The sequence below is a fragment of the Enterobacter sp. UPMP2060 genome (assembly GCF_053709655.1).
This window is the reverse complement of record NZ_JBSKJQ010000010.1, coordinates 56,548-145,650: the sequence shown is the minus strand read 5'-3', so window position 1 is coordinate 145,650 and position 89,103 is coordinate 56,548. Positions and strand designations below refer to the sequence as shown.

Below are 89,103 nucleotides of genomic sequence, written 5' to 3'. Positions count from 1 at the left end.
CAGTCTACGTGTGCGTAGTGGCGAGTCGGGGTGTCATATTCAACGTGGGAAGTGTTGATGGTGATACCACGAGCTTTTTCTTCTGGTGCGTTATCGATCTGGTCGAATGCACGAGCAGAACCACCGTAGGTTTTTGCCAGAACGGTAGTGATTGCAGCGGTCAGCGTTGTTTTACCATGGTCAACGTGGCCGATAGTACCGACGTTAACGTGCGGTTTTGTACGTTCAAACTTTTCTTTAGACATCGATTGTCCCTCTAAGACACGGATAAATCGGTGATATCACCACATCAACCAGGCGAAATGCCTGAATTGTTGAATACAGTAAAATTGAAACAGAGAGAAACGGGAAGGAGAAGTGAAGTGGTGCTGATACCCAGAGTCGAACTGGGGACCTCACCCTTACCAAGGGTGCGCTCTACCAACTGAGCCATATCAGCACGTATTGGAGCGGGCAGCGGGAATCGAACCCGCATCATCAGCTTGGAAGGCTGAGGTAATAGCCATTATACGATGCCCGCATCCTGAAACTCGGCTACCCAGTTCTTTCTGTAACAAAAAAAGAGATTTCTCTCTTTTTCAGTTTGAGCTGGCTAATTTTTCCAACCAGCTCCGGCGGCATTTACGCTGCCAGAAAGTGGTGGTGGGGGAAGGATTCGAACCTTCGAAGTCTGTGACGGCAGATTTACAGTCTGCTCCCTTTGGCCGCTCGGGAACCCCACCGGACTTGATGGTGCCGACTACCGGAATCGAACTGGTGACCTACTGATTACAAGTCAGTTGCTCTACCTACTGAGCTAAGTCGGCATCAAGTAGCGCGCATTCTATGGATACCTGCGCGGTCATGCAACTAAAAATTTGCATAAAACGTTCTTTCGCTCACATTTTATGCGAACAGCGTATCGGACGCTGTAAAAGTAGTCATTTGAGGTCAAATATTCAACATATCATCGTGATTTGCACCGTATTCACCGTAGCGTGACGGCTTCCGCGTAACGCAGCGCTTTCCATCTTTTTTCTTATTATTCCCGTCATCTGGTGTTAACCTCCTGCCCATTGTCCAAAATTAACTGTGTGATGAGCCACGATCCGGCAGTGTGATGCTGGCTCACTGAAGCATGCTTATGAGCAAAAAAGAGCAAACGTTAATGACGCCTTATCTTCACTTTAACCGCAGCCAGTGGGCTGCCCTGCGTGATTCCGTCCCTATGACGCTGACGGAAGGTGAAATCGCACGGTTAAAAGGGATAAACGAAGATCTGTCCCTGGAAGAGGTGGCAGAAATTTATCTCCCCCTCTCTCGCTTGCTTAACTTCTATATCAGCTCGAACCTGCGCCGTCAGGCCGTGCTGGAGCAGTTTCTCGGGACGAACGGTCAACGCATTCCTTATATCATTAGTATCGCAGGCAGCGTGGCCGTGGGTAAAAGTACCACCGCGCGCGTCCTGCAGGCGCTGTTAAGCCGCTGGCCGGAACACCGCAGCGTGGAGCTGATCACCACCGACGGCTTCCTGCACCCGAACGAGGTGTTAAAAGAACGTGGGCTGATGAAGAAGAAAGGTTTCCCGCTTTCTTATGATATGCACCGTCTGGTGAAATTCGTTTCCGACCTTAAATCTGGTGCCCCAAATGTCACCGCGCCAGTCTATTCGCACCTGATCTACGATCGCATCCCAGGCGGGGATAAAACCGTGGTCCAGCCGGACATCCTGATTCTGGAAGGTCTGAACGTGCTGCAAAGCGGGATGGACTATCCTCACGACCCGCATCACGTATTCGTCTCGGACTTCGTCGATTTCTCTATTTATGTCGATGCGCCGGAAGACCTGCTGCAAAACTGGTACATCAACCGTTTCCTGAAGTTTCGCGAAGGGGCGTTCACTGACCCGGATTCCTATTTCCACCACTATGCCCAGCTTTCTGAAGAAGAAGCGATCAACGTGGCGACGGGGCTGTGGAATGAGATCAACTACGTGAACCTCAAAGAGAACATCCTGCCGACGCGCGAGCGTGCGAGCCTGATCCTCACCAAGAGCGAGAAGCACGCCGTCGACCAGATTCGCCTGCGGAAATAATCAAGCAGATATAAAAAAACCGGCTAAGCGCCGGTTTTTTTTCGTTATGGATGTGGCTTCTCGCCATTTTCATCCTGATCGACCGCGAAGCAGGCAACCAGCTGGCCGCCATAATCCTTCAGCTGCGGCTGGAGCTGGGTGCACGGACCGAAGCGGCGACTGCAGCGGGCGTTGAATGCGCATCCCGGAGGCGGATTCAGCGGGCTTGGTAGTTCACCCGTCAGCTTAATACGCTCACGACGATCGTCCGGGTTCAGACGCGGCGTCGCAGACAGCAGCGCCTGGGTATACGGGTGACGAGGGTTATTAAAGATCTGGTCTTTAGTCCCCTTCTCCACGCAGCGCCCCAGGTACATCACCATCACTTCATCGGCAATATGCTCCACCACCGACAGGTCGTGGGAGATGAACACGTAAGAGAGCCCCAGCTCCTGCTGGAGATCCATCATCAGGTTCAGCACCTGCGCACGCACGGATACGTCGAGCGCGGAGACCGGCTCATCGGCAATCACCACGTCCGGATCGAGCATTAGCCCGCGGGCGATAGCGATACGCTGACGCTGGCCGCCGGAGAACATGTGCGGATAGCGATCGTAATGCTCGGTTTTGAGGCCGACCTTCGCCATCATCGCCAGCGCTTTTTCACGGCGCTGCTCTTTGCTCAGATTACTGTTGATCAGCAGCGGCTCTTCCAGAATCTGCCCGACTTTTTTACGCGGGTTCAAAGAACCATACGGGTTCTGGAACACAATCTGGATTTTCTGGCGACGCAGCTTCTGCGCCTGCGGATCGTGCTTGAGCAGATCCTGCCCCTGATAATAGAGCTCCCCGCCGGTCGGCACTTCAATCATCGTCAGCAGACGGCCCAGCGTGGATTTGCCGCAGCCTGACTCCCCCACCACCGCCAGCGTTTTACCGCGTTCGAGGTTAAAAGAGACGCCGTCCAGCGCTTTCACCAGGCGTTCAGGGGCAAACAGCCCCTTCTTCACCGGGTAGTATTTTTTCAGATCGATGGCCTGCAACAGCGGTTGTTGCTTGGTGGCCTGTTCCGTACTCATAGTGTTGGCCTCCCGGCATCATCGAGTGGGTAGTGGCATTTCGACTGACGGCCGTCAGCAAGCTGGTTAAGCTCTGGCTCTTCTGCCCGGCATTTGTCCGTTGCATACGGGCAGCGCGGATTGAGCAGACAGCCCTGCGGACGGTCATATTTACCCGGTACCACACCCGGCAGCGACGCCAGACGCGCTTTGTCCTGAGCAAACTCCGGCAGCGCGCGTAAAAGCGCCTGGGTATACGGATGACGCGGCGCGCGGAAAATATCGTGTGAATTTCCGGTTTCGACCACCTGGCCGGCATACATTACGATGATTTTGTGCGCGGCTTCGGCCACCAGCGCCAAATCGTGCGTAATCAGCACCAGCGCCATATTCTCTTTCTGCTGCAGCTCCAGCAGCAGTTCGATGATTTGCGCCTGAATGGTCACATCCAGCGCCGTCGTCGGTTCATCCGCAATCAGCAGTTTTGGTCGACAGGCAATCGCCATCGCGATCATCACGCGCTGGCTCATCCCACCGGAGAGCTGGTGCGGGTAAACGTCCAGACGTGATGCCGGGTCAGGAATACCCACCTGGTTCAGCAGGTCGATCGCGCGCTGACGACGGGTTTTCTTATTCCCGCCCTGATGCACCTTAATCGCTTCCATAATCTGGAAACCAACGGTGTAGCAAGGATTCAGGCTGGTCATGGGATCCTGGAAAATCATCGCCACTTCGGCGCCCACCAGCTGGCGGCGCTGTTTTTCAGAAATGCGCTTCAGATCCTGACCGTTGAACTGCAGGTTTTCCGCCATCACGCGGCCCGGGTAATCAATCAGCCCCATGATCGCCAGTGAGCTCACTGACTTACCGGAACCGGACTCCCCGACAATGCCAACCACTTCGCCCTGATTTACGCTGTAGCTGATGCGGTCCACGGCGCGAAACGGGGTGCCTTCGTCGCCGAAGTGCACCGATAATTTATCTACATTTAATAACGCCATCTCGTGCCTCTTACTGCTTCAGTTTGGGATCAAGCGCATCACGCAGGCCATCACCCATCAGGTTAAATGACAGCACCGTCAGCAGGATTGCCAGACCCGGGAAGGTGACAACCCACCAGGCGCTTTGTGCGAACTGCAACACGTCGGAGAGCATGGTGCCCCACTCCGGTGTTGGCGGCTGCGCACCCATGCCCAGGAAGCCAAGAGCGGCCATATCAAGAATGGCGTTAGAGAAACCGAGCGACGCCTGAACAATCAGCGGCGCCAGGCAGTTAGGGAAGATATTCACGAACATCTGGCGCATCGCACCGGCACCCGCCACGCGAGAGGCGGTGACGTAATCGCGGTTCACTTCCACCAGTACCGCCGCACGGGTTAAACGCACGTAGTGAGGGAGCGCCACGAAGGTCAATGCCAGCGCGGCATTGCCTATCGACGGGCCGAAGATTGCCACCAGCACCAGCGCCAGCAGCAGGCTTGGCAGCGCCAGCATGATATCGACGATACGCATGATGATGTTATCAACGATGCCGCCGAAGTAACCGGCAACCAGGCCGAGTACAACGCCCATGATCAGCGACAGCACAACAACGAGACAGCCTACCAGCAGCGACAGGCGCGCGCCGTACATCAGACGCGACAGCACGTCGCGACCCACGTCATCGGTACCCAGCAGGTGCGTCAGGCTACCGCCATCCTGCCACGCAGGAGGCGCGAGCAGCGCATCGCGGAACTGGTCCGCCGGATTATACGGTGCGAGGAAGTTCGCAAACACCGCAATCAGGATCATGATTACGACATACACCAGCCCTACCACCGCGCCTTTATTGCGCTTGAAGTAGTGCCAGAATTCCTGCAGCGGCGTCATAGGAACCGGTGCAGCGACCACTTTATTTTGAGTGACTTGTGACATGATGGTCCCTTACTTCTTATGACGAATACGCGGGTTCACCACGCCGTACAGCAAATCGACCAGCAGGTTGACGAGGATAATCATCGTCGCGACCAGCAGTACACCGCCCTGCACAACCGGATAGTCACGGCGTTGCAGCGCGTCAATCAGCCAGCGTCCAAGGCCCGGCCAGGAGAAGATGGTTTCGGTCAGGATCGCCCCCGCCAGCAACGTACCCACCTGGAGGCCGATAACGGTCACCACCGGCAGCATGGCATTACGCAGCGCATGGACGATGATGACGCGCATACGCGTCAGGCCCTTTGCGCGCGCGGTGCGGATATAATCCTCACCCAGCACTTCCAGCATCGATGAACGGGTCATTCGCACGATCACCGCCAGAGGAATAGTGCCCAGCACCATGGCAGGCAGGATCATGTGCGCCACGGCATCAATGAAGTTGCCCTCTTCGCCCCAGATAGCCGTATCGATCAGCATAAATCCGGTGAGCGGGTTGGAGTCATCAAGGAAGACCATATCGCTGACGCGCCCGGAGACCGGTGTCAGGTTAAGCTGCACCGATACCAGCATGATCAGCATCATGCCCCACCAGAAGATAGGCATGGAGTAGCCGGTCAGCGCCAGGCCCACGGCGGTGTGGTCAAAAATAGAGCCACGCTTGACGGCAGCCAGTACCCCAACAGGAATACCCACCGCAGTGGCGAAAATCATAGCGCAGACGCCAAGCTCCAGCGTCGCTTTAAAACGCGGCACGAACTCGTCCCACACCGGAAGACGGCTTTTCAGCGAAATCCCTAAATCACCGTGCAATACGCCCCAGATATAGTGGAGGTACTGCTGCCACATCGGCTTATCGAGACCGAGTTCCGCCAGCAGCTGTGCATGGCGCTCAGGGGAAATACCACGCTCGCCCGCCATAATCATTACCGGGTCGCCGGGGATCATATGGACGAAGGCAAAAGTGAGAAGGGTGATACCGATAAACGTGGGGATAACAAGTCCCAGACGTCGGAGGATGAACTGCAACATAACCCGGATTCTCTCTGATGACGCACGACCAGTGGCGTGACGTCTGTATTGCTCACAAATGTAAATTCCCTCTCCTGGCGGGAGAGGGTTAGGGTGAAGGGCGTGCATGCATCCCCTCACCCCTGCCCTCTCCCAGAGGGAGAGGGAGAACACCCTACTTATTATTCAACAGATACGTTTTCGAAGTGGTGTTTGCCCAGTGGATCAACCACGTAGCCCTTCACTTCTTTACGCACTGGCTCGTACACGGTGGAGTGAGCAACAATCAGCGCCGGAGCCTGATCGTGCATAACAACCTGAGCCTGCTTGTACAGTTCAATACGTTTGTTGTGATCGTCGGTCGCACGCGCCGGCTGGATCAGGTCTTCAAACGGCTTGTAGCACCAGCGAGAGTAGTTAGAACCGTCTTTCGCCGCCGCGCAGCTGAACAGGGTGGCGAAGAAGTTGTCCGGATCCCCGTTATCACCGGTCCAGCCCATCATTACCGCCTGGTGCTCACCCGCTTTGGCGCGCTTCAGGTACTCGCCCCACTCGTAGGTCACAATCTTGGCCTGAACGCCAACTTTAGCCCAGTCAGCCTGAACCATTTCCGCCATACGGCGTGCGTTCGGGTTGTATGGACGCTGAACAGGCATCGCCCACAGCTCAACGGTAAAGCCTTTATCCTGGCCCGCTTCTTTCAGCAGCGCTTTCGCTTTCTCAGGATCGTAGCTGTAGTCTTTAACGTCGTCGTTATAGCCCCACATGGTTGGTGGGATCAGGTTTTTGGCAGCAACGCCCGCGCCCTGGTAAACGGCTTTGATGATCGCTTCTTTGTTCACCGCGTAGGTCAGCGCCTGACGCACTTTCACGTCATCAAACGGTTTTTTCTCGGTGTTGAAGGAGAGATAGCCCACGTTCAGGCCAGCCTGCTCCAGCAGGTTGATGTTCTTGTCCTGCTTCATGCGGGCGATGTCAGCCGGGTTCGGGTACGGCATCACCTGGCATTCGTTTTTCTGCAGTTTTGCGTAACGCACGGAAGCATCAGGCGTGATGGAGAAGACCAGACGGTCGATCTTCGGCTTGGTACCCCAATAGCCTTCGAACGCTTTATACAGAATGCGGGAGTCTTTCTGGTACTGCAGCAGCTGGAATGGACCGGTACCGATTGGGTTCAGGTCAACTTTTTCCGGTGTACCGGCTTTCAGCATGTTGTCCGCGTACTCTTTGGACAGAATTGAAGCGAAGTCCATGGCCAGGTCAGCCAGGAATGGCGCTTCCGGACGCGTCAGTACGAACTGAACCGTTTTATCGTCCACTTTTTTCACTTCAGCGATCAGGTCTGGCAGACCCATCCCTTCGAAGTATTCATAGCTGCCGCCAGACACTTTGTGGTACGGGTTCTGAGCGTTTTTCTGACGGTCGAAGGAGAACACAACGTCGTCGGCGTTAAAGTCGCGCGTTGGTTTGAATTCTTTGCTGTCCTGCCACTTCACGCCCTGGCGCAGGTGGAAGGTATAGGTTTTACCGTCTTCGCTGACGTCCCACTTCTCGGCCAGACCCGGAATCACTTCCGTGGTACCGGTTTTGAATTCAACCAGACGGTTATAGATCGGTACAGAGCTTGCGTCGTAAGTCGTACCAGAGGTAAAGAGCTGTGGGTTAAAGCCTTCCGGCGAGCCTTCAGAACAGTAAACCAGGGTTTTTGCCTGTACGCTTGCTGCCACGGTCATAGCCACCAGGCTCAGACCAAGCTTCAGCATCCCTGACTTCTTCAAGGAAATACTCATTATTCTGCTCCAATGTGATGTTTTGCTTTGTTGTGTTACGCCGCCAGACCTTTATTTATTTTTTACCCGGTCCGGTCGGTGATGCCCGAAGGCTTTAAAGGGATGGAGAATCCTTTCAGAAGAGCGTTTGAGTTGCAGCGCAGATCGTCCCTGAAATGCCCCTCATGCCCTACAATCTGTCAACAGAATGTGAAAACGTCAATACAGGTGACGGGGATTTACGCTGAGTGTGAGAAACCGCAAACAAAGATTAAAAAAACTATGCATGCCAGTTTTCAGCAGGGAAATTTATGCTACTCGCTATCTTGCAGCACAAGTCTCTTCATATTTCGCAACAATCAGTGATTAACTTTTATTCAGAATGGGTAAATTTTCTTGCAGAATGGTGATTATCTGAGCACTAAATACCGCGAACGTTAAAACGCACAGCGAAAAATGCTGAGGTTATCCATAAGCAACGCGAAAAAAGATCAATCTATATATAAAAAAATACAATGGATTATGTCACAAAATCGTTAACAGGCAGGGAGAAGCAGGCCTAAGGGGCGTTTTGGATACTCTGACGGGATAAGATCATAATGCAAAAAGGGCTAACCTTGCGGTTAGCCCTTTTCAGAATGTGGTCGGCGAGAGAGGATTCGAACCTCCGACCCACTGGTCCCAAACCAGTTGCGCTACCAAGCTGCGCTACTCGCCGAATGCGGAGCGCATCTTACTGCTGAGGTGCGCCCCCGTCAATCCCTTATTTTCAAAAAGCCATTCAACTGGCGATATTCTCGCCAGGGCAGCTACTGCGCGGCTTTTACGCTGTTATCAGGGAGTTTACACCAGTTGTTGTTTTCGTTAATCCCACCATTCGGTGAGGTATAGCCGAGACAACCCATAATGGTGTCGTACAGCTCAACGTGACGACGCGGCACCTTCATCTCCGCCTCTTTTTTCAGCTGAGCAAACATCTTCGCCTTCTCCGGATTTTCAAGATACTTATCCGACATCCACATGATCATCGGCACGCGGAACTGCTCCGGCGGTGCCAGCTTGCGCGGCGTACCGTGCAGGTGCTCTTTCTCGTTGATGGATTCACCGTGGTCTGCCGCGTAAATCACAATCGCTTTTTTATCGCGCAGCTGGTCGATCACCCGGCTCAGGAAGGTATCCACGTACAGCACCGAGTTGTCGTAGGCGTTGATCAGCTCCTGCTTGCTGCAGTCTTTATTAATGCCCACGCACTCAGGCTGCCACTTCGCAAAATCACGCGTGTAGCGCTGGTAATAGCTGTAATGCGACCCTTTGGTATGCAGAATAACCAGATGCTTACCCTGCGGATGGTTCTTGAGGGACTGCGACATCTCTTCCAGCAGCAGCATGTCGTCGACGTTTTTACCGCGGTTACGCGGCTCGGCGCCAATCTGCTCGCGGTACGCGATGTTATCTGCAAGGGTGTTGGTGTAGAACCACATCTCACTTTGCATCGCGAACAGGTCAGAGCTAAACCCAAGCTGCTTCAGCACGGCAAACACGTTCTGCTCTTTCAGCGTGCGTTGCGGGTTATCGCTTGCACCGCCTTCACGCACAAACATACAGCGCAGCGAGAGCTTGGTTGCGGTATCGCAGGAGTAGCCACGGTAAGCCACCAGGTTTTTCTCCTGCGCCAGCTTTGGCGTGGTGTCCCGGTTATAGCCGAGAATACCCATATGATCCCAGCGCGTCGTTTCGCCGATGACGAAGACGACGTACGTATCATCAATCCCGTCGGCTGGCGGCTGGTAGGTGAATTTTTTCGTTGGATTGATCAGCGATTTCACATCACTGGATTCGTCCGCCTGCGCCCAGGCATACAGACCTAACGCTGACAGCCAGTTAGACGGCAAATACGAGTTTGCCACCACGCCGCCATAGCTTGGCATATCCACGCCCGTCGCTTTTTCAACGCGTTTTTGCTGCGTTTCCATCAGGCGGATTGGCGCCCATACCAGCAGACCAGCCAGCAGGACAACGACGATATTGCGGATCCGCTGTCCACGCGTGCGCAGCTGGCGTAACAGCGTATAGCGGCACGTATTGTTCCAGATAAAGAATAGCGGTATCAGACAGGTTAAAACTGTCCAGACGATAAAGCCTTTCCCTACTACCTCTTTCGAGAGATCGATATCCGTGGTCATCACCGAGGCAACGATACCGTACCCAATGACCACGTTCATAAAGGTCATGTAATAGCTTGCGGCGGCGGAAATAATCACCACCAGCGAGGCCAAAATTTGCCAGGTACGTCGGCCAAAAAGGGACAGCAGGCGTAAGAGGAAGAAGGTAGCGAGGACGGAGCCGAACACTTCAATGGCGGCAAAAATACCATTACTTACGGTAAGGTGTTCAAAATAACCTTCCACTCTTCTGAACAGTACCGCGCCATTCAGAAATAATCCGATATAGACAGCCAGCATCAGACACAATCTTTGCTGGGTAAGAGACCTAATGTATTTCATGCAAACAACCCTGGGGGAAGGGGTATAAAAACCCGACGAATCTCAAAGAGAAAGCGGACAGAGTACGTAAATGCGTAAGGAAGCGTTATTAGAAACGTCTACAAGCGCGATAAGTAGACCACAGCGGGAGAGAAAAGTGGCAGCAGAGAGTGTGATCGGTATAAATTTTTACAAAATATCGAGACGGGAAGCGTCTCGCATAAAGAAAAAAGAGGCCACAGAGGCCTCTTTCATACTGCTTACGCGTGCGCTTCTTTGAATACTTCACGCTGCGGCTGGCGAATCGTGGTCGAGAGCGCCAGCGAGATAATCAGCAGGGCAAATATGACGCAGAAGGTCACGTAGAACCCGCCGAACAGAGAGGCTATCAGCGAGCCGCAGATGCTGCCGATCCCGAAGCCAAGATAGATAACGCCGTAGTTTTTCGCCAGATTGTTCAGGCCAAAGAACTCGCTTACCAGTGACGGGAAGACGGTAATCGTGCCGCCGAAGTTAAAGGCCACGCAGGCAATCGCCGCAAAGAAGGTGGCTTCATTCAGCGGAGCGAACAGCAGCGCCGCCATGCCGACCAGCGAAACCACCTGCCCAATCGTAATCACACGGATGCGGGCAATTTTGTCAGACAGAATACCGAGCACCAGACGACCGGAGAGGTTGGCAATGGAGATGACCGTCACCGCATTCGCCGCCGTGGCCGCATCCAGCTTCACCATCCCCTGTGCGATATCCTTCGCCACGCCGATGACATACAGTCCGCTCATGCAGGCCGTCAGGAACATCACCGCCAGCATCCAGTACTGCGGTTTACGCATGGACTGCGCGAGGGTGAAGTCGTTCTCCACCACGCCGTTAACGGATTTGACCTCCTGCTGCGGTGCATCGGTCATCAGCGTGGCGCCGAACAGAATCATCACCAGCACGATTGCGCCCCAGATCATAAAGGTGTTTTCGAGGCCAACGGACGCCAGCAGATGGGAGTCGATAAATTTGAATCCGAGGCTGCCCAGGCCATAGGAGCCGATGGCGAACGCGGAGATTAAGCCTTTACGCTCCGGGAACCACTTCACGCAGTTTGACAGGGTCAGCAGGTAACCTGCGCCGTCCGCCAGCCCCACCAGCACGCCGGCGCTCAGCCACAGCATCATCAGGTTGCTGGAATGCGCCGTCAGGAAAAAGCCCAAACCCAGCAGAATGCCGGACGCTATGGTCACACGCTTCACCCCAAAACGCTCCTGCAGCTTGCCCGCGACGGAAGACGAAATCGCCAGACCCAGGCTCAGCAGACCAAAGGAGAACGCAACCTGGCTGACCGGCGCGCCGAGTTTGTCGGAAAGCGCGCTGTTAAATAGGCTCCAGGTATAGACCGACCCCAGCGCAAACTGGGTGACGATGGTGCCAAAGAGCGTGAGCCAGCGCGTGCGGTTATAAGTTGATGTGTTCATGGCAGTTGTCCTGCAGGAGAAATTAAGGAAGTTCGCTGAGGACAACGATAAACAAAACCTTAATACGCCTGGGGTAAAACGGCATGAAATGCAGGCGGAACGGAATGAAATGCCTGGAAACGGGAATGAATGGCCTGGCCCGGGCATAAAGCGACAGCGTGTTAGTATCCGCTATCGCTGTAACGCCCGTGGTTGTTGTATTCGAGATGTTATCGTAACGTTTAAAAAAGTAACAACTCTAGAAATTTGCGCTAACGCCGAGGGTGTATAAAAACTCCTCACCGGTGGTGGTGTGCTCCCCCTGAGCCAGCGACGCATAGGCCGCGACGTGCGTATTAAAAGGAATATCCGTTCCCACGGTGACGTCCATCCAGCTACCGTTTTGGGCAGGAGCTGGCGTTTGCGGCATGCCAAACTGCGATTTCCACTGGTTTTCACCAAACTGCTGGTTATAGCTAATCTGCGCCCACGGACGAAGATCGCCGTACTGGGTATTCACGCGCCACCCCAGCGTGCTGACGCTGGCATGCCAGAGCGGGTCGGTGATTGCCTGCGTCGACGCGCTATCACCAAACTCGTTGATCATCATGGGAGCCGTGCCGTCGTACCGCCACGCCACTACCGGACCGGTGGTGATACGCGCTGAAACCGGAAAATTCCAGCCCACGCTCATCGCCCCCTCCGGCGTGCTGCCAGACGGTATATTCAGGGCAAGACCCGGCGCGTTTTGCGAAGACTGAATACGCTCAGCAAGAATATCCTCATAACGCGGTTGGTGATCCGCGTCCCATGTATAGCGTTCCGCCGTATTATTTTGGGCGTCTGAAACGATATATTCCTGTTGCCAGGCAGACGCTGTATTACAAAAGAACAGGCAGGCTGAAATTCCCACCAGGCCAGAAGCAGCATGGCGACCACTGATTTTTTTTATCATCATCAACGCGACCCCAGAGAGAGCCGAATTCGGCGATATTTGTCGTTATTCAGGAAGAGCTTATAGCCCTTGTATTAACTATTGTCTTTATAGTAAACACGTCAAGCCAGTCAGAATGAAAATTTTGCGAAATCAGTATCAATAAGGGAGATGACGGATGGAACGTTGCGGTTGGGTGAGCCAGGATCAGCTTTATATCGACTATCACGATCGGGAATGGGGCGTACCGGAAACGGATGGCAAAAAACTCTTTGAGATGATCTGTCTGGAGGGCCAGCAGGCGGGGTTGTCATGGATTACGGTACTGAAGAAACGCGAAAACTACCGCAACGCCTTCCATCAGTTCGATCCTGTCGCCGTCGCCGCGATGACCGATGAAGATGTGGAACGCCTGGTGCAGGACGCCGGCATCATCCGCCATCGCGGTAAGATCCAGGCCATCATCGGCAACGCTCGCGCTTACCTGGCGATGGAACAAAACGGCGAATCGTTCTCAGATTTTGTCTGGACGTTTGTGAACAACGATCCGCAGGTCACCCGGGCCGCCACGCTCGCGGAAATCCCGGCCTCTACCCCGGCCTCGGATGCGCTCTCGAAAGCCCTGAAAAAACGCGGCTTTAAGTTTGTCGGTTCCACCATCTGCTACGCCTTTATGCAGGCCTGTGGCCTGGTCAACGACCACGTTACCGGCTGCTTCTGTCATCCGGGAGGCCATCATGATCCGCAAATGGCAAAGTGAGAATACCGCGCCGCTTCTGAGCCTGTGGCTTGAAAGCACCACGGAAGCGCATCCGTTTATCGAGCCGGGTTACTGGAAAGAGAACGAGGCCATGGTGCGGGACGTTTACCTGCCGTCGGCGGAAACCTGGGTCTGGGAACAGGATGGCGAGCCATACGGATTTATCAGCGTGATGCAGTCTCAGTTTGTCGGCGCGCTGTTTGTCGCACCGTCATGCATCGGGAAAGGCATCGGGCGCGCGCTGCTGAACCATGTTCAGCAGCGCTTCCCGCATTTAACGCTGGAGGTATATCAGAAAAATGTGCGGGCGGTGAATTTCTACCATGCTCAGGGCTTTCGCATTGAAGACAGCGCCTGGCAGGATGACACTCAGCACCCGACGTGGATCATGAGCTGGCAGGCGGATCAAACGCCGTTAAGTTAAGCTCGGGTCCCTGATATTTTTCTACCCAGGCCAGCGCCGTGTTCCCTGCGCAGCCATTCCCCAGCTTCGAGCTGGGGAGATCTTTGGTCAGCACGTTAACCGCCCCGTTTTTACAGATCCCTCCCTCGGCGGGCTCAAGGTCGGGCCATGCGCCCTGATGAATGCAGATCACGCCCGGTTTAATTCCGTCGCTCACCACCGCCCCTGCCAGCACCTGCCCGCGCGAGTTCCAGACGCGCACCACGTCGCCGTCCGCAATCCCCCGGGCTTTCGCATCGAGGGTATTCAGCGTGATCGGCTCTCGCCCGGCGACCGCATACTGCTCGCGCAGGGACGTATAGTTAAGCTGGCTGTGCAGACGGTGCGCGGGATGCGCAGACAACACCTGCAGCTGTTCCGGCTGGGCGTTGCCGTGCCACTCGTCCGGCTCGAGCCACATAGGGTGTGGCGGGCAGTCGGCATAGCCAAAGCTGGCGATGCGCTCGCTGTGGATCACGATCTTTCCGCTCTCGGTTTTCAGCGGGTGGTTCTCGGGGTCGCGGCGGAAATCGGCAAAACGGACAAACTTCGCGTTCTGTTCGCTCTCCGGCATCTCGACGATCTGGTTCGCTTCCCAGAATTCGGCAAATGGCGGAAGCGTCACGCCCTGCGCTGCACCGCGCTGGCCGGCAATCTGGTAGAAGGTTTCCAGCCATTGCAGATCGCTTTTCCCCTCGGTAAAACGCTCGCGACCGCCCGCTTCCCACAGCTCGCTCAGTTCAGCAAACACGTCAAAATCATCACGCGCTTCGTCTCGCGGGGCCACTACGCGCTTCATCGGGACCATATGCTGGTTGCTGTAGTCGCCGGTCATAGTGAGATCGTTACGCTCAAACGAGGTGGTCGCCGGCAGGACAATATCTGCATGCTTAGCCGAGCCGGTCCAGAAGCACTCAGAAATCACCACCAGCTCCGGCTTTTGCCAGGCGCGGATCAGGCGGTTGGTATCCTGATGGTGCGTGAAGTTCGACCCGCCCGCCCACCAGACAAATTTAATGTCCGGGAAGTGGCGGTCCAGACCGTTGTGCTGATAGAAACCGCCCGGGTTTTCCAGGGCTTCAACAATACGCGCCACCGGGATTTTATCCACGGCATCGACGCCGCCCTGCACCGAGCCTTGCAGAGACGCCAGCACCGCCGCTTTACGCGTCGGGTTACCGCCGTTTGCAAAGTGATAGGAGAGACCAAAACCCCCGCCCGGCGTGCCGATTTGCCCAAGCATTGCGGCAAGCGTTACCAGCATCCAGTGTTTTTGCTCGCCAAACTGCTGACGCTGCATTCCCCAGCCGGACATCAACATCGTGGTATTTTTATGGAACAACGCCGCCAGTTCGCGGATTTTCTCCGCAGAAACGCCGCAAATCTCTGCCGCCCACGCTGCCGTTTTCGCCACCCCATCGGATTGTCCCGTCAGGTAGTCGGCGAATTTATCGAAGCCGGTGGTACAGCGCGTCAGGAATTCAACATCGTGCCAGCCGTTTTCTACCAGCGTATGGGCGATCCCCAGCATCATCGCCACGTCGGTACCCATATGGGGGGCAATCCACTCGGCGGTGTCGCCGAAGAAATCCATGGTTTCAGAGCGCATTGGGTCAATGCAGATGATGCGCTTGCCGCTTTTGCGCAGCGCGTCGAAATACCCAATCCCCTGCTCGTCGCTGGCATTCCAGGCAATTTTCAGCGTATTGAGCGGGTTGGCGCTCCAGAGCACTACCACGTCGGTATGCGCCAGCACCAGCGGCCAGCTGGTCTGCTGCTGGTACACTTCGTTCCCCCCTACGACGTACGGCATGATCGCCTGCGCCGCGCCGGTGGAGTAATCCCCGAGATGGCCGGTATAGCCTCCCGCCAGGCTCATGTAGCGCTGCAGCAGCGTCGAGGCCTTGTGCAGCACGCCGTTCGAACGCCAGCCGTAAGATCCGGCAAAAATGGACGACGGACCGTAAGTGTCGCGAATGCGCTTATGCTGGGCGTGGATCAGCGCCAGCGCGTCATCCCAGCTCACGCGAACAAACTCATCCTGACCGCGGATCCCCTGCGGTTTATCCGGCGAGGCCAGAAAACCTTTACGCACCATCGGCCAGCGCACGCGCGTTTTGCTGTGCACCTGATCGCGAACGACGATCTGTAACGAGTTGGGATGTTGGGTTGGCAGTGCCCCGCGGGACGACAGAACATTTTCGCCATCGGTTTCGACCAGCATCGGCCCCCAGTGGGCGGCGGTCAGAATGGTTTTCGTTGAGGTGCTCAAGCGTGCGCTCCTGGTTGCGTGCAGGTTTACGGCCTTCTTTCTGAGGCAGTTTATGGTTTGTCACAAATTTCAGAGTTATACCCGGAATTTTCTCCGTATCTGGACGTCATAATCAACTGCCACGCTCGCCGTGGCAAAGAATAAAAAGGATTAAGGAAAGAAGATGAAAAAACGCGTACTCGTTATTGCCGCTCTGGTGAGCGGTGCACTGGCTGTTTCTGGCTGCACAACTAACCCTTACACCGGTGAGCGTGAAGCGGGTAAATCCGGCATTGGCGCGGGTATCGGCTCGCTGGTCGGCGCAGGCGTGGGGGCGCTCTCCTCCTCCAAGAAAGACCGCGGTAAAGGCGCGCTGATTGGCGCAGCGGCGGGCGCGGCACTGGGCGGCGGCGTCGGCTATTACATGGACGTGCAGGAAGCGAAGCTGCGCGACAAAATGAAGGGAACCGGCGTGAGCGTGACGCGCAGCGGCGATAACATCATCCTGAATATGCCGAACAACGTGACCTTCGACAGCAGCAGCGCAACGCTGAAACCCGCGGGCGCGAACACGCTGACCGGCGTGGCAATGGTGCTGAAAGAGTACAACAAGACCGCTGTGAACGTGATGGGCTACACCGACAGCACCGGCAGCCAGGATCTGAACATGCGTCTGTCCCAGCAGCGCGCCGATGCCGTAGCCAGCTCGCTGATTACCCAGGGCGTTGAAGCCAACCGCATCCGCACCAGCGGCATGGGCCCTGCCAACCCTATCGCCAGCAACAGCACGGCGGAAGGCAAAGCGCAGAACCGCCGCGTTGAGATTACGTTGAGCCCAATTCAGTAGGCAAAAGCAAAACGGCAACGCTCGTTGCCGTTTTTAGTGGTTGCACCCTCTCCCGTGGGAGAGGGTTGGGGTGAGGGCACCAGACCGCACCCTCCGGTAAGCGCAGCGCCACCGGGCAAATTACTTGATTCGTCTGATTTTCCCGTTAAGGTATTCTCACTAAATTCAGGGAAATCAGCGATGAGCAAACCAGCCCGGGCCACCATCAGCGACGTGGCGAAAGCCGCCAAAACCGGTAAAACCAGCATTTCGCGCTACCTTAACGGCGAGAAACACCTGCTGTCCGACGCATTGCTGGCGCGCATTGAGCAGGCCATTGCCGATCTCGACTACCGTCCCAGCCTCATGGCGCGCGGGCTCAAACGCGGCCGCACCCGCCTTATCGGGCTTATCATCGCCGATATCACCAACCCCTATTCCGTTAACGTGCTCAGCGGTATTGAAGCCGCCTGCCGCGAGAAGGGCTTCACGCCGCTGGTCTGTAATACCAACAACGAAGTCGACCAGGAGCTGCATTACCTCGATCTGCTGCGCAGCTATCAGGTCGAAGGGATTGTGGTTAACGCGGTGGGCATGCGGGAAGAGGGTTTAAATCGCCTGCAGCAATCCTCCCTGCCCATGGTCCTCATCGACCGTAAAATCCCGGAATTTGCCTGCGATGTGGTCGGGCTGGATAACACCCAGGCCGCCACGACCGCCACCGAACATCTGATCGAACAGGGCTTCGAGGCCATTCTGTTTCTGAGTGAACCGTTAGGGATGGTCAATACCCGTCGCGAGCGCCTGAGCGCATTTCGCACCACGCTGGAGCGATATCCCGGCGTGATCGCCGAAAATGCCGAAACGCCGCTTCACGAAGCCGACCAGCTCGACAACACCCTGCGCCAGTTCCACACGCGCCATCGCGGGATGCGCAAAGCCGTTATCTCCGCAAACGGGGCGCTGACGCTTCAGGTCGCCCGCTCGCTCAAGCGCATTGGCCTGCACTGGGGCAGCGATATCGGTCTGCTGGGGTTTGATGAACTGGAGTGGGCGGAGCTGGCGGGCGTCGGCATTACGACACTCAAACAGCCCACCTGGCAGATTGGCTATGCTGCTGTTGAACAAGTGGTTCGCCGCATTGAAGGCACCAGCGATGCCGTTCGCGAGCAGGTCTTCTCCGGCGAGCTGATCGTTCGCGGCTCCACGGCGCGTTAATTTTCCCTTGTGATACCGATCATAAATTCAACATCGTGACCTTTTCTTTGGAACCGGTTCCATCTAGCGTAATAGTATTGTTATGTTGCGATGGAGTCCGAAGATGGGCAGGAAAATTATGGTGGTCACCGCCGCGTACGGTGCGGAACAGGTGCGACAGGCAGGCGGTCAGCGGGCGATGCTTCCCGTTATTGCAGGCGCAGGGGCAGACGGCGTGGAGATCCGCCGGGAACTGTTCAGCAGCGAAGAGCTGCTGACGCTGCCTGCGCTGGGAGAATCCATTGAGCTGCTCGGCCTGCTGGCGTGCTACTCCGCCCCCGCCGCCCTGTTTATGCCCGACGGCACCCTCAACCCGGATCTGACCCGCTATCTCTCTGAGGCCAGCACCCTGAACGCCCTGTGGCTGAAGGTTTCCCTGGGCCATTTCCGCGACGCGCAGCCTCTCGACGCCCTGCGTAGCCTGCTGAACGCAAGCGGCATGGCGCTGGTCGTGGAGAACGATCAGACCGACTGCGGACAGCTCGCGCCGATGCAGCGCTTCCAGGCCGCCTGTCGGGAAATGGCATTGCCCGTCACGCTGACCTTCGACATGGGCAACTGGCTGTGGGTCGGTGATTCCCCCGAAGAGGCCGCGCGTCACCTTGCCCCTGCGGTGAGCTATATCCACGTGAAAGCCGCCGTGCCGCATAAAGATAACTTCCGCGCCGTGGCGCCGGACCACGCTGATGCGCGCTGGCTGGATCTGCTCGGCCAGCTGCCTGCCGATGCCCCGCGCGGTATCGAGTTCCCGCTGGAAGGGACGGATTTAACCGCCGTTACCCGCCATTACGTCAACCTGCTGCGCGAGGAGTAAACCATGCACAAGACGCTGGATGTCATCACCATCGGCGAGGCCATGGCGATGTTTGTCGCCACTGAAACGGGCGAGCTGAACGCGGTAGAGCACTTTATCAAGCGCGTGGCGGGCGCAGAGCTGAACGTCGCGACCGGCCTGGCGCGTCTCGGCCTGAATGTGGGCTGGGTCAGCCGCGTGGGGGACGACAGCTTTGGCCATTTCGTCCTCGACTCGCTGAAAAAAGAGGGTATTGATGCCGCAGGCGTCACCCTTGATGGACGCTTCCCTACCGGCTTTCAGCTTAAATCTAAGGTCGAAAATGGAACCGATCCCATCGTGGAGTATTTCCGTAAGGGATCGGCCGCAAGCCACCTCTCTGTAGCGGATTACCACGCCGACTATTTCGCCTCCGCGCGCCATCTGCACCTGAGCGGCGTGGCGGCAGCTCTGTCCGCCAGCTCGTATGAACTGCTGGATCACGCGGCAGCCACTCTGAAAGCCCAGGGAAAAACGATCTCTTTCGATCCGAACCTGCGCCCGGTGCTGTGGAAAAGCGAAGAGGAAATGGTCGAGAAGCTCAACCGTCTGGCGTTCAGAGCGGACTGGGTTCTGCCGGGCCTGAAAGAAGGGATGATCCTGACCGGCGAAAGCACGCCGGAAGGCATTGCCGATTTCTACCTGAATAAAGGGGTAAAAGCGGTGGTGCTGAAGACAGGCGCCGATGGCGCATGGTTTAAGACGGCCAACGGCGAACAGGGCGCGGTCGCGGCGGTCAAGGTTGAGAACGTGGTCGACACCGTCGGCGCGGGCGACGGTTTTGCCGTGGGCGTGATTAGCGCCCTGCTGGAAGGCAAAACGCTGCCGCAGGCCGTAGCGCGGGGCAACAAGATTGGCTCGCTGGCCATTCAGGTGCAGGGCGACAGCGAAGGATTACCCACGCGAGCAGAGCTCGGCGTTTAAATGCCCTCTCCCTGCGAGAGAGGGCCAGGGTGAGGGCAGCAAGCCACACCAAATAATTAAACCACCGTGTACCCTACAGACAACGGCGGTAACAACCTCAACAACAGAGGCAAGCCTATGAACAGTTCGACCAATGCAGTAAAACGCTGGTGGTACATCATGCCAATCGTGTTTATCACGTACAGCCTGGCGTATCTTGACCGTGCCAACTTCAGCTTCGCGTCCGCGGCGGGGATCACAGAGGACCTTGGCATCACCAAAGGTATCTCCTCCCTGCTGGGAGCCCTTTTCTTCCTGGGCTACTTCTTCTTCCAGATCCCCGGCGCGATTTATGCGGAACGCCGCAGCGTGCGTAAGCTGATCTTCGTCTGTCTGATCCTGTGGGGCGCCTGCGCGTCACTGACCGGCGTGGTGAACAATATTCCTGCCCTGGCCGCCATTCGCTTTATCCTCGGCGTCGTTGAGGCGGCGGTTATGCCGGCGATGCTGATCTACATCAGCAACTGGTTTACCAAATCTGAACGCTCGCGCGCGAATACCTTCCTGATCCTCGGTAACCCGGTGACGGTACTGTGGATGTCGGTGGTGTCTGGCTACCTGATCCAGTCCTTCGGCTGGCGCGAGATGTTTATCATCGAAGGGGTCCCGGCAGTGATCTGGGCATTCTGCTGGTGGGTGCTGGTGAAAGATAAACCTGCCCAGGCGAAATGGCTTTCCGAAGACGAAAAAGCGGCGCTGCAGGCGCAGCTGGATAAAGAACAGCAAGGCCTGAAGGCGGTACGTAACTACGGTGAAGCCTTCCGCTCGCGCAACGTGATCCTGCTCTGCGCGCAGTACTTTACCTGGAGCATTGGCGTGTACGGCTTTGTGCTGTGGCTGCCGTCGATTATCCGCAGCGGCGGCGAAAACCTCGGCATGGTAGAAGTGGGCTGGCTCTCTTCCGTACCGTACCTGGCCGCGACCATCGCCATGATCGTCGTCTCCTGGGCGTCGGACAAGCTGCAGAACCGAAAATTGTTTGTCTGGCCGCTGCTGCTGATCGCTGCTTTTGCCTTTATCGGCTCGTGGGCCGTGGGTGCAAATCACTTCTGGGCCTCTTATACCCTGCTGGTGATCGCCGGTGCCGCCATGTATGCCCCGTACGGTCCGTTCTTTGCCATCATCCCGGAAATGCTGCCGCGTAACGTCGCGGGTGGCGCGATGGCGCTGATTAACAGTATGGGTGCGCTGGGGTCGTTCTGCGGCTCCTGGTTCGTCGGCTACCTGAACGGTGCCACCGGCAGCCCGTCCGCATCGTACATCTTTATGGGGGTGGCGCTTTTCGCCTCCGTGTGGCTTACTCTGATTGTTAAGCCTGCTAATAATCAACAACACCCTGTCGGCGCACGCCACGCCTGAATCCTTAAAAATCAACGGAGATTAGCATGAAGCCGTCCGTCATTTTGTACAAAGCACTGCCGGAAGATCTGCAGAAACGCCTTGAAGAACACTTCACCGTCACGCTGGTGAAGAACCTGAGCCCGGAAACCGTGGCGCAGCACGCCGAAGCGTTCGCCAGCGCCGAAGGCCTGCTGGGTTCAAGCGAGAAAGTGGATGTCGCCCTGCTGGAGAAAATGCCGAAGCTTCGTGCTACCTCTACCGTTTCCGTGGGTTACGACAATTTCGATGTGGATGCCCTTAACGCCCGCAAGATCCTGCTGATGCACACCCCCCATGCCCTGACGGAAACCGTGGCCGATACGCTGATGGCGCTGGTACTCACCACGGCCCGTCGCGTGGTGGAAGTGGCCGAGCGCGTGAAAGCGGGCGAATGGACAAAAAGCATTGGACCGGACTGGTTCGGCGTGGACGTTAACGGCAAAACGCTGGGCATTGTTGGCATGGGGCGCATTGGGCTGGCACTGGCGCAGCGCGCGCATTTTGGTTTTAACATGCCGATTCTGTATAACGCGCGCCGTCATCACAGTGAAGCCGAAGAACGCTTCAACGCCCGCTACTGCGAGCCGGATACTCTGCTGCAGGAAGCCGATTTTGTTTGTCTGGTTCTGCCGCTGACGGACGAAACGCGTCATCTGATTGGCAAATCCGCATTTGAAAAAATGAAGAAATCCGCCATTTTCATCAACGCGGGTCGTGGCCCGGTGGTAGATGAGAAGGCGCTGATTGAAGCCCTGCAGAACGGTGAAATCCATGCCGCAGGTCTGGACGTGTTTGAACAGGAGCCGCTGCCGGTGGACTCCCCGCTGCTGACAATGCCAAACGTCGTCGCCCTGCCCCACATCGGCTCAGCCACCCATGAGACGCGCTACAACATGGCGGCCACTGCGGTCGATAACCTTATCGCCGCCCTAAGCGGAAAGGTGGAGATAAACTGCGTGAACCCGCAGGTGCAACGATAGAAATGAAAAAACCCGCCAGAAGGCGGGTTTTTGAATTTTGTGCTACTGGGTTGGAAGCTTACAGGCTTACAACGTTACCAGCTGCTGGGCCTTTAGCGCCGCTTTCGATGGTGAAGGACACTATCTGACCTTCGTCCAGAGATTTGTAGCCATCGTTCTGGATAGCAGAGAAGTGTACGAACACGTCTTTAGAGCCATCGTCAGGAGTGATGAAGCCGAAACCTTTATCAGCGTTGAACCATTTTACCAGACCAGTCATTTTAGCAGACATAGAAATTACCTTATTAACAAATATATTGAGCCTTCCGGCTTGATGGATTGCGTTACAGATTTTTAAGCGATGAAGGAAGGGTCACAACGAAGGGTATCTATGGATAACAATCTGGACTGCTTTACTAAACTGCTTTAGGTCTGTGTAACAAACCGACGGGGATAGTTATACCGATGTGGTAGAAGAATGACAAGCGTTATTTTCGATAAGCATAAAAAAAACCCCGCCAGGCGCGGGGTTTTTTCGGTTTATTCTGTGGCCGTGACTGCGGCATTCCAGGCCTGGCTAAAGGCCTGATGCTGGGAGGCCAGCGGCCCAATCAGCGTATTGTACTGGCTTGCCTGCTGGGAGGTCGGGAACTGAATGCCGTTGGCAACAAAGCTCACCTGAGTATCCTGCTGGGCAATAAAGTCGCCCACCTGAACCAGCTGCTGCGTGAAGATTTGCGCGGCCGGAATCAGCGGTTGCAGCGCTTCAGACGGTTTCGTCACCACTTTCTCATACACCTTGTCGAAGACAGGTTTGAGATCGTCACCCTGCTTCAGCGCAGAACGTGACGCGTCAGCCTGCATTTTCGCATTCTGCAACTGCTGGCTCAGCACGCCAAGCGCACCGTTGGACTGGCGAAGCGGTTCACGCTGCGTCATATAATCCTGCGGAACGCGAATGGCGTTCACGCTATCCACTACCGGACGGATACCGGAATCCATCGCCTGGCTCACCTGCTGTGAATAACCATAAAGAATGGCGTAATCGGACACGAAGGGGCCAAACTGTTTTTTCTGATCCGCAGTCAGCGTCGGCAACCGCTCGCCGCTGCGCATCACTGTATTCTGCAGAAAATCGATAAACGCTTTGCGCTGATCGCCTTCTTTATCAAAACACCCACTCAGGCTAACAACCATCAACAACGCCGCAATAGGCGCAAACCAGCGAGAGCAGGACTTTCCTGTCGCCATTTTATTACTCCTTTCACCCAAAAAAGCGCACACCGGCACACGCGTGCCCGACGCTGACAAGGATAGTCCAGGTCAGCCTTGCAAGATACTCTTTTCATGCAAAACGGCTATTGCCGATTTATTTCTTACCATTTACAAAAAAATACCTGCCGAAGCCGACATATGACTAATCAGGTAATTAGCATAACTATCCATATCGCTGAATCGGATAAAGCGATCGTTATCGCACGATTAATCACACCCGTGACGATCCTGGGTTCGTATTAGGGACTATTCTTAACTGGCTCTCTGATGTTCTTGATCACGATGTGAGATTTAAGAGGAGTCCTCAATGGAATATAAAGATCCTGAGTTTGAACTGCTGAGCAGTCTGGAACAGATCATTTTTAAAGACGTACCGCAGGCGATTACCCTGCAACAAAAATCCAATCCCTTTACAGAATATGAGCAATTGCGCAAAGGGACAGGACTGAAAACGGAAGAATTCGCCAGAGCGATGGGTGTCAGCGTGGCTATGGTGCAGGAGTGGGAGTCAAAACGTGAGAAATCCACCCCAACCGAGTTAAGGCTGATGCGCCTGATTCAGGCCAACCCTGCACTCAGCAAACAGATAGCGTAGTGAAGATTGAATGCCCCCGCCTTTGCGGGGGCTTGTGTTTTAAAGGCTCTCGCAACGCCAGCCCGCCTCTTCCCACACCCATTCATGCGTTAACGTTAAGCCTCTTAGAAAAGCCTCATCGTGTGATACCACCAGCAAAGCCCCAGGGAAACCGGCCAGCGCCGCTTCAATGGCCTGGACCGAGGCCAAATCCAGATGGTTGGTCGGTTCATCCAGCAGCAGAAGCTGCGTAGCCTCCGCGCGCCACAGCACGCAGGCCAGGGCGGCCTTAAGACGCTCGCCGCCGCTGAGCTCCGCCAGCGGGAGCGTAACTTTGTCAGCACCCAGTTGAAGCTGCGCCAGACGGGTTCGCAATACCCCCTCTTCAAGAGGCGTATGACTCAGGTTGAGATGCGTCATGACCGACTGCGAAAGATCGAGCCGGGAGAGATGCTGGTCGAGATAAGCGCAGCTGACGGAAACCTTACAGGTACCCGAACGGGGGGCAATCTCGCCGAGGAGGGTTTTTAACAGCGTCGATTTGCCGCAGCCGTTCGGTCCCTTTAACGCCACGCGCATCGGTCCGTCCATCCGCAAGTTGAGCGGAGGAACAGGCACATGCGGCAGCACCAGATCCTCCAGCACCAGTACCTGCTTCCCGTCCGGGATCTGACTCCCCGGCAGGGTGAACATTACCGGGCTATCTTCCTCAACGCGTTCACGCGCCTTATTTACCGCGGCGTTGAGGGCATCATTTTGCTCGCTGTGCTGTTTTTTCCAGGAGCCGATCCGCTCCTTTGCCGCGCCTTTATATTTGACCCGCTCGAACGACGCGATATTCAGGGTATCAACGGTGCGCAATGTCTTTGCCGAACGCCGCTGACTGTCATCATGCTCTTTTTGCATGCGTGCCCGAGTGCGTTTGCGCTCGGTTGCAGCATGTTCCAGCGACGCGCGGGCCGCCTGCTGTTCGGCATCGCGCTGGGTTTGATAATCCGCATAATTCCCGCCGTAGCTGCGCAGGCCCGAGGCGCTCAGTTCAAGGATACGCGGCACCTGCTCCAGAAGTTCGCGGTCATGGGAGGCCACCAGCACGCCGCCCTGAAAACGGCTGAGCTGGTCGTAGAACCACGCCCGGCCCTGTCGGTCCAGATGGTTAGTGGGCTCGTCCAGCAGCATGAAATCGGCTTCAGCCGTAAACGCCCCGCACAGCAGGGCGCGAATGCGCTCGCCGCCGCTGAGTTCACCGGCAGGTTTATCCGGGTCAAACGGTGGAAGCTGCGCATTGCTAAAGGCTTCGCTCAGACGCTCGGCAACATCCCAGTGGCCGTCGAGCAGCTCCAGATCGTCAGGCTGGTAATTGCCGCTGTCGATGCGCTTACGCGCCGCAAAAATAACGTCATACCCGAGCAGTTCAGCAAGCGTCGTCTGCGGAGAAATGACGTGCTGCTGCGCCACATAGACATGCGAGCTAAAGCGTTCAATATGACCGGTAGCCGGTTCGTCCAACCCCGCCAGCAGACGCAACAGACGCGTTTTCCCGCTGCCGTTACGGCCAACCAGCGCGCACAGGGAGGGTTCCAGCGTGAGATTCAGCGGACCAAAAAGTGTATCGCCCGTCGGAAACTGACAGGTGACCTGATGCAAAATAAAAGAAGGGGACTGCGCAAAATGAGCCATAAGCACTCCTGAATGAAATCAAAACATCCCCTGCCGACGCGGTGGCGTTTAGCAAGGATCGAAATTCATCAGTCGTGTTTGTTCATTTTTGGGGGGCGCTCCAGCGTGAGAAAGTTAACGCGATAAGGATAGCGGTAATGTGTTGACGGTTTCAAGGTTAAATTTTGGACGACTTATACTCCCTCTCCCTTTGGGCTGAGGGATCCCCACCAAATATTGTCTGCACAGACGGCCCCCTCTCCCTTGAGGGAGAGGGCTGGGGTGAGGGGGAACATACGGCTGTGGGGGTTGTTCCTTGCTACTCTGTAACGACATGGCCTGTGAACGTGCCAGGGCGGCTCAATCGCCACCGCCATGGCGTCGCTGTAAAACCTCTACCCGCAGTATGCTTCTCATTACGGTAATTTTGCGAGCCTCTTTCCAGAAATGGTAATATCCTCAGCGACATAGCTCAAAACTGTTGCCGCCTGTTTTGATGAGCAGTAAGTTCTCTTCGCACCTGCAAAATCAGGTGCCGGGATTGGAACCCTGAATCACTTCACTGGCGACACAGGCTCTGTGTCGTACGGCCTGTTGCATCTCAATGGCGGGCCGGACAGGGGCGCTGCAAAGCGCGCTGGTGTCAGTGAGGCCAGTCGTTCCAACCTTGTTCGGTTCCGCCACCAGCGAGCCTGGAACCTCCCGTGGCGGAAGATATACCACTCACTGAGGTTATTTTATGTCATTGATTAACTCTTTAATCACCCTGCCCTTCAACCATGCCACCGACTTCACCGAACTGGCGGATAACTGCGAACGTTTTACCGACGCACTGGTCGATTGCGAAGAACCCGCCCCAAAAATGGGCCTTTACGGCAGACTTTATGCCTGTCTGAATCTTCTGCAACCCACGCTTCTGGATCCTGTTCCGGACGCTTTAAAAGCCAGCCTGACCGTGAAGGAACTCCCGTCATGCGTTCCGGCTTTCGAATCCGAATGCGATCAGCTGGGGCGCTACTGTCAGGAGATAACGCAGATGCTGATGAACGGCTCACTGCCGCGACAATCTGAAATCGTGATGGAAGATTTGCTGTGCGAACTGGTCAGCTACTTTGCCGATAAGCTGAAGGCACCGCGCTGGCTGCAGACGGACGAAGGCACAATCGCGATCGGCTAAACCTGCCGGATGACGCTGCGCTTATCCGGCTCAGAAAAGCCCCATAAAAAAACCCGCCGAAGCGGGTTTTTAGCATTTGTAACAACGGCACATTACTGCAGCAGCGAAATATCCGCTACGCGCAGGAACAGCTCGCGCAGTTTCTCGAGCATGGAGAGACGGTTAATACGCAGTTCTTTATCTTCTACGTTCACCATCACTTTCTCGAAGAAGGCGTCGATAACGTCACGCAGCTCGGCCAGCTCCACCAGCGCTTCCTGGTAGCGACCTTCCGCGAAGTACGGCTCGAGCTTGTCGCGCAGCACCACAACCTGCATCGCCAGAGCGATCTCTTCCGGCTCTTTCAGGGTCGCGGCGTTCACGCGCTCGTTCAGCGTCTCGTCGGATTTCGCCAGAATGTTGGATACGCGCTTGTTGGCCGCGGCCAGGGCAGATGCCGCTTCCAGGGTACGGAAGTGGGAAACCGCCTTCATACGCGCATCGAAATCAGCCGGACGGGTTGGACGACGCGCCAGCACCGCCTGAATAGTGTCAACGGTGTAACCTTCGTCCTGATACCACGCGCGGAAACGACCGAGCATAAAGTCGATCACGTCATCCACAACCTTCGCGTTGGTCAGCTTGTCGCCGTACAGACGCACCGCTTCTTCGGTCAGCGTCTGCAGATCGAGGTTCAGGTTCTTCTCAACGATGATACGCAGCACGCCCAGCGCAGCACGACGCAGCGCAAACGGGTCTTTGTCGCCTTTCGGATGCTGACCGATACCGAAGATACCCGCCAGGGTGTCCATCTTATCGGCAATCGCCACGGCGCAGGCAACCGGGTTGGACGGCAGTTCGTCACCCGCAAAGCGCGGCTGATACTGCTCGTTCAGGGCGACGGCCACGTCTTCCGCTTCGCCATCGTGACGCGCGTAGTGCATGCCCATCACGCCCTGGGTGTCGGTAAATTCGAACACCATGTTAGTCATCAGGTCGCACTTGGACAGCAGGCCTGCACGCGTCGCGTGGTTGACGTCTGCACCGATTTCACGGGCAATCCAGCCGGACAGCTCCGCAATGCGGTCGGTCTTGTCGCGCAGCGTACCCAGCTGCTGCTGGAACAGCACGGTCTGCAGGCGCGGGAGATGATCTTCCAGACGCTTTTTACGGTCGGTATTGAAGAAGAACTCCGCATCTGCCAGACGTGGACGCACCACCTTCTCGTTACCGGAGATAATCTGGATCGGATCTTTCGATTCGATGTTCGCCACGAAGATGAAGTTTGGCAGCAGCTTGCCGTCGTTGGCATAGACCGGGAAGTACTTCTGGTCACCCTTCATGGTGTATACCAGCGCTTCAGCCGGAACGGCCAGGAATTTCTCTTCGAACTTCGCCGTCAGCACAACTGGCCATTCAACCAGAGAGGTGACTTCTTCCAGCAGGCTGTCGCTCAGGTCTGCGTTACCGCCAATCTTGCGCGCCGCGTCTTCCGCGTCCGCTTTGATTTTGGCTTTACGCTGCTCGTAGTCGGCAATGACCTTACCGCGCTCCAGCAGGATCTGCGGATACTGGTCGGCATTGTCGATGGTGAACTCTGGCTCGCCCATAAAGCGATGGCCGCGGATCACGCGATCGGACGCCACGCCCAGAATGGTCGCCGGGATAACGGTATCGCCCAGCAGCAGGGTCACGGTGTGCACCGGACGCACAAAGTGCACGTCAGAGGCGCCCCAGCGCATCAGCTTAGGAATCGGCAGCTTCGCCAGAGAAGTCGCAATCATGTCCGGCAGCAGCGCTTCCGCGCTTTCGCCTTTCACGTGCGCACGGTACAGCAGCCACTCGCCTTTATCCGTGGTCAGACGCTCGGCCTGATCAACGGTGATGCCGCAGCCGCGCGCCCAGCCTTCAGCCGCTTTGCTCGGCTTGCCTTCCGCGTCAAACGCCTGGGCAATCGCCGGGCCACGTTTTTCGACTTCACGATCCGGCTGAGACGCCGCCAGATTTGCCACTTTCAGCGCCAGACGGCGCGGTGCAGCAAACCACTCAATTTTACCGTGTGCCAGGCCAGCGTTATCCAGCTCGGCGGTCACGTTCGCAGCGAAAGATTCAGCCAGGCTGCGCAGGGCTTTTGGTGGCAGCTCTTCGGTGCCGATTTCCACCAGGAAAGTTTTCTCAGACATGGCCGCCTCTTATTTGTTTCGGTTGCACATCGGGAAGCCAAGGGCTTCACGGGACGCGTAGTAAGCTTCTGCAACGGCTTTGGTCAGGGTACGAATACGCAGAATGTAGCGCTGACGTTCAGTCACGGAGATGGCTTTGCGGGCGTCCAGCAGGTTGAAGCTGTGGGCGGCCTTCAGAATACGCTCGTAAGCAGGCAGCGGCAGCGGAGTTTCCAGCGCCAGCAGCTGCTGCGCTTCTTTCTCATACTGCTCGAAGCAGGTGAACAGGAAGTCCACATCCGCGTATTCGAAGTTATAGGTGGATTGCTCCACTTCGTTCTGATGGAACACGTCGCCGTAGGTGGTTTTACCCAGCGGGCCGTCGCTCCAGACCAGGTCGTAAACGCTGTCTACGCCCTGAATGTACATCGCCAGACGTTCCAGACCGTAGGTGATTTCACCGGTGATTGGCTTACATTCCAGACCGCCAACCTGCTGGAAGTAAGTGAACTGGGTCACTTCCATTCCGTTCAGCCACACTTCCCAACCCAGACCCCAGGCACCCAGCGTTGGGTTTTCCCAGTTATCTTCCACGAAACGAATGTCGTGAATGGTTGGATCCATACCCAGCTCTTTCAGCGACCCGAGGTACAGTTCCTGAATGTTGTCTGGTGATGGCTTAATCACCACCTGGAACTGATAGTAATGCTGCAGACGGTTCGGGTTCTCACCGTAACGACCATCGGTCGGACGACGGGAAGGCTGCACATACGCGGTCGCCATTGGCTCTGGCCCCAACGCGCGCAGGCTGGTCATCGGGTGTGAAGTGCCGGCGCCGACTTCCATGTCCAAAGGTTGAACAATGGTACAGCCCTGACGAGCCCAGTAATCCTGTAAGGTCAGGATCAGGCCCTGGAAGGTCTTGGTATCAAACTTTTGCATAGTATTTCGTGCTGGATACGTGTGGTTTTAAATGGAAGGGACCAGTATACCCGCTGGCTGCAAGATATACAGTACGAAACGGGGTTGTTTAGGGAAAATTGGGGAAATAAGCCTTCCGGCCAGAACGCTGACGGCGTCTGGCTGTTGATTATACGAGCAGGCTAGCGCATGGAGAGATGTAAAAACTGACCGTCCGCATCAAACGAGCAGACAAAGCCCTCTTTGCGCGACGTATGTCCCCGCAGCTCATAGCTTCCCTGAAAACGCTCAAACCCGGTGACATCAATTTTCTGTACGTCCGAGTTATAGCGGCGAGCGGCCCGATCTTTACAGAGCGCTTCCATATCCAGTGAACGTTCCGGGCTCATTTTACCCTGCTGCGCTTTTTGCACAGGTGCTTCTTGCGGCGCGCTGCATCCCGCCAGGATGAACAGCAGAAAGAGTGACGCCACACGCTTCATCATCATTTTTATTACCGCCCTGGTCAGTGGCTGTTATTTTTAGTATCAAAGCTTTTATAGATTACGGTCCGGCATTCTGCGAATCTCGCGGCCTCCCTACAAGCCTGCTGAATAAAACTCAGAATTTTCCAAGCGAAGACTTTTGGACAATGGCAGTCACACTCAATTTACAGGGAATACGAGGAACTGATGCAGTCAAAAATTAACTGGATTGATAACCTGCGAGGAATAGCGTGTCTGATGGTGGTCATGATCCACACGACGACCTGGTACGTCACGAATGCCCACAGCATCAGCCCCGTTAACTGGGATATCGCCAATATTCTCAACTCTGCGTCACGCGTCAGCGTGCCGCTGTTCTTTATGATTTCCGGCTTTCTCTTTTTTGGCGAGCGTAGCGCGCAGCCGCGTCACTTCATCCGCATCGCGGCCTGCCTGGGGTTCTACAGCGCCGTTGCCCTGCTCTATATCACGCTGTTCACCTCCATTAACGCCGGGCTATCGCTGAAATACGTGCTGCAAAAACCGGTGTTCTATCACCTGTGGTTCTTCTTCGCCATTATCGTTATCTATCTGGTCTCCCCGCTCATCCAGGTAAAAAACGTCAGCGGTAAAATGCTTCTGGCCCTGATGGTGGTTATCGGCATTGTCGCCAACCCGAATACGCTCTCACAGAAAATCGACGGATTTGAGTGGCTGCCGGTCAATCTCTATATCAACGGCGATACTTTTTACTACGTGCTTTACGGCATGCTGGGGCGCGCCATCGGGATGATGGACACGCAAAAACGCGGGTTGAACTGGCTCTGCGGGGCGCTGTTTATCGCTGGCGTGGCAGTGATTTCACGCGGGACGCTGCACGAATTGCAGTGGCGCGGCAATTTTGCCGATACCTGGTATCTCTATTGCGGGCCGATGGTCTTTATCTGTGCCGTTTCGCTGCTCACGCTTGCCAAAAATACCCTGAACGCGCGCGCCCTTCCCGTGCTGAGTATTATCTCGCGGCACTCTCTCGGGATTTACGGTTTTCACGCGCTGGTGATCCACGCGCTGCGCACGAGAGGCATTGAGCTAAAAAGCTGGCCGGTGCTGGATATCGTCTGGATTTTTGCCGCCACGCTGGCGATCAGCCTGCTGCTGTCGATGCTGCTGCACAAAATAGACGTTCGCCGCTTCGTCAGCTAATGCTTCGCTGCCGGGCTCGATGGTACTGGCGCGGGGAAGAAAACCCCGCCGCCAGTGAAGCCTGCTCCACGCCGCGCCCCTGTAATAGCCACTGCTCCGCCACCGCCAGACGCAGCTGTTCCAGATAATCGCGAACGCTAATCCCTAAATGTGACTGGAAAAGCCGGGTGAGATGACGCGGGCTGACGTGCGCCAGTGCGGCAATGTCAGGCAAGCTCCACGTTTTTTGCGGCTCGGCGGTGAGCGCATCCTGCGCCCGATGAATCGCCGGGTGAAGATGATTGCGATAGCGTAGCCACGGAGAGAGCTGGGGATCGTCACCGGAACGGCGGAACCAGACCACCATCTCACGCGCCACGGTCAGCGCCTTTTCGGGGCCGCACAGGCGGTTAATCATGTGCAGCGCCAGGTCGATGCCTGACGTGATCCCCGCGCTGGTCCAGATATTCTCATCCTGCACAAAGATGCGGTTTTCTTTAATCGTCGCCGTGGGGGCCGCGGTGCGTAAACGGCTAATAACGTCATGATGGGTCGTGCACTGTCGGTTGTTCAGCAGGTCCGATTTCGCCGCCAGTAAGGCCCCTGAACAGACGCACATCACGGTGATTTCCTGGCGCTGGATCTGCGGCTGCAGGCGCATCAGCCAGTGCTGGATCTGCTGCGCCTGTGGCGTTGAGAACTGACTGCGGGAGTCGCTCACACCCGGCAGCACCAGCAGACTACCTTCCGGCAGACGCTCCGGCAGCGGCTGAATGCCGCTCATCGTCAGGCCAATCGACGTCTGAACGTCAGGCTGCGGGCCAATGTAATGCAGGCGAAACGCGTCGCCTGCCAGCACAAAGGTTTCTGCCGGGCCGGTCATGTCTAATGACAGCACCCCGGGCAACATCACGAACCAGACGTCGATGCGCATTACAGTGACTCCAGCGTCTCCGCTACCGTTTTAATCTCGGCAAAACGCCCGGAAAGTACCGTCTCGGTACGATGGCGAATTTCCGCTGCGCTAAGGGTTATCCCCTTGTACGTCATGGGAAACGTCAGCGTTGCCTCACTAACAAAGGTCACAGCATAACCTAGATCGGATGCCACCCGGGCGGTGGTTTCACAGCATTGTTCAGTGCGAATGCCGCAGATAATCAGCTGGTTGATATCACGCTCGCGCAGCCAGCGGTCAAGCCCGGTATCCGTAAACGCATTATGGACGTGTTTCTGGAAAACCACATCCGGCTGATGACGTAAAAAGGCCATCGGTTTGACATAGCCGCTTTCGAGGGTAAAAGGACCGTCTTCATCAACGTGAAAAATATCAACGACCGGAATATTGTGCGCCTGGCAGCCTTCGATCAGCCCCAGCATCGCCTGCTGAAAGGCAGGAATTTCGTCCTCCTGCCAGTAATTGCGGTGATGGAAGGACTGCTGAGTATCGATGTTGATTAATGCAATGCGTGACATGATAAATCTCCTCGCCAGTGGGTGTAACACCATACTGGCAAGGAAATGAAGGCACGCACAGACCAAAAAAGGACATCCTCGTGCCTCTCCCGGACAAGCGGTTTTAAGACATCAGCGGCAGCAGCTGCTGGTAGATTTTGCGGAACACGTCGCGCCTCTCCGCGTACCCCGCATGGCGCGCCGCGTCAGGCAAATGCGCCTGTTCAAGCGTAAGCTGCGGCAACAGTTGCGAAAGCGGTTGTTCCGGATGAATGGCTATCTGCGCCAGTCGCGCGGCACCGAGCGCGGGCCCGACGTCCCCTCCGGTGCGGAAATCCAGCTGCAACCCGCTGATATCAGACAGCATCTGTCGCCAGTAAGGGCTTCGCGCACCGCCGCCAATCAGGGTGACGCTCGTCGGTTTCAGGCCGCAGTCGTGCACCACGTCCATCCCGTCGGCCAGCGCATAGCCCACGCCTTCCAGAACCGCACGCGCCAGCTCTGCCGGGCCATGTTGATGGGTTAAGCCAAAGAACACCCCTTTCGCTTCCGGGTTGTTGTGCGGGGTACGCTCGCCGGAAAGATACGGTAAAAACCAGACGGTACCCGCAGCGTCATCCGCCTGCTGGGCTGCGGAAATGAGCGCCGGAACGTCGGCCATGCCGGTGAGTTTTGCCGCCCAGTCCAGGCAGGATGCCGCGCTGAGCATCACCGACATCAAATGCCATTTCCCGGGAAGGGCATGACAGAAACTGTGCACAGCGCTTTCAGGATTACTGCGATACCCGTCGCTGACGGCAAAATAGACGCCAGACGTTCCCAGCGACAGCATCGCCTGCCCCGCCTCAACCATGCCGACACCGACAGCGCCCGCCGCGTTATCGCCGCCCCCGGCCACCACCGGTACGGCAGGCATATTCCAGCGCTCAGCAACGGCTGGCAGCAGCGCGCCTGTCACCTCACAGCCTTCGTACAGCGTTGGCATATGTTCCCGGGTCAGATAGCATGCATCCAGCATCGCCTCGCTCCAGTCGCGCTTCGCCACGTCGAGCCACATGGTGCCGGCGGCATCGGACATGTCGCTGGCGAAATCGCCCGTTATGCGAAAACGCAGATAGTCTTTCGGCAGCAGGACTTTCGCCACCTGACGGAAAATCTCCGGTTCGTGGCGCTGCACCCACAGCAATTTGGGCGCAGTAAAGCCGGGCATCATCAGGTTGCCGGTAATCTCCCGGGAATTGGGCACGCGTTCCTCAAGAAGCGCGCACTCTTCCGCACAGCGGCCATCGTTCCAGAGGATCGCTGGACGCAGCACGCGCTGCTGGCTGTCGAGCAGCGTAGCGCCGTGCATTTGTCCGGCAATTCCCAGCGCTTTCACGTCACGAAGGCTGTGCTGCTCACCTAAGGCTTTAATTGCGCGATCCGTCGCCTGCCACCACTGCTCCGGATCCTGTTCTGACCACAGCGGATGCGGACGTGAAACCTGCAGCGTTTCCGTCTGCGTTGCTAACACGTCGCCCTGCTCGCTCAACAGGATGGCTTTCACACCCGATGTGCCAAGATCGATCCCGATATACATTACGGTGACTCCTTTAACAGAAATGCCCGGTGGCGCTAACGCTTACCGGGCCTACGTGCATCTTCAGCTCAATCACTTATCAAACAGATAGTGGTTTACGAGATTTTCCAGCAGTTCCTGGTGCCCGCTCTGGTGCTGCGGCGCCAGCTGCTGTTGTTCAGCGTACTTCGCAATTTCCGCCAGCGATAACTGACCTTTCAAGATTTGCTGGCCCAGCTCACTGTTCCAGCCGCTGTAACGCTTCGCTACGCGTTTATCCAGCTCGCCGTCTTCAATCATACGAGCCGCCACTTTCAGCGCCAGCGCCATGGTGTCCATCGCGCCAATGTGGCCGTAGAACAGATCGTATTTGTCGGTGCTCTGACGACGCACCTTGGCGTCAAAGTTCAGGCCGCCGGTGGTGAAACCGCCCGCTTTGACGATTTCGTACATCACCAGCGCATTCTCTTCCACGCTGTTCGGGAACTGATCGGTGTCCCAGCCCAGCTGTGCATCGCCACGGTTCGCATCGACAGAGCCGAAAATGCCCAGCGCAATGGCAGACGCGATCTCGTGATGGAAAGAGTGGCCCGCCAGCGTGGCGTGGTTGGCTTCAATGTTCACTTTGATCTCTTTTTCCAGACCGAACTGCTTCAGGAAGCCATACACCGTCGCCACGTCGTAGTCATACTGATGCTTGGTCGGTTCCTGCGGTTTCGGCTCAATCAGCAGCGTGCCGCGGAAGCCGATTTTGTGCTTATGGTCGACAACCATCTGCATAAAGCGGCCAATCTGCTCGCGCTCCTGACGCAGGTCGGTGTTCAGCAGCGTTTCATAACCTTCACGGCCACCCCACAGGACATAGTTCTCGCCACCCAGCTGATGCGTAGCGTTCATTGCCGTCACCACCTGCGTGGCTGCCCAGCTAAACACTTCCGGATCCGGATTGGTTGCCGCGCCCGCGCCGTAGCGTGGGTTGGTGAAGCAGTTTGCCGTGCCCCAGAGCAGCTTCACGCCGCTTTGCTGCTGTTTCGCCGCCAGTACATCCACCATCTGCGCAAAATTGTTCAGATACTCTTTCAGCGACGCGCCTTCCGGCGACACGTCCACGTCATGGAAGCAGTAGTACGGTACGTTCAGCTTGTGGAAGAACTCAAATGCGACATCGGCTTTGCGCTTTGCCAGCTCAATGGCCTCACCCGGCTGCTGCCACGGGCGGTCAAAGGAACCCACGCCAAACATATCGGCGCCGTTCCAGCAGAAGGTATGCCAGTAACAGGCGGCAAAGCGCAGATGATCTTCCATGCGCTTACCCAGCACCAGCTCATCCGGGTTGTAGTGACGAAATGCTAAAGGATTGGTCGTTTTTGGGCCTTCGTAACGAACACGATCGAGTTGGTCGAAATAAGCTTGCATATTGAGCTCCATAATCAGGGTATGCGGCGAGTCGTTGATACAGGAGTAATAGTGAATAGACATTTTGGGTTGCTCAATTACGTTATTTCACACTGCTATTGAGAGAATGCACAACTGTGCGCTGGCTCGCAAAATAATGCGCAGACAAACTATTTTTCGGCGCGTATTCCAGAATCAAATGTAATTAAGACGTTACGTATTTTAAAATCCGATCGCGGTCATAAATTTAGAAATAAACCAAATATCATAATGAGAAGATAAAAATCTGTAATTGCCAGCCCGCCTTTCCGCGTTAAAAATTTGCTGCGTCTCAGTAGTGAATGTTTCTTTTATCTCAGCAACACATACCCCTACAAAAAGGCCTAATAATTATGAAGATAAAGAACCTGACTCTAACGCTCTGCACTACGCTTCTCCTTGCAAGCTTTGCAGGACATGCCAAAGAGGTCAAAATTGGCATGGCGATTGACGACCTGCGCCTGGAGCGCTGGCAAAAAGATCGCGATATTTTTGTGAAGAAAGCAGAATCTCTCGGCGCAAGCGTGTTTGTTCAGTCGGCTAACGGCAACGAAGAAACACAAATGTCGCAGATCGAGAATATGATCAACCGTGGCGTCGATGTTCTGGTCATTATCCCCTATAACGGCCAGGTATTAAGTAACGTGGTGAAAGAAGCCAAACAGGAAGGCATAAAAGTCCTGGCCTATGACCGCATGATTAATAATGCGGATATTGATTATTATATTTCGTTCGACAATGAAAAAGTCGGGGAATTACAGGCGCAAAGCCTGATCGACAAAGTGCCTCAGGGCAATTATTTCCTGATGGGCGGCTCTCCGGTAGATAACAACGCCAAACTGTTCCGCGAAGGGCAAATGAAAGTCCTTAAACCGTACATCGACAACGGGAAAATTAAAGTGGTTGGCGATCAGTGGGCCGACGGCTGGCTGCCAGAAAACGCGCTGAAAATTATGGAAAACGCGCTGACGGCCAACAACAACAAAATTGATGCGGTTGTGGCCTCCAACGATGCCACTGCAGGCGGGGCTATCCAGGCCCTGAGCGCACAGGGGCTGGCCGGAAAAGTCGCCATTTCAGGACAGGATGCCGATCTCGCTGGCGTAAAACGCATTATCGCAGGCACCCAAACCATGACGGTCTACAAACCGATTACCCAGCTGGCCAATACGGCGGCGGAAATCGCCGTGGAGCTGGGCAATGGCAAACAACCTAAAGCAGACGCAACGCTGAATAACGGCCTGAAAGACGTTCCGGCTCGCCTGCTCACGCCGATTGAAGTCAATAAAGAGAACATTGACGCCACCGTGGTTAAAGACGGTTTCCACAAGAAGAGCGAACTGTAATCCGGCGCGGCCCCTGCTCTGCGGGAGCGCATCACGTTGTACTGTTCTTCCCTCGGGTTATGTGGAGCGGTTATGCCCTATTTACTTGAAATGAAAAGCATCACCAAGCGCTTCGGCACGGTGAAAGCCGTCGATAACGTTAGCCTCCGGTTGAACCCCGGCGAAGTGGTTTCACTGTGCGGCGAGAACGGCTCGGGCAAGTCGACGCTGATGAAAGTGCTGTGCGGGATCTACCCACACGGCAGCTACGAAGGCGAAATCGTCTTTGCCGGTGAAGTGATTCAGGCGACACACATCCGCGATACCGAACGCAAAGGCATCGCCATCATCCACCAGGAGCTGGCGCTGGTGAAGCATCTCACCGTGCTGGAGAACATCTTTCTCGGTGCCGAAATTTCCCACCGCGGCGTGCTGGATTACGACACCATGACGCTCCGCTGCGAAAAGCTGCTGGCGCAGGTGAGCCTCAACATTTCACCGGATACCCGCGTGGGGGATCTGGGCCTGGGTCAACAGCAGCTGGTCGAAATAGCGAAGGCGCTAAATAAACAGGTCAGGCTGCTGATCCTTGATGAGCCAACGGCCTCGCTTACCGAACAGGAAACCGCGGTTCTGCTCAACATCATCCGCGATCTGCAAAACCACGGCATCGCCTGTATCTACATTTCGCACAAGCTGAACGAGGTCAAAGCCATTTCGGACACCATCTGCGTGATCCGCGACGGGCAGCACATCGGCACGCGTGAAGCCGCGGGCATGAGCGAAGATGACATCATCACCATGATGGTGGGCCGCGAGCTGACGGCGCTCTACCCGAATGAGCCTCACGCTAAGGGCGATGAAGTGCTGCGCGTGGAAAACCTGACCGCGTGGCACCCCGTTAACCGCCACATCAAGCGCGTCAATAACGTCTCGTTTTCCCTTCACAGCGGTGAAATTCTTGGGATTGCCGGCCTCGTCGGTGCCGGACGCACCGAAGCCGTACAGTGCCTGTTTGGCGTGTGGCCGGGGCGCTGGGAGGGCACGGTTTATATCGACGGCCAGCCGGTGAAAATCGACAACTGCCAGCAGGCGATTGCCCACGGTATTGCCATGGTGCCGGAAGATCGTAAGAAAGACGGCATCGTACCGGTGATGGCGGTGGGTAAAAACATTACGCTTGCGGCACTCGATCGGTTCTCCGGCGCGCTGAGCAGCCTGGACGACGCCGCCGAGCAGCAGTGCATCCTCCAGTCGCTTGCCCGGCTGAAGGTCAAAACCTCCTCGCCGGAACTGGCGATTGGCCGTCTGAGCGGGGGAAACCAGCAGAAGGCGATTCTGGCGCGCTGCCTGCTTCTCAATCCACGCATATTAATTCTTGATGAGCCAACGCGCGGGATTGATATCGGTGCCAAATATGAAATCTACAAACTGATTAATCAGCTTGTACAGCAAGGGATTGCCGTCATTGTCATTTCGTCTGAATTACCCGAAGTGCTCGGACTGAGCGACCGCGTGCTGGTCATGCATGAGGGAAAACTGAAAGCCAACCTGATTAACCAGAACCTGACGCAGGAGCAGGTGATGGAAGCCGCTTTAAGGAGCGAACGTCATGTCGAAAAGCAATCCGTCTGATATCAAAGTCGCTGTTCCGACGCCCGGTGCGTTCGCGGGCTTAAAAGCGCTTAACCTGCAGGTTTTCGTGATGATCGCGGCCATTATCGTCATCATGCTCTTCTTTACCTGGATGACCGATGGCTCGTACTTAAGCGCACGTAACGTCTCTAACCTGCTCCGCCAGACCGCCATCACCGGCATTCTGGCGGTGGGCATGGTGTTCGTGATTATCTCCGCGGAGATCGACCTGTCGGTCGGGTCGATGATGGGTCTCCTCGGCGGCGTGGCGGCGATTTTTGACGTCTGGCTCGGCTGGCCGCTGCCGCTGACCGTGGCGGTCACGCTGGTGCTGGGTCTGGTACTGGGAGCCTGGAACGGCTGGTGGGTTGCCTACCGTAAGGTGCCATCGTTCATTGTCACCCTGGCAGGGATGCTGGCCTTTCGCGGGATCTTAATCGGCATCACTAACGGCACCACCGTCTCCCCGACCAGTGCAGCCATGTCGCAGATTGGCCAGAGTTACCTCTCGGATACCGTGGGCTTTACCATCGGTTTGGTGGGGTTGCTGGGGTTTGTCGCGTGGCAGTGGCGTGGACGCATGCGCCGTCAGGCGCTGGGGCTGGCTTCTCCAGCGTCAACGTCGGTAGTGGGGCGTCAGGCGCTCACGGCGGTCATTGTGCTGGGCGCCATCTGGCTTTTAAACGACTATCGCGGTGTCCCGACACCCGTCCTGCTGCTGGCGCTTTTACTGCTGGCAGGTATGTTTATGGCGACGCGCACCGCGTTTGGCCGCCGTATTTATGCCATTGGCGGCAACCTTGAAGCTGCCCGTCTCTCGGGTATCAATGTCGAACGTACCAAGCTGGCGGTTTTCGCCATTAACGGCCTGATGGTCGCTATCGCCGGGTTGATCCTTAGCTCGCGTCTGGGCGCCGGCTCGCCCTCCGCCGGTAACATCGCCGAGCTGGATGCTATCGCCGCCTGCGTCATTGGCGGCACCAGCCTCGCAGGGGGTATCGGGAGCGTGGCGGGCGCGGTCATGGGGGCATTTATCATGGCGTCGTTGGATAACGGGATGAGTATGATGGACGTCCCGACGTTTTGGCAGTATATCGTCAAGGGGGCCATTCTTTTACTGGCAGTCTGGATGGACTCGGCCACCAAGCGACGGGCCTGATAACCGTATTGTGACTTAATTGGGAAGTGAGCCATGTTTGAAAAGCGTCACCGCATTACGTTGTTATTCAATGCCAATAAAGCCTACGACCGTCAGGTGGTGGAAGGCGTTGGTGAATATTTGCAGGCGTCGCAATCCGAATGGGATATTTTTATTGAAGAAGATTTTCGCACCCGTCTGGAGAACATCAAAGACTGGCTGGGCGATGGCGTCATCGCCGACTATGACGATCCCATCATTGAGCAGCTGCTGACCGACGTCGACGTCCCGATTGTAGGCGTCGGCGGCTCTTACCATGCGCCCGAACACTATCCGCCGGTCCATTATATTGCCACCGATAACCATGCCCTGGTCGAGTCCGCCTTTCTTCATTTAAAAGAGAAAGGCGTCCATCGCTTCGCGTTTTATGGTTTACCAGCCACCAGCGGCAAGCGCTGGGCCGTTGAGCGAGAACACGCGTTTTGCCAGCTGGTCGCACAGGAGAAGTATCGCGGCGTGGTGTACCAGGGGCTGGAGACCGCACCAGAAAACTGGCAGCACGCGCAAAACCGCCTGGCGGACTGGCTGCAAACGCTGCCGCCGCAAACCGGTATTATCGCCGTGACGGACGCTCGCGCGCGGCACGTGCTGCAGGTCTGCGAACATTTACACATTCCTGTGCCCGAAAAGCTGTGCGTGATTGGCATTGATAACGAAGAACTGACCCGCTATCTTTCTCGCGTGGCGCTCTCCTCCGTTGCTCAGGGCACGCGTCAGATGGGCTATCAGGCGGCGAAGCTGCTGCATCGTCTGCTCGATAAAGAATCTCTGCCGCTTCAGCGTTTGCTCGTGCCTCCTGTCCGCGTCGTGGAACGTCGCTCAACCGATTATCGCTCCTTAAGCGACCCGGCCGTCATTCAGGCCATGCACTACATTCGCAACCACGCCTGCAAAGGGATAAAGGTCGATCAGGTACTGGATTCGGTGGGCATTTCGCGTTCGAATCTGGAGAAGCGTTTTAAAGAAGAGGTGGGCGAAACTATTCATGCCGTCATCCATGCTGAAAAGCTGGAGAAAGCACGCAGCCTGCTCATTTCCACGTCGCTGTCGATCAACGAAATCTCGCAGATGTGCGGTTACCCGTCTCTGCAATATTTCTATTCCGTGTTTCGCAAGGAGTATGAGACCACGCCGAAGGAGTATCGGGATCGCTACAGCGAGGTGCTGATATAGAAAAGAAAACGCCTTCCAGTGGAAGGCGTTTTTTTAGATTACATATGGGCGGCGATTAAACGCTGGTTATCCTGGTACATGGCGAACAGATAGTTGTTATAGCTCTGTCCCTTTGTCGAATAACCTTTCAGCTTGTGGATCATCGTACTAGCCGTCACTTCCTGGTCCGCTTTACGCAGCTGAGCGCGTGATTTACGGAAAGATGAGTAGGCCGGATGCGTGTTCAGATTCACCACGTAGGCGCTGACGGAATCTTTCACAGATTCAAACTGCGAATAGCCTTTCACCTTGCCAGGGGCATTATTACAACGACCTTTCACACATTTCATGCCGAAAAGGTTGTTGTTGCTACGCGCAAGCTTAGAAGTACCCCAGCCGCTTTCGGCAGCAGCCATGGTCGCAACCATGCTGCCCGGGATGATATCCACACGCTCAAGGAGAGCATTCCACGGCACACGACGGGTGTTACCGTTCCAGCTCAGCTTGTAGCGCTTCGTGATATCTTTCAGACGCGCGCGCTCTGACGGCGACCAGCGGCTATCGTACTGTTTGGAAATCAGCCAGTTACGATCCGCAGTAATCGCGGCATTTTGACTCGTGATGTAAGGCATTACCGTCCGGAGAAACGCTTTTTTCCTTGGTGTTCCGGAAGGGTATTTTCGCAAATCAGGAAGTGAACTACTCTTTGCACTATTGCGAGAATACTCTTGTTTACTGCTAACCTTACTACTTGTCGTCTTTATTACGTGGGCTTTCTTACTCGTTGTATCCGTGTGCGTCTTCGCAAGCACCTCACCCGAAAATGCCGTGGTGAGTAACATGAGTATCGCAGCCCCATATCGTCGAATGGGAGTCGATATCATTAGGTCTCCTGGTCGGATGTAATCATCCCAACACCTTATTTTTTTCACAAATTTGAGAGCGGAATCTCAAATCATATCAAAAATAGACTTCAAGAGCACGTATAGAAATAGTCCAATTCCGAAACTATGTCACCTGAAACTTGCTCATAAAAACATCATTCCACAAAAACTGTGTGCGCTATCGCAGATAACTGCCTAATTTTGCGCGAGATCACTCATCCTCACGCTTCCTCCCGGCAGAAAGCGGCAGGGGATGAGTTTTTGCCCCTCGCCTGATGGCACACTGGTCAAAAATGCCGCGACAGGAAAAAGGAATGAAACGTACCGCATTAGCCTTTCTGATGTTACCCGCACTGGCGCATGCCGACTGGTCATCGCCGGGGTTTAGCGCATTTAGCGCCGAAGGCACCGGGGTCTTCACCAGCCAGGCAAAGCTTGCGAAGGGTACGCGTCCTCTGACGCTGAGTTTTGACAAGACGTGCTGGCAGCCTGCGGACGCGATAAAACTCAATGAGATGCTGTCGCTCAAGCCCTGTGACGGCACGCCGCCGCAGTGGCGTCTTTTCCGCGACGGTGACTACCAGATGCGGATTGATACCCGCTCCGGCACGCCCACCCTGCTGCTGACGATTCAGAGTGCCGCAGAACAGCCGGTTGCAAACGTCATCCGCCAGTGTCCGAAGTGGGACGGTAAACCGCTGTCGCTGGACATCGGCGATACCTTCCCGGAGGGCTCCGTCGTGCGCGACTACTACAGTAAACAGACGGCGACGGTGCAGAATGGAAAAATCACCCTGCAGCCAGCCGCCCACAGTAACGGCCTGCTGCTGCTTGAGCGCGCCGAAACCGACAAGCCCGCGCCGTTTAGCTGGCAAAACGCCACCGTCTATTTTGTGCTGACCGACCGTTATGTGAATGGTGACCCGGGCAACGACAACAGCTACGGTCGCCACAAAGACGGTATGCAGGAGATTGGCACCTTCCACGGCGGGGATCTCAGAGGACTTACCGGCAAGCTCGATTATTTACAGCAGCTGGGAGTGAATGCGCTCTGGATAAGCTCCCCGCTTGAGCAGATCCACGGCTGGGTAGGCGGTGGCACCAAAGGTGATTTCCCGCATTACGCCTATCACGGCTACTACACCCAGGACTGGACGAAGCTCGACGCCAACATGGGAACCGAAGATGATTTACGCCATCTTGTCGACGAAGCGCACAAGCGCGGGATCCGCGTTCTGTTCGATATCGTCATGAACCACGTTGGCTATGCCACGCTGGCAGACATGCAGGAATTTCAGTTTGGTGCCCTGTACCTTCAGGGTGATGAGCTGAAAAAGACGCTGGGAGAACGCTGGACGGACTGGAAGCCGGGCGCGGGCCAAAGCTGGCACAGCTTTAACGACTACATCAACTTCAGCGACAAAGCCGCATGGGAAAAATGGTGGGGTAAAAAATGGATCCGCACGGACATCGGCGATTACGACAACCCCGGCTTCGACGATTTGACCATGTCGCTGGCATTTCTGCCGGATTTGAAAACGGAATCCACGACGCCTTCCGGATTGCCTAACTTTTACCAACACAAGCCCGACACCCACGCGAAGGCCATCCCCGTATATACCCCGCGCGATTATCTGACCCACTGGCTCAGCCAGTGGGTACGTGACTACGGCATCGACGGTTTCCGGGTGGATACGGCGAAACACGTTGAGCTTGCGGCCTGGCAACAGCTGAAAGACCAGGCAAGCCAGGCGCTGGCCGCCTGGAAAGGGGCGAACCCGGACAAAAAGCTCGACAACGCACCGTTCTGGATGACCGGGGAATCCTGGGGCCACGGGGTGATGCAAAGCGATTATTACCGCCACGGTTTTGATGCGATGATCAACTTTGACTATCAGGAGCAGGCGGCAAAAGCGGTGGATTGCCTGGCCGATATGGATCTCACCTGGCAGCAGATGGCGGAAAAGCTGCAAAGCTTCAACGTGCTGAGCTATCTCTCATCACACGATACGCGTCTGTTCCGCGAAGGAGGCCAGCGCGCGGCGGAGCTGCTTCTGCTGGCTCCGGGCAGCGTACAAATCTATTACGGTGATGAATCCGAGCGTCCGTTCGGTCCGACGGGTTCTGATCCATTACAGGGCACCCGGTCAGATATGAACTGGCAGGACGTCACGGGCAAGCAGGCCCTAACCGTCGCCCACTGGCAAACGCTGGGCCAGTTCCGCGCCCGCCACCCGGCGATTGGTGAAGGCAAACAAACCACGCTGTCGCTGAACGAGGGGTATGGATTCGTGCGCGAGCATAATGGCGATAAGGTGATGGTGGTATGGGCAGGTAATCAATAACGGCACACTCCAGTTCCCTCTCCCTGTGGGAGAGGGTTAGGGTGAGGGGAAACCCACCAGAACTATTCACTACACAAATACACTTCCGCCCTATAAAACAACAAATCCGACCACATCACCCGATTTGCACCAGCACGGTGCTAGCGTTATGGTTACCCACTTTCAAAATAAGCTCGACAGATCACCTGCTATGACGTTTTCACTTTTCGGCGACAAATTTACCCGCCATTCAGGCATTACTCGCCTGATGGAGGATCTCAACGACGGGCTGCGCACACCGGGCGCAATCATGCTCGGCGGCGGAAACCCGGCTCAAATCCCGGAGATGAATACCTATTTCCAGACGCTGCTCGCTCAGATGCTGGAAAGCGGCAAAGCAACCGATGCGCTTTGCAATTACGACGGCCCGCAGGGTAAAACCGAACTGCTGGCACTCCTCGCCGAAATGCTGCGTGACGAGCTGGGTTGGGATATCGAACCACAGAATATTGCACTGACAAACGGCAGTCAGAGCGCGTTTTTCTACTTGTTTAACCTGTTCGCAGGGCGTCGCGCCGACGGCACCACCAAAAAAGTGCTGTTCCCGCTGGCACCAGAGTATATCGGCTACGCCGATTCCGGCCTGGAAGAGGATCTGTTCGTCTCCGCGCGCCCGAACATCGAGCTGCTGCCTGAAGGCCAGTTCAAATATCACGTCGATTTTGAACACCTGCATATTGGTGAAGAGACGGGCATGATCTGCGTATCGCGCCCGACTAACCCAACGGGCAACGTGATCACCGACGACGAACTGATGAAGCTGGATGCGCTGGCGAATCAGCACGGCATTCCGCTGGTGATCGATAACGCCTACGGCGTGCCGTTCCCGGGCATTATCTTCAGCGAAGCACGTCCGCTGTGGAACCCGAACATTGTCCTGTGCATGAGCCTCTCTAAGCTGGGTCTGCCGGGCAGCCGCTGCGGCATCATCATCGCCAACGAGAAAATCATCACCGCCATTACCAATATGAACGGCATTATCAGCCTTTCACCGGGCGGCATTGGCCCGGCGATGATGTGTGAAATGATTAAGCGCAACGACCTGCTGCGTCTGTCGAATGACGTGATCAAGCCATTCTATTACCAGCGCGTTCAGGAGACGATTGCGATACTTCGCCGCTATTTGCCGGAAGAACGCTGCCTGATCCACAAACCAGAAGGAGCAATTTTCTTGTGGCTGTGGTTTAAGGATTTGCCTGTCACCACCGAACTGCTCTACCAGCGCCTGAAAAAGCGCGGCGTTCTGATGGTACCGGGCGATTATTTCTTCCCGGGACTGGATAAGCCGTGGCCGCATACGCACCAGTGCATGCGCATGAACTACGTACCCGATCCGGAAAAAATCGAAGCGGGTGTTAAAATTCTCGCCGAAGAAATTGAAAAAGCCTGGCACGAAGGCAATTGTTAAATATTAAGGCTCTTCGGATGAAGAGCCTTATTTTTTATCGTGATCTATATATTTTATAAAGGATATATCCTTCAGCTTTATCCCCCCATTATTTAAAGGGATTATTTAGGATAATTCCTGTTGTTTTAATGGCACTATAGTAATTCAAAAATAATTAAGTAGACGTTAAATAATAACTTAATTAACTCATTGTTATATAAGATTTAAAACAAACAACGCTGGTAAAAAAATATCCTCGAAGCGAGTCTGTGTGCATTTTTAAAATACTGCATATACTCACTAATACGCCGCTCGGCGTTCTATTGCGTGGAGTATTTTTATGCTACCTAATAATGCTAGTCGCATCAGCGTAATTGCTGCTGCGGTACTGCTCGCGTTCTCTCTTTCTGCCTGCAGTGGAAGCGGTGGCGGATCTCACTCAACAGCCAAAAATAACCCTGCAACCGGAAGTAATACCGGCTCGGGTGATGGAAGTGGCACAACGGCTAATAATGGTGGTTCAGGCAGTAACGGATCTGGCTCAGGTTCAGGGACAGGCTCGGGCTCAGGCTCAGGAACGGGAACCGGAGGTAACGGCAGCGGAGGGACCGGAACGGGCAGTGGCGGCACAACCACTGCAGGCGTGAATACTGTGCTGGGTGATGCCGGTAAAACGGTGACCAGCGTCGGCTCTACGGTGGACAGTCTGGGAAGCCAGATCCCGACAAATAATCCTGTCACATCAACCGTTTCAACCACCGTCAGTGGTGTTGGCAGTGCCGTCTCTACCGTGGGAACAGGCGTCACCTCCGGCATTGGCGATCCGGGCAACGCGAACGGTGTCGGTACGACGGTTCAGGGCGTGACCACGTCGGTCACCTCATTGGGCAATACCGTCTCTACGGTAGGCACGGGCCTGGCAAGTTCGACATCGGGAACACCGGTTAGCGGCGTAACAGGCCTGACGGGCAGCGTGGTAAACAGTACCGGGCAGTTAGTCAGTAACACCGGCACAGGTTTAACCAACACGGTCAGTAGCCCTGCGGTAGCTCAGGTAACAACCGATACGACGACTGTGGTGAACAAGACGCTGGGCGGAGTACAAGGCGTGACGCAAAGCGTGGGCACCACAACAGGTCTGGGTACTCCGGTCAACGGCCTGCTGACGCAAGTAGGAAACACCGTGAGCGGCGTAGGCACCAACGTTAGCAGCAGTAATAGCGGGCTTAGCGGCGTAGGTCAGGTCGTTCAAAACGTCGGCCAGACGGTGACGGATACCGGTACGCTAGTGAAACCCGCCACCTCGACGACCGGAGGAGGATCAGGCTCTCTCACAGCTAATGCAAATGTGGCGGCCACGAACAACAGCCTGGGTGCGACGGTCAATACAACCCTCAATACCCTGACGTCGGGCGTTACCGCCAGCACAACAACACGTTAACCACCGGTCTACTGACGCCAAAACAGTAAAACGGTTATTGCCTTTCTGCGCCCCTGCTTCAGGGGCGCTTCGTACAGCGACACTCCCCCTAACCGGGAATGATGAACAGGGATAGCGCGATGAAAAACCATTTCCTTTTTTCGCTGACGGGGCTGGTTGTGTTGAGCATGGCCCGCGCCGATACACTGCCCTCTATTATTAACCCTGATAACCCGGCGCAAGTTTCTCGTAACGTTGCCCCAGAACAGACTGAGACCGTCCCACAGCCGAAAGTCAAAATAGAAAAACCGCAGTCAACGCTGACGCCTGAAACGCCCATTACCATTCATCACATTCAGTTTATTGGCGGCACGCGTTATCCCTTGCAGGAATTACTTAACCCCTTCAGGCCTTACGCCGGAAAAACCGTGCCGCTAAAAACGCTTACGGGGCTGGTAAATGATATTACGGCGCGCTACAAGGCCGACGGTTTTCCGCTCTCCTATGCCTGGCTGCCCGATAATAATTTCCAGCAGGGAAATATTAAAATTGTCCTGGTCGAAGGGTACGTGGCGCACAGCGACATAACCAGTAACAACCCCAATATCGCCGCGCGCCTTAAACGCTTGTCAGAAAAAATCATGGCGGAAAAACCGCTGTCTCAGGATACGTTCGATCGCTATAGCCAGCTGATGACCCGCACCCCGAACGTTCCGGTCACGGCCAACGCGCAGCTGCCAACCAATATCTATGGCGCGGCGGCGATGCAGATAACCGGTAATGAGGAGCGGAGCTGGAATATCGCCTCCACGATCGACACCCGTAAAGGGCAAGATTTAATGATGCTGAACGGAACGCTCAGCAATCTGACAAGCTATGGCGATCAGCTTGGCGTGGCTACGCTTATACCGTTAGATAGCAACACGCGAAAAAACTATGTGGGTCTGAACTGGCAGCAGTTTTTAAACGATGAAGGGCTGACGATGCAGATCAAAGGCAGCTATTACCGTGAAAATCCGCGGGATTTTTCCCCCCTGCTCACTTTGCCCAATAATATTCAGGTCGATTCGAAGCAAAAAACAACGCAATACAACGGCGGCGTCGCGTTTGGCTATCCATTGCTGCTGACGCAAAAATCACAAATTAATCTGACCAGCGGTTTTGATTATACCGACCGCCAGGATGACTATGCCCTGCAGGCCAGACTGCAGGGCAAAACCTACAGTCTGGACTCCGTCAACCAACACGCGCGTTATCCGGCGCTGGAAGTGGGTATCAATGGTGCACATCAATTCACAACCGCCAGCATCAGCGGCAGACTCAACGTACGACAGGGTATTGATGCGATGGGTGCCGATATCGTCTCAGTCCCTAAACCCGATATTAATTTTACGCTCACAAAAAGCTATCTGGACGCTGCCTGGCTGTTTGCCGACAAATGGCGGCTATCAACATCCTGGGAGGGAGACTGGTCAAATAACACATTGCCAGAGCCCGAACGCGTTAGCTTCGGTGCCCAGCGCTTTGGCCGTGGATATCAGGACAGTGAAGCAAGCGGTGATTACGGCTATGGCGGGCAGGTAGAACTGCGCTATATCAAGATGCGAAAAGAGAGCACCTGGCTTGCCACCATCCAACCCTATATCCTGGCCGATACCGCGCAAACCTGGTTTAACACGTCCGGTTTGCCCCATCAGCGGCTCGGGTCAGTGGCTGCCGGGGTGATGATAGGCGATACGCGCCACTATAGCGTCACGGTGGAGGCGGCACGACCCGTCGGGGATGTTCCGACAGACAGTCGCAACAGGGACTGGCGCTACAGTCTGACGTTAACGTGGAATTTCAATAAAATGCAGTAAGCTTTTCAGCCCGAATCCTGGCAGGGTCAACGCAGCGCAACGCGTGGGTTGGACAGGCCTCCACGCAGGCCGGTCCGCCTTCGCGATGCAGGCATAAATCACATTTCAGCGCCTGCGCCTTATTTCCCTCCAGACGCACCTGCATCGCCCCAAACGGACATGCCACCACACAGCTTTTGCACCCAATGCAGCGCGTCTGCTCAACGAGCCAGGCTCCCGCCGTAAGGCTGATGGCATGGGTTGGACAGACGTTAGCACACGGCGCGTCCTCGCACTGATGGCAACCCACTGCCGTAGTGTATGAACTTCCCTTAACCACCCGAAGGCGGGGCGCAAAGGCACGAGCGGAGACGGCGTCCTGATGCGACACCGCACAGGCCACTTCGCAGGTGCGGCACCCAATGCATTTTTCCGCATCCGCCATGATAAATCGGTTCATGTGTTACGCCTCGCGCACGTTAAAAGCCGGTACTGCACACATCTTACATAATGCCCGATTCAGCGAAGGTGTGATGGGTCAAACAGGAGGCGCTCAGCCGGAATTATTATGCTCTTTACAATACCGCCGTTTCCAGACGGCAGGTGTTAAGCCCGTATGCTTTGAAAATATTTGCCGAAAATAGCCCACGTCATTAAAACCAAAGCGGTTTGCTACTTAGGTAAGCGACGCAGAGCCATCCAGCAACAGCTTTTCCACTGCCCTGACGCGCTGGCGATGTATCGCCTCCGTCAGGGTTAAATGGAAAGTCCGGCGAAATACGCGCCCCAGGTAATCGGCATTGCAGTGCAACGCTTTTGCCTGCTGCGACGTCGAAAGCGGTAAATGAAACTGCGTGCGAATAAGCTGCTTCGCCTTCCACGCCATCGCCGCACCGGCCTGATCCACGCTGTCTCCATTCCCTGAAGAGAGCGACACCTGCTATAAAATCATCTCCAGCGCCAGCACTGCACGCTAACCTTTATACCCCGGTTCAGTTGGGCAAATAGGGGAGTAGCAGAGATGCGGATTTGGGTGGATAAACATAAACAAGAATAATGCCACCTTTATGAATATATAATATTTTTATCGAGCATCGGTGATGCCGAGTTCACTGATAATCATCGACTGAAAGACAATGTGATCTAACCCTCGGTATTGTTTTTTTGCAGCAGTTCAGCTCAGGTATACCATTGTCTGACATGCATTTTAGTGTTATTCCATTAAGACACACAGCTAAAAATAAGGACATCCCATGGAATTCACAGAAAGATTAAATGCCTTATCAAATAAAATAAAACAACAACTTGATGTAATTAATACTGAAGAAGCAACAAAAACTGCATTTGTAATGCCATTCATTCATAACGTTCTGGGTTATGATGTTTTTGATCCTTCAGAGGTAACACCTGAGTTTGTCTGTGATGTTGGTACAAAAAAGGGCGAGAAAATCGATTATGCTATAATGAAAAATAATGACGTTCAGATACTTATTGAATGTAAGAAAATTGGCGAACCATTAAATATAAATCATGCTTCGCAGTTATTCAGGTATTTTCATGTAACAAACGCCAGAATTTCAATCCTCACCAATGGACAAAATTATAAATTTTTTACAGATCTGGATGCTCCCAATAAAATGGATGAAAAACCATTTTTGGAAGTAGATCTTCTTGATATTGACGAAAATATAATACCTGAGCTAAAAAAATTAACTAAGTCTTCGTTTGATTTAGAATCAATTATCAATGCTGCTGGTGAATTAAAATATGTCAGCCAAATCAAAAAAATCCTGCATTCTCAGCTAAATAATCCTGAAGATGACTTTGTGAAATTTTTTGCATCCCGAGTTTATGATGGGATTCTGACTCAAAAAGTCAGAGAGTCTTTTTTTAACTTGACCAAAAAAGCTGCAAGCCAGTACATAAATGATCAGGTTAATGAGCGACTTAAGTCAGCTATTACGGGCATAACCCCAGCGATCATCGATACTCCAAATGAGTCATCACAGATTGAGGAAGACGAACATAAAGATGAAAGTGATGTGGTTACAACGCTAGAGGAGCTCGAGGGATATCATATTGTTAAAGCAATCACCAGAGCAGTACTGGAGGCACCCCGTATAACTCACAGAGATACCAAAAGTTACTTTGGTATTCTTGTAGATGACAACAACCGCAAACCCCTTTGCCGATTGCATTTTAATCGTACGCAAAAATACATCGGACTTTTCGACATAGAAAAAAACGAAACGCGTCATCCTATAACGACAGTCGATGATATCTATTCATTTGCTGATATCCTGAAAGCGACAGCAGCTCTATATAATTAATTTTTTACCCAGGCAGCACGCGACGTGCTGCCTCAGCCTGGAACGTCAGGGAAAAAGCCGCTGGCACTACCGTCGAAGTCAGAATGAATGTAAGCCGGATAAAACATAACGACTCCTGATATCCGTGCTTAATTCACGCCTGTCGCCAAATACGGACGAGAGTGCCCGGTTTGATTTTCTTTAAGCATGATACACATGATGCACACCTTTATTGATGGCGCAGATCGCATTAGCGTATCAGGAATATTAATGAGGAAGCCATGACGGGAAGGGAAAACGGGAGATCGGTACTCTCAAATATGCCCGGCGGCGCTTTGCTTGCACGGGCCTACGTAAAACTGCGATGGCAGTCCATGTAGGCCGGGTAAGGCGAAGCCGCCACCCGGCTTTAGCGCATCAGAAACGCCAGGTCAGACCGGTCATCAGCGCGAAGCTGTCGTCGCGGTCGATCATCGGGCTGTTCTTCACGTCGTCAGGCAATACGGTGTAGACCGCGCTGGCGTTAAGGTACAGCTTCTGGGTTAACTGATATTTGGCCGCCAGGCCAACGTATGGCGTCCAGCTGTCACCGGCGGTGTATTCATCCAGACCTGAGCGGCGAGACTCGCTGCCGGATACGCCATAGTAGTAGTCGTTATAGCTTTCGTCGCTATAGAAAATACCGACAGAGGGCGTCAGGGTCAGGCGTTCCATCCTGATTGGACGAAAGTATGAAACCTCGCCGATCATACCGCCGCTTTCATCCGTGGCATCGCCCGAGACCGCCACTTTCAGCGAACCCCAGCTTTCGTGGCGGTAGTACGCGCCGCCGAGGAAGGCAGAAGCTTTACGCTCATCAAGCTTTTTCATCTGATGGTCGTCGTTGTCATCAGGATCGAAATGCAGCGGCATCCACGATGCGGTCAGGCTGAGTTCATTTTTTGCGTCTTTCCACAGGATCCATCCGCCCGTGGTCTGGCGAACATAAAAGCTCTCGCCTTCGTAGCTAATTAACGGTACTGCGGTAGTATTTTCGTTATAGCCTTTGTAAGGAGACTCATTAAATACAGCCCCCGCTCCTAGTGAAAAGTCACCGGCCATTGCTGAGGATGTTGCAAATAACGTGGCAGCGATGAGTAAATTGTATTTAATAGTCATTACATGTAATCCATTAAAATGCCAAACAAGCGAGGCGCATAATAATGGTTACAAATTTGCCAATGCAACGCTGCGGTTTATATAATATTATATACAAAATCATATAGATGGGTGTGCATGATGAATAAATTACAGCTAAAGCCGCGCGAGTTAAAAATTATATCCGTCATCGCAGCCACCCACAGCATTGGTGATGCCGCCGCCCTGCTGGGCATGGCGCAGGCCAACGTCAGTAAATATCTGTCTGATTTTGAAACGCGGGTTGGACTCAAGGTTTTTGAGCGCACCACGCGGCAGCTGGCCCTGACCCAGTTTGGGGAAGCGTTACTCCCGTACATTGATGCCACGCTGGATAAGAACAGTCAACTCGTTAATTTTATTGCTGATTATAAGCATGAAAAGCACGGAAAGGTCACGATCTATGCCCCTACAGGTATCGTAACCTATCTCGCGCGCCACGTGATCCATCAGATAGAAGATATCGGTGACATCCGCATCTCCCTGAAAACCTATAACCTGGATCGGAATGAATATTCAGAAGGCGTTTCTTTTCCGGATGACTGCGACATTTTAATTACCTATGCGCCGCCGAAAGACGAAAGTCTGGTTGCCAGCGTGTTAACAAAATATTCTGTTACGGCATTCGCTACCCTGGAATATTTAAATAAACACCCCTTAACGGGACCTGAAGGTTTAATTAATCACTCCTGTATTCTCATTGATTCCATGCTGATCGATGATGCAAACATCTGGCGTTTCCGCGTACACGGCAGTGATAGCGTGCATGACTACCGGGTGACCGGTAATTATATTTGCGACAATACGCAGACGGCCCTGGAGCTGGCAAGAAATAATCTTGGGATTGTTTTTGCGCCAAAAGAAAGTCTGAAAAAAGAATTAACGCAAGGGATGCTGGTCCCCTGCTTCCCGCATCAGGAAGAGTGGTGGCTCGATCTGACGGCCATCTTCCGCAAACGCGAATACCAGCCCTGGCGCGTGCAATACGTTCTGGATGGCGTTCTGAACTGCCTGCGCCAGCAAATTGCTCAGGCCGCCCATGGACGGCCTGAGCTGGGCGATTAGAACAGCCCCAGCGGTTTATCGGAGTAGCTGACCAGCAAACATTTCGTCTGCTGATAATGCTCCAGCATCATCTTATGGGTTTCACGCCCGATGCCCGATTGCTTATAACCGCCAAATGCCGCATGCGCCGGATAGGCGTGGTAGCAGTTGGTCCAGACGCGCCCGGCCTGAATGCCTCTGCCCATTTTATAGGCCAGATTACCGTTGCGGCTCCAGACGCCGGCTCCCAGGCCATACGGCGTGTCGTTGGCAATCTCCAGCGCCTCCTCCATCGTTTTGAAGGTGGTTACGGCCAGCACCGGTCCGAAAATTTCCTCCTGGAAGACGCGCATGTTGTTCTGACCGAACAGGATCGTTGGCTCCAGATAATACCCTTCCTGCAGATCCCCACCGAGCACCTTACGGCGACCGCCGGTCAGAATATCCGCCCCCTCTTTCTTGCCGATATCGATGTAGTTGAGGATGGTTTCCAGCTGTCCGTGCGAGACCTGCGCCCCCATCTGCGTAACGTTATCGAGCGGGTTACCGCTGCGGATAGACTCGACGCGGCGAATGGCCCGCTCCATAAAGCGCTCATAGATGGACTCCTGCACCAGCGCGCGGCTTGGGCAGGTGCAGACTTCGCCCTGGTTAAACGCAAACAGCGCAAACCCTTCCAGGGCTTTATCGAAGAAGGCATCCTCTTCCTCCATCACGTCCGCGAAGAAGATGTTCGGGGATTTCCCGCCCAGCTCCAGGGTTACCGGAATGATGTTCTGCGTGGCGTACTGCATAATCTGCTGGCCCACTTCCGTCGACCCGGTAAACGCCACTTTAGCGATCCGTTTCGAGGTAGCCAGATATTCCCCTATCTCACCGCCCGCACCGTTGACCACGTTAATCACGCCCGGCGGCAGAAGATCGCCAACGATTTCCATCAGCAGCAGCACCGAGAGCGGGGTCAGACGCGCCGGTTTAAGCACAATGCAGTTCCCGGCCGCCAGCGCGGGCGCCATTTTCCAGCTCGCCATCAGCAGCGGGAAGTTCCATGGAATGATTTGCCCGACGACGCCCAGCGGTTCGTGGAAGTGATACGCCACGGTGTCGCTGTCTACCTCGCTTATTCCGCCCTCCTGAGCGCGAATGCAGGAGGCAAAATAGCGGAAGTGGTCGATGGCCAGCGGCACGTCTGCAGCCATCGTTTCCCGGATCGGCTTGCCGTTATCCCAGGTTTCCGCCGTCGCCAGCAGCTCCAGATTCTGCTCCATCCGGTCAGCGATTTTGAACAAAATAGCCGCGCGGTCCTGAACGGAGGTGTGGCCCCATTTATCTTTCGCTTTGTGCGCCGCATCCAGCGCCAGATCGATATCGCGCTTGCCGGAGCTGGCTATTTCGCACAGCGGCTGGCCGGTTACGGGGGTCAGGTTGGAATAGTATTCGCCGTCGACGGGAGCTACCCAGTCGCCGCCAATAAAGTTGTCATAACGAGGCTTCAGCTTGAGGGGAAAACCATACTCGCCGGGCTGGATACGCGATGAGGGAGGATTGTTTGTCATGACCGTCTCCTTGCTGTTGGTGTACATCAAGGGTAGTTCCGGCTGGCGATTTTCTCGCCAACCGGTAACGGCTTTACGACAGGGGTCACGGAGTTTCAGGAAATAATAACGAATCGCGCAATAAATGATCGTTACCGCGACGGCGGGTAAAGCCGATGCGGTTGAAATACTCCAGGATCTGAATCGCCAGCTTGCGGCCCACGTTCAGCCGATCGCGGAAATCGGCTGCACAGGTAGAACCCCGCTCCTGATCCAGCTCGCGGATCAGGTTCGCAAACGCCACAATGCGATCGTTACGGTAATAACGATCTTTCACGATCGCGACTATCAGCCCCTGCTGCGCCGCATGGCGCAATACCTGACGCATCACCTGCTCGTCGGTATTCGTTTCGCGGGCCAGATCGCGAACCCACCACGGCTCATCGCCAAACAGCGAGGCCACTTTTTGCCATACTGCCTCTTGCTCAGCGGTGAACCCGGCCTTGTGATCCGGAAGATGCAGCCAGCCGTGGTGGCTTTTGATCGCCCCGCTTTCGCGCATGTTTTCAATCAGCACCAGCACGAGCGCATCGTCTTCCATCGGCAGCGCCATGCGCCGCAGACGCTCACGGCCCGGGCCAGGCTCATCCTGATGCTGTTCATGGTACGTTGCGAGCGTGTTCAGTATCTTACGCTGCCAGTTCGCAGCAACCGGGGCGTTTAGCAGACTGTTTCCAGCCTGAATAAAGCCCGGCTGTTGGGCCAGCAGGCGTAACCCTTCCTCGCTCAGCTGGCGTGCCCATGCAAAATCACGCAGGCTCACCGCACCGCGCTCAAGATGCACCCGCAGCGCGGCGTTATCATCGCTGGCCTGCGCCAGCGCTGCCAGCCACTGCAGATATTCAGGCTTACGCTTGCCGCGTCGCGGCGGATTCAGCGCGACCACCCGTGCCCCGGCCAGCGTTTCCCGCGCGGAAATATCACGCAGAACCAGACGATCGTTGTCTGCAAGCCAGAGCGGTGAATCGAATACCAGTTCGGCAAGATCGTTTTCCAGCAGCGACACGCGCCCGGTGATATGGCTGGCCGCGTGGTGAATATGCAGCGGCTGCCATTGGGTCAGGGGCACGTTTGTCTGCAGGGAGACAATGACGCGTTCAGACGGCTCAGGAGGGGCATCGGCCAGCAGCCAGTCGCCGCGGTTAAGCTGCTCTTTTTCCGCATCCCCGGTAATGTTCAGCGCGATCCGCTGCCCGGCATGAGCACGCTCCGCGGGCTGGTTTTGCGCATGTAAGCCGCGCACGCGCATCGGTTTGTTAACGCCCGTCAGCCAGAGCGTATCACCTACGTTCACTTCACCGCTCAGCGCCGTCCCGGTCACCACCAGCCCCGCGCCTTTCACGGTAAACGCCCGGTCAATTGCCAGACGGAAGCGGTGATGGCTGGCGTGGTCACGCGACGAAAGCTGCTGTAAGTGGTGGCGAAGTTCATCGATACCGCGTCCTTCTGTCGCCACGGTGACAAAAAGCGGTGCATCGGCAAAACCATACTCCTGCAAGGTCGCCTGTACCGCTTCGCGCACCTCGCTGACGCGTGCGTCATCCACGCGATCGGCTTTGGTCAGCGCCACGGTCAGCTGCGGGTTACCGGTCAGCTGCAGGATCGCCAGATGCTCACGGGTTTGCGCCATAACGCCATCATCGCAGGCCACCACCAGCAGGGCATGATCGATACCCCCCACGCCCGCCAGCATGTTGGACAGAAACTTTTCATGCCCCGGAACATCAATAAAACCCAGCACGCGACCATCAGGCTGGGGCCAGTAGGCATAGCCCAGATCGATGGTCATGCCGCGCTTTTTCTCTTCCGGCAGGCGGTCGGCGTTTATACCGGTAATCGCCTGCAGCAACGTGGTTTTTCCGTGGTCGACGTGACCGGCGGTGGCAATAATCATTTCAACAACATCTCCAGAAATCGCTCTTCATCTTCAAGGCAGCGCAGATCCAGCCACATTCGGCCATCGTAAATCCGCCCGATAACCGGCCCGGGCAGGCCACGCCAGCGCGCCGACAGGGCTTCAAGGTGGCTGCCGCGCCCGTCACGCGGGGTGAACGTGAGCGCTTCACTCGGCAGCCTGTCCACCGGCAGCGAACCGCTGCCAATCTGCGACTGGCAGGGTTCAATGCGAACGTCAAAATTGGGGTAGTGCGGGGCAATGCGCGGCAGCAGTAATTCGGCCTGGGCGCGAATCGAAGCGGCATCACGGGTCAACAGACGCAGCGTGGGCAGGCGGTCGGCCAGTTTCTCCGGATGAAGATAAAGCCGCAGCGTCGCCTCCAGCGCGGCAAGCGTCATTTTATCGGCTCGCAGGGCGCGCTTAAGCGGATGCTGCTGCAGCTTCGCAATCAGCTCGCGCTTGCCGACGATAATCCCGGCCTGCGGCCCGCCAAGCAGCTTGTCGCCGGAAAAGCTGACCAGGCTGACGCCCGCCGCAATCATCTCTTGCGGCATCGGCTCTTTCGGCAGCCCGTAAAGGCTCAGATCCACCAGCGAGCCGCTGCCGAGATCGGCAATCACCGGAATATTCAGTTCGCGGCCAATCGCCGCCAGCTCGCCCTCTTCAACCGTTTTGGTGAAGCCTTCAATATGATAATTGCTGGTGTGAACCTTCATCAGCAGGGCGGTATTTTCATTCACCGCCGCGCGATAATCTTTCGCATGGGTACGGTTAGTAGTGCCCACTTCATGCAGCGTGCAGCCCGCCTGGCGCATCACGTCCGGAATACGAAACGCCCCGCCAATCTCCACCAGCTCGCCGCGGGAAACCACCACCTCTTTGCCGCTGGCAGTCGCCGCCAGCATCAGCAGTACCGCTGCGGCGTTGTTATTCACAATGCAGGCATCTTCCGCGCCGGTCAGCTGGCACAGCAGGTCCGCCAGCGCCCGGTCACGATGCCCGCGACCGGCGCCGTCCAGATCGTACTCCAGCGTCACGGGCGCCCGCATGGCCTGTACAACCGCCGCAACCGCCTCTTCCGCCTGCTGCGCGCGGCCCAGGTTGGTATGGAGCACGGTACCGGTCAGGTTAATCACCGGGCGTAATGCGCTTTGCGCTTTCTCATCCAGCCGGTGCTCAACTTCCTGCTCCCACGCCGCGCACCAGTCGGGCAAGGCGTTTTCTGCCTGAATAGCGCATCGGGCTTCGTCCTGAAGCAGGCGTAACATCTCCACCGTCGCGGTATGGCCGAAGCGCTCAACGGCAGCATGAATGCGGGGCTCGCGAAGGAGACGGTCGGTAGCGGGGATCTGGCTGTACAGCGAATGATGAGTAGTCATGAAAGCGCCTGGCGAGTAAATATCTTCCCCCCTCCCGACGGGAGAGGGAGTTAACATGTGGAGGGATTGTACCGCCTCCGACGCCGAAGTGTTATAACCCGCGTCAAGCCTTTGGCGGTTCTGTCCGGGCAAAGCTCTCGCGGCTAAAAAGCGTGTCTGCCAGTTTCACCAGCAGCGGACGGTCGACGCACCAGCCAGGGGAAACCCGGCGGAAGTTGAGATAGCCGATGGCGCAGGCGATAGCGATAGTTGCCAGGTTCAGGCTGTCGGTTTGAATCTTTCCCTCCCGGATAAGCTGTTCGCACCTGTCCAGGCTACGGCTAATTTTTTCCCGCTGGCGTAACAGTTCCGTTTCCGACTGCTGGGCGGCGGGCCTGGCCTGCTCACGCACGGAGGTTAACGCCGCATCCATAATGCCATCGGCCAGGGCTTCGACTTGCTTCACCGCCAGCGCCGCTTTTGGGTCAGCCGGCAGCATTGCCGGGGCAACGCCCAGCAGCTCGATATACTCCGCAATAATCGGGGAATCGAACCAGTATTCGCCCTCGTCCGTCACCAGCGCCGGGACTTTCCCCAGCGGGTTGTACTGCGCGACGCCGTTTTCAGCGTTGTAGGGCTGTTCATTGATGAATTCAAATTCAATCCCTTTCTCCAGCAGGAGAATCGAGATTTTTCGCACGAAGGGACTGGTGTAGCTACCGATGAGTTTCATTGCCTGATCCTTGATGCCGGAAAAAAGTCAGTATGGATCAAGCGATGAAAAAAGGGCAGGTATGCGTGTCGCATTCCTGCCCTGGAAGGATTAGTGATCGAGATAGAGGTAGTGCATCCAGCTGGTCATACGCAGCAATACTTTACGCATCACCGAGACGTGGGCGAAATGGTCCGAGTAGACCGCCACCTGGGCATAGATACCGTCTGGCAGCGCATCGACCTCCGCATTCGGATCCAGCTCAATCGTACCCAACACGCCGTCCGTTCCCGGCACCACCGTCAGCGACTGCAGCGCGCCCTGCGCCTGATAGGAGCCTCCCGGCACCACCGGCAGAATACTGGTGAGTTTACCGGTAAACACCTGGCCCGGCAGCGCGTTAAACACCACCTCCGCTTCATCGCCCGGCTTCAGACGCAACAACGAGTTCTGACGGAACTGGGCCACGATCTGACGCTTCTGTTCAGGAATAAAGACCATCACCGGACGCAGCGGCAGCGCGGCGGCGTACGTCCCCGGACGGATCAGCACCTGGGTGATATAGCCATCGCTTGGCGCACGGACCACGGTCTGATCCAGGTTGTATTTCGCTTCAGCAAGCTGCGCGCGTAAGGAGGCAATCTGCGACTGTTCGCCGTTCACCATGCTGTCCAGCTGGCTTTGAATCTGCGTCTGTTCGGCAACGGAGCCTTTCACCATCGCATCCTGTGCGAGATAATTTTGCCGCGCGTTGTCGATATCGCTTTCAGAAAACGGATTCACCTTTGCCTGGCTGCCTTTCAGGTAGCGCTGATAATCTTTAAACAGACGATCGCGTTCAGCCGACACGCGGGTGGTATTGGCGACCGCTTCCGAAAGCTGCGCTTTCAGATTGTCGATATTGTGCGTCGCGGTCACCAGGTCGGCCTGGAGTCTGTCGACGCGCGCCTGGTAGCGGCCCGGATCCAGTTTAAATAACACTTCGCCTTTTTTAATTAGCTGGTTATTTTTATCGGTCACTTCACTGACCACCCCGGTAACCTGCGGCGTAATTGGAATAGAAATAACCGCCTTTTGCGCCGTAAAGGTGTACGGATGGTTATAGTTCATTAACAGAATAAGTCCGGCAACAATAAACACCCCGCCTAATGTCGCGGTGGCAAGCGTCCACTGGTTTACCGGAATACGGAATATTTTAAAAATCACCCAAGCAAATGCCACATAGGTCAAAATAATTAACAGATCCATGATTAGCGCTCCAGCGTGTTCTTATCAGCGGCGGGCTGTACCGCGGCCAGCTTTTGTTCTAATTCGGCCACGCGTTTGACCAGCGCATCCATGCCCGGAACCTCATCAGGCTTGGTGATGTGGTTTTGCATCCCCCAGCCGCGATCTTCACGGTACAGCGTGGCCCATATCCACAGGAACGGCCAGATGGCATGGAGCGTAAACAGGCTAATCCAGCCTGCCGTGTGAATCGCATCGGCATGCGGATGGTTTCGCTTTTTGGCCATATTATAAGGAATGTCATGGATGGCGATGATTCCATAAAAGAGAACCAGAAATACAAAAATCAATACGCCCAGCGCAAAATAGTTGAGAAACATATTCTCCTCACTTAAACAACGTCAACTCATTTAATTAATAAAACAGTACGCAACCTAATTAATTTATTTTGAAATACAGAAGGTATACTGGTTATTTCAGAGCCGGGGAGTATCGTTTTTTATAATATCTCCGTGCAAGTTTATAAGCGTGTCAAAATATATCATGAATAATAATATACTTAACCTTACAATATGAGCGTAATCCACCTTTTAACTTTTCGCCATACCACACTTCAAAAGTGGTTTTTTAGCTTAACGTGTCGCGCTATGCCATCCTGGCGCCGAATCGCTAAGCAGAGTTTGCCGCCGATCGCAGCCGGAGAAATCTGCATAAAAATATTTTGTGAAATCAGTCACAATCCAGAAACAAACCCACAAAACCAAATCGTGACAACCATCACATAAAAGGGTGGTTTTTGCCGCATTCCTCGCCGTCGTATTTTTTTTGCCCACCTTTTTTGTGACTAAGATCACCTCATTGACATCCACACCCCCTACCTTTACGTGATGTGCGTCACACAAATTTTCGCTGTCTGGACAGTTGAACGATTCAGTGCCAGATTTCACAGCATCAGAACAGGGCCCGGCTACCTCTGCCGCCTCATTAACAATAAACCTCGGGCCGCAAGCCTAAGCGTAAACAGAAGAAGGGGTGTTTTATGTCATCCGATTTCAAGATCAAAGTTCAAAGCTTTGGTCGTTTCCTCAGCAACATGGTGATGCCAAATATCGGCGCGTTTATCGCGTGGGGTATCATCACTGCATTGTTCATTCCGACAGGGTGGTTGCCTAACGAAACGCTGGCGAAACTTGTTGGCCCAATGATTACCTATCTCCTGCCGCTGCTCATCGGTTTCACCGGTGGTCGTCTGGTGGGCGGTGACCGTGGTGGCGTAGTGGGTGCCATCACGACCATGGGTGTTATCGTCGGTGCGGATATGCCGATGTTCCTCGGTGCAATGATTGCCGGTCCTCTGGGCGGCTGGGCGATTAAGAAATTCGACGTCTGGGTTGATGGTAAGATCAAATCCGGCTTCGAAATGCTGGTGAACAACTTCTCTGCGGGCATCATCGGGATGATCCTCGCGATTCTGGCGTTCCTCGGCATTGGCCCAGCGGTTGAAGTGCTGTCTAAAATTCTGGCGGCAGGCGTTAACTTTATGGTGGCGCACGACATGCTGCCGCTGGCGTCTATCTTCGTTGAACCGGCGAAAATCCTGTTCCTGAACAACGCCATCAACCACGGTATCTTCTCGCCGCTGGGTATTCAGCAGTCTCACGATCTCGGCAAGTCTATCTTCTTCCTGATTGAAGCCAACCCAGGCCCGGGTATGGGCGTACTGCTGGCGTACATGTTCTTTGGTCGCGGCAGCGCTAAGCAGTCTGCTGGCGGCGCGGCAATCATTCACTTCCTGGGCGGTATCCACGAAATTTACTTCCCGTACGTGCTGATGAACCCACGCCTGATCCTGGCCGTTATCCTTGGCGGTATGACCGGCGTGTTCACCCTGAGCGTGCTGGGCGGCGGTCTGGTGTCTCCAGCTTCTCCGGGTTCTATCCTGGCGGTGCTGGCGATGACGCCAAAAGGGGCGTACTTCGCGAACATCGCGGCCATCTGTGCAGCCATGGCAGTCTCCTTCGTGGTCTCTTCTATCCTGCTGAAAACCAGCAAAGTGAAAGAAGACGACGATATTGAAGCGGCGACCCGTCGTATGCACGACATGAAAGCCGAATCCAAAGGCGCGACCCCGCTGGCGGCTGGCGACGTGTCTAACGACCTGAGCCACGTGCGTAAAATCATCGTTGCCTGTGACGCCGGTATGGGTTCCAGCGCAATGGGTGCAGGCGTGCTGCGTAAGAAAGTGCAGGATGCGGGTCTGACCAACATCTCCGTCACCAACAGCGCCATTAACAGCCTGCCGCCGGACGTTGACCTGGTCATCACGCACCGCGACCTGACCGAACGCGCCATGCGCCAGGTGCCGCAGGCACAGCACATCTCGCTGACCAACTTCCTCGACAGCGGCCTGTACACCAGCCTGACCGAACGTCTGGTTGCGGCGCAGCGTCACGAAGACAACGAAGTGAAAGTGCGCTCAAGCCTGCAGGACAGCTTTGACGAAAGCAACGCCCACCTGTTCAAACTGGGTGCGGAAAACATCTTCCTCGGTCGCACAGCAGCAACCAAAGAAGAAGCGATTCGCTTTGCCGGCGAGCAGCTGGTGAAAGGCGGCTACGTTCAGCCTGAATATGTCGACGCAATGCTGGAACGCGAAAAACTGACGCCAACCTACCTGGGCGAATCCATCGCGGTGCCGCACGGTACGGTTGAAGCGAAAGATCGCGTCCTGAAAACCGGCGTCGTATTCTGTCAGTATCCGCAGGGCGTGCGCTTCGGTGAAGAAGAAGACGACATCGCCCGTCTGGTGATTGGTATCGCCGCTCGCAACAACGAGCACATTCAGGTGATTACCAGCCTGACCAACGCGCTGGACGATGAGTCTGTCATTGCGCGTCTGGCGAGCACCACCAGCGTGGAAGAAGTCCTGGCACTTCTTAACAAATAAGTCCTCTTCCCTCTCCCCCATGGGGGAGAGGGCTAGGGTGAGGGGAAAAAGTTCCTCACCCCAGCCCTCTCGGGTAAAAACATTGATGAAGGTTAACACTATGAAAGCATTACATTTTGGCGCAGGTAATATCGGTCGTGGTTTTATCGGTAAACTGCTGGCAGACGCGGGCATTACGCTGACATTCGCCGATGTGAATCAGGTGGTCCTGGATGCCCTGAATGCGCGTCATAGCTATCAGGTCCATGTAGTCGGTGAAAACGAGCAGGTTGAGACGGTATCCGGCGTCAACGCGGTCAGCAGCATCGGGGAAGACGTTATCGACCTGATTGCCAGCGTCGATCTGGTCACCACGGCCGTGGGTCCGGTCGTTCTTGAGCGCATCGCCCCTGCGGTTGCGAAAGGCCTGGCAAAACGTAAAGCGCAGGGCATCGACGCTCCGCTGAACATCATCGCCTGCGAAAACATGGTGCGCGGCACCACGCAGCTGAAAGGCCACGTGCTCAACGCTGTAGCCGACGAAGACAAAGCCTGGGTTGAAGCGCACGTTGGGTTTGTGGATTCCGCCGTGGATCGCATCGTTCCGCCGTCTGAATCCGCCACCAACGACCCGCTGGAAGTGACCGTGGAAACCTTCAGCGAGTGGATCGTGGATAAAACCCAGTTTAAAGGCGCCCTGCCGACCATTCCGGGAATGGAATTAACCGATAACCTGATGGCATTTGTCGAACGCAAACTCTTCACGCTGAACACCGGGCATGCTATAACCGCGTACCTCGGAAAATTGGCCGGTCATCAGACCATTCGTGATGCGATCCTCGATGAGAAGATCCGCGCGGTGGTAAAAGGGGCAATGGAAGAGAGCGGCGCGGTGCTGATCAAACGCTACGGTTTTGATGCTGATAAACACGCAGCATACATCCAGAAAATCCTCGGTCGCTTTGAAAATCCGTATCTGAAAGATGACGTTGAGCGCGTGGGCCGTCAGCCTCTGCGCAAACTGAGCGCGGGCGACCGTCTGATTAAGCCGCTGCTGGGCACGCTGGAATACGGCCTGCCGCACGCCAACCTGGTGAAAGGCATTGCCGCCGCGATGCACTACCGCAGCGAGCAGGACCCACAGGCGCAGGAACTGGCTCAGCTTATTGATGACAAAGGCGCGCAGGCTGCGCTGGCGCAGATTTCCGGTCTGGACGCCAACAGCGACGTGGTTGTGGAGGCGGTTAACGCATACAACGCAACCAAATGATGCACAGTGCGGCGCAGGTTAACCTGCGCCCAGATAATAGATTGTCAGATATGCAGGCAATAATGGAACAAACCCAGGCCTTTGAAAATCGTGTGCTTGAGCGTCTGAATGCTGGCAAAACCGTACGAAGCTTCCTGATCGCCGCCGTCGAGCTGTTAACCGAGGCGGTGAATATCCTGGTGCTTCAGGTGTTTCGCAAAGACGACTACGCGGTAAAGTATGCTGTAGAACCGTTACTGGACGGAGACGGACCGCTGGGCGATTTATCCGTGCGTCTGAAGCTGATTTATGGTCTTGGCGTGCTCAACCGACAAGAGTATGAAGATGCGGAGCTGTTAATGGCGCTGCGCGAAGAGCTCAATCATGACGGTAACGAGTACACCTTTACCGATGATGAGATCCTGGGGCCCTTCGGCGAACTGCACTGCGTCAGCGCGCTCCCCCCTGCTCCGCATTTTGACAACAGCGACCCTGAGCTCTACGCGATGCAAAAGCTGCGTTATCAACAGGTTGTCCGTTCCACGATGGTGCTCTCCCTGACTGAGCTGATTTCCCGGATCAGCTTAAAAAAAGCGTTTCAGAAGTAAGCCTGCTCACATTGGTGTATCCTTCCCTGTAAATTCCCCGTTTTCAGAGTTATTTGTCATGAAAGAAGTCGAAAAGAACGAAATTAAACGCCTGAGCGACCGCCTGGATCTGATCCGCCACCAGATGGCTGGCCTGTCACTGGTCGAATCCGCCGAGAAGTACGCCGAGCTGGAAAAAGAAGCCGCCACGCTGGAAACAGAAATCGAGCGCCTGCGCGAAGTGAAGGGCCAGAAGCTGAGCAAAGAAGCGCAGAAGCTGATGAACATGCCGCACCGCCGCGCGATCACCAAAAAAGAACAGGCCGACATGGGCAAGCTGAAGAAAAGCGTCCGTGGTCTGGTGGTGGTACACCCTATGACCGAGCTTGGTCGCGAAATGGGCCTGAAAGAGATGACGGGCTTTTGTAAGACCGCGTTCTGATACTTCCCTCTCTCCCTGTGGGAGAGGGCCGGGGTGAGGGCATCAGGCCCCACCCTGCTTCAAATTGGCCCAACCAATCCCCCTTTTCTTTCTTCCCCGGTTCACAATTCCATTATTTCCGCTCACAAACTCATTGCCTGACCATAACATTTGGTTAACCATTCATTGTCATTAACCCTACAACACAACATTGGCAGGACCACTTTTACACAACCTGTAACGCAGAGTTGAGCGGAGACTCACCCGCAGCGCAGGCTGTCTGGTCCCCAGGAGACCTGCATGAGCCTCTGGCAACAAAACTACGACCCGGCCGGAAATATCTGGCTGTCGAGCCTGATCGCATCGCTTCCGATCCTGTTCTTCTTCTTTGCGCTGATTAAGCTCAAGCTGAAGGGCTACCTCGCCGCGACGTATACCGTTGCTATCGCCCTGATGGTGGCGCTGTTCTTCTATAAAATGCCGGTCGATCGCGCGCTGGCCTCCGTCGTCTACGGTTTCTTCTACGGCCTGTGGCCAATTGCGTGGATCATCATCGCGGCGGTGTTTGTCTATAAAATCTCGGTGAAAACCGGGCAGTTCGACATAATCCGTTCGTCGATTCTTTCCATCACGCCGGACCAGCGCCTGCAGATGCTGATTGTCGGCTTCTCCTTCGGGGCGTTTCTGGAAGGTGCGGCAGGCTTTGGCGCACCGGTGGCGATCACCGCCGCGCTGCTGGTCGGTCTGGGCTTTAACCCGCTCTATGCCGCCGGTCTGTGCCTGATTGTGAACACCGCGCCGGTTGCGTTTGGCGCGATGGGTATTCCGATTCTGGTGGCCGGACAGGTCACCGGGCTGGACAGCTTCGAGATCGGCCAGATGGTTGGCCGCCAGCTGCCCTTCCTGACCATTATCGTCCTGTTCTGGATCATGGCGATTATGGACGGCTGGCGCGGCGTGAAGGAAACCTGGCCTGCGGTGATGGTGGCGGGCGGTTCGTTCGCCATTGCCCAGTACCTCAGCTCCAACTTCCTCGGCCCGGAGCTGCCGGACATCATCTCCTCGCTGGTGTCGCTGGTCTGTCTGACGCTGTTCCTGAAACGCTGGCAGCCGGTACGTATCTTCCGCTTCGCCGACATGGGCGCCTCGCAGGTCGATCAAACCCTGGCGCGTACGGGCTATACGGCAGGACAGGTGATCCGCGCCTGGTCGCCGTTCCTGTTCCTGACCGCAACGGTCACCTTGTGGAGCATCCCGCCGTTTAAAGCCCTGTTCGCCCCGGGCGGCGCGCTGTACGACATGGTGATTAACATCTCCGTACCGTTCCTCGACAAAATGGTCGCCCGTATGCCGCCGGTGGTGCACGCCGCTACGCCGTATGCCGCGGTCTATAAATTCGACTGGTTCTCCGCCACCGGTACCGCCATCCTGTTTGCCGCTATCCTTTCCGTAGTGTGGCTGCGCATGAAGCCTGCGGCCGCGGTGCAGACCTTTGCCGCGACCATTAAAGAGCTGATGCTGCCGATTTACTCCATCGGCATGGTGCTGGCGTTCGCGTTTATCTCGAACTACTCCGGCCTGTCATCGACGCTGGCGCTGGCGCTGGCCCATACCAGCCACGCCTTCACCTTCTTCTCGCCGTTCCTCGGCTGGCTGGGGGTGTTCCTGACCGGTTCCGATACCTCGTCTAACGCCCTGTTTGCCGCGCTGCAGGCAACGGCGGCCCAGCAGATTGGCGTGTCGGATGTCCTGCTGGTGGCGGCGAATACCACCGGCGGCGTGACCGGGAAAATGATCTCTCCACAATCCATCGCCATTGCCTGTGCGGCGGTGGGACTGGTCGGTAAAGAGTCGGATCTGTTCCGCTTTACCGTGAAACACAGCCTGATATTCACCTGCATGGTGGGGGTGATCACCACCCTGCAGGCCTATGTCTTAACCTGGATGATCCCATGATAGTGATGCCCAGACGCCTGTCCGACGAGATTGCCTCTCGCGTGCGGGCGCTGATTGAAGAACAACAGCTGGAAGCGGGCATGAAGCTGCCCGCCGAACGCCAGCTTGCCGCCCAGCTTGGCGTGTCGCGCAATTCACTGCGCGAGGCGCTGGCGACGCTGGTCAGCGAAGGCGTGCTGGTGAGCCGTCGCGGCGGCGGCACTTTTGTGCGCTGGCAGCATGACGACTGGTCCGAGCAAAACATCGTGCAGCCGCTAAAGACGCTGATGGAGAACGACCCGGACTACAGCTTCGACATCCTTGAAGCGCGTCACGCCATCGAAACCAGTACCGCCTGGCACGCGGCCATGCGGGCAACCGACGCCGACAAAGAGAAACTCATCGCCTGCTTTGAGGCCACGCAAAGCAGCGACCCGGACATCGCCTCCCAGGCGGATGTCCGTTTTCACCTGGCGATTGCCGAGGCGTCGCACAACGTGGTGCTGCTTCAGACCATGCGCGGGTTCTTCGACCTGCTGCAATCCTCCGTGAAGCAGAGCCGCCAGCGCATGTATCTGGTTCCGCCGGTGTTTGCCCAGCTCACAGAACAGCACGAGGCGGTGCTCAACGCCATTCTGGCCGGTGATGCCGAGGCCGCACGCAAAGCGATGATGGCGCATCTCGGTTTCGTGCACACCACCATTAAACGATTCGATGAAGACCAGGCCCGACAGGCGCGTATTACCCGTCTGCCTGGCGACAGTGATATTTCCAGGGAGAACAAAGCATGATTATTTCAGCAGCCAGTGACTATCGCGCCGCGGCGCAGCGCATTTTGCCCCCGTTCCTGTTCCACTATATCGATGGTGGGGCGTATGCCGAATACACCCTGCGCCGCAACGTGGAAGATCTGTCGGAAGTGGCCCTGCGCCAGCGCGTGCTGAAGAATATGTCTGACCTGAGCCTTGAGACAAAGCTGTTCAACGAAACGCTCTCCATGCCCGTGGCGCTCGCGCCTGTGGGCTTATGCGGCATGTATGCCCGCCGCGGTGAAGTGCAGGCTGCCGCTGCGGCGGATGCCAAAGGCATTCCGTTTACCCTCTCCACCGTGTCCGTCTGCCCGATTGAAGAGGTCGCCCCGACCATCAAACGCCCGATGTGGTTCCAGCTGTACGTCCTGCGCGATCGCGGCTTTATGCGCAACGCGCTCGAGCGCGCCAAAGCGGCGGGCTGCTCCACGCTGGTCTTTACCGTCGATATGCCAACGCCCGGGGCACGCTATCGTGATGCCCACTCCGGCATGAGCGGCCCGAATGCCGCCCTGCGCCGCTACTGGCAGGCCATGACCCATCCGCAGTGGGCGTGGGATGTCGGCCTGAACGGTCGTCCGCACGATCTGGGCAATATCTCGGCTTACCTCGGTAAACCGACCGGGCTGGAAGATTACATCGGCTGGCTGGCGAACAACTTCGATCCGTCGATCTCGTGGAAAGACCTGGAGTGGATCCGCGAGTTCTGGGACGGCCCGATGGTGATCAAAGGGATCCTCGATCCGGAAGATGCCCGCGACGCGGTACGCTTTGGCGCAGACGGGATTGTGGTCTCTAACCACGGCGGACGCCAGCTTGACGGTGTGCTCTCTTCCGCACGCGCCCTGCCGGCCATCGCCGATGCGGTGAAAGGCGATATTGCGATCCTGGCCGACAGCGGCATCCGCAACGGGCTGGACGTGGTGCGCATGATTGCGCTGGGCGCCGACAGCGTGCTGCTGGGGCGCGCGTATCTGTATGCGCTGGCGACGGCGGGCCAGGCAGGGGTGGCGAATCTGCTCAACCTGATCGAAAAAGAGATGAAGGTAGCGATGACGCTGACAGGTGCAAGAACGATTAGCGAAATCAGTAAGGATTCTCTGGTGCAGGAGTTAAGCAAATTACCGGCGGCGCTGGCTCCCCTGGCTCAGGGAAACGCGGCCTGACCTTCTCCGGTTAACCCCTCTTTCTCACGCGCCCGATTTTCCCCTCGGGCGCTTTTTTACGCCAAAAATAACATCCAGATAACACATTAGATAAGAAAATTTGACATCCACCTGCCGTCCGCAATTGTATAGACAAGCAAATACAAGAACACAAAAACAACATCAGATTGGAGTGGAGCGTATGGCGTATTCAGGTAAGGTGGATATTCAGCAGGTGATCGATGAGAGTCCCTTTTCAGGGTTTCACTGGCTGCTCATTGTGCTGGGCTTTCTGGTCCTGGCGATCGATGGTTTTGATACGGCGGCGATGGGTTACATCGCGCCTACGCTGTCGGCAGAATGGGGGATACACAAACAGGATCTGGGGCCGGTGCTGAGCGCGGCGCTGCTGGGGCTGTCGCTGGGCGCGCTGATTGCCGGCCCGGTATCGGACCGGATGGGGCGCAAGCGCGTGCTGGTCTTTTCGTGCCTGTTCTTCGGCCTTGCGAGCCTGGGGACGGCCTGGGCGCAAAGTCTGAATACGCTCACGCTGTGGCGCTTTCTGACGGGCCTGGGCCTCGGTGCCGCAATGCCTAACGCCATCACGCTGATCTCGGAGTTTGCCCCCCAGCGCTGTCGCGCCATGGCGATTAATACCATGTACTGCGGCTTCCCTCTGGGTGCGGCGGGCGGCGGCGCGATCTCTTCCTGGCTTATCCCCCATCACGGCTGGCGAAGCGTGCTGCTGACCGGGGCGATTGCGCCGCTGATTTTAACGCTGCTGCTGGCGCTGTTTTTACCGGAGTCCGTGAAGTTTCTGGTGCAGCGCGGGAAAGACGTCATGCAGGTCCGCCGCATCGCCAGCCAGTTCGCCCGCAGCACGCTGGATAGCGTCACGGGCTTTTTCCTGGCGGAGGAGAAAGTCGCCTCTAAAAAAGGGAGCGTGTCGCAGCTCTTTTCCATGCCCTGGCTGCCCGGCACCCTGATGCTGTGGGTGACCTATTTTATGGGGCTGGTGATTTACTACGTCCTGCTTAGCTGGATGCCAACGCTGATGCAGGGGATGGGCTATGCTCTGGCGGAATCCGCCTGGCTCACCTCGCTGTTCACCTTCGGCGGCACCGCAGGCATTCTGCTCGCGGGCTGGATGATGGACCGCTGGGAAGCGCATAAAGTGGTCGCATGTGGTTTCGTGCTGACAATGGGCCTTATTCTTTTACTGGGTATTGAGCATAACCATATCGCTCTGTTTGGCGGGTTGATTTTCCTGATGGGGATCGCGATGAACGGTGCGCAATCAGGCATGCAAACCCTGGCCGCCACCTTTTATCCTACCGAGTGCCGCGCGACGGGCATCGCCTGGATGCAGGGGATCGGCCGTTTTGGCGGCGTGGCGGGAACCATGACCAGCGCCCAGCTTCTCGCTATGCAGTGGCAGGCAGACAGTATTTTAATGATCCTCAGCGTGCCCGCTCTGGTGGCCGCTGCGGCAACCGTCTACAAAATGCTGTACAGCCGCTCGCAGGAACCCGGCGTCGCGTAGTTCCTCTCTTTTCTGCTATTCTGCCCCCGCAATTAAGGGGGCAGCATGCTTAACATCGTTTTATTCGAACCAGAAATTCCGCCAAATACCGGCAATATTATCCGCCTGTGTGCCAACACCGGTTTTCGTCTGCATATCATTGAGCCGATGGGCTTTACGTGGGACGACAAACGTCTGCGTCGCGCAGGGCTGGATTATCATGAATTTACCGCCGTCGTTCGCCATCACGATTACGCCGCGTTTCTGGAAGCCGAAAAGCCACAGCGCATGTTCGCCCTGACCACCAAAGGCACGCCAGCGCATAGCGCCGTGAGCTATCAGGCAGGTGACTATCTGATGTTTGGCCCGGAAACCCGCGGCCTGCCGGCCACGATCCTGGATGCCCTGCCCGCTGAGCAGAAAATCCGTATTCCGATGATGCCGGACAGCCGCAGCATGAACCTGTCGAACGCGGTGTCGGTGGTGGTGTATGAAGCATGGCGCCAGCTGGGGTATCCGGGCGCCATTCTCAGAAGTTAAATGCCGTCACCATACTCGAACGTATGGTGAATGCCGTTGAAGTGCTGATCCATGTCCATGGAAGGCTTATCGCTGTCTGGTTTACCGACGATGCGCGCCGGTACGCCAGCGGCGGTGGTATGCGGCGGCACGGGCTGGAGCACCACGGAGCCTGCGCCGATCTTCGCGCCGCGCCCGACTTCGATATTGCCGAGGATTTTGGCACCCGCGCCAATCATCACCCCTTCACGAATTTTCGGATGGCGATCGCCGCTGGTTTTACCGGTACCGCCCAGGGTAACCGACTGCAGGATCGAGACGTCATCTTCAATGACCGCCGTTTCCCCGACGACAATCCCGGTGGCGTGGTCGAGCATGATCCCGCGGCCAATCTTTGCCGCCGGGTGAATATCGACCTGGAACGTCACGGAAACCTGGTTTTGCAGGAAGATCGCCAGCGCGCGGCGGCCTTCATTCCACAGCCAGTGGCCGATGCGGTAAGCCTGCAGGGCGTGGAAGCCTTTCAGGTACAGCAGCGGCGTAGAATATTTATCGACCGCCGGGTCACGCGTGCGCACGGCCTGGATATCGCAGGCGGCAGAGGCGATCATTTCCGGGTCTGCCGCGTAAGCCTCTTCCACCACTTCACGAATGGCGATAGCTGGCATGATCGAGGAAGCCAGCTTGTTGGCGAGCATATAGCTCAGCGCGCTGCCGAGATTTTCGTGCTTGAGTAGCGTCGCGTGGTAGAAACTGGCCAGCATAGGCTCGCAGTCGGCCAGCGCCCGGGCTTCGGCTTTAATATTGTTCCAGACGATATCCAGTTCTTCACACGGCATTGCTTACTCCAGACGATAGTTAATGACCAGCCAGTTCTGCGCTGGCTGGGTCATTCAGGTGACAACGGTTCCGACTAGTTACTGCTGCGCTCGTCCTTGCGCGCACGACCTAATAAGGTCAATGCTGCCTCGCGCGCATTTTTTCCGCAATACAATACCTGATAAATTTCCTCGGTTATTGGCATTTCGACACCGAAACGGTGCGCCAACTCGCGGACTTCTTTGGTATTGCGGTAGCCTTCAACCACCTGACCAATCTTCTCCTGCGCGCCTTTAACATCGCTGCCCTGTCCGAGCATCATGCCAAAACGGCGGTTACGAGACTGGTTATCGGTACAGGTCAGCACCAGGTCGCCCAGGCCAGCCATCCCCATAAAGGTGGCCGGATCGGCACCCAGCGCTTCGCCCAGGCGGGACATTTCGGTCAGTCCTCGGGTGATCAGCGCCGTACGCGCATTGGCACCAAAACCAATGCCGTCTGACATTCCGGCACCAATCGCAATCACGTTCTTCACCGCACCGCCCAGCTGCACGCCGATAAAATCGGGGTTGCTATAGACGCGGAAGCTCTTGCCGCAGTGCAGCAGCTGTTGAAGATCGTCGGAGAAGGCCTGATCGGTGGAGGCCAGCGAAATCGCGGTCGGCAGACCAGCGGCCAGCTCTTTGGCAAAGGTCGGGCCGGAGATGACCGCCAGCGGGATCTCATCACCCAGCGCTTCGCGGGCAACGTCCTGCAGCAGGCGTCCGGTTTCGGCTTCCAGTCCTTTTGTCGCCCAGACAATGCGCGCATCCGGGCGCATCAGCGGCTTAATCTGACGGAGCACGTCGCCAAATACATGGCTCGGGACCACAATCAGAATGTTGCGGCTGGCCGCCAGCGCGGTCGCAAGGTCGCTTTCAAGGTGCAGGGAGTCGGGGAACGGAACGTCCGGAAGAAACGCCACGTTACAACGGTCGCGTTGCAGCGTTGCGATATGTTTTGGATCGTGGCCCCAGAGAACCACTTCGTGACCATTTCTTGCCAGCGTGATGGCAAGAGCGGTGCCGTATGAGCCGGCACCGATCACAGTCATTGACGCATTAACAGTGCTCATCAGGCATCCTGATGTTGTTCAGCACCTTCGCCAGCTTGCTGCTGCAGATAGTTCATGAACAGCGCATCAAAGTTAACTGGCGCAAGGTTCAGTTGCGGGAATGTACCGCGAGAAACCAGGCTGGTGATGCATTCACGCGCATACGGGAACAGAATGTTCGGGCAGTACGCACCCAGGCAATGCGCCATCTGGTTGCCTTCGATACCGCCGATAGAGAAGATGCCGCCCTGCTGAACTTCACACAGGAATGCAGTTTCTTCACCCAGAGATGCGGTAACGGTCACACGCAGCACGACTTCATACACGTCATCTGCCAGTTGGGTAGATGCGGTATCCAGATCAAGTTTAACCTCTGGCTGCCAATCTTTCTGGAAAACATGTGGCGCATTTGGCGCTTCGAAAGAGACGTCCTTGGTGTAGATACGCTGGATCTGGAAAGTCATCTCGGTGTTATTTTGTTCTGACATGGAAATACCCTTTTTAATTGTCCTAAAGTCTCTTAGCTCAGCAGCGGATCGAGTCCACCACGGGCGTCGAGCGCATACAAGTCATCACAGCCGCCAATGTGCTGCGCATCAATAAAAATCTGCGGAACCGTCGTGCGACCACTACGTTTGATCATCTCTTCGCGTTTAATCGCGTCACCGTCGATCGGCAGTTCCTGGAACGTGACGCCTTTGCTGTTCAGCAGCGCTTTCGCACGATGACAGAACGGGCACGTCGCTTTGGTATAGATCTCAATATTGGCCATGACTGAACTCCTTATTTACCGCGTACCAAAGGAAGATTTTCCCCGCTCCAGCCGGAAATACCTTCTTTCAGCACCGTTACGTTTTCGAAGCCTGCTTTATGAAGCGCGCTGGCAGATTCCTGTGCCTGCATGCCGGTCGCATCGACAACGATAATCGGCTGGGCTTTGTGTTTCTCAAGCTCACCGACGTTGTTCGCTTTGATTTCAGCTGGCAGCAGGTTGATTGCGCCCGCAATGTGACCTTTACGGAAATCGTCACGCTGACGCAGATCGACCACGACGGCATCTTCTTTGTTGATCAGACGCGTCGCTTCACCACGGGTGATAACCTTAATTTTAGACGTCAGGCTCTTAAATGTGGTGAACAGCACAGCAGCCAGCAGGCCAATCCACGCGATGCTCAGAACCGGATGGCGGCTAACGAATTGCATAATTTCTTGCATGGAGGGTAACTACTCCCGACTAAGTGATAAAAAAAACCAGGACAGGAGTATACCTGTGCGTTCTGGCAAATACAGCCAGCGACCATAACCTAATCCATTTTCTGCGGCATGCCACCTAAAAAAATGCCTCAAAATGGTCTGGTGAACATCTTGCCCCTGCGCTTTCTTTGATCTTCTGCGGCTATTTGATCGATTCAGCTGTAGTAAAATTACGCAAATTTTGACTCTTGAGCATGAGGTTGTCGCAATGTCGGTTTCTAAAAAACCTATGGTACTGGTGATTCTGGATGGCTATGGCTACCGTGAAGATAGCCAGGATAACGCTATTTTCAACGCCAAAACTCCGGTCATGGATGCCCTGTGGGCGAAACGTCCGCATACGCTGATTGACGCGTCTGGCCTGGAAGTGGGTCTGCCGGACCGCCAGATGGGCAACTCCGAAGTCGGTCACGTAAACCTGGGCGCCGGGCGTATTGTGTATCAGGATCTGACGCGTCTGGACGTTGAAATTAAAGAACGCACCTTCTTCTCCAACCCAACGCTGTCTGGCGCGGTCGATAAAGCCGTTGCCGCTGGCAAGGCCGTACACATCATGGGCCTGCTCTCTGCTGGCGGCGTTCACAGCCACGAAGATCACATCATGGCGATGGTTGAACTGGCCGCCGAGCGCGGTGCAGAAAAAATCTATCTGCACGCCTTCCTGGACGGTCGCGATACGCCACCACGTAGCGCAAAAGGCTCTCTGCAAGCCTTCGAAGAGAAATTCGCCGCGCTGGGTAAAGGCCGCGTAGCGTCCATCATTGGCCGTTACTACGCTATGGACCGCGACAACCGCTGGGATCGCGTTGAACAGGCCTATGATCTGATGACCCTGGCAAAAGGTGAATTCCAGTTTGCGACCGCCGTTGAGGCGCTGGAAGCGGCCTATGCACGTGATGAAAACGACGAATTCGTGAAAGCGTCCGTGATTCGTGCTGAAGGCCAGGCCGACGCCGCCATGGAAGATGGCGACGCGCTGATCTTCATGAACTTCCGCGCTGACCGCGCGCGTGAAATCACCCGTGCGTTCGTCAACAGCGACTTCGACGGTTTTGCCCGTAAGAAAGTGGTAAACCTCGATTTCATCCAGCTGACCGAATACGCCGCAGACATCAAAGCGCCTTGCGCGTATCCGCCAGCATCTCTGGCAAATACCTTTGGCGAGTGGATGGCGAAGAACGACAAAACGCAGCTGCGTATTTCCGAAACTGAAAAATACGCGCACGTGACCTTCTTCTTTAACGGCGGCGTTGAAGAGCCGTTCAAAGGCGAAGACCGCATTCTGATCAACTCTCCGAAAGTCGCTACCTACGATCTGCAGCCAGAAATGAGCTCTGCCGAATTGACGGAAAAACTGGTTGCGGCCATCAAGAGCGGTAAGTACGACACCATCATCTGTAACTACCCGAACGGCGACATGGTTGGGCATACCGGGGTGATGGAAGCGGCAGTGAAAGCGGTTGAAGCGCTGGACCACTGCGTTGAGCAGGTAGCGAAAGCGGTTGAATCCGTTGGCGGCCAGCTGCTGATCACAGCTGACCACGGTAACGCTGAACAGATGCGCGACCCGGCGACCGGCCAGGCGCACACGGCCCATACCAACCTGCCTGTTCCGCTGATTTATGTGGGTGATAAATCACTGAAAGCAGTGGAAGGCGGCAAGCTTTCTGACATCGCGCCAACCATGCTGTCGCTGATGGGTATGCCGATCCCTGAAGAGATGACTGGTAAGCCGCTGTTCATCGTGGAATAATCGCTCCCCATGAGGGGAAAGGCGATTTTTTCAATCACATGGGTCGTGAAGCCGCTTAGGTTATCAGTCAGACCTCTGTTTTACGCCAGCGCACTCAGCGCTGGCGTATTGCTGTGCGCCGCATCCGCCCACGCGGATGACCGCGACCAGCTGAAATCCATTCAGGCCGATATCGCCGCCAAAGAGCGTGCGGTACGCCAGCAGCAGCAGCAACGCTCCGCCCTGCTCGCCCAGCTCAAGCAGCAGGAAGAGGCGATCTCCGCCGCCACGCGTAAACTCCGTGAAACACAAAACACCCTCGCCCAGTTGAATAAACAGATCGACGAGATGAACGCGTCGATTGCCAAACTCGAGCGCCAGCGTGACGCGCAGGAGCGCAATCTTGCCGCACAGCTTGATGCCGCATTCCGCCAGGGTGAACATACCGGACTCCAGCTGATCCTCAGCGGCGAAGAGAGCCAGCGCGGCCAGCGCCTGCAGGCCTACTTTGGCTATCTCAACCAGGCGCGTCAGGAGACGATCGCGCAGCTGAAGCAGACGCGCGAAGAGGTCTCCACGCAAAAAGCCGAGCTGGAAGAGAAGCAGAGCCAGCAGCAGACGCTGCTTTACGATCAGCAGGCCCAGCAGGCGAAGCTTGAGCAGGCGCGCAACGAGCGTAAGAAAACCCTTTCCGGCCTTGAATCCTCCATTCAGGAAGGTCAGAGCCAGCTTAGCGAAATGCGCGCCAACGAATCAAAACTGCGTAACAGCATCGCCCGTGCGGAAGCGGCGGCGAAAGCGCGCGCCGAAAAAGAGGCTCGCGAGGCGCAGGCCGTTCGCGATAAGCAGCAGGAAGCGTCCCGCAAAGGCACTACCTACAAACCAAGCGAGAGCGAACGTTCCCTGATGTCGCGTACCGGCGGTTTGGGCTCTCCTCGCGGTCAGGCTTTCTGGCCCGTTCGCGGTTCAATTCTGCATCGCTATGGCGAACAGCTGCAGGGTGAGCTACGTTGGAAAGGGATAGTTATCGGTGCGTCTGAAGGTAGCGAAGTAAAAGCCATTGCCGATGGCCGCGTGATTCTGGCCGACTGGCTGCAGGGTTACGGTCTGGTGGTGGTGGTCGAACACGGTAAAGGTGACATGAGCCTTTACGGCTACAACCAGAGCGCGCTGGTCAGCGTCGGCACGCAGGTGCGCGCAGGCCAACCCATCGCCCTTGTGGGCAGCAGTGGCGGTCAGGGCCGCCCGTCACTCTATTTCGAAATTCGTCGCCAGGGTCAGGCGGTCAATCCACAGCCGTGGTTGGGAAGATAAGTTTTGCTTCAATTTCGTCGAATGGTTTTCTCCGTCGTCAGCGTGCTGGCGCTGGCTGCACCAGTATACGCAGGTAAACTCGCTATCGTGATTGATGACTTCGGTTATCGTCCACACTATGAAAATCAGGTGCTGGCGATGCCGTCGGCCATCTCTGTCGCCGTCCTTCCAAATGCGCCCCACGCGCGTGAGATGGCGACCAAAGCCCATAACAGCGGTCATCAGGTGCTGATCCACCTGCCGATGGCCCCGCTCAGCAAGCAGCCGCTGGAAAAAGACACCCTGCGCCCGGACATGAGCAGCGAGGAGATCGAGCGCATCATCCGCGACGCCTACAACAAAGTGCCGTATGCCGTAGGGCTGAACAACCATATGGGCAGCGCGATGACATCAAGCCTGTACGGGATGCTCAAAGTGATGCAGGCGCTGGAGCGTTACAATCTCTACTTCCTCGACAGCATGACCATCGGCAACAGCCAGGCGATGCGTGCCGCTCAGGGAACGGGCGTAAAGGTGATTAAGCGCAAGGTGTTCCTGGATGATACCCAGAACGAAGCCGATATCCGCATGCAGTTTAATCGCGCGGTACAGCTGGCCCGCCGCAATGGCTCAGCCATCGCCATCGGTCACCCGCACCCGTCTACCGTTCGCGTCCTGCAGCAGATGCTGCCGACCTTGCCTGCCGATATCACGCTGGTGCGTCCGAGCGATCTGCTGAACGAGCCGCAGGTAGATACCTCTACACCAAATTCTGCGCAGCCCGTCCCGACAGCGCCGCGTAATCCGTTCCGCGGCGTGAAGCGCTGTGTACCGAAGCAACCGCTTGAACCGGTCTATGCGACCCGCTTCTTCTCCGTCATCGGAGACAGCATCAGTAACAGTACCCTGGTGAAATACGTCCAGCAGCAGTGGCAGGGATGGGGTAAGAAAGCCTGACGCTTATTTCGCAATCTGAGAGTCCGTCTGCTCGTTAGCAACGGACTCTTTTTTTTCCTGATGCTGATACCAGGATTTGAAATACTTCAAAAAGCTATAGGCTGTGGCATACAGTCCCGTCGCCACCCCCACTTTGCCCTTACGCCAGGCGCCGCTAAACAGATACCATTTGAAAAAAGCCCCGATGGCGCTGATTACGCCGCGCCCTATAGAGGGCCGTATTTTTTGATGTTGAACCAGGCGGGTTGTATAACAATTTAATTTGTTAAAAAGCTCATGCAGCGTGGGAAACGTATCATGTTTTACATAACCCGGAATACGTTCACAACGGAGAAAACCTTCGACCTGATCGTCTACCGGCCTGTTATTAAACCGGGACTGGTTACGATTAAAAAGACGCACAGGATAATCAGGGGATGAAACTGGATAAATCGTCCGGACTTCTTCACCCAGAACAAACCAGTGGCGGCATATTCGCCATGCCATTCCGGGGTCTGGCTCATCGCCTGCTTTTAACGTTAAAACGGCATTAACCGTTTCCTGGTCAAGAATTTCGTCGCTGTCGATGCACAGGACCCAGTCATTGCTGGCTAAGGATATAGCATGGTTCATCTGCTCGCCATGCCAGCTAAATTTTTTATAGACAGGTAGCAGTCCAAAACTTTCACAAATATATCGTGTTTTGTCCGTACTGCCAGAATCGACCACGACAATTTCATCCGCTATTTTCAAAAGAGGCGGGATAACATCGTGCAATAATCTTTCAGAATTAAACGTTAATAAGCAGACCGTTATTTTAAACATTTTCCCACTCTCAATAGCAGCCTAAATTAATATTATTAATACTATATAAATGAGGAGAGACGATTAAAGTCCTGAATCACACTTTTCAAATAAGCACGCTTGAAATTTTGTCTAATTCTCAAGAGCAATAAAATAGAAAAATCTATTTTATTTCAACAGATTCTTTATAATGCAGTCAGATGAAGGGTAGCACACGGATTCAGACATGCCGCACAAAAGTAAAATTCTCCTCCTGGATACGGGTAAAGAATGGGGGGGAGGCACCAACAGTATGCTTGAGCTCCTGAAGCGAATCAATCGCGATAAATTCGATATTACCTGTTGTTTTTACAGTGATTATAGTCGTGCTGAAGGTGAGACAATTGGCCAGGTGCTCAACGGCATCGGCATCCCGCTCATCGTGATCCCTCAACGTCCGCAGCCGGTCTGGGCCAAATTGTTGAAGGAAGCGGGACGTAGCCTGCTGTTTTTCTCACGCAGCGCCCGCAAGGCATTGACGCGTCACGTGGATATCATGTGGCGCATCAGGCCTAACGTCAGCAAAATCGAGACCCTTTTCACGCAGGGTGGTTTCGATACGCTCTATATGAATAACCAGCCGGGCTCAAACGAGGAAGGCTATCTGGCGGCGGCGAACCTGCAGGCGCGGTTGATCCAGCACTGCCGCATTGAGCCCGTTTTGACCCCGCCGCTGGTAAAGCTGGTTAATGCCCATGCCACAAAAATCATCGCCGTCTCGCACGGCGTTGAACGCGTGTTGCTTCAGCATGGCGTCCGGCCCGAACTGTGTACGACGGTCAATAATGCCATCGACATCCACCAGCCTTTACCTGACCGACGCGCAATGCGCCAGCGCCTGAATATTGATGACGACACGTTTGTGTTCGGCAGTATCGGGTCGTTAATCCCTCGCAAAGCCAACCACCACACGCTGGAGGCGCTGGCACAGTTCAGCCAGAAGCATCCCGAGGCGAAATGGAAAATGGTGCTGGTCGGCGAAGGTGCCGAACGCCGCGCTTTAGCGGAACAGGCCCGAACGCTGGGAATTGAAAACCACGTCATCTTCACCGGTTTTCAGAATACCCCATTTAATTACCTCGCTACGTTTGACGCCTTTATTCTGGCCTCAAAAAGCGAAGGGCTGCCGCGCGTGGTGCTGGAAGCGATGCTTCTCAATATCCCCGTTATTGGCTCTCAGGTGACCGGCACGGCGGAATTGATTGATCATGATTCGACAGGGCTGCTCTTCCCCTGGAGCGATGTTTCACAGCTTGCACAGCATCTGGACAATATCTGGGCAGATGCTGACCTGCGGGCTCGGCTGGCTGCGGCTGCATACCAGAACGTCTGTCATACCTATGCCATCGAAAACTATGTCAGCGGTGTCGAAGCCGTGCTTGGCGCGCACTAACCAAACGAGATAACTATGTTTAAATTTCTTAATGCTCGCTATCGTCATATCACCGGGCGACACAACATTCCTTACAGCTCTCTGCCCGTGACGGGCGCGCTTGCTGCGGTGGATTCTATTGTGATTCCGTGTACCGGTGCAGATTTCGTCGAAGAAGCATTACTCTCTGCCACCTTCGCGGAACGTTATGCCACCGGGGTGAGCGAAATCGTCATCGTCAGCGATCAGCCTGAATCTGCCTTTGGGGTACTGCCGCCGAAAACCCGCGTAGTGACGCTAAATCTTCCCGTACGTGAGGAAAGCTACCGCTATAAGCAGATCTACCTCAGCCGTCTGGTGAAGCTTAACGCCCCGCTGCAGGCTCGCGGTGAAGGGGTATTGATGATCGATTCCGATCTCAACCTGCTCAAGATGCCCGAGATCAACATGGCCGATATGCACATTTACTCCAGCTTCCGTCAGGGCAAAATGATTGCCAAGCTGGACGGTGCGCCAGAGGAAAAAGTGCCGGCGTATTACAAGGAGACGGTGCGCCCGTATCTGGTCGATCACGTTAACGGCGCGTTTCTTGCGGCAACCAAAAAAACCTGGCGCCGTATCTGTCCGCTATGGCTGACGCTGTTCCAGGATACCTGGGAGCTGATGGACGACACGCAGCCGCCGACCGATCAGCTGCCGCTCGCCGCGCTGCTGGACATGCTGGATCTAAAAACGGTTAACCTGGGTGACTGGATGAACTGGCCGGTCTCGAAGAAAATCGGCGGTCAGGAAGCCGTTGTACCGAAAGAGGTGATTGGCGCGCATGGCGGCTTCCCTCTCTCTGAATGGCAGAAGTACCTTGAATCGCCGGATAACAAACTGCTGTTCAAAGGTCAGGACTACACCCGCAAGGTGCGCTACCTGACGGATGAAGAGAAAAAGAAGCAATAAAATAAGGGGCCTGAGGCCCCTTTTTGATTATTTATCCCAGCTCAGGATCACTTTTCCTGACTGGCCGGAACGCATCGCGTCGAAGCCCTGCTGGAACTCATCGATGGAGAAACGGTGAGTAATAATCGGGGACAGATCCAGACCGGACTGGATCAGCGCCGCCATCTTGTACCAGGTCTCGAACATCTCGCGGCCATAGATGCCCTTGATGAACAGCCCCTTGAAGATGACTTTGTTCCAGTCGATAGACATGTCTGACGGCGGAATACCCAGCATCGCGATACGGCCACCGTGGTTCATGGTGTCGAGCATGGTGCGGAACGCCGGTGGCGCACCGGACATTTCCAGACCCACGTCAAAGCCTTCGGTCATGCCCAGCTCTTCCATCACGTCGGTCAGGCTCTCTTTCGAGACATCCACCGCGCGGGTGACGCCCATTTTGCGGGCCAGCGACAGACGGTATTCGTTCACGTCGGTGATCACAACGTTGCGCGCGCCCACGTGCTTCGCCACCGCAGCGGCCATAATGCCGATTGGGCCCGCGCCGGAGACCAGCACGTCTTCACCGACCAGGTCGAAGGAGAGCGCCGTGTGCACCGCGTTGCCGAACGGGTCGAAGATGGAGGCCAGGTCGTCAGAGATATTGTCCGGGATTTTGAACGCGTTAAACGCCGGGATCACCAGGTATTCCGCGAAGCAGCCCGGGCGGTTTACGCCCACGCCAATGGTATTACGGCACAGGTGCGTACGCCCGCCGCGACAGTTACGGCAGTGGCCGCAGGTAATATGGCCTTCACCGGAGACGCGATCGCCAATTTGGAAGCCTTTCACTTCCTGGCCGATACCCACCACTTCACCGACATATTCGTGACCGACAACCATCGGTACCGGAATGGTTTTCTGCGACCACTGGTCCCAGTTGTAGATGTGAACGTCAGTACCGCAGATGGCGGTTTTACGAATTTTGATCAGCAGATCGTTATGACCGACTTCCGGCTCCGGCACGTCGGTCATCCAAATCCCTTCTTCCGCTTTCAGTTTGGATAACGCTTTCATCACACGTCCTCAGGCAATTACGCCCAGCTGTTTGCCGATGCGGGTAAAGGCTTCCACCGCACGTTCAATTTGTTCAGGCGTATGCGCCGCAGACATCTGGGTGCGGATACGCGCCTGACCTTTTGGCACCACCGGGAAGAAGAACCCGGTGACGTAAATCCCTTCTTTCTGCAGTTCGCGGGCAAATTGCTGCGCGACGACCGCATCGCCCAGCATCACCGGAATGATCGCGTGGTCAGCACCGGCCAGGGTAAACCCTGCGGCGCTCATTTTTTCACGGAACAGACGGGCGTTGGACCACAGGCGGTCGCGCAGCTCAGCGCCGGACTCCACCATCTCCAGCACCTTGATGGAGGCGGCAACAATGGCCGGCGCCAGGGAGTTGGAGAACAGGTACGGGCGAGAGCGCTGGCGCAGCCACTCGACCACCTCTTTACGCGCGGCGGTATAGCCGCCGGACGCGCCGCCGAGCGCTTTGCCCAGCGTACCGGTGATGATATCCACGCGGCCCATCACGTCACAGTATTCGTGGGAACCGCGGCCGTTTTCGCCGACAAAGCCGACCGCGTGAGAGTCATCTACCATCACCAGCGCGTCGTATTTATCCGCCAGGTCGCACACGCCCTTCAGGTTGGCGATCACGCCGTCCATAGAGAACACGCCGTCGGTGGCGATCAGCACGTGGCGAGCACCCGCTTCACGCGCCTCTTTCAGGCGCGCTTCCAGCTCGACCATGTCGTTGTTGGCGTAGCGGAAACGCTTCGCTTTACACAGGCGTACGCCGTCGATGATGGAGGCGTGGTTCAGGGCGTCGGAGATAATCGCATCTTCTGCGCCAAGCAGGGTCTCAAACAGACCGCCGTTGGCGTCGAAGCAGGAGGAGTACAGAATCGCGTCTTCCATTCCGAGGAAGCTCGCCAGCTTTTGCTCAAGCTGCTTGTGGCTGTCCTGCGTACCGCAGATAAAGCGTACGGAGGCCATGCCGAAACCGTGGGTGTCCATGCCGTTTTTTGCAGCGGCAATCAGCTCAGGGTGATTCGCAAGACCTAAGTAGTTGTTCGCACAAAAGTTGATCACATGGCTGCCGTCGGCAACGGTGATGTCCGCCTGCTGGGCAGACGTGATAATACGCTCTTCCTTGAACAACCCTTCCGCACGTGCGGTGTCGAGGTCGCTGTTTAACTGTTTGTAAAAATCACCACGCATTGCAATTCTCCAGACTCGGCAAATTTCGGGACATATTACCCAAACCTATAGTTCATGACGAGATGACACGTCATCTCTTGTCGTTTTTGCAGCATAAATCACGCGTACCCCTGCGCTGTGAAGGTGAATGGCTGAAGGGCAGCCATACTAATGATATGATAGAGACATTAGCGTCCGGGATTGTCCCCGGGCTCCACACTTCAAAGGTTACAGTTATGATCATCGTTACCGGCGGCGCGGGCTTTATCGGCAGCAATATTGTTAAGGCTCTCAATGACAAAGGCATCACCGACATCCTGGTGGTTGACAACCTGAAAGACGGCACCAAGTTCGTCAACCTGGTGGATCTGAACATCGCTGACTACATGGATAAAGAAGACTTCCTTATCCAGATTATGGCAGGCGAAGAGTTCGGCGAGATCGAAGCCATCTTCCACGAAGGTGCGTGTTCTTCCACCACCGAGTGGGACGGCAAGTACATGATGGACAATAACTATCAGTACTCCAAAGAGATCCTGCACTACTGCCTGGAGCGTGAAATTCCGTTCCTGTATGCCTCCTCCGCGGCAACCTACGGCGGCCGCACCTCGGACTTTATCGAATCCCGCGAGTATGAACAGCCGCTGAACGTCTACGGTTACTCCAAATTCCTGTTCGACGAGTACGTACGTCAGGTGCTGCCAGAAGCGAACTCGCAGATCGTCGGCTTCCGTTACTTCAACGTCTACGGACCGCGCGAAGGTCACAAAGGCAGCATGGCGAGCGTGGCGTTCCACCTGAACACCCAGCTGAATAACGGCGAAAGCCCGAAACTGTTCGAAGGCAGCGACGGCTTTAAGCGCGACTTCGTTTACGTGGGCGACGTTGCCGCAGTGAACCTGTGGTTCTGGGAAAACGGCGTATCCGGCATCTTCAACCTGGGTACCGGCCGCGCGGAGTCCTTCCAGGCGGTGGCTGACGCAACGTTGGCGTATCACAAAAAAGGCAGCATCGAGTACATTCCGTTCCCTGACAAGCTGAAAGGCCGTTATCAGGCGTTCACCCAGGCTGACCTGACCAACCTGCGCGCCGCAGGCTACGACAAGCCGTTCAAGACCGTTGCCGAAGGCGTAACGGAATATATGGCCTGGCTGAACCGCGACGCATAAGTATGAAGATTCTGGTGATCGGCCCGTCATGGGTGGGCGACATGATGATGTCGCAAAGTCTCTATCGCACGCTCAAGGCGCGTTATCCCCAGGCGATAATCGACGTGATGGCACCCGCGTGGTGCCGTCCGCTGTTGTCGCGTATGCCGGAAGTGAACGAGGCGATCCCGATGCCGCTTGGCCACGGGGCGCTGGAAATTGGCGAACGCCGCAAGCTCGGCCATAGCCTGCGCGATAAGCGCTACGATCGGGCGTATGTCCTGCCAAACTCCTTTAAATCCGCCCTTGTGCCTTTCTTTGCAGGTATCCCACATCGCACCGGCTGGCGCGGTGAAATGCGCTACGGCCTGCTGAACGATGCGCGGGTGCTGGATAAAGAGGCCTGGCCGCTGATGGTGGAGCGCTATGTGGCGCTGGCCTACGACAAAGGCGTGATGCGCAGTGCGAAAGACCTGCCGCAGCCGCTGCTGTGGCCACAGCTTCAGGTTAACGACGGTGAAAAATCCCAGACCTGTAACGCGTTTGGTCTATCGTCTGAACGCCCGATCATTGGCTTCTGCCCCGGCGCCGAGTTCGGCCCGGCAAAACGCTGGCCGCACTACCACTATGCGGAGCTGGCGAAACAGCTGATTGACGAAGGCTACCAGATTGTCCTGTTCGGTTCGGCAAAGGACCACGAGGCAGGCAACGAAATTCTCGCGACGCTCAGTAATGAACAGCAGGCCAGGTGCCGCAACCTGGCGGGAGAAACGCAGCTTGAACAGGCGGTTATTCTGATTGCCGCCTGTGAGGCCGTGGTCAGCAACGATTCGGGCCTGATGCACGTCGCCGCCGCGCTCAACCGCCCGCTGGTGGCGCTGTATGGCCCAAGTAGCCCGGACTTCACGCCCCCGCTTTCTCATAAAGCGCGCGTCATCCGCCTGATCACCGGCTATCACAAAGTACGCAAGGGCGATGCCGCAGAAGGCTACCATCAGAGCCTGATCGACATTACGCCAGAGCGCGTTCTCGAAGAGCTTAACGAACTGCTGTTGAGCGAAGAAGGATAACGAATGCGGGTACTGATCGTTAAAACTTCTTCGATGGGCGATGTTCTGCATACGCTCCCGTCACTGACGGACGCCATGCGGGCCATTCCCGACATTCGTTTTGACTGGGTGGTGGAAGAAGGCTTCGCGCAGATCCCCACCTGGCATGAAGCGGTTGACCGCGTGATCCCGGTGGCGATCCGCCGCTGGCGCAAAGCGTGGTTCTCCGCGCCGATTAAAGCCGAACGCAAAGCCTTCCGTGAGGCGGTGCGGGCACAGCATTACGACGCCATCATCGACGCCCAGGGGCTGGTGAAAAGCGCCGCGCTGGTGACGCGTCTGGCACATGGCGTAAAGCACGGCATGGACTGGCATACCGCCCGCGAACCGCTGGCGAGCCTGTTCTATAACCGTCGCCACCACATCGCAAAGCAACAGCATGCCGTAGAACGTACCCGCGAGCTGTTTGCAAAAAGCCTGGGCTATGCGAAACCGGAAACCCAGGGCGACTACGCCATTGCGCAGCACTTTTTGCGCAATACAGATCCCTGTGCTCAGCCTTATCTTGTCTTCCTGCATGCCACAACGCGCGACGATAAACACTGGCCGGAAACGCACTGGCGAAGCCTGATTGAACTAATGCAACCTACCGGCATCCATATTAAACTGCCGTGGGGCGCTGAACATGAGCGGCAGCGTGCAGAGCGTCTGGCAGCAGGTTTTTCACACGTCGAGGTATTGCCGAAACTCACGCTGGCGCAGGTTGCCGCGCAGCTGGCGGGAGCGAATGCTGTTGTTTCCGTTGATACAGGTTTAAGCCATTTAACCGCGGCGCTGGATCGTCCGAATATTACGATTTTTGGTCCGACCGATCCTGGATTGATCGGGGGTTACGGTAAAAACCAGCATCAGATGGTCAGCCCGACCCAGCAAACGAAGGATATCAGCGCAGATGCTATTTTTTCATTTTTACAGGGCAGCCGTTGGCTTTCCAACAGGGATATCTAACGCATGAGTTACGTATTTCTGCTGATTTTACTCTTTCCGGTGAAGCTTATCCGGAAGCTGTTCCGCAAAGAGACAGGTAAAAACCTGGTCATTCAGACAGCAAAAATCGGCGATTTTGTTAATGCAACGCCCCTTCTGGCATACCTGCAAAAAAGCGACGTGCTCATCAGTCGTAGCGTAGGTGCGCTGGCGAAGCATGATGAGACGATCGATGAGATTTTTTTTATCGAGCAGCATAAGCGTAACCTGTGGCGAAAGCTGGTCTTTGCCTGCCGGATCATGAACCGCTATGACAATGTCTATCTCCTGCAACCCAACAGCGTGAACCTCTTTTTCGCCTCCGCGTGTAACGCTAAAAACAAACAGTTTTTAAGCACTTACACGCGAAGATGGTATCACGGAATTTTCTATGCAACGGCAGACGGTACTGTTGAACACGGTAAGAAGACTCTTTCAGTCACGAACTATCTCAAACTGGCCGATCGCACCTTAACCTGGCAAGACTCGCCAAAGCACGCCACAAAGCCACTTTTCAAACCTGCGACCTATCCGGCAATCCTCGATAAACCCGGCGTGATCCGCATTGGTATCAGCGTAGCCGCCGGGAATAAAGCGAAAACCGTTCCGCCGGTCATCTGGAAGCAAATTGCCGATCGTCTCGCCGACCTGCCCTGCGAATTTTATGTGTTTGGCGCCCCGAATGAACAATCGTGGATGGATGATATCACCCGCGCTTACGGTGAACTGCCCAACTTTATTAACCTGATTGGCAAAATCTCGCTTGAAGAGCTGCCGTGGGCCATTTCTAAAATGGATTGCTATATCGCGTCTGACTCGGGGAATGTCTACATTGCCGATGCGGTAGGCGTGCCGGTAATCTTACTGTTCGGGCCTTGTTGCCACTATGAACAACGTCCGCTGGGCAACGTATTGCTGATTGGTAATGATGACAACATTTGCTCATATGTTTTTGAAACACGATATTACTTCTCACAGAGCCGGGAAGAACTCTTCGCTGTAACAGACGAAGCGCTACGTGAACTCAAACACTTCATTTGCGAGTTACCCACAATTAATACAGACGCATACTCCTTTGATGCTCAGGGAAACTAATTATTATGGCTTTTCTAAGCATCATTATTGCCGCGCATAACGCCAAAGATACGCTTCACACCACGCTAGAAAGCCTGCAAAACGCGATTGAGGGTGCGTGGGATGATGTAGAGATCATTATCTTTAACGACAGTTCAAACGACTCAACGCAGGATATTATTGAAGCGTGGCTGCCAATGCTTCCGAATGCGCAATCCCGATACGTCGAGTACCGTAACGTAGGCCATGTTCGAAACAGTGCCCTCTCGCTGGCCACAGGTGAATACATTACCATGCTGGATAGCGATGACCGGATGAAACCGGGCAGCATCAGGGACGCGGTGGCGTTTCTCAAATCAGAGCGCCCTGATATGCTCCTGACGCGCCTGCTGGAAATTCGCGACACCAAAAAAATGACAGCCGACTGGCAGGGGTTCTCTCCTGTTGCTT

General features: G+C 55.6%; 78 protein-coding genes, 5 tRNA genes and 3 pseudogenes (1 of these 86 only partly in view). 42 read left to right on the top strand and 44 right to left on the bottom strand.

Annotated features, from left to right (window positions below; genetic code table 11):
* The 5 genes from ACWKXN_RS18125 to ACWKXN_RS18105 form a co-directional block, all read right to left on the bottom strand.
* Positions 1-245: GTP-binding protein (locus tag ACWKXN_RS18125; protein WP_227520603.1), on the bottom strand; the 245-nt coding region annotated here is incomplete at its 3' end.
* 118 nt (positions 246-363) lie between these two features.
* Positions 364-439 (bottom strand) — tRNA-Thr (locus ACWKXN_RS18120).
* Between the two features lie 6 nt (positions 440-445).
* Positions 446-520: transfer RNA gene (locus ACWKXN_RS18115), tRNA-Gly, on the bottom strand.
* A gap of 117 nt (positions 521-637) precedes the next feature.
* Positions 638-722: transfer RNA gene (locus tag ACWKXN_RS18110), tRNA-Tyr, on the bottom strand.
* A gap of 8 nt (positions 723-730) precedes the next feature.
* Positions 731-806, bottom strand: a tRNA-Thr gene (locus tag ACWKXN_RS18105).
* 317 nt (positions 807-1,123) lie between these two features.
* On the opposite strand from ACWKXN_RS18105, the gene coaA reads away from it, so the two are divergent.
* Complete coding sequence (coaA, locus tag ACWKXN_RS18100; protein ID WP_063145380.1) at positions 1,124-2,074, top strand: type I pantothenate kinase; 951 nt, start codon at positions 1,124-1,126, stop codon at positions 2,072-2,074.
* A gap of 44 nt (positions 2,075-2,118) precedes the next feature.
* Here the strand turns inward: coaA and dppF are convergent, their stop codons facing one another.
* The 9 genes from dppF to ACWKXN_RS18055 form a co-directional block, all read right to left on the bottom strand.
* On the bottom strand, positions 2,119-3,132 hold the full coding sequence (gene dppF / locus ACWKXN_RS18095; protein ID WP_447724354.1) for a dipeptide ABC transporter ATP-binding subunit DppF: 1,014 nt from the start codon (positions 3,130-3,132) through the stop codon (positions 2,119-2,121).
* Positions 3,129-4,112, bottom strand: a complete 984-nt coding sequence (gene dppD, locus ACWKXN_RS18090; protein ID WP_008502772.1) for a dipeptide ABC transporter ATP-binding protein — start codon at positions 4,110-4,112, stop codon at positions 3,129-3,131. The genes dppF and dppD overlap by 4 nt, the downstream gene beginning before the upstream one ends.
* A 10-nt stretch (positions 4,113-4,122) precedes the next feature.
* Positions 4,123-5,025 carry a dipeptide ABC transporter permease DppC gene (gene dppC / locus ACWKXN_RS18085; RefSeq protein WP_454544106.1) on the bottom strand — a complete coding sequence of 301 codons (903 nt, stop codon included), beginning with the start codon at positions 5,023-5,025 and terminating at the stop codon, positions 4,123-4,125.
* Positions 5,026-5,034: 9 nt separating this feature from the next.
* Positions 5,035-6,054: a dipeptide ABC transporter permease DppB gene (gene dppB / locus ACWKXN_RS18080; protein WP_023334097.1), complete on the bottom strand. Its 1,020-nt coding sequence runs from the start codon at positions 6,052-6,054 to the stop codon at positions 5,035-5,037.
* Between the two features lie 161 nt (positions 6,055-6,215).
* The gene (dppA, locus tag ACWKXN_RS18075; RefSeq protein WP_096150895.1) at positions 6,216-7,823 is read right to left on the bottom strand and encodes a dipeptide ABC transporter periplasmic-binding protein DppA; all 1,608 of its coding nucleotides are present in this window, start codon (positions 7,821-7,823) and stop codon (positions 6,216-6,218) included.
* 620 nt (positions 7,824-8,443) lie between these two features.
* Positions 8,444-8,520 (bottom strand) — tRNA-Pro (locus ACWKXN_RS18070).
* Between the two features lie 91 nt (positions 8,521-8,611).
* A complete protein-coding gene (gene eptB, locus ACWKXN_RS18065) occupies positions 8,612-10,306 on the bottom strand; it encodes a kdo(2)-lipid A phosphoethanolamine 7''-transferase (protein WP_039261186.1) in 1,695 nt (564 codons plus the stop codon).
* A gap of 239 nt (positions 10,307-10,545) precedes the next feature.
* Positions 10,546-11,748, bottom strand: coding sequence for an L-lactate MFS transporter (locus ACWKXN_RS18060; protein ID WP_454544105.1), 1,203 nt, complete (start codon positions 11,746-11,748; stop codon positions 10,546-10,548).
* A gap of 238 nt (positions 11,749-11,986) precedes the next feature.
* On the bottom strand, positions 11,987-12,685 hold the full coding sequence (locus ACWKXN_RS18055; RefSeq protein ID WP_033146996.1) for an autotransporter domain-containing protein: 699 nt from the start codon (positions 12,683-12,685) through the stop codon (positions 11,987-11,989).
* A 154-nt stretch (positions 12,686-12,839) separates the two neighbouring features.
* On the opposite strand from ACWKXN_RS18055, the gene tag reads away from it, so the two are divergent.
* Together tag and ACWKXN_RS18045 are read left to right on the top strand one after the other, a co-directional pair.
* A complete protein-coding gene (gene tag, locus ACWKXN_RS18050) occupies positions 12,840-13,421 on the top strand; it encodes a DNA-3-methyladenine glycosylase I (RefSeq protein ID WP_029741572.1) in 582 nt (193 codons plus the stop codon).
* The gene (locus ACWKXN_RS18045) at positions 13,399-13,845 is read left to right on the top strand and encodes an N-acetyltransferase (protein WP_454544104.1); all 447 of its coding nucleotides are present in this window, start codon (positions 13,399-13,401) and stop codon (positions 13,843-13,845) included. The genes tag and ACWKXN_RS18045 overlap by 23 nt, the downstream gene beginning before the upstream one ends.
* Here ACWKXN_RS18045 and ACWKXN_RS18040 read toward each other — a convergent pair.
* The gene (locus ACWKXN_RS18040; RefSeq protein WP_454544108.1) at positions 13,808-16,087 is read right to left on the bottom strand and encodes a molybdopterin guanine dinucleotide-containing S/N-oxide reductase; all 2,280 of its coding nucleotides are present in this window, start codon (positions 16,085-16,087) and stop codon (positions 13,808-13,810) included. The genes ACWKXN_RS18045 and ACWKXN_RS18040 overlap by 38 nt on opposite strands.
* 211 nt (positions 16,088-16,298) lie before the next feature.
* Between ACWKXN_RS18040 and ACWKXN_RS18035 the strand changes: the two genes are divergently transcribed.
* From ACWKXN_RS18035 to ghrB, 6 genes are all read left to right on the top strand, one after another.
* Positions 16,299-16,961 carry an OmpA family lipoprotein gene (locus tag ACWKXN_RS18035; protein WP_024909080.1) on the top strand — a complete coding sequence of 221 codons (663 nt, stop codon included), beginning with the start codon at positions 16,299-16,301 and terminating at the stop codon, positions 16,959-16,961.
* Between the two features lie 180 nt (positions 16,962-17,141).
* On the top strand, positions 17,142-18,158 hold the full coding sequence (locus ACWKXN_RS18030; RefSeq protein ID WP_023309954.1) for a LacI family DNA-binding transcriptional regulator: 1,017 nt from the start codon (positions 17,142-17,144) through the stop codon (positions 18,156-18,158).
* A 103-nt stretch (positions 18,159-18,261) separates the two neighbouring features.
* Positions 18,262-19,011, top strand: coding sequence for a sugar phosphate isomerase/epimerase family protein (locus ACWKXN_RS18025; protein WP_039261178.1), 750 nt, complete (start codon positions 18,262-18,264; stop codon positions 19,009-19,011).
* A 3-nt stretch (positions 19,012-19,014) separates the two neighbouring features.
* On the top strand, positions 19,015-19,953 hold the full coding sequence (locus ACWKXN_RS18020; protein ID WP_454544103.1) for a sugar kinase: 939 nt from the start codon (positions 19,015-19,017) through the stop codon (positions 19,951-19,953).
* A 117-nt stretch (positions 19,954-20,070) separates the two neighbouring features.
* Positions 20,071-21,351, top strand: coding sequence for an MFS transporter (locus ACWKXN_RS18015; RefSeq protein WP_048980837.1), 1,281 nt, complete (start codon positions 20,071-20,073; stop codon positions 21,349-21,351).
* A gap of 26 nt (positions 21,352-21,377) precedes the next feature.
* Complete coding sequence (gene ghrB / locus ACWKXN_RS18010; protein WP_454544102.1) at positions 21,378-22,352, top strand: glyoxylate/hydroxypyruvate reductase GhrB; 975 nt, start codon at positions 21,378-21,380, stop codon at positions 22,350-22,352.
* A 58-nt stretch (positions 22,353-22,410) separates the two neighbouring features.
* Here ghrB and cspE read toward each other — a convergent pair whose 3' ends face one another.
* Positions 22,411-22,623 carry a transcription antiterminator/RNA stability regulator CspE gene (gene cspE, locus ACWKXN_RS18005; RefSeq protein WP_454544101.1) on the bottom strand — a complete coding sequence of 71 codons (213 nt, stop codon included), beginning with the start codon at positions 22,621-22,623 and terminating at the stop codon, positions 22,411-22,413.
* Positions 22,624-22,871: 248 nt separating this feature from the next.
* Complete coding sequence (locus tag ACWKXN_RS18000; RefSeq protein WP_454544100.1) at positions 22,872-23,582, bottom strand: DUF3053 domain-containing protein; 711 nt, start codon at positions 23,580-23,582, stop codon at positions 22,872-22,874.
* A 331-nt stretch (positions 23,583-23,913) separates the two neighbouring features.
* Here ACWKXN_RS18000 and ACWKXN_RS17995 point away from each other — a divergent pair, with 331 nt between their 5' ends.
* Positions 23,914-24,201 (top strand): HTH-type transcriptional regulator, encoded by a 288-nt coding sequence (locus ACWKXN_RS17995; protein WP_454544099.1) that lies wholly within the window; start codon positions 23,914-23,916, stop codon positions 24,199-24,201.
* Positions 24,202-24,240: 39 nt separating this feature from the next.
* Here the strand turns inward: ACWKXN_RS17995 and ACWKXN_RS17990 are convergent, their stop codons facing one another.
* Positions 24,241-25,860: an ABC-F family ATP-binding cassette domain-containing protein gene (locus ACWKXN_RS17990; RefSeq protein ID WP_454544098.1), complete on the bottom strand. Its 1,620-nt coding sequence runs from the start codon at positions 25,858-25,860 to the stop codon at positions 24,241-24,243.
* Between the two features lie 718 nt (positions 25,861-26,578).
* Between ACWKXN_RS17990 and ACWKXN_RS17985 the strand changes: the two genes are divergently transcribed.
* Positions 26,579-27,016, top strand: a complete 438-nt coding sequence (locus tag ACWKXN_RS17985; protein ID WP_454544097.1) for a hypothetical protein — start codon at positions 26,579-26,581, stop codon at positions 27,014-27,016.
* A gap of 92 nt (positions 27,017-27,108) precedes the next feature.
* Here ACWKXN_RS17985 and glyS read toward each other — a convergent pair whose 3' ends face one another.
* The 3 genes from glyS to ACWKXN_RS17970 all read right to left on the bottom strand — a co-directional run bounded on the left by glyS (position 27,109) and on the right by ACWKXN_RS17970 (position 30,566).
* Complete coding sequence (gene glyS, locus ACWKXN_RS17980) at positions 27,109-29,178, bottom strand: glycine--tRNA ligase subunit beta (RefSeq protein ID WP_033147004.1); 2,070 nt, start codon at positions 29,176-29,178, stop codon at positions 27,109-27,111.
* A 9-nt stretch (positions 29,179-29,187) separates the two neighbouring features.
* Complete coding sequence (gene glyQ, locus ACWKXN_RS17975; RefSeq protein WP_003860141.1) at positions 29,188-30,099, bottom strand: glycine--tRNA ligase subunit alpha; 912 nt, start codon at positions 30,097-30,099, stop codon at positions 29,188-29,190.
* Positions 30,100-30,260: 161 nt separating this feature from the next.
* Positions 30,261-30,566 (bottom strand): YsaB family lipoprotein, encoded by a 306-nt coding sequence (locus ACWKXN_RS17970; RefSeq protein ID WP_032661816.1) that lies wholly within the window; start codon positions 30,564-30,566, stop codon positions 30,261-30,263.
* A gap of 183 nt (positions 30,567-30,749) precedes the next feature.
* Between ACWKXN_RS17970 and ACWKXN_RS17965 the strand changes: the two genes are divergently transcribed.
* The gene (locus ACWKXN_RS17965; protein ID WP_454544096.1) at positions 30,750-31,745 is read left to right on the top strand and encodes an acyltransferase; all 996 of its coding nucleotides are present in this window, start codon (positions 30,750-30,752) and stop codon (positions 31,743-31,745) included.
* Here ACWKXN_RS17965 and ACWKXN_RS17960 read toward each other — a convergent pair.
* The 4 genes from ACWKXN_RS17960 to xylA all read right to left on the bottom strand — a co-directional run bounded on the left by ACWKXN_RS17960 (position 31,738) and on the right by xylA (position 36,150).
* Positions 31,738-32,658 carry a GlxA family transcriptional regulator gene (locus tag ACWKXN_RS17960; protein WP_320711256.1) on the bottom strand — a complete coding sequence of 307 codons (921 nt, stop codon included), beginning with the start codon at positions 32,656-32,658 and terminating at the stop codon, positions 31,738-31,740. The genes ACWKXN_RS17965 and ACWKXN_RS17960 overlap by 8 nt on opposite strands.
* A complete protein-coding gene (locus tag ACWKXN_RS17955) occupies positions 32,658-33,197 on the bottom strand; it encodes an isochorismatase family protein (RefSeq protein ID WP_094935101.1) in 540 nt (179 codons plus the stop codon). The genes ACWKXN_RS17960 and ACWKXN_RS17955 overlap by 1 nt, the downstream gene beginning before the upstream one ends.
* 103 nt (positions 33,198-33,300) lie before the next feature.
* A complete protein-coding gene (gene xylB / locus ACWKXN_RS17950) occupies positions 33,301-34,755 on the bottom strand; it encodes a xylulokinase (protein ID WP_454544095.1) in 1,455 nt (484 codons plus the stop codon).
* A 72-nt stretch (positions 34,756-34,827) separates the two neighbouring features.
* A complete protein-coding gene (xylA, locus tag ACWKXN_RS17945) occupies positions 34,828-36,150 on the bottom strand; it encodes a xylose isomerase (protein WP_087823749.1) in 1,323 nt (440 codons plus the stop codon).
* 371 nt (positions 36,151-36,521) lie between these two features.
* On the opposite strand from xylA, the gene xylF reads away from it, so the two are divergent.
* The 4 genes from xylF (at position 36,522) to xylR (ending at position 41,499) form a co-directional block, all read left to right on the top strand.
* Positions 36,522-37,514 carry a D-xylose ABC transporter substrate-binding protein gene (gene xylF, locus ACWKXN_RS17940; RefSeq protein WP_032650791.1) on the top strand — a complete coding sequence of 331 codons (993 nt, stop codon included), beginning with the start codon at positions 36,522-36,524 and terminating at the stop codon, positions 37,512-37,514.
* Positions 37,515-37,586: 72 nt separating this feature from the next.
* Complete coding sequence (locus ACWKXN_RS17935; RefSeq protein ID WP_039261158.1) at positions 37,587-39,128, top strand: xylose ABC transporter ATP-binding protein; 1,542 nt, start codon at positions 37,587-37,589, stop codon at positions 39,126-39,128.
* Entirely contained in the window at positions 39,106-40,287 is a 1,182-nt protein-coding gene (gene xylH / locus ACWKXN_RS17930; RefSeq protein ID WP_454544094.1) for a xylose ABC transporter permease XylH, read from the top strand. Before ACWKXN_RS17935 ends, xylH begins: the two co-directional genes overlap by 23 nt.
* Positions 40,288-40,320: 33 nt before the next feature.
* A complete protein-coding gene (xylR, locus tag ACWKXN_RS17925; RefSeq protein ID WP_048980297.1) occupies positions 40,321-41,499 on the top strand; it encodes a D-xylose utilization transcriptional activator XylR in 1,179 nt (392 codons plus the stop codon).
* Between the two features lie 38 nt (positions 41,500-41,537).
* On the opposite strand, the gene ACWKXN_RS17920 is transcribed toward xylR, so the two are convergent.
* On the bottom strand, positions 41,538-42,362 hold the full coding sequence (locus ACWKXN_RS17920; RefSeq protein WP_032661838.1) for a protein bax: 825 nt from the start codon (positions 42,360-42,362) through the stop codon (positions 41,538-41,540).
* Positions 42,363-42,676: 314 nt separating this feature from the next.
* Here ACWKXN_RS17920 and ACWKXN_RS17915 point away from each other — a divergent pair, with 314 nt between their 5' ends.
* From ACWKXN_RS17915 to ACWKXN_RS17900, 4 genes are all read left to right on the top strand, one after another.
* Positions 42,677-44,707 (top strand): alpha-amylase, encoded by a 2,031-nt coding sequence (locus ACWKXN_RS17915; RefSeq protein WP_048980296.1) that lies wholly within the window; start codon positions 42,677-42,679, stop codon positions 44,705-44,707.
* 190 nt (positions 44,708-44,897) lie between these two features.
* Positions 44,898-46,154 carry a valine--pyruvate transaminase gene (gene avtA / locus ACWKXN_RS17910; protein WP_454544093.1) on the top strand — a complete coding sequence of 419 codons (1,257 nt, stop codon included), beginning with the start codon at positions 44,898-44,900 and terminating at the stop codon, positions 46,152-46,154.
* 622 nt (positions 46,155-46,776) lie between these two features.
* A complete protein-coding gene (locus ACWKXN_RS17905; protein WP_223862643.1) occupies positions 46,777-47,574 on the top strand; it encodes a collagen-like triple helix repeat-containing protein in 798 nt (265 codons plus the stop codon).
* Between the two features lie 119 nt (positions 47,575-47,693).
* On the top strand, positions 47,694-49,412 hold the full coding sequence (locus ACWKXN_RS17900; protein ID WP_454544092.1) for a ShlB/FhaC/HecB family hemolysin secretion/activation protein: 1,719 nt from the start codon (positions 47,694-47,696) through the stop codon (positions 49,410-49,412).
* Here the strand turns inward: ACWKXN_RS17900 and ACWKXN_RS17895 are convergent.
* Both ACWKXN_RS17895 and ACWKXN_RS17890 read right to left on the bottom strand, forming a co-directional pair.
* The gene (locus ACWKXN_RS17895) at positions 49,396-49,851 is read right to left on the bottom strand and encodes a 4Fe-4S dicluster domain-containing protein (RefSeq protein WP_454544091.1); all 456 of its coding nucleotides are present in this window, start codon (positions 49,849-49,851) and stop codon (positions 49,396-49,398) included. The genes ACWKXN_RS17900 and ACWKXN_RS17895 overlap by 17 nt on opposite strands.
* 93 nt (positions 49,852-49,944) lie before the next feature.
* Positions 49,945-50,298 (bottom strand): annotated as a pseudogene (locus ACWKXN_RS17890) (helix-turn-helix domain-containing protein); the annotation flags it as partial.
* Between the two features lie 48 nt (positions 50,299-50,346).
* Here ACWKXN_RS17890 and ACWKXN_RS17885 point away from each other — a divergent pair.
* Both ACWKXN_RS17885 and ACWKXN_RS17880 read left to right on the top strand, forming a co-directional pair.
* Positions 50,347-50,448 (top strand): annotated as a pseudogene (locus ACWKXN_RS17885) (hypothetical protein); the annotation flags it as partial.
* A gap of 196 nt (positions 50,449-50,644) precedes the next feature.
* Positions 50,645-51,721, top strand: a complete 1,077-nt coding sequence (locus ACWKXN_RS17880) for a type I restriction endonuclease (protein WP_033147017.1) — start codon at positions 50,645-50,647, stop codon at positions 51,719-51,721.
* A gap of 35 nt (positions 51,722-51,756) precedes the next feature.
* On the opposite strand, the pseudogene ACWKXN_RS17875 reads toward ACWKXN_RS17880, so the two are convergent.
* A pseudogene (locus ACWKXN_RS17875) lies at positions 51,757-51,828 on the bottom strand (type II toxin-antitoxin system HicB family antitoxin); the annotation flags it as partial.
* Between the two features lie 289 nt (positions 51,829-52,117).
* The gene (locus ACWKXN_RS17870) at positions 52,118-52,858 is read right to left on the bottom strand and encodes a MipA/OmpV family protein (protein WP_048980292.1); all 741 of its coding nucleotides are present in this window, start codon (positions 52,856-52,858) and stop codon (positions 52,118-52,120) included.
* A gap of 117 nt (positions 52,859-52,975) precedes the next feature.
* Between ACWKXN_RS17870 and ACWKXN_RS17865 the strand changes: the two genes are divergently transcribed.
* The gene (locus tag ACWKXN_RS17865) at positions 52,976-53,941 is read left to right on the top strand and encodes a LysR family transcriptional regulator (protein ID WP_454544090.1); all 966 of its coding nucleotides are present in this window, start codon (positions 52,976-52,978) and stop codon (positions 53,939-53,941) included.
* On the opposite strand, the gene aldB is transcribed toward ACWKXN_RS17865, so the two are convergent.
* The 6 genes from aldB to ACWKXN_RS17835 form a co-directional block, all read right to left on the bottom strand.
* Entirely contained in the window at positions 53,938-55,476 is a 1,539-nt protein-coding gene (gene aldB / locus ACWKXN_RS17860) for an aldehyde dehydrogenase AldB (protein WP_023309928.1), read from the bottom strand. The genes ACWKXN_RS17865 and aldB overlap by 4 nt on opposite strands.
* An 85-nt stretch (positions 55,477-55,561) precedes the next feature.
* On the bottom strand, positions 55,562-57,409 hold the full coding sequence (gene selB / locus ACWKXN_RS17855; RefSeq protein WP_454544089.1) for a selenocysteine-specific translation elongation factor: 1,848 nt from the start codon (positions 57,407-57,409) through the stop codon (positions 55,562-55,564).
* Complete coding sequence (selA, locus tag ACWKXN_RS17850) at positions 57,406-58,791, bottom strand: L-seryl-tRNA(Sec) selenium transferase (protein WP_454544088.1); 1,386 nt, start codon at positions 58,789-58,791, stop codon at positions 57,406-57,408. Before selA ends, selB begins: the two co-directional genes overlap by 4 nt.
* A 103-nt stretch (positions 58,792-58,894) precedes the next feature.
* Positions 58,895-59,503 (bottom strand): glutathione S-transferase, encoded by a 609-nt coding sequence (locus ACWKXN_RS17845; protein WP_039261138.1) that lies wholly within the window; start codon positions 59,501-59,503, stop codon positions 58,895-58,897.
* A 90-nt stretch (positions 59,504-59,593) separates the two neighbouring features.
* Complete coding sequence (locus ACWKXN_RS17840; protein ID WP_033147023.1) at positions 59,594-60,730, bottom strand: HlyD family secretion protein; 1,137 nt, start codon at positions 60,728-60,730, stop codon at positions 59,594-59,596.
* Between the two features lie 2 nt (positions 60,731-60,732).
* Positions 60,733-61,089 (bottom strand): DUF3302 domain-containing protein, encoded by a 357-nt coding sequence (locus ACWKXN_RS17835; RefSeq protein ID WP_224979698.1) that lies wholly within the window; start codon positions 61,087-61,089, stop codon positions 60,733-60,735.
* A gap of 659 nt (positions 61,090-61,748) precedes the next feature.
* Here ACWKXN_RS17835 and ACWKXN_RS17830 point away from each other — a divergent pair.
* The 9 genes from ACWKXN_RS17830 (at position 61,749) to trmL (ending at position 71,843) form a co-directional block, all read left to right on the top strand.
* A complete protein-coding gene (locus ACWKXN_RS17830) occupies positions 61,749-63,656 on the top strand; it encodes a PTS mannitol transporter subunit IICBA (RefSeq protein ID WP_023309922.1) in 1,908 nt (635 codons plus the stop codon).
* 100 nt (positions 63,657-63,756) lie between these two features.
* Positions 63,757-64,905 carry a mannitol-1-phosphate 5-dehydrogenase gene (gene mtlD / locus ACWKXN_RS17825; protein ID WP_032665121.1) on the top strand — a complete coding sequence of 383 codons (1,149 nt, stop codon included), beginning with the start codon at positions 63,757-63,759 and terminating at the stop codon, positions 64,903-64,905.
* The gene (gene mtlR, locus ACWKXN_RS17820) at positions 64,902-65,492 is read left to right on the top strand and encodes a mannitol operon repressor MtlR (protein ID WP_033147025.1); all 591 of its coding nucleotides are present in this window, start codon (positions 64,902-64,904) and stop codon (positions 65,490-65,492) included. The genes mtlD and mtlR overlap by 4 nt, the downstream gene beginning before the upstream one ends.
* A 58-nt stretch (positions 65,493-65,550) precedes the next feature.
* On the top strand, positions 65,551-65,913 hold the full coding sequence (locus ACWKXN_RS17815) for a YibL family ribosome-associated protein (RefSeq protein WP_039261135.1): 363 nt from the start codon (positions 65,551-65,553) through the stop codon (positions 65,911-65,913).
* 279 nt (positions 65,914-66,192) lie between these two features.
* On the top strand, positions 66,193-67,848 hold the full coding sequence (lldP, locus tag ACWKXN_RS17810) for an L-lactate permease (protein ID WP_032650757.1): 1,656 nt from the start codon (positions 66,193-66,195) through the stop codon (positions 67,846-67,848).
* On the top strand, positions 67,845-68,618 hold the full coding sequence (gene lldR, locus ACWKXN_RS17805; protein WP_023294814.1) for a transcriptional regulator LldR: 774 nt from the start codon (positions 67,845-67,847) through the stop codon (positions 68,616-68,618). Before lldP ends, lldR begins: the two co-directional genes overlap by 4 nt.
* Positions 68,615-69,802, top strand: a complete 1,188-nt coding sequence (lldD, locus tag ACWKXN_RS17800) for an FMN-dependent L-lactate dehydrogenase LldD (protein ID WP_058841867.1) — start codon at positions 68,615-68,617, stop codon at positions 69,800-69,802. Before lldR ends, lldD begins: the two co-directional genes overlap by 4 nt.
* A 181-nt stretch (positions 69,803-69,983) precedes the next feature.
* Positions 69,984-71,324, top strand: a complete 1,341-nt coding sequence (locus tag ACWKXN_RS17795; protein ID WP_454544087.1) for an MFS transporter — start codon at positions 69,984-69,986, stop codon at positions 71,322-71,324.
* A 45-nt stretch (positions 71,325-71,369) separates the two neighbouring features.
* Positions 71,370-71,843, top strand: a complete 474-nt coding sequence (gene trmL / locus ACWKXN_RS17790; RefSeq protein ID WP_033147028.1) for a tRNA (uridine(34)/cytosine(34)/5-carboxymethylaminomethyluridine(34)-2'-O)-methyltransferase TrmL — start codon at positions 71,370-71,372, stop codon at positions 71,841-71,843.
* On the opposite strand, the gene cysE is transcribed toward trmL, so the two are convergent.
* The 5 genes from cysE to ACWKXN_RS17765 form a co-directional block, all read right to left on the bottom strand.
* Positions 71,840-72,661: a serine O-acetyltransferase gene (gene cysE, locus ACWKXN_RS17785; RefSeq protein ID WP_008502718.1), complete on the bottom strand. Its 822-nt coding sequence runs from the start codon at positions 72,659-72,661 to the stop codon at positions 71,840-71,842. The genes trmL and cysE overlap by 4 nt on opposite strands.
* 74 nt (positions 72,662-72,735) lie before the next feature.
* Positions 72,736-73,755, bottom strand: coding sequence for an NAD(P)H-dependent glycerol-3-phosphate dehydrogenase (gene gpsA / locus ACWKXN_RS17780; protein ID WP_023309915.1), 1,020 nt, complete (start codon positions 73,753-73,755; stop codon positions 72,736-72,738).
* Positions 73,755-74,222, bottom strand: a complete 468-nt coding sequence (secB, locus tag ACWKXN_RS17775; RefSeq protein ID WP_003860835.1) for a protein-export chaperone SecB — start codon at positions 74,220-74,222, stop codon at positions 73,755-73,757. Before secB ends, gpsA begins: the two co-directional genes overlap by 1 nt.
* 32 nt (positions 74,223-74,254) lie before the next feature.
* The gene (gene grxC, locus ACWKXN_RS17770; protein WP_023309914.1) at positions 74,255-74,506 is read right to left on the bottom strand and encodes a glutaredoxin 3; all 252 of its coding nucleotides are present in this window, start codon (positions 74,504-74,506) and stop codon (positions 74,255-74,257) included.
* Positions 74,507-74,517: 11 nt separating this feature from the next.
* Positions 74,518-74,949, bottom strand: coding sequence for a rhodanese-like domain-containing protein (locus tag ACWKXN_RS17765; protein WP_023309913.1), 432 nt, complete (start codon positions 74,947-74,949; stop codon positions 74,518-74,520).
* Positions 74,950-75,196: 247 nt separating this feature from the next.
* On the opposite strand from ACWKXN_RS17765, the gene gpmM reads away from it, so the two are divergent.
* From gpmM to ACWKXN_RS17750, 3 genes are read left to right on the top strand one after another with little or no spacing between them, the layout of a single operon-like run.
* A complete protein-coding gene (gene gpmM / locus ACWKXN_RS17760) occupies positions 75,197-76,741 on the top strand; it encodes a 2,3-bisphosphoglycerate-independent phosphoglycerate mutase (protein WP_048975591.1) in 1,545 nt (514 codons plus the stop codon).
* A 33-nt stretch (positions 76,742-76,774) separates the two neighbouring features.
* Positions 76,775-78,034, top strand: coding sequence for a murein hydrolase activator EnvC (gene envC / locus ACWKXN_RS17755; protein WP_229231479.1), 1,260 nt, complete (start codon positions 76,775-76,777; stop codon positions 78,032-78,034).
* 3 nt (positions 78,035-78,037) lie between these two features.
* Positions 78,038-78,970, top strand: a complete 933-nt coding sequence (locus ACWKXN_RS17750; RefSeq protein WP_094935086.1) for a divergent polysaccharide deacetylase family protein — start codon at positions 78,038-78,040, stop codon at positions 78,968-78,970.
* A 3-nt stretch (positions 78,971-78,973) separates the two neighbouring features.
* Here the strand turns inward: ACWKXN_RS17750 and ACWKXN_RS17745 are convergent, their stop codons facing one another.
* Positions 78,974-79,774: a glycosyltransferase family 2 protein gene (locus tag ACWKXN_RS17745; protein ID WP_167819029.1), complete on the bottom strand. Its 801-nt coding sequence runs from the start codon at positions 79,772-79,774 to the stop codon at positions 78,974-78,976.
* Positions 79,775-79,979: 205 nt separating this feature from the next.
* Here ACWKXN_RS17745 and ACWKXN_RS17740 point away from each other — a divergent pair, with 205 nt between their 5' ends.
* Together ACWKXN_RS17740 and ACWKXN_RS17735 are read left to right on the top strand one after the other, a co-directional pair.
* Positions 79,980-81,185: a glycosyltransferase gene (locus tag ACWKXN_RS17740; RefSeq protein ID WP_094935085.1), complete on the top strand. Its 1,206-nt coding sequence runs from the start codon at positions 79,980-79,982 to the stop codon at positions 81,183-81,185.
* A gap of 15 nt (positions 81,186-81,200) precedes the next feature.
* Positions 81,201-82,115 (top strand): hypothetical protein, encoded by a 915-nt coding sequence (locus tag ACWKXN_RS17735; RefSeq protein WP_069303478.1) that lies wholly within the window; start codon positions 81,201-81,203, stop codon positions 82,113-82,115.
* A gap of 27 nt (positions 82,116-82,142) precedes the next feature.
* Here the strand turns inward: ACWKXN_RS17735 and tdh are convergent, their stop codons facing one another.
* Both tdh and kbl read right to left on the bottom strand, forming a co-directional pair.
* Positions 82,143-83,171, bottom strand: a complete 1,029-nt coding sequence (gene tdh / locus ACWKXN_RS17730; RefSeq protein WP_023309906.1) for an L-threonine 3-dehydrogenase — start codon at positions 83,169-83,171, stop codon at positions 82,143-82,145.
* A 9-nt stretch (positions 83,172-83,180) separates the two neighbouring features.
* On the bottom strand, positions 83,181-84,377 hold the full coding sequence (kbl, locus tag ACWKXN_RS17725; RefSeq protein ID WP_024906617.1) for a glycine C-acetyltransferase: 1,197 nt from the start codon (positions 84,375-84,377) through the stop codon (positions 83,181-83,183).
* Between the two features lie 215 nt (positions 84,378-84,592).
* Between kbl and rfaD the strand changes: the two genes are divergently transcribed.
* The 5 genes in view from rfaD to ACWKXN_RS17700 are tightly spaced (at most 5 nt apart) and all read left to right on the top strand, a layout consistent with a single transcriptional unit that may run on beyond the window.
* The gene (gene rfaD / locus ACWKXN_RS17720; protein ID WP_008502707.1) at positions 84,593-85,525 is read left to right on the top strand and encodes an ADP-glyceromanno-heptose 6-epimerase; all 933 of its coding nucleotides are present in this window, start codon (positions 84,593-84,595) and stop codon (positions 85,523-85,525) included.
* Between the two features lie 2 nt (positions 85,526-85,527).
* Complete coding sequence (rfaF, locus tag ACWKXN_RS17715) at positions 85,528-86,574, top strand: ADP-heptose--LPS heptosyltransferase RfaF (RefSeq protein ID WP_454544086.1); 1,047 nt, start codon at positions 85,528-85,530, stop codon at positions 86,572-86,574.
* Between the two features lie 3 nt (positions 86,575-86,577).
* Positions 86,578-87,561, top strand: a complete 984-nt coding sequence (gene rfaC, locus ACWKXN_RS17710) for a lipopolysaccharide heptosyltransferase RfaC (RefSeq protein ID WP_193138768.1) — start codon at positions 86,578-86,580, stop codon at positions 87,559-87,561.
* 3 nt (positions 87,562-87,564) lie between these two features.
* Positions 87,565-88,674: a glycosyltransferase family 9 protein gene (locus tag ACWKXN_RS17705; protein WP_447755684.1), complete on the top strand. Its 1,110-nt coding sequence runs from the start codon at positions 87,565-87,567 to the stop codon at positions 88,672-88,674.
* 5 nt (positions 88,675-88,679) lie between these two features.
* Positions 88,680-89,103, top strand: the 5' end (the start) of a protein-coding gene (locus ACWKXN_RS17700) for a glycosyltransferase family 2 protein (protein WP_033147037.1). Its footprint extends 485 nt past the window's final position; only the first 424 of its 909 coding nucleotides appear in the window; the start codon lies at positions 88,680-88,682; the stop codon falls past the right edge of the window.

Bases quoted from the DNA above. Each gene is read 5' to 3' on its own strand.
- coaA (WP_063145380.1), top strand. From the start codon at position 1,124: ATGAGCAAAAAAGAGCAAACGTTAATGACGCCTTATCTTCACTTTAAC.
- dppF (WP_447724354.1), bottom strand. From the start codon at position 3,132: ATGAGTACGGAACAGGCCACCAAGCAACAACCGCTGTTGCAGGCCATC.
- dppD (WP_008502772.1), bottom strand. From the start codon at position 4,112: ATGGCGTTATTAAATGTAGATAAATTATCGGTGCACTTCGGCGACGAA.
- dppC (WP_454544106.1), bottom strand. From the start codon at position 5,025: ATGTCACAAGTCACTCAAAATAAAGTGGTCGCTGCACCGGTTCCTATG.
- dppB (WP_023334097.1), bottom strand. From the start codon at position 6,054: ATGTTGCAGTTCATCCTCCGACGTCTGGGACTTGTTATCCCCACGTTT.
- dppA (WP_096150895.1), bottom strand. From the start codon at position 7,823: ATGAGTATTTCCTTGAAGAAGTCAGGGATGCTGAAGCTTGGTCTGAGC.
- eptB (WP_039261186.1), bottom strand. From the start codon at position 10,306: ATGAAATACATTAGGTCTCTTACCCAGCAAAGATTGTGTCTGATGCTG.
- ACWKXN_RS18060 (WP_454544105.1), bottom strand. From the start codon at position 11,748: ATGAACACATCAACTTATAACCGCACGCGCTGGCTCACGCTCTTTGGC.
- ACWKXN_RS18055 (WP_033146996.1), bottom strand. From the start codon at position 12,685: ATGATGATAAAAAAAATCAGTGGTCGCCATGCTGCTTCTGGCCTGGTG.
- tag (WP_029741572.1), top strand. From the start codon at position 12,840: ATGGAACGTTGCGGTTGGGTGAGCCAGGATCAGCTTTATATCGACTAT.
- ACWKXN_RS18045 (WP_454544104.1), top strand. From the start codon at position 13,399: ATGATCCGCAAATGGCAAAGTGAGAATACCGCGCCGCTTCTGAGCCTG.
- ACWKXN_RS18040 (WP_454544108.1), bottom strand. From the start codon at position 16,087: ATGCTGGTCGAAACCGATGGCGAAAATGTTCTGTCGTCCCGCGGGGCA.
- ACWKXN_RS18035 (WP_024909080.1), top strand. From the start codon at position 16,299: ATGAAAAAACGCGTACTCGTTATTGCCGCTCTGGTGAGCGGTGCACTG.
- ACWKXN_RS18030 (WP_023309954.1), top strand. From the start codon at position 17,142: ATGAGCAAACCAGCCCGGGCCACCATCAGCGACGTGGCGAAAGCCGCC.
- ACWKXN_RS18025 (WP_039261178.1), top strand. From the start codon at position 18,262: ATGGGCAGGAAAATTATGGTGGTCACCGCCGCGTACGGTGCGGAACAG.
- ACWKXN_RS18020 (WP_454544103.1), top strand. From the start codon at position 19,015: ATGCACAAGACGCTGGATGTCATCACCATCGGCGAGGCCATGGCGATG.
- ACWKXN_RS18015 (WP_048980837.1), top strand. From the start codon at position 20,071: ATGAACAGTTCGACCAATGCAGTAAAACGCTGGTGGTACATCATGCCA.
- ghrB (WP_454544102.1), top strand. From the start codon at position 21,378: ATGAAGCCGTCCGTCATTTTGTACAAAGCACTGCCGGAAGATCTGCAG.
- cspE (WP_454544101.1), bottom strand. From the start codon at position 22,623: ATGTCTGCTAAAATGACTGGTCTGGTAAAATGGTTCAACGCTGATAAA.
- ACWKXN_RS18000 (WP_454544100.1), bottom strand. From the start codon at position 23,582: ATGGCGACAGGAAAGTCCTGCTCTCGCTGGTTTGCGCCTATTGCGGCG.
- ACWKXN_RS17995 (WP_454544099.1), top strand. From the start codon at position 23,914: ATGGAATATAAAGATCCTGAGTTTGAACTGCTGAGCAGTCTGGAACAG.
- ACWKXN_RS17990 (WP_454544098.1), bottom strand. From the start codon at position 25,860: ATGGCTCATTTTGCGCAGTCCCCTTCTTTTATTTTGCATCAGGTCACC.
- ACWKXN_RS17985 (WP_454544097.1), top strand. From the start codon at position 26,579: ATGTCATTGATTAACTCTTTAATCACCCTGCCCTTCAACCATGCCACC.
- glyS (WP_033147004.1), bottom strand. From the start codon at position 29,178: ATGTCTGAGAAAACTTTCCTGGTGGAAATCGGCACCGAAGAGCTGCCA.
- glyQ (WP_003860141.1), bottom strand. From the start codon at position 30,099: ATGCAAAAGTTTGATACCAAGACCTTCCAGGGCCTGATCCTGACCTTA.
- ACWKXN_RS17970 (WP_032661816.1), bottom strand. From the start codon at position 30,566: ATGATGATGAAGCGTGTGGCGTCACTCTTTCTGCTGTTCATCCTGGCG.
- ACWKXN_RS17965 (WP_454544096.1), top strand. From the start codon at position 30,750: ATGCAGTCAAAAATTAACTGGATTGATAACCTGCGAGGAATAGCGTGT.
- ACWKXN_RS17960 (WP_320711256.1), bottom strand. From the start codon at position 32,658: ATGCGCATCGACGTCTGGTTCGTGATGTTGCCCGGGGTGCTGTCATTA.
- ACWKXN_RS17955 (WP_094935101.1), bottom strand. From the start codon at position 33,197: ATGTCACGCATTGCATTAATCAACATCGATACTCAGCAGTCCTTCCAT.
- xylB (WP_454544095.1), bottom strand. From the start codon at position 34,755: ATGTATATCGGGATCGATCTTGGCACATCGGGTGTGAAAGCCATCCTG.
- xylA (WP_087823749.1), bottom strand. From the start codon at position 36,150: ATGCAAGCTTATTTCGACCAACTCGATCGTGTTCGTTACGAAGGCCCA.
- xylF (WP_032650791.1), top strand. From the start codon at position 36,522: ATGAAGATAAAGAACCTGACTCTAACGCTCTGCACTACGCTTCTCCTT.
- ACWKXN_RS17935 (WP_039261158.1), top strand. From the start codon at position 37,587: ATGCCCTATTTACTTGAAATGAAAAGCATCACCAAGCGCTTCGGCACG.
- xylH (WP_454544094.1), top strand. From the start codon at position 39,106: ATGTCGAAAAGCAATCCGTCTGATATCAAAGTCGCTGTTCCGACGCCC.
- xylR (WP_048980297.1), top strand. From the start codon at position 40,321: ATGTTTGAAAAGCGTCACCGCATTACGTTGTTATTCAATGCCAATAAA.
- ACWKXN_RS17920 (WP_032661838.1), bottom strand. From the start codon at position 42,362: ATGATATCGACTCCCATTCGACGATATGGGGCTGCGATACTCATGTTA.
- ACWKXN_RS17915 (WP_048980296.1), top strand. From the start codon at position 42,677: ATGAAACGTACCGCATTAGCCTTTCTGATGTTACCCGCACTGGCGCAT.
- avtA (WP_454544093.1), top strand. From the start codon at position 44,898: ATGACGTTTTCACTTTTCGGCGACAAATTTACCCGCCATTCAGGCATT.
- ACWKXN_RS17900 (WP_454544092.1), top strand. From the start codon at position 47,694: ATGAAAAACCATTTCCTTTTTTCGCTGACGGGGCTGGTTGTGTTGAGC.
- ACWKXN_RS17895 (WP_454544091.1), bottom strand. From the start codon at position 49,851: ATGAACCGATTTATCATGGCGGATGCGGAAAAATGCATTGGGTGCCGC.
- ACWKXN_RS17880 (WP_033147017.1), top strand. From the start codon at position 50,645: ATGGAATTCACAGAAAGATTAAATGCCTTATCAAATAAAATAAAACAA.
- ACWKXN_RS17870 (WP_048980292.1), bottom strand. From the start codon at position 52,858: ATGACTATTAAATACAATTTACTCATCGCTGCCACGTTATTTGCAACA.
- ACWKXN_RS17865 (WP_454544090.1), top strand. From the start codon at position 52,976: ATGATGAATAAATTACAGCTAAAGCCGCGCGAGTTAAAAATTATATCC.
- aldB (WP_023309928.1), bottom strand. From the start codon at position 55,476: ATGACAAACAATCCTCCCTCATCGCGTATCCAGCCCGGCGAGTATGGT.
- selB (WP_454544089.1), bottom strand. From the start codon at position 57,409: ATGATTATTGCCACCGCCGGTCACGTCGACCACGGAAAAACCACGTTG.
- selA (WP_454544088.1), bottom strand. From the start codon at position 58,791: ATGACTACTCATCATTCGCTGTACAGCCAGATCCCCGCTACCGACCGT.
- ACWKXN_RS17845 (WP_039261138.1), bottom strand. From the start codon at position 59,503: ATGAAACTCATCGGTAGCTACACCAGTCCCTTCGTGCGAAAAATCTCG.
- ACWKXN_RS17840 (WP_033147023.1), bottom strand. From the start codon at position 60,730: ATGGATCTGTTAATTATTTTGACCTATGTGGCATTTGCTTGGGTGATT.
- ACWKXN_RS17835 (WP_224979698.1), bottom strand. From the start codon at position 61,089: ATGTTTCTCAACTATTTTGCGCTGGGCGTATTGATTTTTGTATTTCTG.
- ACWKXN_RS17830 (WP_023309922.1), top strand. From the start codon at position 61,749: ATGTCATCCGATTTCAAGATCAAAGTTCAAAGCTTTGGTCGTTTCCTC.
- mtlD (WP_032665121.1), top strand. From the start codon at position 63,757: ATGAAAGCATTACATTTTGGCGCAGGTAATATCGGTCGTGGTTTTATC.
- mtlR (WP_033147025.1), top strand. From the start codon at position 64,902: ATGATGCACAGTGCGGCGCAGGTTAACCTGCGCCCAGATAATAGATTG.
- ACWKXN_RS17815 (WP_039261135.1), top strand. From the start codon at position 65,551: ATGAAAGAAGTCGAAAAGAACGAAATTAAACGCCTGAGCGACCGCCTG.
- lldP (WP_032650757.1), top strand. From the start codon at position 66,193: ATGAGCCTCTGGCAACAAAACTACGACCCGGCCGGAAATATCTGGCTG.
- lldR (WP_023294814.1), top strand. From the start codon at position 67,845: ATGATAGTGATGCCCAGACGCCTGTCCGACGAGATTGCCTCTCGCGTG.
- lldD (WP_058841867.1), top strand. From the start codon at position 68,615: ATGATTATTTCAGCAGCCAGTGACTATCGCGCCGCGGCGCAGCGCATT.
- ACWKXN_RS17795 (WP_454544087.1), top strand. From the start codon at position 69,984: ATGGCGTATTCAGGTAAGGTGGATATTCAGCAGGTGATCGATGAGAGT.
- trmL (WP_033147028.1), top strand. From the start codon at position 71,370: ATGCTTAACATCGTTTTATTCGAACCAGAAATTCCGCCAAATACCGGC.
- cysE (WP_008502718.1), bottom strand. From the start codon at position 72,661: ATGCCGTGTGAAGAACTGGATATCGTCTGGAACAATATTAAAGCCGAA.
- gpsA (WP_023309915.1), bottom strand. From the start codon at position 73,755: ATGAGCACTGTTAATGCGTCAATGACTGTGATCGGTGCCGGCTCATAC.
- secB (WP_003860835.1), bottom strand. From the start codon at position 74,222: ATGTCAGAACAAAATAACACCGAGATGACTTTCCAGATCCAGCGTATC.
- grxC (WP_023309914.1), bottom strand. From the start codon at position 74,506: ATGGCCAATATTGAGATCTATACCAAAGCGACGTGCCCGTTCTGTCAT.
- ACWKXN_RS17765 (WP_023309913.1), bottom strand. From the start codon at position 74,949: ATGCAAGAAATTATGCAATTCGTTAGCCGCCATCCGGTTCTGAGCATC.
- gpmM (WP_048975591.1), top strand. From the start codon at position 75,197: ATGTCGGTTTCTAAAAAACCTATGGTACTGGTGATTCTGGATGGCTAT.
- ACWKXN_RS17745 (WP_167819029.1), bottom strand. From the start codon at position 79,774: ATGTTTAAAATAACGGTCTGCTTATTAACGTTTAATTCTGAAAGATTA.
- ACWKXN_RS17740 (WP_094935085.1), top strand. From the start codon at position 79,980: ATGCCGCACAAAAGTAAAATTCTCCTCCTGGATACGGGTAAAGAATGG.
- ACWKXN_RS17735 (WP_069303478.1), top strand. From the start codon at position 81,201: ATGTTTAAATTTCTTAATGCTCGCTATCGTCATATCACCGGGCGACAC.
- tdh (WP_023309906.1), bottom strand. From the start codon at position 83,171: ATGAAAGCGTTATCCAAACTGAAAGCGGAAGAAGGGATTTGGATGACC.
- kbl (WP_024906617.1), bottom strand. From the start codon at position 84,377: ATGCGTGGTGATTTTTACAAACAGTTAAACAGCGACCTCGACACCGCA.
- rfaD (WP_008502707.1), top strand. From the start codon at position 84,593: ATGATCATCGTTACCGGCGGCGCGGGCTTTATCGGCAGCAATATTGTT.
- rfaF (WP_454544086.1), top strand. From the start codon at position 85,528: ATGAAGATTCTGGTGATCGGCCCGTCATGGGTGGGCGACATGATGATG.
- rfaC (WP_193138768.1), top strand. From the start codon at position 86,578: ATGCGGGTACTGATCGTTAAAACTTCTTCGATGGGCGATGTTCTGCAT.
- ACWKXN_RS17705 (WP_447755684.1), top strand. From the start codon at position 87,565: ATGAGTTACGTATTTCTGCTGATTTTACTCTTTCCGGTGAAGCTTATC.